Annotated in this window: 112 protein-coding genes, 1 pseudogene and 2 riboswitches (2 of these 115 running past the window's edge); of the genes and pseudogenes, 89 read left to right on the top strand and 24 right to left on the bottom strand. The window is 53.0% G+C overall.

What is annotated here, in order from left to right; translation table 11 throughout:
• The 7 genes from ACE5KN_RS08255 to ACE5KN_RS08225 all read left to right on the top strand — a co-directional run.
• Positions 1-62, top strand: partial view of a DUF2294 domain-containing protein gene (locus ACE5KN_RS08255; RefSeq protein ID WP_355324891.1) — the 3' end only. 283 nt of this gene lie to the left of the window's left edge; 62 of the gene's 345 nt are visible here — the last part of the coding sequence; its start codon lies beyond the left edge, outside the window; the stop codon is at positions 60-62.
• A 169-nt stretch (positions 63-231) separates the two neighbouring features.
• Positions 232-1,308, top strand: coding sequence for an ABC transporter substrate-binding protein (locus ACE5KN_RS08250; protein ID WP_375525776.1), 1,077 nt, complete (start codon positions 232-234; stop codon positions 1,306-1,308).
• Positions 1,308-2,267, top strand: a complete 960-nt coding sequence (locus ACE5KN_RS08245; protein WP_375525777.1) for a nucleoside hydrolase — start codon at positions 1,308-1,310, stop codon at positions 2,265-2,267. The genes ACE5KN_RS08250 and ACE5KN_RS08245 overlap by 1 nt, the downstream gene beginning before the upstream one ends.
• A gap of 45 nt (positions 2,268-2,312) precedes the next feature.
• Entirely contained in the window at positions 2,313-3,134 is an 822-nt protein-coding gene (locus ACE5KN_RS08240; RefSeq protein WP_355324882.1) for an ABC transporter permease, read from the top strand.
• Positions 3,135-3,140: 6 nt separating this feature from the next.
• Positions 3,141-3,929 carry an ABC transporter permease gene (locus ACE5KN_RS08235; protein ID WP_375525778.1) on the top strand — a complete coding sequence of 263 codons (789 nt, stop codon included), beginning with the start codon at positions 3,141-3,143 and terminating at the stop codon, positions 3,927-3,929.
• Positions 3,930-3,944: 15 nt separating this feature from the next.
• Positions 3,945-5,006 (top strand): ABC transporter ATP-binding protein, encoded by a 1,062-nt coding sequence (locus ACE5KN_RS08230; RefSeq protein ID WP_375525779.1) that lies wholly within the window; start codon positions 3,945-3,947, stop codon positions 5,004-5,006.
• 90 nt (positions 5,007-5,096) lie between these two features.
• Complete coding sequence (locus ACE5KN_RS08225; RefSeq protein WP_375525780.1) at positions 5,097-6,809, top strand: adenine deaminase C-terminal domain-containing protein; 1,713 nt, start codon at positions 5,097-5,099, stop codon at positions 6,807-6,809.
• An 84-nt stretch (positions 6,810-6,893) separates the two neighbouring features.
• Here ACE5KN_RS08225 and ACE5KN_RS08220 read toward each other — a convergent pair whose 3' ends face one another.
• Positions 6,894-7,337, bottom strand: coding sequence for a MarR family winged helix-turn-helix transcriptional regulator (locus ACE5KN_RS08220; RefSeq protein ID WP_375525781.1), 444 nt, complete (start codon positions 7,335-7,337; stop codon positions 6,894-6,896).
• Between the two features lie 196 nt (positions 7,338-7,533).
• Between ACE5KN_RS08220 and ACE5KN_RS08215 the strand changes: the two genes are divergently transcribed.
• The 5 genes from ACE5KN_RS08215 (at position 7,534) to ACE5KN_RS08195 (ending at position 11,641) form a co-directional block, all read left to right on the top strand.
• A complete protein-coding gene (locus ACE5KN_RS08215) occupies positions 7,534-8,454 on the top strand; it encodes an alpha/beta hydrolase family protein (RefSeq protein WP_375525782.1) in 921 nt (306 codons plus the stop codon).
• A 104-nt stretch (positions 8,455-8,558) separates the two neighbouring features.
• Positions 8,559-8,981 (top strand): SRPBCC family protein, encoded by a 423-nt coding sequence (locus ACE5KN_RS08210; protein WP_375525783.1) that lies wholly within the window; start codon positions 8,559-8,561, stop codon positions 8,979-8,981.
• Between the two features lie 312 nt (positions 8,982-9,293).
• A complete protein-coding gene (locus ACE5KN_RS08205; RefSeq protein WP_375525784.1) occupies positions 9,294-9,776 on the top strand; it encodes a Dps family protein in 483 nt (160 codons plus the stop codon).
• A 163-nt stretch (positions 9,777-9,939) separates the two neighbouring features.
• On the top strand, positions 9,940-11,067 hold the full coding sequence (locus ACE5KN_RS08200; protein WP_375525785.1) for a nitric oxide synthase oxygenase: 1,128 nt from the start codon (positions 9,940-9,942) through the stop codon (positions 11,065-11,067).
• 115 nt (positions 11,068-11,182) lie between these two features.
• Positions 11,183-11,641 (top strand): hypothetical protein, encoded by a 459-nt coding sequence (locus ACE5KN_RS08195; protein ID WP_375525786.1) that lies wholly within the window; start codon positions 11,183-11,185, stop codon positions 11,639-11,641.
• A 183-nt stretch (positions 11,642-11,824) separates the two neighbouring features.
• Here ACE5KN_RS08195 and ACE5KN_RS08190 read toward each other — a convergent pair whose 3' ends face one another.
• Both ACE5KN_RS08190 and ACE5KN_RS08185 read right to left on the bottom strand, forming a co-directional pair.
• The gene (locus ACE5KN_RS08190; RefSeq protein WP_375525787.1) at positions 11,825-12,544 is read right to left on the bottom strand and encodes a 3-ketoacyl-ACP reductase; all 720 of its coding nucleotides are present in this window, start codon (positions 12,542-12,544) and stop codon (positions 11,825-11,827) included.
• A gap of 43 nt (positions 12,545-12,587) precedes the next feature.
• Positions 12,588-12,896, bottom strand: coding sequence for an antibiotic biosynthesis monooxygenase (locus ACE5KN_RS08185; RefSeq protein ID WP_375525788.1), 309 nt, complete (start codon positions 12,894-12,896; stop codon positions 12,588-12,590).
• A gap of 189 nt (positions 12,897-13,085) precedes the next feature.
• On the opposite strand from ACE5KN_RS08185, the gene ACE5KN_RS08180 reads away from it, so the two are divergent.
• Positions 13,086-13,409 carry a YrhK family protein gene (locus ACE5KN_RS08180; RefSeq protein ID WP_375525789.1) on the top strand — a complete coding sequence of 108 codons (324 nt, stop codon included), beginning with the start codon at positions 13,086-13,088 and terminating at the stop codon, positions 13,407-13,409.
• 63 nt (positions 13,410-13,472) lie between these two features.
• Here the strand turns inward: ACE5KN_RS08180 and ACE5KN_RS08175 are convergent, their stop codons facing one another.
• Positions 13,473-15,014 (bottom strand): FAD-dependent oxidoreductase, encoded by a 1,542-nt coding sequence (locus ACE5KN_RS08175; RefSeq protein ID WP_375525790.1) that lies wholly within the window; start codon positions 15,012-15,014, stop codon positions 13,473-13,475.
• 548 nt (positions 15,015-15,562) lie between these two features.
• On the bottom strand, positions 15,563-15,859 hold the full coding sequence (locus ACE5KN_RS08170; protein WP_375525791.1) for a DUF6809 family protein: 297 nt from the start codon (positions 15,857-15,859) through the stop codon (positions 15,563-15,565).
• Between the two features lie 195 nt (positions 15,860-16,054).
• Between ACE5KN_RS08170 and ACE5KN_RS08165 the strand changes: the two genes are divergently transcribed.
• Positions 16,055-16,300, top strand: a complete 246-nt coding sequence (locus ACE5KN_RS08165; RefSeq protein ID WP_375525792.1) for a helix-turn-helix domain-containing protein — start codon at positions 16,055-16,057, stop codon at positions 16,298-16,300.
• A 390-nt stretch (positions 16,301-16,690) separates the two neighbouring features.
• A complete protein-coding gene (locus tag ACE5KN_RS08160; RefSeq protein ID WP_375525793.1) occupies positions 16,691-17,551 on the top strand; it encodes an Rpn family recombination-promoting nuclease/putative transposase in 861 nt (286 codons plus the stop codon).
• Between the two features lie 652 nt (positions 17,552-18,203).
• On the opposite strand, the gene ACE5KN_RS08155 is transcribed toward ACE5KN_RS08160, so the two are convergent.
• Positions 18,204-18,518, bottom strand: a complete 315-nt coding sequence (locus ACE5KN_RS08155; protein WP_375525794.1) for a winged helix-turn-helix transcriptional regulator — start codon at positions 18,516-18,518, stop codon at positions 18,204-18,206.
• Between the two features lie 150 nt (positions 18,519-18,668).
• On the opposite strand from ACE5KN_RS08155, the gene lipP1 reads away from it, so the two are divergent.
• Positions 18,669-19,592: a LipP1 family hormone-sensitive lipase gene (gene lipP1 / locus ACE5KN_RS08150; RefSeq protein WP_375525795.1), complete on the top strand. Its 924-nt coding sequence runs from the start codon at positions 18,669-18,671 to the stop codon at positions 19,590-19,592.
• Between the two features lie 140 nt (positions 19,593-19,732).
• On the opposite strand, the gene ACE5KN_RS08145 is transcribed toward lipP1, so the two are convergent.
• The 5 genes from ACE5KN_RS08145 to ACE5KN_RS08125 form a co-directional block, all read right to left on the bottom strand.
• Positions 19,733-20,674: an aldo/keto reductase gene (locus ACE5KN_RS08145; RefSeq protein ID WP_375525796.1), complete on the bottom strand. Its 942-nt coding sequence runs from the start codon at positions 20,672-20,674 to the stop codon at positions 19,733-19,735.
• Between the two features lie 39 nt (positions 20,675-20,713).
• The gene (locus ACE5KN_RS08140) at positions 20,714-21,307 is read right to left on the bottom strand and encodes a Crp/Fnr family transcriptional regulator (RefSeq protein WP_375525797.1); all 594 of its coding nucleotides are present in this window, start codon (positions 21,305-21,307) and stop codon (positions 20,714-20,716) included.
• A gap of 201 nt (positions 21,308-21,508) precedes the next feature.
• A complete protein-coding gene (locus ACE5KN_RS08135; RefSeq protein ID WP_375525798.1) occupies positions 21,509-21,919 on the bottom strand; it encodes a DUF948 domain-containing protein in 411 nt (136 codons plus the stop codon).
• 120 nt (positions 21,920-22,039) lie between these two features.
• Positions 22,040-22,549, bottom strand: coding sequence for an anaerobic ribonucleoside-triphosphate reductase activating protein (nrdG, locus tag ACE5KN_RS08130; protein ID WP_375525799.1), 510 nt, complete (start codon positions 22,547-22,549; stop codon positions 22,040-22,042).
• Positions 22,546-24,483, bottom strand: coding sequence for an anaerobic ribonucleoside triphosphate reductase (locus tag ACE5KN_RS08125; RefSeq protein WP_375525842.1), 1,938 nt, complete (start codon positions 24,481-24,483; stop codon positions 22,546-22,548). The genes nrdG and ACE5KN_RS08125 overlap by 4 nt, the downstream gene beginning before the upstream one ends.
• A 232-nt stretch (positions 24,484-24,715) precedes the next feature.
• Between ACE5KN_RS08125 and ACE5KN_RS08120 the strand changes: the two genes are divergently transcribed.
• The 5 genes from ACE5KN_RS08120 (at position 24,716) to ACE5KN_RS08100 (ending at position 30,379) form a co-directional block, all read left to right on the top strand.
• Positions 24,716-25,159: an RrF2 family transcriptional regulator gene (locus tag ACE5KN_RS08120; RefSeq protein ID WP_375525800.1), complete on the top strand. Its 444-nt coding sequence runs from the start codon at positions 24,716-24,718 to the stop codon at positions 25,157-25,159.
• Positions 25,160-25,301: 142 nt separating this feature from the next.
• On the top strand, positions 25,302-26,888 hold the full coding sequence (locus ACE5KN_RS08115) for a spore germination protein (protein ID WP_375525801.1): 1,587 nt from the start codon (positions 25,302-25,304) through the stop codon (positions 26,886-26,888).
• Positions 26,889-26,914: 26 nt separating this feature from the next.
• Positions 26,915-28,135 carry a Ger(x)C family spore germination protein gene (locus ACE5KN_RS08110; RefSeq protein ID WP_375525802.1) on the top strand — a complete coding sequence of 407 codons (1,221 nt, stop codon included), beginning with the start codon at positions 26,915-26,917 and terminating at the stop codon, positions 28,133-28,135.
• A gap of 19 nt (positions 28,136-28,154) precedes the next feature.
• On the top strand, positions 28,155-29,252 hold the full coding sequence (locus tag ACE5KN_RS08105) for a GerAB/ArcD/ProY family transporter (protein WP_375525803.1): 1,098 nt from the start codon (positions 28,155-28,157) through the stop codon (positions 29,250-29,252).
• Positions 29,249-30,379, top strand: coding sequence for a GerAB/ArcD/ProY family transporter (locus tag ACE5KN_RS08100; RefSeq protein ID WP_375525804.1), 1,131 nt, complete (start codon positions 29,249-29,251; stop codon positions 30,377-30,379). The genes ACE5KN_RS08105 and ACE5KN_RS08100 overlap by 4 nt, the downstream gene beginning before the upstream one ends.
• Here ACE5KN_RS08100 and ACE5KN_RS08095 read toward each other — a convergent pair.
• A complete protein-coding gene (locus tag ACE5KN_RS08095) occupies positions 30,275-30,592 on the bottom strand; it encodes a YczF family membrane protein (protein WP_375525805.1) in 318 nt (105 codons plus the stop codon). The two genes, ACE5KN_RS08100 and ACE5KN_RS08095, sit on opposite strands and share 105 nt — an antisense overlap.
• Before the next feature lie 181 nt (positions 30,593-30,773).
• Between ACE5KN_RS08095 and ACE5KN_RS08090 the strand changes: the two genes are divergently transcribed.
• The 25 genes from ACE5KN_RS08090 (at position 30,774) to ACE5KN_RS07970 (ending at position 55,261) form a co-directional block, all read left to right on the top strand.
• A complete protein-coding gene (locus tag ACE5KN_RS08090) occupies positions 30,774-31,169 on the top strand; it encodes a Fur family transcriptional regulator (protein ID WP_375525806.1) in 396 nt (131 codons plus the stop codon).
• Positions 31,145-31,945 (top strand): winged helix-turn-helix domain-containing protein, encoded by an 801-nt coding sequence (locus ACE5KN_RS08085; protein WP_375525807.1) that lies wholly within the window; start codon positions 31,145-31,147, stop codon positions 31,943-31,945. Before ACE5KN_RS08090 ends, ACE5KN_RS08085 begins: the two co-directional genes overlap by 25 nt.
• 629 nt (positions 31,946-32,574) lie before the next feature.
• The gene (locus ACE5KN_RS08080) at positions 32,575-32,988 is read left to right on the top strand and encodes a BlaI/MecI/CopY family transcriptional regulator (RefSeq protein WP_375525808.1); all 414 of its coding nucleotides are present in this window, start codon (positions 32,575-32,577) and stop codon (positions 32,986-32,988) included.
• Positions 32,989-32,991: 3 nt separating this feature from the next.
• Positions 32,992-33,852: a M56 family metallopeptidase gene (locus ACE5KN_RS08075; protein ID WP_375525809.1), complete on the top strand. Its 861-nt coding sequence runs from the start codon at positions 32,992-32,994 to the stop codon at positions 33,850-33,852.
• A 92-nt stretch (positions 33,853-33,944) separates the two neighbouring features.
• The gene (locus tag ACE5KN_RS08070; RefSeq protein ID WP_375525810.1) at positions 33,945-34,355 is read left to right on the top strand and encodes a DoxX family protein; all 411 of its coding nucleotides are present in this window, start codon (positions 33,945-33,947) and stop codon (positions 34,353-34,355) included.
• A gap of 184 nt (positions 34,356-34,539) precedes the next feature.
• Entirely contained in the window at positions 34,540-36,138 is a 1,599-nt protein-coding gene (locus ACE5KN_RS08065; RefSeq protein WP_375525811.1) for a spore germination protein, read from the top strand.
• A gap of 3 nt (positions 36,139-36,141) precedes the next feature.
• Positions 36,142-37,326 (top strand): Ger(x)C family spore germination protein, encoded by a 1,185-nt coding sequence (locus ACE5KN_RS08060; RefSeq protein ID WP_375525812.1) that lies wholly within the window; start codon positions 36,142-36,144, stop codon positions 37,324-37,326.
• On the top strand, positions 37,319-37,540 hold the full coding sequence (locus tag ACE5KN_RS08055; RefSeq protein WP_375525813.1) for a hypothetical protein: 222 nt from the start codon (positions 37,319-37,321) through the stop codon (positions 37,538-37,540). Before ACE5KN_RS08060 ends, ACE5KN_RS08055 begins: the two co-directional genes overlap by 8 nt.
• A 43-nt stretch (positions 37,541-37,583) precedes the next feature.
• Positions 37,584-38,684 (top strand): GerAB/ArcD/ProY family transporter, encoded by a 1,101-nt coding sequence (locus ACE5KN_RS08050; RefSeq protein ID WP_375525814.1) that lies wholly within the window; start codon positions 37,584-37,586, stop codon positions 38,682-38,684.
• Positions 38,685-38,780: 96 nt separating this feature from the next.
• A complete protein-coding gene (locus ACE5KN_RS08045) occupies positions 38,781-39,644 on the top strand; it encodes a uroporphyrinogen-III synthase (RefSeq protein WP_375525815.1) in 864 nt (287 codons plus the stop codon).
• Positions 39,645-39,867: 223 nt separating this feature from the next.
• Positions 39,868-40,422: an LOG family protein gene (locus ACE5KN_RS08040; protein WP_375525843.1), complete on the top strand. Its 555-nt coding sequence runs from the start codon at positions 39,868-39,870 to the stop codon at positions 40,420-40,422.
• Positions 40,423-40,787: 365 nt separating this feature from the next.
• Positions 40,788-40,977, top strand: a riboswitch (cobalamin riboswitch).
• A 271-nt stretch (positions 40,978-41,248) separates the two neighbouring features.
• The gene (locus ACE5KN_RS08035; RefSeq protein ID WP_375525816.1) at positions 41,249-42,019 is read left to right on the top strand and encodes an energy-coupling factor ABC transporter permease; all 771 of its coding nucleotides are present in this window, start codon (positions 41,249-41,251) and stop codon (positions 42,017-42,019) included.
• Positions 42,016-42,312 carry an energy-coupling factor ABC transporter substrate-binding protein gene (locus ACE5KN_RS08030; RefSeq protein ID WP_375525817.1) on the top strand — a complete coding sequence of 99 codons (297 nt, stop codon included), beginning with the start codon at positions 42,016-42,018 and terminating at the stop codon, positions 42,310-42,312. Before ACE5KN_RS08035 ends, ACE5KN_RS08030 begins: the two co-directional genes overlap by 4 nt.
• Positions 42,296-43,078, top strand: coding sequence for a cobalt ECF transporter T component CbiQ (gene cbiQ / locus ACE5KN_RS08025; RefSeq protein WP_375525818.1), 783 nt, complete (start codon positions 42,296-42,298; stop codon positions 43,076-43,078). The genes ACE5KN_RS08030 and cbiQ overlap by 17 nt, the downstream gene beginning before the upstream one ends.
• 24 nt (positions 43,079-43,102) lie before the next feature.
• A complete protein-coding gene (locus ACE5KN_RS08020; RefSeq protein ID WP_375525819.1) occupies positions 43,103-43,957 on the top strand; it encodes an energy-coupling factor ABC transporter ATP-binding protein in 855 nt (284 codons plus the stop codon).
• Positions 43,954-45,669 carry a precorrin-3B C(17)-methyltransferase gene (gene cobJ / locus ACE5KN_RS08015; RefSeq protein WP_375525820.1) on the top strand — a complete coding sequence of 572 codons (1,716 nt, stop codon included), beginning with the start codon at positions 43,954-43,956 and terminating at the stop codon, positions 45,667-45,669. The genes ACE5KN_RS08020 and cobJ overlap by 4 nt, the downstream gene beginning before the upstream one ends.
• 428 nt (positions 45,670-46,097) lie before the next feature.
• The gene (locus tag ACE5KN_RS08010; RefSeq protein WP_375525821.1) at positions 46,098-47,117 is read left to right on the top strand and encodes a sirohydrochlorin chelatase; all 1,020 of its coding nucleotides are present in this window, start codon (positions 46,098-46,100) and stop codon (positions 47,115-47,117) included.
• Positions 47,114-47,929 carry a precorrin-6A reductase gene (gene cobK, locus ACE5KN_RS08005; RefSeq protein WP_375525822.1) on the top strand — a complete coding sequence of 272 codons (816 nt, stop codon included), beginning with the start codon at positions 47,114-47,116 and terminating at the stop codon, positions 47,927-47,929. The genes ACE5KN_RS08010 and cobK overlap by 4 nt, the downstream gene beginning before the upstream one ends.
• A gap of 64 nt (positions 47,930-47,993) precedes the next feature.
• Positions 47,994-48,644: a precorrin-8X methylmutase gene (locus tag ACE5KN_RS08000; protein ID WP_375525823.1), complete on the top strand. Its 651-nt coding sequence runs from the start codon at positions 47,994-47,996 to the stop codon at positions 48,642-48,644.
• 96 nt (positions 48,645-48,740) lie between these two features.
• On the top strand, positions 48,741-49,847 hold the full coding sequence (locus ACE5KN_RS07995; protein WP_375525844.1) for a cobalt-precorrin-5B (C(1))-methyltransferase: 1,107 nt from the start codon (positions 48,741-48,743) through the stop codon (positions 49,845-49,847).
• A 4-nt stretch (positions 49,848-49,851) separates the two neighbouring features.
• Positions 49,852-51,093: a precorrin-6y C5,15-methyltransferase (decarboxylating) subunit CbiE gene (cbiE, locus tag ACE5KN_RS07990; RefSeq protein ID WP_375525845.1), complete on the top strand. Its 1,242-nt coding sequence runs from the start codon at positions 49,852-49,854 to the stop codon at positions 51,091-51,093.
• A gap of 6 nt (positions 51,094-51,099) precedes the next feature.
• A complete protein-coding gene (gene cobI, locus ACE5KN_RS07985; RefSeq protein WP_375525824.1) occupies positions 51,100-51,810 on the top strand; it encodes a precorrin-2 C(20)-methyltransferase in 711 nt (236 codons plus the stop codon).
• On the top strand, positions 51,807-52,631 hold the full coding sequence (gene cobM / locus ACE5KN_RS07980; protein WP_375525825.1) for a precorrin-4 C(11)-methyltransferase: 825 nt from the start codon (positions 51,807-51,809) through the stop codon (positions 52,629-52,631). The genes cobI and cobM overlap by 4 nt, the downstream gene beginning before the upstream one ends.
• The gene (locus ACE5KN_RS07975) at positions 52,624-53,745 is read left to right on the top strand and encodes a cobalt-precorrin 5A hydrolase (protein WP_375525826.1); all 1,122 of its coding nucleotides are present in this window, start codon (positions 52,624-52,626) and stop codon (positions 53,743-53,745) included. The genes cobM and ACE5KN_RS07975 overlap by 8 nt, the downstream gene beginning before the upstream one ends.
• Complete coding sequence (locus tag ACE5KN_RS07970; RefSeq protein ID WP_375525827.1) at positions 53,735-55,261, top strand: cobyrinic acid a,c-diamide synthase CobB; 1,527 nt, start codon at positions 53,735-53,737, stop codon at positions 55,259-55,261. The genes ACE5KN_RS07975 and ACE5KN_RS07970 overlap by 11 nt, the downstream gene beginning before the upstream one ends.
• Positions 55,262-55,787: 526 nt before the next feature.
• On the opposite strand, the gene ACE5KN_RS07965 is transcribed toward ACE5KN_RS07970, so the two are convergent.
• The gene (locus ACE5KN_RS07965; RefSeq protein WP_375525828.1) at positions 55,788-56,237 is read right to left on the bottom strand and encodes an AbrB/MazE/SpoVT family DNA-binding domain-containing protein; all 450 of its coding nucleotides are present in this window, start codon (positions 56,235-56,237) and stop codon (positions 55,788-55,790) included.
• A gap of 331 nt (positions 56,238-56,568) precedes the next feature.
• Here ACE5KN_RS07965 and ACE5KN_RS07960 point away from each other — a divergent pair, with 331 nt between their 5' ends.
• The 19 genes and pseudogenes from ACE5KN_RS07960 to ACE5KN_RS07870 all read left to right on the top strand — a co-directional run bounded on the left by ACE5KN_RS07960 (position 56,569) and on the right by ACE5KN_RS07870 (position 79,707).
• Positions 56,569-57,207, top strand: a complete 639-nt coding sequence (locus tag ACE5KN_RS07960) for a ThuA domain-containing protein (protein ID WP_375525829.1) — start codon at positions 56,569-56,571, stop codon at positions 57,205-57,207.
• A gap of 115 nt (positions 57,208-57,322) precedes the next feature.
• On the top strand, positions 57,323-57,682 hold the full coding sequence (locus tag ACE5KN_RS07955) for a phasin family protein (protein ID WP_375525830.1): 360 nt from the start codon (positions 57,323-57,325) through the stop codon (positions 57,680-57,682).
• The gene (locus ACE5KN_RS07950) at positions 57,683-59,341 is read left to right on the top strand and encodes an ABC1 kinase family protein (RefSeq protein WP_375525831.1); all 1,659 of its coding nucleotides are present in this window, start codon (positions 57,683-57,685) and stop codon (positions 59,339-59,341) included.
• A gap of 1,130 nt (positions 59,342-60,471) precedes the next feature.
• Positions 60,472-61,914: a SulP family inorganic anion transporter gene (locus ACE5KN_RS07945; RefSeq protein ID WP_375525846.1), complete on the top strand. Its 1,443-nt coding sequence runs from the start codon at positions 60,472-60,474 to the stop codon at positions 61,912-61,914.
• A 227-nt stretch (positions 61,915-62,141) separates the two neighbouring features.
• A pseudogene (locus tag ACE5KN_RS07940) lies at positions 62,142-63,482 on the top strand (DEAD/DEAH box helicase); the annotation flags it as partial.
• A gap of 117 nt (positions 63,483-63,599) precedes the next feature.
• Complete coding sequence (locus ACE5KN_RS07935) at positions 63,600-64,748, top strand: AI-2E family transporter (protein WP_375525832.1); 1,149 nt, start codon at positions 63,600-63,602, stop codon at positions 64,746-64,748.
• Between the two features lie 207 nt (positions 64,749-64,955).
• On the top strand, positions 64,956-65,999 hold the full coding sequence (locus tag ACE5KN_RS07930) for a FecCD family ABC transporter permease (RefSeq protein WP_375525833.1): 1,044 nt from the start codon (positions 64,956-64,958) through the stop codon (positions 65,997-65,999).
• Positions 65,999-67,027: a FecCD family ABC transporter permease gene (locus ACE5KN_RS07925; RefSeq protein WP_375525834.1), complete on the top strand. Its 1,029-nt coding sequence runs from the start codon at positions 65,999-66,001 to the stop codon at positions 67,025-67,027. The genes ACE5KN_RS07930 and ACE5KN_RS07925 overlap by 1 nt, the downstream gene beginning before the upstream one ends.
• Before the next feature lie 47 nt (positions 67,028-67,074).
• On the top strand, positions 67,075-67,953 hold the full coding sequence (locus ACE5KN_RS07920; RefSeq protein ID WP_375525835.1) for an ABC transporter ATP-binding protein: 879 nt from the start codon (positions 67,075-67,077) through the stop codon (positions 67,951-67,953).
• Between the two features lie 208 nt (positions 67,954-68,161).
• Positions 68,162-68,638: a glutathione peroxidase gene (locus ACE5KN_RS07915; protein WP_375525836.1), complete on the top strand. Its 477-nt coding sequence runs from the start codon at positions 68,162-68,164 to the stop codon at positions 68,636-68,638.
• A 444-nt stretch (positions 68,639-69,082) separates the two neighbouring features.
• Entirely contained in the window at positions 69,083-69,532 is a 450-nt protein-coding gene (locus ACE5KN_RS07910) for a peptidoglycan-binding domain-containing protein (protein WP_375525837.1), read from the top strand.
• A gap of 17 nt (positions 69,533-69,549) precedes the next feature.
• A complete protein-coding gene (locus ACE5KN_RS07905; RefSeq protein ID WP_375525838.1) occupies positions 69,550-70,206 on the top strand; it encodes a hypothetical protein in 657 nt (218 codons plus the stop codon).
• Between the two features lie 340 nt (positions 70,207-70,546).
• Positions 70,547-71,908 (top strand): FAD-dependent oxidoreductase, encoded by a 1,362-nt coding sequence (locus tag ACE5KN_RS07900; RefSeq protein WP_375525839.1) that lies wholly within the window; start codon positions 70,547-70,549, stop codon positions 71,906-71,908.
• 382 nt (positions 71,909-72,290) lie between these two features.
• Positions 72,291-73,142 (top strand): formate/nitrite transporter family protein, encoded by an 852-nt coding sequence (locus tag ACE5KN_RS07895; RefSeq protein ID WP_375525840.1) that lies wholly within the window; start codon positions 72,291-72,293, stop codon positions 73,140-73,142.
• Between the two features lie 655 nt (positions 73,143-73,797).
• Positions 73,798-75,864, top strand: coding sequence for a molybdopterin-containing oxidoreductase family protein (locus ACE5KN_RS07890; protein WP_375525967.1), 2,067 nt, complete (start codon positions 73,798-73,800; stop codon positions 75,862-75,864).
• Positions 75,865-75,966: 102 nt separating this feature from the next.
• Complete coding sequence (locus ACE5KN_RS07885; protein ID WP_375525847.1) at positions 75,967-77,196, top strand: MFS transporter; 1,230 nt, start codon at positions 75,967-75,969, stop codon at positions 77,194-77,196.
• A gap of 40 nt (positions 77,197-77,236) precedes the next feature.
• Positions 77,237-77,734 carry a GNAT family N-acetyltransferase gene (locus tag ACE5KN_RS07880; RefSeq protein WP_375525848.1) on the top strand — a complete coding sequence of 166 codons (498 nt, stop codon included), beginning with the start codon at positions 77,237-77,239 and terminating at the stop codon, positions 77,732-77,734.
• Between the two features lie 110 nt (positions 77,735-77,844).
• Complete coding sequence (locus tag ACE5KN_RS07875; protein WP_375525849.1) at positions 77,845-78,630, top strand: SDR family oxidoreductase; 786 nt, start codon at positions 77,845-77,847, stop codon at positions 78,628-78,630.
• Between the two features lie 93 nt (positions 78,631-78,723).
• Positions 78,724-79,707, top strand: coding sequence for an iron-hydroxamate ABC transporter substrate-binding protein (locus ACE5KN_RS07870; protein WP_375525850.1), 984 nt, complete (start codon positions 78,724-78,726; stop codon positions 79,705-79,707).
• A 76-nt stretch (positions 79,708-79,783) separates the two neighbouring features.
• Here the strand turns inward: ACE5KN_RS07870 and ACE5KN_RS07865 are convergent, their stop codons facing one another.
• Together ACE5KN_RS07865 and ACE5KN_RS07860 are read right to left on the bottom strand one after the other, a co-directional pair.
• Positions 79,784-80,332 carry a GNAT family N-acetyltransferase gene (locus ACE5KN_RS07865; RefSeq protein WP_375525851.1) on the bottom strand — a complete coding sequence of 183 codons (549 nt, stop codon included), beginning with the start codon at positions 80,330-80,332 and terminating at the stop codon, positions 79,784-79,786.
• A gap of 217 nt (positions 80,333-80,549) precedes the next feature.
• On the bottom strand, positions 80,550-81,257 hold the full coding sequence (locus tag ACE5KN_RS07860; RefSeq protein ID WP_375525852.1) for a copper amine oxidase: 708 nt from the start codon (positions 81,255-81,257) through the stop codon (positions 80,550-80,552).
• A gap of 544 nt (positions 81,258-81,801) precedes the next feature.
• Here ACE5KN_RS07860 and ACE5KN_RS07855 point away from each other — a divergent pair.
• Positions 81,802-83,481, top strand: a complete 1,680-nt coding sequence (locus ACE5KN_RS07855) for a glutamine--tRNA ligase/YqeY domain fusion protein (RefSeq protein ID WP_375525853.1) — start codon at positions 81,802-81,804, stop codon at positions 83,479-83,481.
• A gap of 358 nt (positions 83,482-83,839) precedes the next feature.
• Entirely contained in the window at positions 83,840-85,120 is a 1,281-nt protein-coding gene (locus ACE5KN_RS07850) for an ArsB/NhaD family transporter (protein WP_375525854.1), read from the top strand.
• Between the two features lie 105 nt (positions 85,121-85,225).
• On the opposite strand, the gene ACE5KN_RS07845 is transcribed toward ACE5KN_RS07850, so the two are convergent.
• Positions 85,226-86,446, bottom strand: coding sequence for an MFS transporter (locus ACE5KN_RS07845; protein ID WP_375525855.1), 1,221 nt, complete (start codon positions 86,444-86,446; stop codon positions 85,226-85,228).
• A 262-nt stretch (positions 86,447-86,708) separates the two neighbouring features.
• Between ACE5KN_RS07845 and mobA the strand changes: the two genes are divergently transcribed.
• Positions 86,709-87,368 carry a molybdenum cofactor guanylyltransferase gene (gene mobA, locus ACE5KN_RS07840; protein ID WP_375525856.1) on the top strand — a complete coding sequence of 220 codons (660 nt, stop codon included), beginning with the start codon at positions 86,709-86,711 and terminating at the stop codon, positions 87,366-87,368.
• Here the strand turns inward: mobA and ACE5KN_RS07835 are convergent.
• Positions 87,356-88,828, bottom strand: a complete 1,473-nt coding sequence (locus ACE5KN_RS07835; RefSeq protein WP_375525857.1) for an aminotransferase-like domain-containing protein — start codon at positions 88,826-88,828, stop codon at positions 87,356-87,358. The two genes, mobA and ACE5KN_RS07835, sit on opposite strands and share 13 nt — an antisense overlap.
• 142 nt (positions 88,829-88,970) lie before the next feature.
• On the opposite strand from ACE5KN_RS07835, the gene ACE5KN_RS07830 reads away from it, so the two are divergent.
• Entirely contained in the window at positions 88,971-89,426 is a 456-nt protein-coding gene (locus ACE5KN_RS07830; RefSeq protein WP_375525968.1) for an SRPBCC family protein, read from the top strand.
• A 295-nt stretch (positions 89,427-89,721) separates the two neighbouring features.
• On the top strand, positions 89,722-90,330 hold the full coding sequence (locus tag ACE5KN_RS07825) for a LysE/ArgO family amino acid transporter (protein WP_375525858.1): 609 nt from the start codon (positions 89,722-89,724) through the stop codon (positions 90,328-90,330).
• Positions 90,331-90,402: 72 nt separating this feature from the next.
• On the opposite strand, the gene ACE5KN_RS07820 is transcribed toward ACE5KN_RS07825, so the two are convergent.
• The gene (locus tag ACE5KN_RS07820; protein WP_375525859.1) at positions 90,403-91,233 is read right to left on the bottom strand and encodes a methyl-accepting chemotaxis protein; all 831 of its coding nucleotides are present in this window, start codon (positions 91,231-91,233) and stop codon (positions 90,403-90,405) included.
• 239 nt (positions 91,234-91,472) lie between these two features.
• On the opposite strand from ACE5KN_RS07820, the gene ACE5KN_RS07815 reads away from it, so the two are divergent.
• Together ACE5KN_RS07815 and ACE5KN_RS07810 are read left to right on the top strand one after the other, a co-directional pair.
• Positions 91,473-91,841, top strand: a complete 369-nt coding sequence (locus tag ACE5KN_RS07815; protein WP_375525860.1) for a sigma-70 RNA polymerase sigma factor region 4 domain-containing protein — start codon at positions 91,473-91,475, stop codon at positions 91,839-91,841.
• Positions 91,793-92,062 (top strand): hypothetical protein, encoded by a 270-nt coding sequence (locus ACE5KN_RS07810; RefSeq protein WP_375525861.1) that lies wholly within the window; start codon positions 91,793-91,795, stop codon positions 92,060-92,062. Before ACE5KN_RS07815 ends, ACE5KN_RS07810 begins: the two co-directional genes overlap by 49 nt.
• Before the next feature lie 6 nt (positions 92,063-92,068).
• Here the strand turns inward: ACE5KN_RS07810 and ACE5KN_RS07805 are convergent, their stop codons facing one another.
• From ACE5KN_RS07805 to ACE5KN_RS07790, 4 genes are read right to left on the bottom strand one after another with little or no spacing between them, the layout of a single operon-like run.
• The gene (locus ACE5KN_RS07805) at positions 92,069-93,004 is read right to left on the bottom strand and encodes a 1-phosphofructokinase family hexose kinase (protein ID WP_375525862.1); all 936 of its coding nucleotides are present in this window, start codon (positions 93,002-93,004) and stop codon (positions 92,069-92,071) included.
• Between the two features lie 35 nt (positions 93,005-93,039).
• Positions 93,040-93,354, bottom strand: a complete 315-nt coding sequence (locus ACE5KN_RS07800; RefSeq protein ID WP_375525863.1) for a DMT family transporter — start codon at positions 93,352-93,354, stop codon at positions 93,040-93,042.
• The gene (locus tag ACE5KN_RS07795; RefSeq protein ID WP_375525864.1) at positions 93,354-93,695 is read right to left on the bottom strand and encodes a DMT family transporter; all 342 of its coding nucleotides are present in this window, start codon (positions 93,693-93,695) and stop codon (positions 93,354-93,356) included. The genes ACE5KN_RS07800 and ACE5KN_RS07795 overlap by 1 nt, the downstream gene beginning before the upstream one ends.
• Positions 93,692-94,273 (bottom strand): TetR/AcrR family transcriptional regulator, encoded by a 582-nt coding sequence (locus ACE5KN_RS07790; RefSeq protein WP_375525865.1) that lies wholly within the window; start codon positions 94,271-94,273, stop codon positions 93,692-93,694. The genes ACE5KN_RS07795 and ACE5KN_RS07790 overlap by 4 nt, the downstream gene beginning before the upstream one ends.
• A gap of 223 nt (positions 94,274-94,496) precedes the next feature.
• On the opposite strand from ACE5KN_RS07790, the gene ACE5KN_RS07785 reads away from it, so the two are divergent.
• Positions 94,497-94,637, top strand: coding sequence for a hypothetical protein (locus ACE5KN_RS07785; protein ID WP_375525866.1), 141 nt, complete (start codon positions 94,497-94,499; stop codon positions 94,635-94,637).
• Between the two features lie 206 nt (positions 94,638-94,843).
• On the opposite strand, the gene ACE5KN_RS07780 is transcribed toward ACE5KN_RS07785, so the two are convergent.
• Positions 94,844-96,262, bottom strand: coding sequence for a phospholipase D family protein (locus ACE5KN_RS07780; protein ID WP_375525969.1), 1,419 nt, complete (start codon positions 96,260-96,262; stop codon positions 94,844-94,846).
• Positions 96,263-96,572: 310 nt separating this feature from the next.
• On the opposite strand from ACE5KN_RS07780, the gene fni reads away from it, so the two are divergent.
• Complete coding sequence (gene fni, locus ACE5KN_RS07775; RefSeq protein ID WP_375525867.1) at positions 96,573-97,664, top strand: type 2 isopentenyl-diphosphate Delta-isomerase; 1,092 nt, start codon at positions 96,573-96,575, stop codon at positions 97,662-97,664.
• A 121-nt stretch (positions 97,665-97,785) separates the two neighbouring features.
• Here the strand turns inward: fni and ACE5KN_RS07770 are convergent, their stop codons facing one another.
• The gene (locus tag ACE5KN_RS07770; RefSeq protein ID WP_375525868.1) at positions 97,786-98,136 is read right to left on the bottom strand and encodes a DUF2512 family protein; all 351 of its coding nucleotides are present in this window, start codon (positions 98,134-98,136) and stop codon (positions 97,786-97,788) included.
• 164 nt (positions 98,137-98,300) lie between these two features.
• Between ACE5KN_RS07770 and ACE5KN_RS07765 the strand changes: the two genes are divergently transcribed.
• The 15 genes from ACE5KN_RS07765 to upp all read left to right on the top strand — a co-directional run.
• Positions 98,301-98,777, top strand: a complete 477-nt coding sequence (locus ACE5KN_RS07765) for a GNAT family N-acetyltransferase (protein ID WP_375525869.1) — start codon at positions 98,301-98,303, stop codon at positions 98,775-98,777.
• A 147-nt stretch (positions 98,778-98,924) separates the two neighbouring features.
• A complete protein-coding gene (ychF, locus tag ACE5KN_RS07760) occupies positions 98,925-100,025 on the top strand; it encodes a redox-regulated ATPase YchF (protein ID WP_375525870.1) in 1,101 nt (366 codons plus the stop codon).
• A 479-nt stretch (positions 100,026-100,504) separates the two neighbouring features.
• Positions 100,505-101,572, top strand: a complete 1,068-nt coding sequence (prfA, locus tag ACE5KN_RS07755; protein WP_375525871.1) for a peptide chain release factor 1 — start codon at positions 100,505-100,507, stop codon at positions 101,570-101,572.
• Positions 101,573-101,576: 4 nt separating this feature from the next.
• Positions 101,577-102,461: a peptide chain release factor N(5)-glutamine methyltransferase gene (prmC, locus tag ACE5KN_RS07750; RefSeq protein ID WP_375525872.1), complete on the top strand. Its 885-nt coding sequence runs from the start codon at positions 101,577-101,579 to the stop codon at positions 102,459-102,461.
• A 98-nt stretch (positions 102,462-102,559) separates the two neighbouring features.
• A complete protein-coding gene (locus ACE5KN_RS07745) occupies positions 102,560-103,747 on the top strand; it encodes an FtsW/RodA/SpoVE family cell cycle protein (RefSeq protein WP_375525873.1) in 1,188 nt (395 codons plus the stop codon).
• 137 nt (positions 103,748-103,884) lie between these two features.
• The gene (gene spoIIR, locus ACE5KN_RS07740) at positions 103,885-104,541 is read left to right on the top strand and encodes a stage II sporulation protein R (RefSeq protein ID WP_375525874.1); all 657 of its coding nucleotides are present in this window, start codon (positions 103,885-103,887) and stop codon (positions 104,539-104,541) included.
• 231 nt (positions 104,542-104,772) lie between these two features.
• Positions 104,773-105,972, top strand: coding sequence for an L-threonylcarbamoyladenylate synthase (locus ACE5KN_RS07735; RefSeq protein ID WP_375525875.1), 1,200 nt, complete (start codon positions 104,773-104,775; stop codon positions 105,970-105,972).
• A 158-nt stretch (positions 105,973-106,130) separates the two neighbouring features.
• Positions 106,131-106,691: a manganese efflux pump MntP gene (locus tag ACE5KN_RS07730; RefSeq protein WP_375525876.1), complete on the top strand. Its 561-nt coding sequence runs from the start codon at positions 106,131-106,133 to the stop codon at positions 106,689-106,691.
• A 39-nt stretch (positions 106,692-106,730) separates the two neighbouring features.
• Entirely contained in the window at positions 106,731-107,312 is a 582-nt protein-coding gene (locus tag ACE5KN_RS07725) for a low molecular weight protein arginine phosphatase (protein WP_375525877.1), read from the top strand.
• A 79-nt stretch (positions 107,313-107,391) separates the two neighbouring features.
• A riboswitch (ZMP/ZTP riboswitch) is annotated at positions 107,392-107,474 on the top strand.
• Positions 107,475-107,752: 278 nt separating this feature from the next.
• On the top strand, positions 107,753-108,340 hold the full coding sequence (locus ACE5KN_RS07720) for a TIGR01440 family protein (protein ID WP_375525878.1): 588 nt from the start codon (positions 107,753-107,755) through the stop codon (positions 108,338-108,340).
• Between the two features lie 76 nt (positions 108,341-108,416).
• Positions 108,417-109,667 (top strand): serine hydroxymethyltransferase, encoded by a 1,251-nt coding sequence (glyA, locus tag ACE5KN_RS07715; RefSeq protein ID WP_375525879.1) that lies wholly within the window; start codon positions 108,417-108,419, stop codon positions 109,665-109,667.
• Positions 109,668-109,853: 186 nt separating this feature from the next.
• A complete protein-coding gene (locus ACE5KN_RS07710) occupies positions 109,854-110,735 on the top strand; it encodes a carbohydrate ABC transporter permease (protein ID WP_375525880.1) in 882 nt (293 codons plus the stop codon).
• Positions 110,735-111,571, top strand: a complete 837-nt coding sequence (locus ACE5KN_RS07705; RefSeq protein ID WP_375525881.1) for a carbohydrate ABC transporter permease — start codon at positions 110,735-110,737, stop codon at positions 111,569-111,571. Before ACE5KN_RS07710 ends, ACE5KN_RS07705 begins: the two co-directional genes overlap by 1 nt.
• 19 nt (positions 111,572-111,590) lie before the next feature.
• A complete protein-coding gene (locus ACE5KN_RS07700) occupies positions 111,591-112,856 on the top strand; it encodes an ABC transporter substrate-binding protein (RefSeq protein WP_375525882.1) in 1,266 nt (421 codons plus the stop codon).
• Between the two features lie 208 nt (positions 112,857-113,064).
• Positions 113,065-113,333: the start of a uracil phosphoribosyltransferase gene (upp, locus tag ACE5KN_RS07695; protein WP_375525883.1), read on the top strand. Its footprint extends 361 nt past the window's final position; 269 of the gene's 630 nt are visible here — the first part of the coding sequence; its start codon is at positions 113,065-113,067; its stop codon lies off the right edge, out of view.

The raw sequence follows: 113,333 nt of genomic DNA, 5'->3' as shown, positions 1-113,333 counted from the left end.
TCCGTGATTATGATACCGGTACACAATGGGCTGTTACCAATATCATGCTCAAGTCATCCTGAATAACTGCATAGTCGGCTTGTCGCCTCGGATCTATCTGAGGGGAGAACCTGTTTAACTTTAGCGGGTAGCGCTTATCTTTGTTTACGAAGAAAAGTGTTCTTGGTCATTCAAGAATGCTTTTCTTTTTTCTATCTATAAGCAGTTATTACAATTGGGGGGAAACAAGGTATGAAAAAATGGTTTGGCGGTCTCATCACCGTAACACTTGCATCTGCATTGCTGGCAGGCTGCGGGAGCAGCGCCAGCACCAGCGGGAATGCTGAAGAAGGCGGCTCCGCACAAGGCGGGAAGCAAAAGCTGGTCATCTCCACCTGGGGTTTTTCCGAGGATTTCTTCAAATCTGAAGTATATGCGCCGTTTGAGAAAGAGCATAATGTCGAGATTGTCGTGGATAGCGGCAATAACGCCGAGCGTCTGAACAAAATCCGTCAGGGCAGCTCCGATGTTGACGTGGTATTCCTGTCTGACTATTATGCGCAGCAAGGAATTCAGGAAGGACTGTTCGACAAGATTGACCGTTCGAAAATCCCGAATATCGATAAAATTTATGATATTGCAAAAGCGCCGCTTGGTGAGGAATACGGCCCGGCTTACACCGTTGGACGTCTCGGCATTGCGTACAACCCGAGTATGGTTTCCGGCGACGTGACTTCATGGGCGGATCTGTGGGGGCCCAAGTTTGCCAATAACCTGACCCTGCCTAACATTACGTCAACTACAGGCCCGATGGCTGTAGACATGGCCTCCAAGGTAGCCGGCAACAAGGAGTTTAATGAGGATGCCGCTTTCGCAAAGCTGGCGGAAGCGAGCCCGAATATCGTCAAATTCTACGGCCAGACCTCCGAGTTCGTCAACATGTTCAGCCAGGAGGAAATTGCCGGCGGACCTATTATGGAAATGTACTTTAAAGATCTTAAGGCAGCTGTTCCTGACGCTAAATTTGTGGCCCCTTCCGAGGGAGCTTATGCGGTCATGAATACCGTGAACATTGTAAAAGGAAGCGATCAGAAGGAGCTGTCCGAGGAGTTCATTAACTGGATTCTGAGCAAGGAAGTACAAGAGGCATCCGCCAAGGCGAAGGTGGACTCGCCGGTAAATACGGAGGTTGTGCTGAGCGGGGCTGACACGGAGGGCATTACTTACGGTGCCGACGTTGTTGAAAAGCTTGTCAAGCTGGACATGTCTTTCGTTAATGAAAATATCAAAGCATGGACAGACCGCTGGAATAGGGAAGTTGCTCAATAATGAAAAAAGTGATCCTGGATGTAGACACGGGTATTGATGATGCATTAGGCATAGTGCTCGCAGTTAAAAGCGGGCGTCTGGATATTCAGGCTATTACAACGGTGTGCGGCAACGTATCGCTGGAGCAGGCAACCTTGAATACATGCAAGATCATGGATCTGCTCAATCGTCCGGATATTCCGGTATATCAGGGCGCGGATGCGCCCTTGGTCCGGAACCATTACGACGAGAAGAGAGTTCATGGTGAGGACGGTATGGGCGGGGCATTGAAAAATCAGGCCCCGCGTATCGCACCCTCCGCCGGATTTGCACCTGACATCATGATTAACCTTGCAAAATGTCATCCGGGCGAACTTACACTGATCTGTACCGGCCCATTGACCAATCTGGCGCACGCTTTGTTGAAGTGTCCCGAGCTTCCCCGCTTTGTCAAAGAAGTTATTTTTATGGGCGGAGTGATTCACGGCCCCGGGAATGTGACACCTGTAGCCGAGTACAATATGTATGCTGATCCGGAAGCAGCCCGCATCGTGTTTCATGCCGGTTTTGGCAGACTGGTTCAGGTTGGGCTGGACGTCACACGCAAGGCGCTGCTTACGGCCGAGCATGTGGCGAAGCTGGCTGATCCGCAGCTGCAGACTTTTGTTGCGGAAAGCACCGCTGATTATACGAAAAGGTACGAAGCACGTTACGGCGTCCGGGCGTGTGCGCTGCATGATCCGCTCGCTGTTGGCGTTGCGATCGATTCCGGTCTTGTGCAGACTTCTTCCCTGTATGTGGACATCGAAACCTCAAGCCGTCTATGCGACGGGCAGACGGTAGGCGATGTCCAGAACAGGCTGGGACATGCACCAAACATGGCGGTGTGCGAAGAAGTGGACAGCACGGCATTTCTTGATCTGTTCGTCAGGGAGGTCGGCAAGACTGCGATGTCCCCTGCCGGGTCAGGGGGAGCATAAACCAATTTTGGGTTAAGAGAATTGACCCGCTGCAAGGAGTTGCACATGAAGAGAACATACCTGTATTGGCTGCTGCTGCCGGGTCTGCTCTTCCTGACGGTGTTTATGGTCATTCCAATCGTGCTGACGATTGGATCGACCTTTGTTCAGGAAGGCTCCTTCACGCTGGAAGGCTATCTGCATTTTTTTAAAGACCCTTATTTCCTGAAAATACTTCTGACAACACTGCAGGTTAGCGTTGTAACTACGCTGCTATGTGTGCTGCTCGGTTTCCCGACAGCCTATTATATTTCGCAAAAGGCGCCGCGGAAGAAAGGCATTTTGCTTGCGCTGGCCATCTTTCCGCTGCTGACGAGCCCGGTGGTGCGTTCCTTCAGCTGGATGGTCATCCTCGGGCGCAAGGGCCTGGTGAACGAGACCCTTACGGGACTTGGAATCGTGGACAAGCCACTTGAAATTCTGTATACACCTGTCGCCATGATTATCGGTCTCGTGCATCTTTTCCTGCCGCTGATGATCATATCGCTGGTCGGCGTGCTGGAGAACATTGACAATGATCTGGTCAAGGCCGCCCAGAGTCTGGGGGCATCGCGCTTTGGCGCCTTCCGCAGAATCGTATTTCCGCTTGCGGTACCAGGGCTGATTATCGGCTGTGTGCTGGTGTTCGTAGGAAGCCTGACTGCGTATACGACGCCTGCGCTGCTTGGAGGCAAGCAGCGGGTCATTGCAACCTTCCTGTACCAGAACGCCATGACGCTGAACGACTGGTTCCTTGCATCGGTTATCGCAACAATTATGATCGTCATTACATTTATTGTCGTTGGTCTGTTGAACAAAACAGCGGTCAAACTCAATCCGAAGGGGTAGGTGGATATGCGGGAGAAACATTTCGGGCTGGGCTTGTTCAGTCTGCTGGTCTTCATCTTTTTGCTGGGCCCGCTTCTGATCATTTCCGCCACTTCATTTGAACCCGGGACCGTGCTGAAATTTCCGCCGGAAAACCTTTCGCTGCGCTGGTACCGGAATATTTTCGAGGTTGACATGTTCATGTCCTCATTCTGGACTTCCATGATCATCTCTCTGGCAGGCAATATTTTGGCTTTGCTGCTCGGTGTGCCGGCTGCTTATGCGCTAAGCCGTTTTTCTTTCCGGGGTAAAGGTCTGCTGAACGCGGTATTTCTGTCCCCGGTGCTGATTCCCGGTATTGTGCTCGGCTTTACATTGCTGCGGTATCTGATCGTTGTTTACCATCTCCCCGTCATGGCGGGGCTGCTGATCGGGCACACCGTTATTATGCTGCCGTTTGTAATCCGTGTCATTGCATCGAGTTTATCGAACTTTGATTTCGCTGTCGAAGAAGCGGCGCTGAGTCTTGGCGCAGGCAGATTGCAGACCTTCTTTCAGGTGGTGCTGCCGAATATCCGTTCAGGCATTATTGCTGCGGTTTTGATTGCCTTTCTGGAATCTTTCAATAACGTCGACATCTCGGTATTTATGACAGGTCCTGGCTTCAGCACGCTTCCGATCCAGATGCTGACCTATGTGGAGAACTATTTTGATCCGACGATTGCCGCCATCTCGGTGCTGCTGATGATTTTGACCGGGGTGCTGATGTTCTTGCTTGAGCGGCTCATGGGCTTGTCTTATTTCACTAAAAGATAATGGGGGCTTCAGGTTATGGCACTGCTGACATTGGACCGCGTATCCGTGGCCTACAACAATACGTATATATTGAAGGATTTTGACCTGCAGCTTGAAAAGGGACAGCTGCTGTCGCTGCTCGGCCCAAGCGGCTGCGGCAAAACGACGACACTCCGCCTGATTGCCGGCTTTCTTGAAGCAAAGGAGGGCAAGTTCCTGTTCGGTGGAAAGGACTATACCCGTGTTCCGGTCAACAAACGCAACTTTGGCTTCGTGTTTCAAAGCTATGCCCTGTTTCCGCATCTGTCCGTTTATGACAATGTGGCGTTCGGGCTGCGGCTGCGCAAGGTGAAGGAGGATGATGTCAAGCGGCGGGTCATGAGCATGCTGGACACCGTCAGCCTTGGCGGGTTTGAGAAGCGCTTCCCCGGAGAATTGTCGGGAGGGCAGCGGCAGCGGGTCGCCATTGCGCGGGCGCTTGTCATTGAGCCGGATTTGCTGCTGTTTGACGAGCCGCTCAGCAATCTGGACGCCAATCTGCGGGTGAACATGCGTGTGGAAATCCGCCGCATTCAGCAGGAGCTGGGCATTACAACAGTTTACGTGTCCCATGACCAGGAGGAGTGTTTTTCGATTTCTGATCAGGTGGCCATTATGAACAAGGGAACGATTGAACAGCTCGATGCTCCTTCTGCCATTTTCAAGTATCCGTCAACGGAGTATGTGGCCCGGTTTATAGGCTTCAACAACTTCCTTCAATTCGACGAGAGAATGGTGGAGGATGAAGAACATCTTACCCTGACTTCAGGGGGGAGGCCTTTCCTGCTGTCCCGCAATCCGGGAACTGCCCAGCCGGGCGCGCGGACAGGCGCGATCCGTCCCGACGATATCATCATCCGGGAGAACACGGGAGAGACATTGCCCAATGAAATTCCAGGTATCATTAAAGTGAGCACCTATCTCGGAAGAAGCTATCAATACGTTGTTGAGACCGAGCAGGGTCTCTTCACCGCCAATCAGGAAACGGCTGTGCCTTACCCGGCTGGTCAACGGGTCATTCTGCATTTTCCTCAAGACAAAATGGTGCTCGTTGATTAATGAGCGATTGTGACGGTCCGGCGTTTGCGCCTCCGGTTTCAGCCGAAGGTACGCAGCAGCAAGAACGGCGAACTGAGAAGGAGATACCTTATGCGTGCAGATAAGCTGATTTTACAAGTGCAAGTCTATAATAGCTTTTACAAACGGTTTGAAACAGGGAACGTGGCGGTGCTGAACGGACAATTTATGTACATTGGCAGCCGCGGACTGGATACGTTTCATGCCGATGAAATTGTCGAGGGTGACGGCAGATATATGATTCCCGGCCTGATAGACATTCATCTTCATATTGAGAGCTCGATGGTCACACCGGCCGCCTTCTCGGACGGATTGATCCGCAACGGTGTGACGACCATCGTGCCCGAGCCCCATGAAATGGCCAATGTGTTCGGCCTTGAAGGGATTCAAGAGATGATGGAGGCGAGCCGGGAATGTGTGGCGGATATGTTTTATGCCATTCCCAGCTCCGTACCGGCGACACCGATGGAAACGTCCGGCGGGGAGATCGATATTCCGGAGATAGATCAGCTCCTCCAGACCGGAGAGATGATCTGTCTTGGTGAAATTATGAACTATGTGGACGTGATCCGTGATCCGGACAGCAAAACGAACCGGATTCTGAATCATGTCCGCGAGCATTACCCGGATCTGATCATTGAAGGTCATACACCAAAGCTGCTTGACCTGGATCTGCATCGCCTGATTTATGCCGGCATCGGCTCCGATCACACCCATCAGAGCATCGAAGGCATGACGGCCCGGATCGCCGCAGGCATGTTTATTGAAATTCAGGAAAAATCGATGACCCCCGAGGTTATGGAATATTTGATTCGTGAAGATGTCGCCCAGCATTTCTGTTTTGTGACTGATGATGTGATGCCGGATTCCTTTGTGGAGCGGGGACATCTCAATCATATCGTGCGCAAGGCGGTGGAGATGGGCATGAAGCCTGAGCATGCCATCTATGCGGCGACCTTTACACCTGCTGCGCGGATGCGCATGAATGACCGCGGGACCATCTCTCCGGGCAAAATTGCCGACTTCGTGCTGCTGTCCGATTTGCAGAGCTTTGAACCGGATCAGGTGTACAAGAACGGGGTCAAGGTGTTTGACCGGTACGAGGAACATACAAGCAAGCTGACGTCCGGTCATTTTCCGGAGCATTTTTACCACAGTGTACAGCTCCCGCTGCTGGACGAAACGGACTTTATAGTCCGTATTGACGAAAAAGACGGGGTACATGATTGCCGCGTGATGATCGTCAAGGATGGCTCCACGTTCACGGAGGAACATATTGCCCCAGCTATGCTGCGTGACGGGCTGCTGCAGTGGGAAGAAGGGGAATACGGTCTGATTGCTACATTTGAACGGTATGGCAAAAACGGCAACCGTGCGTACGGCTTGATCGGCGGCGACACCATCAAACGCGGCGCAGTAGCTACAACGTATTCGCACGATAATCATAACCTGCTGGTTGTAGGACATAATCCACAGGACATGGCGCTGGCGGCCAACACGGTTATTGCAGGGCAGGGCGGCTTCTGCGTTGTGCATGACGGCAAGATTTTGGCGCATCTGCCCCTGCCTGTCGGTGGCATTCTGACGGAAGATCCCCTGGACATCGTGGCTGTCAAGGTTAAAGAGCTTCGTTCGGCCATGCTGTCCCTGGGTTATCGCCATTACAACCCTATAATGTCGCTGAGCACGCACTCTCTGCCTGTGAGCCCTGCCTTCAAAATTACGGATCATGGTCTGATTGATGTGAATGGGGGCCGGGTTGTGCCGCTGCTGGTTGAAAAATGACATGAACCGGAAAAATGGATCCGATAAAACGGGAAAAGCAGCTTTATCCTCACCTGAGGATAAGCTGCTTTTGTTCTTTTACGTCTATTGACCTGCTTTGGTTCTTTCCCCCAGCTTCATAATCAACTCAATGTCTTGATCGGTTAATCGATCAAGGAAATGTTTGCGAATAGCCTGGGAGACGATGGGGCGGGCCTCATCCAATGCCAGTTTTCCAGTAGAGGTGATGATGACTTGAACACCACGATCCGTGTCTAATGGTTTCCTCATCACAAGTTTGCGTTTTTCCATCCGTGTCAGATGGTGTGACAATCGGCTCTTATCCCAGCCCATCGAGTCGGCCAATTCCTGCTGGCGAAGGCTGCCGTCCCCCAAAAGGTCCAATCGATCCAATACCCCATAATCACCCTCTGATAGTCCTGTGTGCTCGGACATCTCTTTGATTACGCGACCGAAGATGCTCTGAAAAGAGCCTTTCCACGTATGCCATATTCGCATTTCTTCTGCGTTCAATTCGTTTTTATTCATAGCAACATCATAACATGGTTGACGCATCAACTTCAATATGTTACAGTGTATTTAGGTTGATGTATCAACTTAGTGCAAGCATGTATTCGGCCTCATAAAAAAAGCAAATGCTTGCCGGATTATCTTAGAAACCTGCTTTACCGCTTCCTCACAGAAACGGTTTGGCCAATCTCTATAAAAGAAAGGAACATTTATTATGAATATCAAAGTTAGTGCACCCACTCAAGTCATTTCAGTGAAACCGATTGTGCTGTCGGCCCCCGGCCGTGGTGAGGATCTGCAAGTACGTGTATCTGCCCCCGTGACTGGGAACGAATTGCCTATTATTGTTTTCTCGCACGGTTTTGGCTGGTCGATGGATGGCTACGCCCCGTTGGTCGATTTCTGGGCAGCCCACGGCTTCGTGGTTATTCAACCCACGCATCTCGACTCGAGGACGCTGAACCTTCCTCCTGAAGATCCGCGTACACCGTTGATTTGGCGTATTCGAGTCGAGGACTTGAAACGCATCCTCGACCAACTTGATCTCATTGAAGCTTCTGTTCCCGGTCTCAGCGGGCGTCTCGATCGAAGCCGCATCGCCGTAGCCGGACATTCCTGGGGCGGTCAGACGGCGAGCACGCTGCTCGGCGCGCGAGTCCTCAATGCCGATGGCACACCGGGAGAGGACATGTCCGACTCGCGGATCAAGGCGGGTGTACTGCTTGCCACCACTGGCAAGGGCGGAGCGGATCTGTCTCCGTTCGCAGCTGAGCACTTCCCATTTATGAACCCGAGCTTCGCGGAGATGACTACGCCGACCCTCGTGGTTGCTGGGGACCATGACCAGTCCCAATTGTCCACTCGGGGACCGGACTGGTTCACCGACCCGTACTTCCTGAGTCCGGGCAGCAAGGATCTGCTCACCCTCTTCGGGGCTGAGCACATGCTTGGCGGAATCTCCGGTTACGACGTTAAGGAGACCACGGACGAAAGCCCCGAAAGGGTCGCCCTCATCCAGCGGCTTACATGGGCTTACCTTCGCAGCGCGCTCAACCTCGATGATTCCAGCTGGCCGGCAGCTCGCGCGGCTCTGGAAGAGAGCGCCAACCCGCTGGGTCGCATCGAGTCCAAGTAAGGGGCTGCCGGACGTATCGTTATAATTCCTCTTCCAAAACAAGAACATATGTGCTATCATCTTCGTGCCACACATTAATTCAACCGAGGAGTTGATAATGGACCATGACAGCAGATCATAAGGCAACCATTACGGTAGAAACTACAGTTCATGCACCGATGGACAAAGTATGGTCTTATTGGACCGAGCCGCAGCATATTACAAAGTGGTCTTTTGCTGCAGAAGACTGGCATGCGCCCAAGGCTGAGAATGATTTAAGAGCTGGCGGGGCCTTCCTTACACGAATGGAAGCGAAGGACGGAAGCTTTGGCTTTGATTTTGGCGGAGTGTATGATGAAGTGAGAGTCCATGAATTTATTGCGTATACACTTGGAGATGGAAGAAAAGTAGCCATTACCTTCAGCAGTCAAGGGAGCGATACGAGGGTAACTGAGGTTTTCGAGGCAGAAAGCGAAAACCCCATTGAAATGCAGCAAGCAGGCTGGCAGGCGTTTTTGGATAATTTCAAAAAATATTGCGAGAGCTGAAAAACGGCAAATCAAATGGAAGATAATGAATTTTATATGCCACCCATCAGAGTTTTTAGAGTCTTCTGAAGGGTGGCGTTTTTCTATCTGCGAATGCTCCCTGCCGTTCCCTGGGAGTGTTCATCCAATCTTCATGCAAATGTTCCCCATCATGACTGTTCAATTGAAAGGCACCATGCTATAATTAAAACAGGATTTAGATTAAGTCTAAATTCTAAATGTTGAAATTTGAAGAATGCTGCACAGGTTTCGAGCAAAATAAGAACATAAGCAAAAGCAAGCGAACAAATTTTTCCGGGAGGGGTAAATAATATGACCACATTAAAAAATGCAAATACGAATACTGCCAATGAAGCTGCAGCCAATCTTTACGAGGCGTTAAACCGTCAGGTGGCCACATGGTCTGTCCTTTATACGAAGCTGCACCATTTTCACTGGTATGTCAAAGGCCCGCACTTCTTTACACTGCATGCGAAGTTTGAAGAGTTGTATAATGAAGCAGCCGAACATATGGATACGCTAGCGGAGCGTCTGCTTGCAATCGGCGGCCGTCCGGCAGCCACAATGGCAGAGCATATGAAATTGTCCATTGTGCGTGAGGCTGAGGGACAGCCAAGTGCTGAGGAGATGGTAGAGACAGCAGTCAGCGACCTAAAGCTGGTGACCTCCGATTTGGCCCAGGGCATGGAGGCTGCGGAAGCGGCCGGCGATGCTTCGACGGCAGATATACTGAACGGTATGCGGGAAGCGGTGGACAAGCATATCTGGATGCTGAACGCTTTTCTGGGCAAATAACAGTATTTCGTCTAACAGGGATGGATGGCATTGTCACGGATGTGTAGATCACGTGAACAAAAGCCTCATTCCATTGGCTCTCCCTGTTCCGGGGCGTATAATGAAGGTTATTAAGCAGGAGGGGCCTGTGCGGCCCCACGGCATGGAACAGGGGAGCTGAATATTGCAAACGGAAAATACGGTGCTTCTGCAGGAAGCGGAGCATTTTATATATAAATGTTATCAGGAGCTGGGTCTGAGCCGCGAGGAAGCGGGGGCCCGGTTTCTTGATGTAAAAAGAGAAATTGAACTCACAGGAACATACGAGCATACCTTTGCCGAGCTGGAGCACGGAGCACGCATGGCCTGGCGGAACAGCAACCGCTGCATAGGCCGGTTGTTCTGGGACAAGCTGCGCGTCAGGGATGAACGCCACATTACCGGAGCCGCCAATATTGCGGAGTCGCTGTTCAGGCATATCGAGATGGCCACGAACGGCGGGAAGATCATTCCTACCTTGACGGTATACAGACCCTCGCAGCCGGACAAACCGGACATCAGAATATGGAACCACCAGCTGATCCGTTATGCAGGGTATGAGACGGAGCATGGGATTGTTGGTGATCCTATTTCTTTGCAGTTGACAAAGCTGTGCCGGCGCCTTGGCTGGGCGTCGCGGGGGAGCGATTATGACGTTCTCCCACTGGTGATCGAGTCAGAAGGACAACCCCCTATGCTGTTTTCGATTCCGGAGGAGATTGTGAAGCAGATCGACATTGATCATCCGGATATCGAGGGTTTTGCTGCGCTGGGCCTGCGCTGGTACGCGGTGCCCATCATTGCCGACATGATGCTGAGCATCGGCGGCATCCGCTATACGGCGGCACCGTTCAACGGCTGGTATATGGGTACGGAGATTGGCGCGCGCAATTTTGCGGATACGTTCCGTTATAACAAGCTGCCTGCTGTAGCGGAACTGATGGGGCTTGACTGCTCCAGCGAAACGACGCTCTGGAAAGACCGTGCGCTTATTGAGCTTAATGCGGCTGTTCTGCACTCGTTCCGGCGCGACGGGGTGAGCATCGTTGATCATCATACGGCGGCGGCTCAATTCAAACTGTTCGAGGAACGAGAACGGAAAGCCGGTAGGGAGCTGACAGGGGACTGGACCTGGCTGATTCCGCCCCTTTCACCTGCCGCTACCCATATTTTCCACAGCTCTTATGAAAACAGGGTGGTAAAGCCGAACTTTTTTGCCCAGGAGAAGAAGTATGCGTCCCGACCGGGCACCGGCGGCTGTCCGTTCCATTAAGATTTTTTTCTAAATAAAACTGTTTTGTATATACGCTGCTGCAGCATATTATGTTATCATCACGTATTAATAGAACAGATGATATAGATCGATTTATGGGGGAGCACGAGCAGAATTGAAGACAAAACAATTGGAGCACTGCATTGAAGAACTGCTGCGGCGGGCGGGTATCGGCGTGAGCGTCCGGCTGGAGAAGAAATTTCCCGGCGGGCGTATGGTAGGGGGCAAGTACAGTATGAATACCCACACCATCACCATGTATACCGATGTTATTCAAGCGCAGTGTATGCAGATGTTCGGAAGTTTGGAGCAGGCTGAAGATTATTTTGCCGTCGTGCTCGCTCATGAAATTGGCCATGCGGCTGATCCTGAGCTGCGGGCGCTGTCGGAGGCTTTGGAGGAGGCGGATGATCCGTCAGTAAAGCGGCTGACCGCGCTGCGGATTGAAGAAAATGCGTGGAACTATGCATTGAACCTGCTGCCTGAGGCAGACTCCAGGTTTATGTCCATCATCATTGACGAGTCGCTGCTAGCTTACCGCGAGATGGCACGAGATCAGGCAGTTACGGCCTAAGTGCATATAAGAAAAAAATCTATCGACATACTTTCTGCAGAAGACAGACCACATTTAGCGGCAATTTTTGCGGCTAGAGCTGTCACTGTTCCGCAGAAAACTTATATGTCCTTAAAACATAGAAAAGGAGCGATTCCGGTCCATTGGCCGGGAATCGCTCCTTTTTGGTTTGCAAAAGAGTCTTTATTGAGGATTGGTTGTCCAAATGCCTGCCGATTTGATAAAGACACGCTGTGGAAGCTTCAGAGTCGCCAATACCAGCTCGGCCACATCCTCCGGCTGCATCATGCGGTCTTCATCCCCGATTTTGAGCCCGGCGCTGGAGGCCAGCTCTGTATTTACAGTGCTTGGTGTCAGTGCCGTGACACGGATGTTGGATTTGCGGACCTCCTGCATCAGCGATTCCGTAAAGCCAAGAACGGCAAACTTCGATGCGCTGTAAGCGGAGGTGGTGGCTGCTCCCCGCTCCCCTGCCGTTGAGGAAATGTTGATAATGGTGCCGCTGCTTTGCGCCACCATGCTTGGAAGAGCGGCACGTGTCACGTAGTATGTGCCCATCAGGTTGACGCGCACGATGCGCTCCCATTCCTCCGGATCCATATCCAGTACGGTGCCGAAGGTGCCGATTCCCGCATTATTGATCAGAATATCGATAGCCCCAAGCTCCATCTCAAGCGAAGCTACAGCCGCTTCTGCCTGCGTGCGGTCGGATACGTCCGCCACCGCGCTGGCTACTTTTACACCGTATGTATCTCCCAATGTTGCCTGGAGCTGCTCCAAATCGGCAGCCGTACGCGCGATGAGACCAAGATTGACGCCTTCTTTGGCCAGAACTTCAGCGATTGCTCTGCCGATGCCCTTGCCCGCACCGGTAATGACGGCGGTTTTGTTCTTAAGTTCCATGAAAATATGCCTCCTGATTACAAGGGTTTTGGTATAAAAAGGATTATTCTTCTGCGGATACCTGTACCATTAGCTCATAGGTGTCCAGGGAAGCGCCCAGAATGGCTTCGTTTTTGCCCCGTCCATGATGAGCCGCCCGGAACGCATCGCTCGACGTCCAATTGCGGAAAGACTGCTCATTCTCCCACATGGTGCATACCTTCAGCTCTTCCTGCTCCTTATTGACGCCATGCCACACTTCGAGACGCACAAAGCCCGGCATTTCCTGTACGCCCTGCCCCTCGGCAAAACGCTTGGCCAGCTCTTTGCCGGCCCCTTCCTTGACTTTGATCGTATTGGTCACAACGAACATCGTGATTCTCCTCCCCAAGTAAGAGTAAGGTCCGCTTGAGCGGTAATTCACATGACAAGTCTATTATAAGATTCCTGCCAGGCGAAAACAAACGGCGGCGGGGGAAGGGCTGTTTTGCGAACAAACATCCGGGTAATGGACAGGAGAGAAAACTATGGGCCGAGAAGGTTAGAAAAGGAATGTTGATCCATGAAAAACAGCAAACTGTTATCCAAAAGGCCTTTTCAGACAGATCACCGTCACTCTGCATCGCAAACATACAGCCGGCGTGAGCGCCGCCACCTGGTTGTGAAGAACCGGTATGAAATCCTTCATTTGCTTAGCTCTGCGCTCAGTTCGCTGCTTTTTCTGGCAGGGAGCCTGTTCATGTTCTACTCGGACTTGAGAAAGCCAGCCAGTGTCCTCTTCATTCTCGGCAGTATTCAAATGCTGCTGCGTTCCTTGATCAGCCTCTCGTATCATTTTTATTTAAAAAGGCATATCAGGCTGCATTCATCCTCCTCCAATCGCTAAACAAAGAAACAGCAGGGGATGTCATCCTCTGCTGTTTGTGTGATATCAGGCAGGCTGAATTGCTCATTGTTCCGCGTTCAAGGGAGTTAAATCCTTCATGGCAGGTCCTTCAATCACTTTGCCGTCAAAGTTAAAACGGGAACCGTGACAAGGACAGTCCCAGGAGCGCTCTCCGGCATTCCATTCCAATTCACAGCCCATATGGGTGCAGGTGGTGTCTACTACATGCAGCTGTCCGTCCTGATCTTTATAGGCGCCAGCCCGTTTTCCGTTATGACTCACAACAGCGCCTTCGTCATTCTGCAGTTCTTCGATATTTTTGTTCCCGAGGCTCATTTTGCCGGTGATCAGCTCTTTGGCTACATTGGCATTTTCGGATACCAATGTCGTAAAGCTTGTGGTTCCCTTGAATCTGGACGGTGTGAACACATCCTTATATGGAGTTTCTCTGCCCAGAATTTGCGACGATATCATCTGTCCGGCCAGTGTTCCCGAAGTCATGCCCCACTTGGCAAAGCCGGTTGCGACCCAGATGTTCTCCTTGTCCTCTGTAATCTGCCCAATATAAGGGACATTGTCCAGCGTGATCAGGTCCTGTGCCGACCAGCGGAAGAAGATGTTGCGGATGCCGAGCAGCCCCCCGGCATATTGCTCCAGCTGTTCATAATAGGATAGCGTATAGCCGCCTTGTCCTGTTTTGTGGCCTCCTCCGCCAACAATCACCAATTGTTCATCATTGTGCATCACCGAACGGAAGGAGCGCTTGGGTTCGTCCATGGAAATGAACATACCGCCCTCATACGTCGTTTCGGGCTTGATCGCAATGGCATAGGAGCGGCTGGGATGAAGGCGGGCAAAATACATTCCCGGATCATAGAACGGAAAATGAGTAGCCACCACAAGATGGTCGCAAGTGATGGTGTGCTTGTCATGAGTGCTGAGCCGGATAGGGGTGCCTTCCTCTACTTCCGCCACGGTTGTATGCTCGTAGATGGTCACCCCCATACGAACAAGCTCATTAAGTATGAATTTGAGGTATGACAGGGGATGGAACTGCGCCTGCCCTTTCAGGCGGATTGCTCCGCAAGTGGTGATGGGCAGCGGTATCCGCTCCACCCATTCTCCAGGAATGCGCAGCTTTTCGTAGGCCTCAAATTCCTTTTTCAGCGTCTGCAGTGAGCTCTCGGATTGACCGTATACATATGCCGCTTCTTCTGTGAGCTGGCAGTCGATGCCGTGATCCCGCACCAGCTCCCGGATGAAGCGGAGCGCTCCTTCATTGGCCTCATAGTAAAGCCGGGCCTGTTCTTCGCCGAAGGTGCTGATCAGCTTGTCGTAAATCAGTTCATGCTGTGCTGTGATTTTGGCAGTGGTATTTCCGGTTGTCCCGTCCAGGATTTTTCGGGCTTCAAGCACGGTTACCCGCAGGCCTTCCTTGGCCAGCAGAAACGCGGTGGTCAACCCGGAGATCCCGGCGCCGACAACTGCCACGTCCACGCTGACATCTTCAGCAAGGGGAGAAAACTCCGGTAACGGAGTAGTAGCGTGCCAGATGGAATCGGAATATGGGGGGAGCTCTGTGGAAGTTTGTTTGTTTTCGTTCATTAAATCGTTCCTCCTGTAAAGGTTCTTTCTTAATGATTACCACTTCTTAACAGGTCGAAACTCCCGAGTTCGTATAAAAAGCAGTTGACGCGAAAATTTGGAAGGGTCTACGCACAAAAAGCCCGTTAAGGACGGCAAGGGACGCAGGGCCGTTACCAATAACGGAACCACAAACTATGCAAGAATCGAAGGCATGTATACGGGGGCGTTAGAGAACACCCAAGGTGTAGAAATTGATGACTTCTTTTCAAAGTACAGGCGAGTGTTTGATGGACTCGTTTGCACCGCCAGAACCGCACTCACTCTAAGCAGCTGTCGGCGTAATGAAGGCGCTATGGACACGCTAATGTTTCCAAACGGTATACTAGCGCCTGTACCGGCATTGCTATATCATTAATAGTCAGGAGATGATTCACCGCCACAGCCCAGGCCTGCAGGGCCCGGCACTCCTGTTGCCCCAGTCGTCCTGTGGCGCGGGTTCCGAACAATAAAGGGTGAAAATCCCTTTGCATGGTCGAGGATGCAGGACTTCATGAATAGAAATACGATCAGGTGTCTTGCTGTTGAACAGGTGAGCTCATTCCGGAGACCACTTCAATCATCATGGCTGCGCCAAGCTTAAATCCGTTCGTAAACGAGGATGATATATCGATTCCCTGAATTTGATGATATAGATCGGTTAAAGCTTCAAGCTCGTTGAAGTCATCTTCGGAAAGCTTCTTTTTCCAGCTATTCAGGGACGCGGTGATTTGTTCGTTCAGCAATTTATGCTCTGGGCTGTGGGAGATGCTTTGCTCATGGGGAACAAGATCGCCGTAATAGAGTGATTCCAATACACTTTGCACGTCGCTCCACCTTTCTATGTATTTTCTTAAGAAAAGTACAGAGATTTCTTGCCACTTATGTACATTCATACTTTGAGGATCGGAATGGCGAATTACAGAAGCGTTGGTACTAGTATTAGTACCGTTCATGAAATCATTATATGTCCCGTATATGCGGGACGTCAAGCAGTTATTCAGAAAAGTGAGGAGATTCGTATGGGAAAGAAAGTGGTTGTAAAAATAAAGGAACTAACCAAAGCCAATGGTATTTCATTAAGGGAATTGTCCAGAATTTCAAATGTAAGAAAAGCCTCATTAAGTGAATTAGCGAACGGCAAAAGAGAGAGCATTAGCTTCAGCCATATTGAAAAAATAGCAGCAGCCCTGAATATTCAGGATATTCGTGAGATCATCGATTTGGTGGATGCTGAGGAACCGGAACAGGATATTGCACAAGCTTAGGCATGCTGCTTCCCTGATAAGAGGTATATCGGAGTCCGCCTCCAGGTACTCCTCTTCTATTCAATTCATCCATAAATAAATGATTGTAACCCCGAACACACGGTGTTAAACACCATCAGAGAGAGCCTTGAATGAAAGTTGTCCCTGATCGATTGCGTTGTTTTCCGATGTTGGCTCAGAAGTGCAGGAGGATTTATCGAATAGAGGCTTGGAAATATTCTGATCTTCTCTCGCAAAAAAGTAACGTAATAACGTCGTTTTTGAGTGTTGCAACGCCATCGCATATGTTATAATATCCCCATGATATCACCAAAGAGCGGATTCCGGATACCGCTTTAACGATATCAGGTTGCATGGATAACTTAATCAAGAATTGGAGCTGATGGTCAGATGCCGGACTTGCTTGATCCACGAGTGGACTTCGTGTTCAAACGGATTTTTGGCAGTGAGGAGAATAAAGATGTGCTGCTTGCTTTCTTGAATCGAACATTTGCAGAATCCGGTGAGCCGCCATTGACAGAAATCGTTTTGCTCAATCCATACACCGATAAAGATGCTCCGCTCGATAAACAATCCATTTTTGACATTTGGGCCAAAACAGATGAGGGTAAATTAATTAATGTGGAAATGCAGTTGTTCAACAAGTACGACATCGAGAAACGCACGCTCTTTTACTGGAGCAAACGTTACTCCAGCCAGTTGCAGGAAGGACAGGCATACACGGAGCTTAAGAAATGTGTGACCATCAATATTCTAGACTACTCGTTCATCAAGAACGACCGTTATCATAATGTGTTTCATCTAAGGGAAGACCATACAGGAATCGAACTCAGTGACGATATTGAAGTTCATTTTCTCGAATTATCCAAGCTAAATGATCGGTCCGTCCCCGTAGAAGGCGGACTGGTCAATTGGCTTCTGTTCCTGAAGGGAGCCGACAAATCAAAATGGGAGGTACTCCAAATGAATGAACCCACGTTGAAAAAGGCCATGGATACGCTGGAATTTCTCAGCCAGGATCGGGAAGCACGCAGGCGTTATGAGGAACGGCAGAAATATTTGCATGACGAAGCTTCTATGATCGAATGGGCTACTAGGAAAGGTAGGGTTGAGGGCAAGGCTGAAGGAGAAAAAAAGAAAGCAGAGGAAATCGCCAGGAATATGCTCGCCATGGGCATGGAGGTCTCCGTCATCTCCAAAGTAAGCGGGCTCACCGAAGCCGAGGTTCAATCGCTCCAAACCAACCCGTAGTCCTGGATCTATCGTTACTCGTTTTGAACTGAAGGAAAAGCCGGGTTACGACACGGAAAGAAGAAGCTCTTGTGTGCCTGGCTTTTCAGGTAGTAATTATCCAAGCGAAATGGCAGCTATTTCAGCGGATTTAAGGATTAGCGGCTGATATAAATATATTTTTACCGTCTATGTATGGGGTGTTATAATGAAGCGAGATGATATGCTTGGGCGAAAAGGTACTTGAAATACTCAGTCAAATGCAGACGCAAATGAGCGGGATGCAGTATCAAATGTCTCAAATGATTGAGCGAATAGGTGGCTTAGAGTCCAGAATGGACGGTCTAGAATCCAGGATGGGCAGCTTAGAGTCCAGGATGGACAACATGGAAACACAAATGGGACGAATGGAAGGCGACATAAATTCCTCATCTTAACGGGGGATTTTTTTGCTTTCGGATTTTTCTTCCGTATGATTCCTGGCTTGGCCTCATAGAATGAACTATGCAACATTCAGGGAAGGACAGCCCCTTCTCCACAGGATGAAACTCTCCGGTTCCGATAAATCACTGCTGTCGCGAAAGCTTAAAGGACATATACACAAAAAAGCCCTTTAAGCTCGGACATTGATGCTCTGGCGATTGAAAATTTCTAATACATAGAAAAAAACGAACTACCTTTCTTTAGTTTTTTCAAGATGAACCAACCCCCACTGCGCCATCGCTTGCATAACAGGAATGAATGTCCTGCCATAATCGCTCAGGGAGTATTCCACTTTCGGAGGAACTTCCGGATAGACATCTCTTATAATTAAGTTATCCCGTTCCAGTTCCCGTAGTTGTTCCGTTAACATTTTACGGGTAATTTGTGAAATCGAACGCTGCAGTTCATTGAACCGCTTTGTACCATTAGCGAGACGCCAAAGGATAACTGCCTTCCATTTACCTCCCACCACCGACACTGTTGCCTCTACGGGACAACCACTCATACCATCACATCCTATCTTGGTCTTCTACGTTACCAATTGGGTACTACGTTACGAAAAAGTGCGTACTTACGCGTTTTATTTTTTATTTAGTATACTACATTCCGAACAAGATGATTCTAATCTATGAAAAATACGAGGGAGGAACATAGAATGCCGCTTGATCCACAAGTTCAAGTTGTTCTGGAGAATATAAGAAAGCAGGGCATTCCCCCACTGCATACATTATCTGTGGACAATGCTCGAAAGATCAATCTCAGCTCTGGAGCTGCTCAGCCGGACAAAGTCTGGAAAGTAGAAAATTTAAATATTCCGGGTACGGCCGAATCCATTCCGGTACGAGTCTACAAGCCTCAAAGTGATACTTTATTACCCGTCATCGTGTATTATCACGGAGGAGGATGGGTTGTTGGAAATCTTGATGCAGCAGACGTGCTGTGCCGACAATTAGCCAACGGTGTAAACAGTGTTGTGGTCTCCGTGGATTACCGTTTAGCTCCAGAACATAAATTTCCCGCTGCTGTCGAGGATGCTTATGCTGCGGTAGCATGGGTCGCCCAAAATGCCAGTTCTATCGGCGCTGATCCTCATCGAATTTCGGTAGGCGGAGACAGCGCAGGCGGGAATCTTGCTGCTGCTGTAGCTTTGATGGCTCGTGATAAAGGCGACACCTTCATTAAGTTTCAACTATTGGTTAACCCGGTTACTCATTACTCGTTCGATACCATTTCCTATAAAGACAATGCTGAAGGGTTCGGTCTGACCTCGGAAACGATGCAGTGGTTCTGGAACAACTATTTGGCGAAAGATCAGGATGGATTGCATCCTTATGCTTCACCACTTTTGGCGGCTGACCTTACAGGATTGCCTCCAGCGATCGTTCTCACCGCTGAGTATGATCCCCTGCGCGACGAGGGCGAAGCCTACGCCGAGAAACTAAGAGCTGCCGGTGTTTCTGTTGAAATGAAACGTTATGAGGGAATGGTCCATGGCTTTATTTTGCAAACAGGGGTATATGATAAAGCGAGAGAAGCAGTACAGCATGCGGTAAGCGCACTGCGGAAAGCTCTAAAATAGCCTTTTTCGCAGCAGAGTGGACAAACATCCTACAGGTGCCCAACCTTTGTTTTGCGACAGATGAAGCCCTGCTGAAAAAAAAGGAGAACCTCATTCAAGCTTGGCTTCTCCTACTTTACTAAAGTATATGATTTTGGAGATTAAAGCATACTTTTCTCCCATGCCCCCCTAATGGATATGCCTGTCTCCATTGCGGCTTCTTCTAAAGCATGAATATCCTTAACTTCCAGTTCAAGATGAATAGCAGCTAATGCATCGTCAATCTGTGCTTCTTTGGTAACTCCTATAATAGGTACAGTTCCCTTTGCAATGGCCCAAGCCATTGCTATGGGTGCCTGGCCAACTTTATACTTATCTCCAATCTCGCCCATGACCTCGATTAAATCCTGGAGCTTTTTGAGGGTATCTATATTAAAGGCTTCTCCTCTTCTTGTATTGCTTTTAAACGGATGATTGGCATTATATTTGCCTGTTAGTGCGCCTTGTTCCAGGACCATATAGGAGAAGAAAACGATCTGATTTTGGTTACACCAATCGATAATGCCTGCTTCTTCTGATTCCCTGTATAATAAGCTATAGTGATTTTGAACGGCCGAAAGTTCCAGACCCTCTTTTTCCAGAATGCTGACAACCAATTTTAATTCATCCAGGTTATGATTCGATACCCCGATGTGCTTAATCTTGTTTTCCTTTGCCAAGGGTATAATTTCTTGTGTCCATTTTTCAACATTTCGGGGATTGTGGATCCAATACAGGTCAATTTCTTGCTTTCCAAGCCTTTCCATGCTTTCATTTAAGGACTTCCTCATATTCTGTTCCTGGCCATCGAAGGGTGTGAACTTTGTAGAAATCAATATATCTTGTTCTTCCTTAATAAATTGACCTAAAATGGTTTCCGATGCGCCATAACCATATACAGCTGCAGTATCCCATAAGGTAAAACCATGTTTGATGGCTTTTTGATAAACAGGTCTTAAGTCCTCTGCATTATAGTTATTTCCAAAAACCCGATCTCCACCGTTAACACCTGTACCCCATGACCATATTCCCAATGCAATAGCTGGTATTTGGCTGTTTTTCATGGTTACATATTTCATTATGGATTCCTCGCTTTCCAAATTTTAATTTTCCTCTTCAATCGTTCTTCTGATCCTGCTTAACGATACGGGGGTAATTCCAATATAAGAGGCAATGTAGGCTTGATTGATACGCTTTTCTAATGTTGGATACCTCTTTTTAAAATCCAAATATCTCTCCGTTGCACTCTTTAATAAAAAGCTGCTTTCTCTTTGAATCTTATATTCCAACTTACGTTCCAATAATGTTGTATAAGCTTTCATGCAGTATAGATGATCCTCTATTAATTTTTTTAAATCGTTGCATGGTATCGCCATAATGACACATTCCTCCAAAGCCTCAACAGAACGGTTTGAAGGTTTATGATCAAACAATATTTCATAACAAAGTACGGACCCCTCTTTTGAAAAAAATCTTGTGACATCATTCCCATTCATGTCAATATAATAGCTTCTTAATAAACCGGAGGTAACAAAATATATCTCTTTCTGTACAGCTCCCTGATGAACTAATATATCTCCTTTAGCAATTGTCTTTTTTGTAAACTTATTCATTGCCCTGTTAACAACTTCTTGTGGCATTTTGTCCTGCATAAGCAGCTCAATTGAATTTTGGATTTGAACGAATTCATCCGTCATCTGTTTCCTCCTTTACTCCCATAATTTTTATTTGGTCACTTCAGACGTTCTGCAGTCATCTGTCTTGATTATATTTTCTTACCACGCACCTTGTAATTAACATAGGATAATTATTATTCACCATTCCTGCGACGATTAGGCCGAAACGTAAATGAACAAAAAAAATCAGCCTGTTGAGGGGGGGGCTCAACAGGCTGTCCGCTAAATGCGGTCTGTCTCCTTTGCAAGTGCGTCGATAGACGTTTTTCTTATCGTAATTTTGTTTGTTGGCACATATTCCGGCTGCGCTGCCTGGGGGGTGTGATTCAACACGGCGACGGCTTTTCTGGCCGTGTCCGTAACGGTGTGCAGAATTTGGCCGACATCCTGTGCAGAGTTGACGATGGCATCAATGGCCCGGATTTTGTCTTTGACCTGGGCGGCAATGTCGTTTGCATGCCCGAGCACGCTGCCCGCCTCGCTGCCCAGATCCCGGACGGCTTCGCGTGCTTCGGCCAGCGCTTTGTTTGCTTCGTCCAGGGTGGCCATCGCTTTGCGCAGCAATATGATGATGCTGACGACAAGCCCGATAAACGCAACGGCGATCAGGAAAACACTGAATTCAACCGACATACATCATCCTCCTTCTGCTACCATGGTATGTACAAGTTCATTGACTTTATGCCTACTCTTTGCATGGTATTCACTGCAGGAGGATGCAGGCCAAGAAGCAGACCAAGCTGCAGTTCAAAGTTACAGTAACGCGGGCTGCCAATCGATCACCCGGCTGGCAGCCAGGCTTTTGCGAACATCGACAAGCCGTTGGTTACGGCTTCCCCGGAAGGGAAGGGAGACATCCCTCTCTTCTACGATAAAGGGGCCGTCCACAATGACATCGCACAGCCTGGAAAGCTCAAGCATGGACGGGTCCCGGATCAGTGTCTCAAACGTAAAGCCCGTATACGCCCAGACCGTATGGGCGGGGCAGGCGGCTTTGTAAGCCTGTACGAACGGGATGCATTCCGCCGCCGAGAAGAAGGGATCGCCGCCGCACAGCGTAAGCCCGTCCAACAGCGGATTGGCCGCTGCTTCGCGGATCACGGACTGCTGCAGTCCCAGAGTGAAGGCCTCTCCCGCACGGAAGCTCCAGGAAGCGGGGTTAAAGCAGCCGGGGCAGGCATGGCGGCAGCCGCTGATGAATACGACGGTACGCAGGCCGCTTCCTTCATTCAGCGATTCGGGAATATAACCGCACCAATTCAACGATGCTTCACCCGGTCCCGAACTTCCGCCTGCTTGGCCGCATTAAAGCGGACGGTATAATCTCCGGTCAGGTAACCGGTGACGCGGCGCAGCCGCTGAAAGTGGGTGTCCCGCTCATCCGTGCCGCATTGCGGGCACTCGCTGCCAATGATGCCCTCATAACCGCAATCCGGGCAGCGGTCAATCGGGTGATTGATGGAGAAATACCCGATATTCTGGGACAAGGCATACTGCACGATGGACCGGAACGCCTCCGGGTTGCTGCGGGCATTGCCGTCCAGTTCAACATAGGAGATGGCTCCTGCGTTGCAATAAGCATGGAAAGGCGCCTCAAGATCAATCTTGCGTGCGGCCGCCACTTTGTAATACACGGGAATATGAAAAGAGTTCGTGTAATATTCGCGGTCCGTGACCCCCTCAATCTGCCCGAATTCCGCGGCGTCCAGCTTCGTGAATTTGCCTGCCAGCCCCTCGGCAGGTGTCGCAAACAGGGTGATGTTCAGGTCATGCGTTTCGCTCATCCGGTCACAGAAGGTACGCATGGCGGCAATGACGCGCTGTGCTTCTCTGTGCACGACATCGCTCTCCCCGTGATGCTTGCCGTACATCGCTTTCATGCATTCTGCCAGCCCGATAAATCCGATCGCCAGTGTCCCATGCTTCAGCAGACGGCCGACCTCTTCCTCGGGAGACAGCTGGCTTCCGCCTTCCCATACATCCTCTCTCATCATGAAATCGGAGGCCTTCGCAGGCTGACGGGCCTGAATGCGATAGCGGTGGATCAGCCCCTCCAAGGCAATGTTCATGCTTTTCTCCAGCTTGGCGTAGAAGCCCTTGATATCCGGGTGATTCCGGCTTCCTCTGCAAATTCCATGCTCAATACCGATGCGCGGCAGGTTGATTGTATTGAAGGACAGATTTCCTTTCCCGCTCTGACGGTTTCTGCCGAACCGGTCACCGATGGTGCGGGTGCGGCAGCCCATGGTGGCTATAATCGTATCCGGGTCGTTTTCCCGGTAATACGGCAAATTAAAAGAAGCGTCCACGTTGACGAAGTTCGGGTACAGGCGTTTGCTGGAGCATTCGACGGCCAGCAGGAACAAGTCATAGTTAGGATCGCCATGCTTTTGGTTGATCCCCTGCTTGCACTGGAAAATATGCTGTGGAAACACCGGTGTCTCGCCGGCGCCCAGTCCGCTGATCGTTGCTTCCAGCAGCGCGCGGGCTACAAGCCTTCCTTCGGGTGAAGTGCACATGCCGTAATTGAGCGAGGTGAAAGGAATCTGGCCTCCGGCCCGGCTGCTCATCGTGTTCAGGTTGTGTATGAGAGACTCCGCCGCCTGGCGCGTTTCTGTTCCCGTCTCTTCCATAGCGAACGCATAGGAGCGGGGGCATGCTTGCCGGGCCGCTTCACTTTCCATATGTATTTGTTCATGGGCAAGCGAGGCTGTCTCTGCGAAAAGCCGCTGTCCCTTGCTGAAATGTCTCCGGAAAGAGCGCGCTACATAGGGGGCGAGGTCCCAGTCGATCTTATTGGCGGACACGCCGCCAAATTGGCTGTTTTGCTGGGCCTGAAAAATGATGGCCACAAGCGCCATGGCGGACATGATCGTTTGGGGTGTCCGTACCGACCCGTTTCCGGTATTAAATCCTCTTTCCAGCAGCCTGTTAAAGGGAATGAAGATACAGTTGGTCGTGCCCAGCGCATACTGGTCCAAATCGTGGACATAGACGTACCCCTGATCTACCGCCTGCTTGAGCTCCCCTGGGAGAATGAATTCCCTGGCATACCATTTGGCATATTCCGATCCCAGCCTGCTCATTTTGCCGCTGAAGGACTCACCGTTCAGATTGGCATTTTCACGCAAAATGTCGGGATCACTCGCTCCGATCACCCGTTCACCGATGGCATGGACGTTGGGGTCTGACAGCATATTCATTATTTGTTCCTCCATATTTCACAATATATAGATCGCATTTTCCTTATTTTAGCTATATATTGTATTTGGTTATGTGATGTTAATCACATTAAGCTTGTCATAAAATGAAAGCGCGGAATTTCAATTGTCGTAAATACGCGTATGTAGAAAGCGTTTTCCTTGAACTTGGCGCTGTCTTCACGTACAATGCAGACAACGGATTTTACATTTTAGGGGTGCCATTATTGTGACCATGGAGAAAAAAGCGCGGACGGCTACGCCCAAATGGCTTGGCATAGCCGTTCAGGCGCTCTTGTATTTGAATAGAGAAGACGGACAGCTGTGCTCAAGCGGGGAAATCGCAGGTGCCATCGGAAGCGAGGTGACACTTGTGAGGCGGGTTCTTACGCGGCTTGTGCAGGCGGAAATCGTTACCGCCAGAGAAGGAAGAGAGGGCGGTTACATGCTTGCCAAATCCCCGGATGAAGTCACCCTGGCCGATATTTACCGGGCTGTGGAGATTTGCGATCCCATCTGTCCGGGGATTCTTCCCAAGCCGGAGCATAATGAATTTTGTACGGACGTTGCTGTCGCCGTCTCGGAAGTTATTGAAGCGACCGAGAAACAGATGCTGGAGCTGTGGGATGCTCATACGCTGGCGTCCCTTGCCAGCCGCTGTACACAGGGCTGATCGCCGAAGGAGAATTAAAAAAAGCCGTGATCCATTGCTGCTGCAGGGATCGCGGCTTTTTCCATTTTATCTCCTGAAAAAAGCATAATTGAGCATAAATTGTACATACTCCAGGTATATCCAAAGTGGAGGACACAGTGCCATGATACGCTTTCGTTCGAAAAAACCGATACGGCGAACCGGTAGTGGTGTACCACCCTCTGCCAAACCTGTCGATGAAAAGCTTACCTGCGACCTGGAAGCGAACCTGGAGCATTTTCAGAAGCTGACCGGAAATAGTCCTGACTTTATTATCCGCAAATTGTATACCGGAATTGAAAACCCCGTGAAGACAGCTGTTGCTTATCTGGACAGTATGGTCAACACCGACGCCGTCAACAACCTCGTGATGCGTTCGCTGCTGGGGGATTCGTCAAGAGAAGCTACCGCCAAGGAGACAACGGCTGAAGGCATATTCCGTCTGTTGCAGGAGCGGGCATTGACAGTGGGGGAAATCAAGGAGTATCAGGAATGGAAACAATTGATGAACGCGGTGCTGTCCGGGGATACGCTCATCTTCGTTGACGGCTGCGACCGGATCATCGGCTGCAGTACACGCGGGGGGGAGAGCAGGACAGTCAGCGAGCCTACTACGCAGAATGTGGTGAGAGGCCCCAAAGACGCCTTTGTCGAATCCCTGTTCACGAATGTTGCCCTGATTCGGCGGCGGATTAAAAGCACCGACCTTGCACTGGAAATGCTCCAGGTTGGTGAAACCACTTTAACGAATGTTGCCCTGCTGTATATGAAAACCATTGCGGATGAAAATACGGTCGATGAAGTCAGACGGCGGGTGAACGATATTAATATCGACGCCATCTTTGAATCAGGCACGGTAGAGGAATTGGTCCAGGAGCGCAGGCTGACTCCTTTTCCAACCATTTATAATTCGGAGCGTCCGGATACTGTGGCAAGTAACCTGCTGGAGGGAAGGATTGTCCTTATCGTCGACGGTTCGCCTTTTGTTCTGGTGATGCCGGCAGTATTTGCCCATTTCTTTCAAAGCGCCGCCGATTACGCGGAGCGGTATGATTTGGCTACAGCACTCCGGCTGCTGCGCTATGTGTGCTTTATTATCCTGGTTCTCGGCCCCTCGTTATATATTGCGTTTACAACCTTTCATTACGAAATGATTCCCACTCCCCTCCTGATCAGCATTCTTGCCCAGCGGGAGACGGTGCCCTTTCCGGCATTTTTGGAAGCTGTACTGCTGGAATCCACCTTTGAAATTATGAGGGAGGCGGGTATTCGCATGCCCCGCTTAGTGGGCCAGACGGTGTCGATCGCGGGGGCGGTGGTCCTGGGGCAAGCGGCGGTACAGGCCGGGATCGTGACTCCTCTGCTGACCATCGTTGTGGCGATCACCGGCATTGCCAGCTTTGCTATCCCTTCTTATAACATGGCAAATGCGGGCCGGCTGTTCCGCTTCGGGTTTATGGTCCTTGCCGCTCTGTTTGGGCTGTACGGTCTTGCTTTGGGACTGATTACGCTGGTTGCCCATTTGACGAGCCTCAAGTCTTTTGGTGTGAATTATATGAGTCCGTTCAGCCCTTTTGACCTGAACGGCCAGAAGGATACGATATTCCGTCTCCCCGCATGGAAAATGAAAAAACGCCCGCACATGACCAGTAGTAAAAATATGCGCCGTGCCCGGGGCGGTTCCTCGTCAGCCGAGGGTCAGGAATCATAGCGGATACAGGCAGGAGGAATTGAAGGATGGGCAATATAACAGGTGGAAATACCGTTTCAGGCCGGAGGCTGGCCGGTTTGTTTCTCTGCAGCGGTATAGTTCTGTTCCTCACCGGCTGCTGGGACTCGCGGGAGCTGAATCAGCGCGCGATCATCGCGGCGATGGGTATTGATAAAGGAGACGTTCACCGCTATGAAGTTTCCTTCCAAGTGATCGTGGCTGATGAGATCGCGGGGGAGAAGGCAAGAGGGGCTGCACCGGTCGTGCTTTACCGCGAGGAAGGGGACACCCTTTTTGAAGCCGTCCGGAAAGCGTCGCGGAAGGTGCCCAGGCAAATCTCCTTATCTCATGTCAGGGCGGTTGTCATCAGTGAGGAAATGGCCCGGAAAGGGATCAGCCATCTGGTCGACTTCCTTGAAAGGGATGCCGAAACCCGGCTGACCATAGAAATGTACATTGCCCGTGGGCGCACTGCCAAGGATGTGCTGTCAACCATGACTTCGGTCGGCCGTATTCCGGCTAATGATATTACCGGCAAGCAGCAAATGTCGATGCGGATGTACGGCGAAACGTATACCTCCGAGATCGATCAGGTGATCCGGGATCTGTCCGGCCAAGGAAAGGGTCCTGTCATTCCAGGTCTAAGGGTGTCGGGCGACATGAAGAAGGCTCCCACAAAAGATAACGTGGACAGCATCGAGCCCAAAGCGGTCATGTATATTCAAGGAAACGCCATTTTTCAGGGAGACAAGCTGGTTGGATGGATGGATGGAAGGGAAGCGATCGGCTTGTCCATTATCCACAACAAACTTCAAAGCAGCGTCACAAACCTGCCATACGATGATAGGCCGGAATCCGTCACAGTAGAAACGATCAATTCAAAAAGCAGCATACATGCTTCCATGGAGCAAGGCGAGCCTGTTTTCACCATCGAGGTGAAGCAAAATGGCGCTGCGGGGGAAGTCAATCTCCCTTTGAACCTGAATTCAAGCCGTGTGATCGAAGTGATGCAGAGGAAGTGGAGTGCGGAAACAGCTGATTATGTAATGCATGCCGTTCGTGCAGCCAAAGCGGCCAAGACGGATGTACTGGGCTTCGGCAGGATTTTTGAACGGAAATATCCGCAGCAGTGGAAAAAAATGTCCGGAAAGTGGGGCAAGGAATTCCCCGAATGCACGGTACGCATCCGTGTAACTTCCGTCATTAAGAACACTCAGACCCGGAAGAGTCCGTATTTAACACACTAAAGGAAGGTGGTGCGAACGCGTGAAGCAAGTTCGAATGGGGGCTGCCGCCATGAGCTCCCTGATGGTGCTTTTTCAGTTGGGAAGCGCATTGGTCGTAAGCCCGGCTGCAAGAGCGGGAAGAGATGCCTGGATATCCACGCTGATCGGCGTGGCGGCGGGGATGCTGTTATTTCTGTGTTACAGCAATCTTCATAAACGCTTCCCGGACATGACGCTTCCCGCGTATTCCGAGACTCTTCTGGGCAGGCTGGGCGGTAAGGCGATTGGCATGGCATATGTAGTGTTTTTTATGTATGCAGCGACCCGCGATCTGCGGGTCGGCGCTTTTTTAATTGATAATATTGCCTTGCGGTATACCCCTACACTGATTGTTCAACTGCTGATGATACTGGCTGTGATCTATGTTTTGTATTTGGGGATCGAGGTGGTTGGACATACGGCTGTGATTTATTGGGCAATCTCCATATTGCTTATATTCGCTAATATCGTGCTTATTTTTGCTTCGGGAATTGTGGACTGGCGCAATCTTCTGCCTGTAGCGGAGGACGGCTGGAGAGTGATTGCCGAAACAGGCTTTACCACGGCTCTCATGTTCCCCTTCGGAGAGATGGTCAGCTTCACGATGCTGCTCCCTCTGTTAGAGCGAAAATACAGTGCGACTGGTGTCGGCATCACATCGTTGTTCGTCGGAGGCGGGCTGCTTGTCTTATCTTCCCTGTTAACCGTATCCTCACTCGGCAGGGAAGTGTTTCAGAGAGCCGCTTTTCCTCTGTTGAATACGATTGGAAAAGTTGAACTGTCCGAGCTGATCAACAGGGTGGATGTGCTGGTGGTGATGTCCATTATCATAGGCGTATTTTTCAGGATAGCCGTCCTGTTCTACGCTGCGATCAAGTCGGCTGAGGAAGTGCTGCATATTCCGCATGGCAAGCTGATGGTGCCATTCAGCCTGATACTGCTGTTGTCAGCCGCACTTGTAGCCCCTAACTGGGAGGAGCATTTGCGGGAAGGGAGCTTTATGGTGAAGACAGTATTTCCGGTGTTTGCAGTGCTGCTGCCGGTGCTGCTGCTGATTATTGCTGCAATCAGACAAAAAACAGGGAGGAAGGCGGGATGAAAGTGAATGTAACCCGGATCAGCAGCGGGCAAATGTTTGCCCTGATGGTGCACTTTATATTGGGAACATCAGAATTTGTAAGTCTCGGTGCAGAGGCTGAAAGAGATGCATGGATTTCCGACCTGATCGGGATGGCAGGCGGCTTGCTGCTGTTCCTCCTGTACTATTACCCATTCACTCTTTTTCCGCGGATGACTTTAATCGAGTACTCCCGACACCTTCTGGGCAAAGGAATTGGATCGGTTGTGGGATTTCTGTACAGCATGTATTTTCTGTATATTGCCGCTGTGAATTTGCGTGACGGAGTTGAACTGACCAATATCAACATGTTGACATCTACACCGAAAACCGTCATTGCTCTCCTCCTGATTCTATGTATGATATATGTTGCAAGCCTGGGTATCGAAGTTCTCGCGCGGGTCGCGTTAATTTTCTGGTTTGCTCTTAGTGTTACTATTTTGACAATGAACTTTTTATTGTTTATTTCAGGGAGCCTGGAATTTGACCGCCTGCTGCCGATACTCAGTAATGGATGGCAGCCTATACTTGACAGTGTGCTTCGTGAAACACTGATGTACCCTTATGGGGAAATGATCTGTATCATGATGCTGATGCCTTTTTTGAAGACTCCCGAGAAAGGATTTCCTGTCGGCATAGCCGCTATCTTGACAGGGGGAGTTCTGCTTATTCAGGCAATGGCGTTGAACATAGCTTCACTTGGTCCCGATATAGCCACACGTTCTGTCTTTCCGTTGGTGGCTACAATGGCGAAAATTCAGCTTTCCGAATTATTCACCAGAATGGATATTTTCGTATTGATGCCTATGATCATTGTGGCTTTTATTAAAGTGACCATCCTTTTTTACGCCGCTCTGCTCGGGCTATCCGGCATTTTTCGAATCGAATTTCGTAAGCTCGTTCTCCCCATGGGATGCATCCTCATGGTGTGGTCGGTTCTGTTGGCCCCTTCGCTTATGCAGCATCTGGAATTCGGGGCCAAGCTCATATTATTTGTACACCCTCTATTTGTTGTGGTTATCCCCCTGCTGCTTGCGTGCTGCGCCTTCTTCCACGGGCGCGGTGGCAGGATCCGGAACTTCCACAAAACGGACCCACAATCTGAATAGTTTGCTGAATATCCGGCCAAGTTGTTTACGCAATGCCGCAACGAACACAGCCACTGTCATTCCGGCAATGACGACATATTCAGACGGCCTCATAACAGCGATGGTGGAGAGCATGGGCTGCCAGGGATCTTTTACGCCGTACAGCCAATCCAGAAAGCCGTTGGTGCCGATCATCAGAATGAAGAAAACGATAAACAGAACCAGTTCTTTCATACAGTATTTCCTCCGTTCATGTTGTGATGCTATCAGTTTGATTTAAAAAAGGCATGTTTATCCCTGTATTGACGGACTCTAAAATAAGATTTATACTAGATCTAAGAATAAACGATAATCATTCTAATCTGATATCTATTTTAATAAAATGAATTTGTGATATAAAAGGGAGATGCACGGGATGAGATCTCTGAATTTAACCTCACAGCGGCAGGCTGTGTATGATGTAGTGCGTGAATCCAATGATCACCCTACAGCGGCGGACGTCATGAACAGACTGATGGAGCGGGGTTACAATCTGGCGTATGGTACAGTCTACAACTCGTTACGTTATCTGACCGATAAAGAGCTGATCCGCGAACTGAAGCTGGGAGAGGCGGCCAGCCGCTATGACGGGCGCATGGATGATCATCAGCATGTCATCTGTCAGGTGTGCGGACGGGTGGATGAGGTGATGAGCGGGGTTCCGTCGGAATGGACGAAGGAAGTTATGGCAGAAACGGGGTATGATATCGCTCATGCCCACGTCGTATTCGGAGGTGTGTGTCCGGAATGTCAAAGCAAACGAACCAGGTAAGCCAAGCAGTTGCAAGGGTCCGGCTGCCGCGGACAGTGCGGGCGCGTTTCGCTCCCACGGCGCCGATGCCGGCGAATGAGCCTTTATTCTGTACAACTACACGGCGGATTGCGCTGGTCAGCGCAGTTCCGGGTGTTGTACAGACATGGGTACGGATGCTGACGGATGCCTGCTATGATGTCATGGCGTTTCATCGCTGGAGCCCCGAGCTGCAGGAGCAGCTGAATCCGGATCTGATTCTTTTTGATGCCACCATCTTTGAGGATGAGCTGGCGCTGAAGCGGTGGCATGAGTCTCTCGATAAGGGGACAGAGCCGCGCTTATACCTGATAAATGATGCTCTGATGGAAGCCGCCAGCCGGCTGCTGCCTCATGAAGAGTTTATGAGCTGGCCTGCCGCTTCCGCCCGTCCGGTACAGCGGATTGAGCGGATGCTTAGCGGGCGTTCCGCACAGAAGAAGCCTGCCGCTTCCGGGCAGCGCACTGTCTTTAAGGATATATGGATTGACCGCGGCAAAATGACGGTCCATCAGGGAGAGCGGCTGCTCAGCCTGACCAAGACGGAGTACGATCTGCTGCTCAAGCTGATTGAAGCTCAGGGCCGTGTAATATCCCGCGAGCAGATGATGCATGACATATGGGATACGGATTTTATCGGGGGCAGCAATGTGGTAGACGTGCATGTCAAAAGCCTCAGAAAGAAGCTGGGAGACAATGCGGCGGCGCCCCGCTACATCACCACGGTAAGAGGCGTAGGATACAGATTGGCCGATTAAAGTACCGTTAGAATTTAGAAAAGGTCTTATTTCGTAAAATAGCAGCGCTGCAACCGTTAGATTTCCGGCGGGCGCATGCTCGGCCCGAGAACTTGAACTTTTGCGGAAATCAGAAAGGGTCAGGGCTACAAGTTGTCTTGATGAAAAAGTTAATGCAACGCCAGTGCGAGAATAGGGGGCCTATTCTCGCCTTTTTTAAATCAGGAGTCGCAAGGGATTGGTACCTTGCACTATTATCCCTTTCGATCAGGAGTCGCGGAGGTCGCTAGGGTTGCGTGCCTTGTTGTCCCTACGCTCTGCACGGTGCATTGCATGATTATCCCTTTCGTTCAGGGAATAGGGATGGTGGCTAGGATAGGGGTAAAGGATAAAGGAAAAAAGATAAGGAGAAAGGAATGGTTCAGGTGAGATTTTTGGCTTGACCTTCACCCAATATCCTTCCCCCGAGCTGTCTGTTTCTCTGTGACCTGATCAAACGGGATAATGATGCAAGGTGTTCGGATAGCGTGATGTTGACCTGTCGCCCAACCCATTGAAGCCTGAAAAAGGCGAGCGCCAGATCAACAGCTTTTGGCAGTTGACTTCCAGATCAGTCATCACTACAATGGGTAGTGTGAGAGGTGTGCAGGATGAGAAGACTGAACTTTAAGACCGGAGAGAGAGGACTGAACCGTTTTTTCGGACCTCTGGAATCCCGCATCATGGATATTTTATGGGATGCGCCTGACCGGAGCATCAAGGAAGTGCAGACGCTGCTGGAGCATGACAAGGACATTAACTTTAATACGGTGATGACCGTCATGAACCGTTTGGTGGACAAAGGGGTGCTCAGTAAGAAGCTGCGTGGGCGCACTTCGCTGTACCGCCCGGTGCAAAGCCGGGAGAAATTTATGGACGAGCAGTCGAAGGAGCTCAGCCATGAGCTGGTGGAGCAGTTCGGGCCGCTTGCGGTCAACCATATGATTGATGCCTTGGAAGAAGCCGATCCGGAGCTGATTGAGCGTCTTGAGCAAAAAATCAAACAATGGAAAAAGGAATTGTGAGCGATGTGGAAAACGCGATCCAAACTGCTGTTTACGGCCGGTGCGGGTTTGTCCGGAATTATCCTGCTGCAGATGGGGATGTATGGCGGGCATATGGCCTTCGGGTGGGATTTGAACTTTAATGTTTTTCAAATCTGCAGGCAGCTGCTGCATGCCTTTGGCATCGATTATGTAGTAGACGGATTGACATGGCTGGTCGCGTTAACCTTCGTGGTGGCGGGGTGGCTTGCCATACGTCAATGTATAGCGACAAGGAGAGCATTCCTGCGGCTGCAAAGCATGCGCAATCTGCAGCTGACAGAGGAATTGGGCGAAAGATATGGCGAACTGGGTGACCGCATTTGGGTGATTGATTATGACAAGCCCGCTGCCTTCACAATGGGGCTGCTTTTCCCGAAGATTGTACTGTCCTCCACGCTGCTGGCGATGCTGGATCAGGAGGAAGAGGCGGCGGTCGTCTATCATGAAGCCTACCACATGCAGCATTACGATCCTTTAAAAACATGGTTGCTGCAGCTATGCTCATCCCTGTTGTTTTATATACCTGTGCTGCGGCATATTCTGGAGCATTATAAGACAGCCCGCGAAATTTTGGCGGATAATGAAGCCATTCACCGCACCGGGACGCCTGCCGGTCTCGGCAGCGCGCTGCTGAAGCTGCTGCGCAATCCTTCGCGGGGAACTCCCAGACCGCTGATGACAGCCGTGTGCTCATCTTTTGCGGAGACCTCGATTAATTACCGGATCTCACGCATTCTGGACCCGCAGCAGACACTGGCGCCCAAGCTGCCTTGGCGGCCTGTCATGATCTCTTTATATGTATTGTCCCTGCTGTCCCTTCTATTCGCGCTTGCGCTTATATAGTCCATGCGCGAATAGAAGATTATATATAAGGAAAACAAATTTTTTTGGTTTACAACACTACATATCGTAGTGAATAAAAGGAGGAATAAATGATGAATCAAACAATGACAAGCATAGGGCTGCTGCTGCTGAGATGGATGACGGGTATCATTTTTATTGTCCATGGTGCTCAGAAATTTCAGGGGCTTGGCGGGACGTCAGGGTTCTTCCAGAGTCTTGGTCTTCCAGGCTTCCTCGCTCCGGTCGTAGCCACGGTTGAGCTTGTTGGCGGTATTCTGCTCATTCTTGGCCTGGGGGCGCGCTTTGCCGGCGCAGCATTGACGGCTGTCATGATCGGTGTGCTGCTGACCGCAAAATTCGGTCAAGGATATATGGCGATGGAATTTGATCTGATCGTTTTGTTCGCTGCCCTGCAGCAGGTATTTACAGGGGCGGGAGCTTATTCAGTGGATGCAGCCATTGCCCGCAAACGTTCCGGGTCCAGCCGCACCCAAACCGCTTAATTTCAGACGAGCTTACACACTCTTCATGAAAAAGGACTGACCAGGCAGAAACTTGCCCGGTTCGGTCCTTTTTTTCATGAGTAGGGCCTCAGAACATGAATGTACATAAATTTACCTGCCAAAACACATCCTAACCTGCAGAACCACATTCGGCCAAGCAAGGAGTTCTGGAGGAAGAGGGCAGATGAAAAAGATCAGATATCCCTGGAAGAGAAGTACGCCGCCTGAAGCAGACCGGAGCCGGAAAGCTTCTCAAAAGCTGCCGGAATTGACATGGCTCGATAAGCCTCTCAGCACCAATCTGGAGGACAATGAGAAGGCGATGAAGGACATTTTGCGCGATTGCTCCGACATCGTATTCCGGAAGCTGACCGTGGCGCCTGGCCGCAAAGGGTTGGTGGTCTATTTGGAGGGGACGGTTAAAACCGAGGAATTGGAGCTGCATATGATCAAACCCTTCATTCAGGCACTGATTCAGACGAATGAAGGAACACAGGTGCATCTGGAGCCGGTGGACGAAACGCGAATTTCTCTTTCCCAGGTCAAGTCAACGGATCAGTTTCAGCAGGTTACAGAAGCTGTGTTGGATGCCAACGCTGTATTGTTTCTGGAGAATTCCACAAGGGCCTACCTGTTCAGCGTAAAAGGCGGGGCAAGACGCGGCGTGCAGGAGCCCGAAACCGAAGCCGTCATTCGCGGGCCCAGAGAGGGCTTTACCGAGACGCTGCGGGTGAACACGGCATTGCTGCGCTTTAAGCTGAAAACACCAATGCATAAATTTTACAGCCTTAAAATGGGAGAACAGACCAAGACCAACGTGGTGCTCACCTACATCGAGGGAATTGCGAATGAACAGCTCATTGAAGATGTGAAAAAAAAGCTGCACGACATCAAAATCGATGCTGTGCTGGAGACCGGTTATATCGAAGAATTGATTGAAGACCACCCTTATTCGCCTTTTCCGCAAATGCAGTATACGGAACGTCCGGATACGGTTGTCGCCCAGCTGTTGGAGGGTCGCTTTGCCATCATGGTGGACGGCACTCCGTTTGCGCTGATTGGCCCTGTAACAATGTGGCAGATGATGCAGGCCAGCGAGGACTATTATGAGCGCTTCTTTATCAGCAATATGGTGCGCTGGATCCGTTACTTTTTCCTGGCGATAGCTCTGTTCCTGCCTTCGATGTATATTGCGGTGACAACCTTTCATCAGGACATGCTGCCAACAACCCTGATCCTGAGCATTGCCGCGGCCCGCGAATCCATTCCTTTTCCAGCACTCGTCGAGGCGATGATGATGGAAATTTCTTTTGAAGCGCTGCGCGAGGCCGGCATCCGGCTGCCGAAGACCGTCGGACAGGCTGTCAGTATTCTCGGGGCGCTGGTGATCGGACAGGCAGCGGTACAGGCGGGCATTGTATCGGCGCCTGTCGTGATTATCGTGTCGCTGACTGGTATCGCATCCTTTACGATTCCGCGCTTTAATTTTGCGATTACAGTCCGGATGCTGCGTTTTCCGCTTATGATTCTGGCGGGGGTGCTCGGTTTATTCGGTATTATTATAGGTACGGTCCTGATTACTGTACATGTAACCAGATTAACCTCCTTCGGTATGCCGTATCTGGCTGGCTACAGTCCGTACAGCTCCGAGAATCAAAAGGACATCCTGGTTCGCACACCATGGTGGAATATGGTTGGGCGGCCCGCTTGGGTCTCACACGACCGTCAGCGGCTTAAAAGGAACATGAACGGAGAAGACACCCAGGAGAAGGGGGAGTGGTAGTCCATGAAGGCGGGAAAGGCGCTGCTCCTGCTCATTTGTTCATGCTTGCTCGGGGGCTGCTGGGACCGGAAAGAAGTGAATGATGTCGCATTTGTACTGGGAACGGCCGTGGATAAGGAAGGAAAGGAGTACCGGACAACAGTGCAGATTGCTTTGCCCAGCCAGCTCAGCACCGCGGGCACTTCCGGAGGAGGGGGAGGCACCAGCGGGGACAGGTCCTATTACCTGGAATCGAAGACGGGAACGACGATGCGGGAATCCAATGACAAGGAGCAGGAGAATACGTCAAGAAAGCTTAACTATTCGCATCGGCGGACGCTGATTATAGGAGCAGATCTGGCCAGGGAAGGAATTGCCCGAATGACCGATGCGCTTGCCCGCACCCCCGAGAACAGGCTTTCTTCCCTTATCGTGGTTGCCGAGGGGCGCGGGTCTGACATTTTGGAGGCACAGGCGCCGATTGAACAGTATCCTGCCGAGATGGTCCGCGAGCTGGCTTATACCTATATGAAGGAACCGCGTAATCTGAAGCTTCTTATCCATACGATGCTGAGTGAGGGTGTCGATCCCGTTGTACCTGTTGTGGGGCTTGTCGACACGATGCCGCAAGGCGGGAAGGAAAATAAAAGAAATATCAAAATCAAAGGTCTGGCGGTATTTAAGGGAGATAAGGTATCCGGTACAGTGAGTCAGAGGCTTGCCAGGGGGCTGCTGCTTGTCCTGGATCAGGCCAAGACTACGGAATACGTAATAAATCCGCCTGGAGGAGCAGGAAAGCTCACGCTGCTCTTGAACGAAACGGATGTTAAGATCACACCTGCTGTCCGGGGGGATGACATCCGGATGACGGTCGAATTGCTGGTTAAGGGGGAGTTGAGCGAAAACCAGTCCTCTTATAATATGGCAATTCCCAAAAACATAGATTGGCTTGAACATAAAGCCGAGGGTTTGATCCGCCAAAGTGTCGAGGAAAGCATCAGGGTCGTACAGCGTGATTACGAGTCGGATGTTTTGGGATTCGGGAGAGTGATAAAAACAAAGCTTCCCGGAGTATGGGATCAAATAAAGGGCCATTGGAGCGAACTGTACCCCGAAGTTGAAGTGGAGGTACGGCCAAGAATTCATATCGAAAGTACCGGAGCCATTACAAAACCCTTCGGGCTGAGAGAGGATCAACTACATGATTGAAAAGCTTGTCATTCCGCTGCTGCTGGTCATTCTGCTGATGTATGTGCTTGACAGGAAAAAGCTGAAGAATTCTCCCGCTGTGAATCGCTGGTTTGCTTACATCCTGTACGCGGTCAGCTTTGCCATCTGGCTTTATGAAACAAGGGGAACAACCACAATACATCCTTCGGTACTGCTGGCCAGGATGATTGATTCGCTGATCCCACTGCCCTAGGTTTATAAGTATAGAGATTTTCGGCCGGGAAGGAGATGGATAAATGAAAAATTTTACAACAAGGCAGATCATTTTTCTTGGCATTTTGATGGGGTTAACCATCACACTGGTGCATGCCCCTGCTCAGGCCGCTGAAGCCGCCGGTCAGCATACCTTTCTCACTCCGCTCCCGGCCGCTTTAGTGCTGGCATTTTCCGTCTGGGTATTGAGCAGGATTCAAAGACGGTTTTCCGGCCATGACCTGTTTGGAGCCCTGATTACCCGTTTCCCGATATTCGGACGGCTGCTGGTGATTCTGTATTTCGTATTTAATCTGGTTGTGCTGGCCAGAGATATGAGATTGCTGACCGATTATGTCGCGATTACGCTGTTACCCTTGACACCGATTATCGCAACCGCGTTTTGTCTGCTGCTGACCATCATCTTTATGGTTCGGGGCGGGATTGTTACGCTGGTCGGTATGGCTGAAATTTATATTCCGTTCCTGATCGCTACAGCCATTGTGATGCCGATTGTGCTGGGAAAAGCGATGGACTTTTCGTTGCTGCTTCCTGTGTTCCATATTCATTACAGTGATTTCATGCGCGGGAGCTGGAATTTGTTGGCTTATATGGGGGATCTGGCGGTGCTGCCCTATGTGCTTCCCGGAAAAAACTACAAGATCCGCAGTGCGCTTGGCGGAGTTCTGGGCTGCACGCTGCTGCTCATGATCCTGCTGCTATTGCAGCAGACCGTGCTCGGCCCGCCCATTACTGCCCGTCTGTCCTTTCCGTCCTATGAAATTGCCCGGCAGATGCAGATTACGGATTTTCTGGACAGGTTCGATTTGCTGATTGCGGGAATGACGCTGCCTACGGTCATCATCAAGGTGGGTTTTGACCTGTATGTGTTATGCAGCGCTTCAAGGCGTCTTCTGCCCTCCGTGAAGGGTGAGCTTACAGTTCTGCCCGTAGGAATTCTGGGCTTCGTGTGCACCTTCTGGTTTTTTGAGAATTTGCCGCAAGTTTTTTCTTTTAGCAAAGAATGGGCAGTATTCGTATTGTTCTTCTATGTGCTGCTGCCGGTAGTGCTTCTCTTTATGCTGCATCCGAAGAAAGAAGGCAGGGCGGAAGGAGATGCGCAGCCACAGCCGGGACAATCATAGTCAAGCATCAACTCCCATGTGCAATTTACAGTTGCCTTTTTTGCGCCGGACTGTATACTTGTACCAAAACGTACCGAGCAGCAAGGGAGGAGCTTTATGGCATTGCGCATGGCAGGCAAGACCGTGGCGCTGGCGGGGCCACGTAAATCAGAGGAAATGAAGATTTTGGTGGAGAAAATGGGGGGGACGGCGCTGCTGCGCCCGGCACAGGGGACTGTGCTCCTGGACGATGCCGAGCTCCGTGCCGGCATAGAGGCGTGGCTTAGCTCCCCGCCGGACTGGACCCTGCTGACGACAGGCATGGGGCTGGAGGCCCTGTATCAAATGGCTGAAGAAATGGGGGTTGCCGAGCGGCTGCACGAGCTGCTGGCATCATCGCATATTGCGGCGCGCGGCTATAAAACCGTGAACGCGCTCAAGAAACGCGGATTAACGCCGGTGGTCCGCGACGATGACGGCAGCACGGCAGGGCTGATCCGTTCCTTTGCACCCTATAACCTGAATGACCAGAAGGTGATTCTTCAGCTGCACGGCGATCCCGCCCCACGTCTGGTCGACTGGCTACAGGAGCAGGGGGCCGATGTCCGGCAGCTGCTGCCTTACAAGCATGTGCCGCCGAAAACGGAGGATCTGGAAGATCTGGTCAATGATATTATCCAGCGGAGGGTAGATGCCGTGGCGTTTACCAGCGGTCCGCAAATCCGTTTTCTGGCCGAATATGCACGCAGCTGCGGCGTCATGGAAGACGTGCTGGCTGCATTCCAGAGTGACATTATTGCCGTTTCCGTCGGAAAAGTGACGGCGCAGGCGATGCTGGAGGAAGGGATAGAACGCATTGTCGTGCCGGCCGAAGAGCGTATGGGCAGCATGATGGTGGAGCTGGGGCGATACTTCGAATCCGGGGGAATGGCGAACGGATACGGACTGGACAGGACTGCGGCGGCAGACAAAGAACAATAACTGGAGGACCTCCCGAAAAGGCAACCCGGATACATCAAAAACCCGGCTTGCCTTTTTTTGTCTTGCTTGCCAGGGTCTCTTCCATTTAAGCGGCTGCTTCAACCTCTTTAAGATCCTGCGTCATTCTTCTTTTCAATAACCGCAAGTTCTTAGTATGATACAACGAGACAGGTTGATTTCAGACAACAAATTGCCCTGAATATACAGAAAGAGGTGCTGAATGGTGAAGTCGATTTGTGTGTTTGCAGGCTCCAACGACGGGAAGGCTCCGGAATACAGGGAGCAGGCGGCCCGGCTCGGAGAGCATATCGCCCGCCGTGGACTGCGTCTGATCTATGGAGGGTCCAGCTTCGGACTGATGGGCACAGCCGCCAATGCTGCGCTTGCCAGCAGGGGACAGGTAACGGGCATCATGCCTACGGCATTGTTCCGGCGGGAAATCGTGCATGAGGGGCTGACGGAGTTTATTGAAGTCAGGGACATGCATGAGCGCAAGGCGACGATGCATCGGTTGGCTGACGGCTTCATTGCGCTTCCGGGAGGGATCGGCACCTTTGAGGAATTGTTCGAGGTGCTGTGTTGGGCTCAGATCGGCCTGCACAGCAAGCCTGTCGGGCTTTTAAATGTAAACGGCTACTACAACCCGCTGATGGAATTAATCCGGCACAGTGTGCAGGAGGGATTTGCGGGCCGGACGCATCTGGATCTGATCTTGCTTGAGGAGGATGCCGAGGAACTGGTCAAGAGAATGTGTTCCTCTGACGGGCTGTCCCTTTAAGAGGTAGTTCAAAAAGTCATCTTTTGATCACGAAGGAAATCAGGAAGCGGGCTCGACATCGAATCTTGAATTCAGCCGGGCCTAAGCAGATGCTTGCGAAGCATGTTTCCTGCGGAAACATTTCAGGTGCTCACGTACCCTAAGTACGCTCCGCTCCTCAGTCCCTAGCTTCATCCAACTTAAGCGTTTTGAAAAAACGCACTTCGAAAGCACAGGCTTCGGTGCTGAAAACCTGACTTTTTGAACACGCACTTTAATAGTCCGGGGACGCGGAAACGGTCTGATGCAATCGAAACGATGAGCCGCAGCTCCGTTTTTCATGCTTGCGCTTTCCGCAAAGGCAGGGTTATGATGGATTCACAATGGAATAAGCGACCAGGCAGGGTGCCTTTGCCGAGGGGCAAAGGGTAACAGGGAATCGGGTGCAAATCCCGAGCGGTCCCGCCACTGTATTGGGGAGGCTCTTCTTCAACATGTCACTCGAACCAGACCCGGGGAAGACGAAGAAGGCTGATGATCCGAAGCCAGGAGACCTACCTTGCCTGTATGCACCGTAATCCTTCGCGGAAAGGAGTGGTGTACGAAAATCAGTGGACGAGCCTGCGCGGGCTCCCGATATTCCGGAATGCTTTTCACCCGGGGATGAAGAGAAGGGTGTTAAACACAAACCCTTACATCTCCCTGTTGACCGGGATACGGGCAAGCTATGCGCAATGTAGCTTTATTTAGGGCTGCCTGGCTAACTTTGACTGAATTACGTACATACAGCCCCATCCTTAGCGGATGGGGCTTTTTTGAGCTTGTAAACACGAAAGGGGTGGAGTTGTTGTTAAAACGGAGTAAAGGCATCGGGCTGGCGCTGCTGACCGCCGCATTCACGCTGTATTTTCTGGCGGCGAGTCCGCAGGAGGCCTATGCGATGCATATCATGGAGGGCTTTTTACCGATCGGTTGGGCACTTTTCTGGTGGATTTTATTCCTTCCCTTTTTTGCGCTCGGTGTTTGCAGTGTAACCCGGCTGACGAGAGAGGCTCCTGAGCTGAAGCTGATGCTTGGGTTGGCGGGGGCGTTTACATTTGTGCTGTCTGCCCTGAAGCTGCCTTCCGTGACGGGCAGCAGCTCCCATCCGACCGGAACGGGACTGGGCGCAGTGATGCTGGGCCCCCTGCCGATGAGCGTGATTGGCTCCATTGTGCTGCTGTTCCAGGCAGTGCTTCTGGCGCATGGCGGAATTACGACGCTCGGAGCGAATGCATTCTCCATGGCCGTGGCCGGCCCGTTTGCCGGTTATGCAGCATACAGGCTGCTTATGAAAACAGCCCGCAAGGAGTGGGTGGCTGTTTTCACCGCTGCGGCTATAGCCGATATGACGACTTATCTGGTGACCTCCGTACAGCTTTCCCTTGCCTTTCCTTCCGTACATGGCGGGATTTGGGCATCTTTCTTGAAATTCGGCGGCATATTTGCCGTGACACAGGTTCCGCTCGCGGTCAGCGAGGGATTGCTGACGGTTTTGCTGTGGAAATGGCTTAAAGCATACAGCCCGAATGAACTGTCCGTGCTCCGGCGCGGCATGAAGGAGGCCGAGCCGTCATGAAGACAAAAACGATAACCGGCCTTGTCCTCCTGGTCGTCATTCTGCTCGCTGCCCTCCCGCTGCTGCTGGTGAATGGCGATTTCGGCGGCGCGGACGGCGCCGCCGAGGAGGCGATTACCCAGATCAACCCCCACTACACCCCGTGGTTTCAGCCGCTGATGGAGCCGCCGCCGGAAACGGAAAGCATGCTGTTTGCCCTGCAGGCTGCGCTGGGTGCGGGGTTGATCGGCTATATCATCGGCCTGTTCAAGGGAAGAAAGGATGCCCGCCGGACGGATGCTCAGAAGGATTGATTCCCTGTCTTACAGCGGAGCGTTCAGCGGCTGCTCGCCGTTGTGGAAGAGTTGTTTTGCCGGGGTGATGTTTGGGATGGCCTATATCGGCCATCCCCCTGTCCAGCTGGCTGTATGGATTTGGCTCGTCTTATGGACGGTAAGGTACGGCGGGATTCCGTGGAAGCCTTATGCGTCCTTAACGGCAGCCTCGCTCCTCTTCTATATGCTGAGTTTGCCGGCGCTGCTGATTGAGATTGCGCCGGTACCGGCACAGGGAACGGTGCTGGCAGGTTGGGGAAACCATGTGCTTCTGATCACGCCCGAAGCGGCAGTGCGGGCAGAGCAGCTTCTGCTGCGGGTAGGAGCCTGCCTGTCCTGTTTTATGTTTCTGATTCTTACCACTCCCTTTGCGGGACTGCTGAAGGTGATGGAAAAGCTGCGGCTTCCAGCCGTAGTTGTTGAATTGATGATGATTATGTACAGATTTCTGTTCCTGCTGGGGGATACGGCCTCCGGCATGATGCTGGCGCGCAGGCTGCGCGGCGGGGGCAGGGGGTTCCGGGCCGCTGTTTCGGATACCGCCTCCCTGACATGCAGATTGTTTGCCAAGACGATGGAGAGGTACCGCGGAGCTGCTGTCGGATACACTGTGCGAGGTTATGAAGGAACGATCCGTATGGGGCCGGATGCCTCGCTGCCGATGCCGGCCCGCTACAGAGCGGAAGGATGGATCGGCGCGGCGCTTCTGGCCGGTGCCGAGCTGTACTTTCGCCTGTTGAACTGAATTAATGACAGGAAGGTGGACACGGTGGAGCTGGTACTGGAATGGAAGGATGTAACATACACCTATCCGGATGCCAAAGGTGCTGCACTGGCCGGCATGACGCTGCGGATTCCGCGTGGGATGAAAACGGCGGTGCTCGGGCATAACGGGGCAGGGAAATCCACGCTGTTCCTGCACGCGGTCGGCATACTCAAGCCGCAGGGCGGAAGGGTGCTGTGCGGCGGCAAAGCTCTGGATTACGGACGAAAGGGACTGCAGGAGCTGCGCCGCGCTGTCGGACTGGTGCTGCAGGACCCGGAGCAGCAGCTCATTCTGAACACGCCTCGCGAGGATGTGGCCTTTGGCCTACGCAGCGCCGGCATGGATGAAGAGACGATCCGGCAGTGTACGGAGTCTGCGCTAGAACGGCTCGGCTTGCAGGAGCTGGCCGACCGGCCCATCCATCACCTGAGCCTGGGACAGAAGAAGCGAACGGCGCTTGCAGGCGTGTTCGCCACCCGGCCTGAGGTCATTCTGCTTGATGAGCCTGCTTCCTATCTGGACCCTGCTTCGGAGAAGCTCCTGCTGCATAGCATCGGCGAGATCCATCGTGCGGGGGTGACGGTCGTCATGGCCACCCATGATATGAACACGGCTTATAGCTGGGCGGACTGGATTGTGGTGCTAGACCGGGGAACCTGCCGGATGGAGGGTCCGCCGGATCAGGTTTTTGTCAACAAGGAGCTTATGGAACAGCTTGGGCTGGAAATTCCCCTGATTGTCGATCTGTGGGAGAGCCTGCCTGCCGGTCTGCGGGAAGGCCGGGCCGTTCCGCGCAATAAGGAACAGTTCAAGACATATCTGGCGAGTCATCTCGTGAATGGAGGAGGAGTCATATGAATAAGCTTGGCAAGCTGCTGGTGATCGGCTTCGGACCGGGGGACATGGAGCATATTACGAAGCGCGCGCTGGACGCGCTCGCCGAGAGCGAAGTCATCATCGGGTACAACACCTATGTGGATCTGATCCGCCCGCTGCTGAACGGGCAGGAGATCGTCCGCACGGGGATGACGGAGGAAGTGAGCCGCGCTCAGGAGGCAGTGCGGCAGGCAGAGGCCGGCCGCAAGGTGGCGGTAATCTCCAGCGGGGATGCGGGCGTATACGGCATGGCGGGATTGATCTACGAGGTATTGATGGAGAAAGGCTGGCGGCGCAGCGACGGGGTCGAGGTTGAGGTCGTCCCGGGCATATCCGCCATCCAATCCTGCGCTTCGCTGCTGGGGGCGCCTGTTATGCATGATGCGTGCACGATTAGCCTCAGCGATCATCTGACTCCGTGGGAGACGATCATCCGGCGCGTTGAAGCAGCCGCGTCCGCGGATTTCGTGATTGCGTTGTACAATCCGCGCAGCGGCCGCCGCACCCGGCAAATTGTGGAGACCCAGACAGTCCTTCTCCGCCACCGCGACCCCAAGACTCCTGTCGGGCTTGTAAAAAGCGCCTACCGGGAACGCCAGCAGGTGATCGTCACCACGCTGGAAGACATGCTGAATCATGACATTGGCATGCTGACGACCGTCATCATCGGCAACTCGTCGACGATGGTCTACGACGGTCTGATCGTCACGCCGCGCGGCTACCAGCGCAAGTACACGCTGGGCGCGGCGGAGCAGCCGCTCAAGCCGCACGAGCGGCTGCGGCCGGAAGCCGAGCCGTGGTCGCTCGGCTCGGCAGAGCATGGCGGCGGTGGATCGGCCGCCGCCCCTGTGGCAGCACGGCAGGGCACAGCCGTGCTGGAGAGGCCGGAGCAGCCGCGCGGGACAGCGGCGGCTGCACCCGGCCCGGCCGAGCTGGCCGCGGAGGCGCTCGGCCGCTTGGCCGCCGGCGGGCGGCTGCCGGAGGCAGCAGCCGTCCGCTGGGGCGGCCAGGCGCCGCCGGTGCCAGCGGCAGGAACAGCGCTCAAGCCGGCGCTGTTCGAGATCGGTGTTGCCCCGGGGGTAGGCAACAAGAAATTCAGCGCCCGTCAGATGGCGCTGCTCGCCGAGGCCGCAGGTGATGAGGGTGAACTGGAGTATACGACAGATCACCAGATTATCCTGCGCGTCCCGTGCGCCGACCCCGACAAGCTGGTCGCCCGCCTGCGCGAGGCGAAGCTGATCATTATGCCGGTCGGCGATGTGATCAAGGTGAAGGCCTGCGACTTCTGCAACCTGGAGAAGGACGATGCCGTGCCGGTGGCCGAGCGGCTGCAGGCTGTTATTGGCGGCTTGCCCGCACCAAAGGAAACAAGCATCGCGGTAAACGGCTGTGCGATGGCCTGCTACGGTGCCGTGCTTGAGGACATCGGCGTCGTATACCGCAAGGGCGGCTACGACCTGTTCCTTGGCGGCAAAAAGTTTGGACGCAACGCGCATCCGGCACAGCCTGTCGCGGAGGGACTTCCCGCCGATCGAATTGCGGATATCGTAGAGGGCATTGTGGCGGAATTCAAGGAGAAAGGGCATCCGAACGAGCGCTTCCACAAGTTTTTCAAGCGGGTGGGCGTTGTGGGGGGATTCCGCCACGAGGATGCTCCTGTGACCGTAGAGGTCAATCCGGTTTGCGGTGATTAATAACCATAAAAAGTTGCTTAAACCGAATTCAGTGCTTGGCAGAGGGACAGGTGCAACAGTGTAAAGAGCGCGTGAAAAATCTAACGGTTGTGAGCGACGCTATTTGGGCCGAAATGAGAGGCTACAAGATGTAACGGTTACCAGCGAGCCTATTTCCCGTTTTTCGGCGATAAAGGGACGGTTTTGCCCAAATAAGCACACCTACAACCGTTAAAAATGGAACCTCCGCTTTTTCGCCCGATTAAGCTCGATGGCAACTGTTAGCCTGGAAAATGTTCCGGATCGATTGATCATTCGAGGCTTACTCGTTAGTCAAACATCAATTTTTAGATTGAGCCATGAAAGCATAGATGAATCCCAGCCATTTGATTTGGGTCCATGGATAGCGCTTGTTACTAAGTTCAAGCCATACGAAGGGAGAGAGTGTAATGAATGCAATACTGCTGGTCGGGCATGGAAGCCGGGACCCGGAGGGGAACCAGGAGCTGCTGGAGTTTGCGAAAACGGTGGCGTCCAAATCTCCGGATACACTGGTGGAGACCTGCTTTCTGGAGCTGACAGGACCGACGATTGCCGAGGGCGTTGCAGCCTGCGCTGCACGTGGCGCAAGCCGGGTTGTGATCGTGCCGATTATATTATTTGCGGCAGGTCATGCCAAGATCGACATTCCGATGGCTATTGACCGGGCGAAGGCCAAATACCCCGAAATCGAGTTTGTATACGGACGTCCTATCGGGGTGCACGAGAAAATCATAGAAATTTTGCAGAGCAGACTGGCTGAAGCGCAGCCCGTAGCTGCGGCGGCGGGAATGGGCCGGGGGCCGGCCATTACAGCCGAAGCGACGGATCAGGATACGGCGGTGCTTGTACTGGGTCGTGGCAGCAGCGATCCGGATGCGAACAGCGACTTTTTCAAGATGACCCGTATGCTGTGGGAAAAGCTGCCCTACACCTGGGTGGAGAGCTCCTTTATCGGTGTTACGCAGCCGTCCTATCCTGAGGGGCTTGAACGCTGTCTGCGTTTAGGAGCCAAAAAAATTATCGTGCTTCCTTATTTTCTTTTTACAGGCGTGCTGATCAAAAAAATCAACGATATGACCCTGGAATTTGCCGAGGCCCATCCGGAGGTGCAAGTGGAAATCGGTGGATATTTCGGCTTCCATCCGCGGCTGGTGGAGCTGGTGCTGGAGCGCGTGCAGGAAGGATTGCACGGGCGGGTGTTTGCCAACTGTGACAACTGCCAGTATCGATTGGCGGCACAGGAGCATCACCACCACCACCATGATCACGACCATGGGCACGATCACCATCACGATCATCACCATGACCACGACCATGGGCATGATCATCATCACCACGATCACGACCATGCACACGATCATCACCACGACCATCACGATCATGGGCCCACACATATCGACACGGGTAAAAAGGTGAACGGCTTATGATCTTCATGCTGTGTGGAACAAGTGATGCGAGGGAGCTGGCGCTGCAAATCCAGAGCAGGGGCTACCGTGTGCTTACCTCAGTCGTGACGGAGAGCGCGGCAGCCAGCCTGCGCACAGCCGGGCTGGAGGTTCGAATCGGACGTTTGACGGCTGCCGATATGACAGCACTGATCAAGGAAATGGGAGTGCGGGCGATCGTTGACGCCAGCCACCCTTTTGCCGAGGAGGCGCATGCGAATGCCATGGAGGCCGCAAGGGAATGCGGGCTCCCCTACATCCGATTCGAGCGTGCGGGACTTGTCTACGACGACCATCCGCTGCTGCATGTTGTTGCTTCCTATGAAGAGGCGGCTGACACCGCCCTTTCCTTGAAAGGCTCCGTCATGCTCACGACCGGCAGCAAAACGCTGGAGATTTTCACGGAAAGGCTGCTAGGCAATCCTGACATCCGGCTGGTGGCGCGCATGCTGCCGCGTATGGACAATATGGAGAAATGCAGCCGGCTTGGCATGGAGCAGAAGAACATCATCGCCATGCAGGGGCCTTTTTCCAGAGAATTAAACGAGGCGCTGTACAAGCATTTCGGAACTACCGTTATGGTGACCAAAGAAAGCGGGCGCACCGGTGCGGTTGACGAAAAGGTACAGGCCGCTCTGGAAGCGGGCATTCGTGTCGTGCTGATCTCACGGCCCGAGGTCGATTTCGGTACGGTGCACGACCAGTTTGAAGGCATACTGGAGGAGCTTGGACGTATTCCGGATCTATCCGGGGGCACGGGCGGAGAAGCTGCCTCCCTTTCGGTCAGCGGTTAAAAACCGGCAAGGTCCAAACCAGCACGGCAGATGGAAATCATGTGATAACAGGGAGTGAAAGGCGATGGATTTTAAAACCGATTTTAAACCGCTCACAGTGCAGCCGCAGGAAATCGAAGGTAAAAGCTTTGAAATGATTACGGAGGAGCTTGGAGAGCATCCGTTCACGGACAGACAGTATCCTGTTGTGCAGCGGGTCATTCACGCTTCCGCCGATTTCGAGCTTGGCCGCAGCATGGTGTTTCACCCGGATGCGATCGAAGCGGGCATCAAGGCCATTCGTGCCGGACAGCCGCTTGTGGCCGATGTGCAGATGATTCAAGCGGGTGTCAGCAAGGACCGCCTGAAGCGGTTTGGCATGGATGTGAACGTATATATTTCCGACCCGGACGTCATGGAAGAAGCGAAGCGGTTAAATACGACGCGGGCGATCATCTCCATGCGCAAGGCAATCCGGCAGGCGGAGGGTGGCATCTATGCCATTGGAAACGCGCCGACCGCATTACTGGAGCTGATCCGGCTTGTGAAGAGCGGAGAGGCGAAGCCTGGCCTCATTATCGGCATGCCTGTCGGCTTCGTGTCGGCCGCCGAATCGAAGGACGAGCTGCGTAAGCTGGATATTCCGTTCATTACGAATATCGGGCGCAAGGGCGGCAGCACCATCGTCGTGGCCGCCGTCAATGCGCTGTCGCTGATGGCGGCACGGGAGGAGTAGCTCAAGAAAGAACAGCCTGCCTGAACTACAGCTAGAGCAGCCGAAGGAGGATGACGGATGGAGAAAGAAGCGGCAGGCGCGGGACGGCCCCGCCGTATGAAAAGCGGCGAAGCCCCCGCGCCCGACAAGCCGATGCGGTCGGGGTTTACGACCGGCGCATGTGCCGCCGCAACGGCCAAGGGAGCGGCCCAGCTGCTGCTGACGGGGATTGCTCCGCAGCAGGCCGTCATTTCACTGCCGGCCGGCTTTGATCATGCGTTCGAGCTGATTGAGCAGCGCCTGGACGGGATGTCCGCCTCCTGCGCGACTATCAAGGACGGCGGAGATGATCCGGACGCCACGCATCAGGCCAAGATCGTTGCGACAGTCAGCTGGCGGGAAGAAGCAGGCATAGAGCTTGACGGCGGGATTGGGGTCGGCCGTGTAACGAAGCCCGGATTGCCTGTTCCTGTCGGCGAGGCGGCAATCAATCCGGTGCCGCGCCGCATGATTACGGAGGCTGTCTCCCAGGTGCTTGAGGAGCATGGGGCGGCACGCGGAGTCCGGGTGGTGATCAGCGTGCCCGCTGGTGAAGAGATTGCTAAGAAAACATTAAATTCACGGCTTGGCATCATTGGCGGCATCTCCATCCTGGGTACGCGCGGTGTGGTGGTACCGTTCTCCACGTCGGCTTACAGGGCCAGCGTTGTGCAGGCGATTTCGGTGGCGAGCGCGAGCGGCTGCGAGGAGATCGTGCTGACGACAGGCGGCAGCAGTGAGAAATACGCCATGCAAATGTACAGCTACCTCCCCGAGGAAGCCTTTATCCAGATGGGTGATTTTGTCGGTTTTGCGGTCAAGCATGGCAAACGGCTGAACATGAAGAAGATTATTCTCGTCGGTATGCCCGGCAAGCTGTCCAAGGTGGCCCAGGGGGTTATGATGGTGCATTCCAAGAGCGCCTCGGTGGACTTTGGCTTTTTGGCCGGAATTGCGCGTGACGCGGGGGCAAGCCCCGAACTGGCAGATGCAGTGGCCGCAGCGAATACAGCTTCACAGGTGGCGGATTTGATGACAGAGGCGCAGTGTTTGAAATTTTTTGAGCTGCTGTGCGGCTGCGCATGCCGTCATTGTCTGGAGCATGCGGAAGGCGGAATTACGGTGGAAATGGTGCTTGTGACGATGAAAGGGCAAGTGCTCGGAAAGGCGGTCATCAGTGGATAACAAAATGTATGTCATCGGCATAGGAGAAGACGGAGCGGGCGGCCTGACGGCAGAGTCGCTCCGGCATATACATAACGCTGGCCTGCTGATTGGCGGTGAGCGTCAGTTGTCGTTTTTTCAGGATTTTAAAGGAGAAAAACGGGTGCTTAAAAGCGGACTTGCGGCACTTGCCGAGGAACTGAAGGAGCGGCGTGAGCAGGAACAGATTGTCGTGCTCGCCTCGGGCGATCCTTTATTTTTCGGAATCGCTGGTTTCCTTGCGGGCAAGCTCGAACCGGGCACTCTGGAGATTATTCCCCATCTCAGCTCTGTGCAGCTGGCCTTTGCCAGGCTTGGAGTCAGCTGGCAGGACGCGGTTGTGGACAGCGTTCACGGACGCCCCATCACGGGACTGGCTCAGCGAATTGACGGACAGGCCAAGGTTGCGCTGCTGACGGATGACGTCAACACCCCGGCCGCGATTGCAACTTACCTGCTGCGTTTTGGCATGACAGAGTACGATGCGTTTATAGGCGAGAATCTCGGCGGGGCTGAAGAGAGGTACCGTCGCTGCAGCCTGGAGGAAATGGCTGCGGCCGAATGCTCACCGCTGAACGTGGTTATTCTGCTCCGTAAGGCGAATGCTCCCGAGCCGCGCCGGGGGTTCGGCTTCGCGGATGAGGAGTTTCATCAGCGCAAGCCGGAGAAAGGACTCATTACCAAGCGCGAGGTGCGGGCTTTCAGCCTGTCTGAGCTGTGCCTGTCCGAGCGTAGCGTCGTATGGGACATCGGGGCCGGCTCCGGTTCGGTAGCGGTGGAATGCGCGCGCCTGGCCAGATATGGCAAGGTGTTTGCCATAGAAAAGAACGAGGGTGATCTGGCGAATATTGAAGCCAACAAGATCAAATTCCGCACGGATTTTCCCGTCATTCACGCGAAGGCTCCGGCCGGTCTGGAAGACCTGCCTGATCCGGATGCCGTATTCATTGGCGGCAGCGGCGGGGAGCTGGCGGGGCTGATCTCCCTTTGTGCGTCACGTCTTCGTCCCGGGGGCCGGATTGTCGTGAACGCGGCTACCATTGAGACGCTGCATGATGCTTTGAACGCATTGAAAGCAGCAGGGTTGGAAACCTCGGTAACGCTACTGCAGACGGCGCGCAGCAAGCCGATTCTGGGGATGACACGTTTTGACGGGCTGAATCCCGTCTACGTCATCACTGGCCGTCCGGTGCCCCCCGGGAGAAGAGCATGCTGCAAAGGAAGGTGAGAGCTGATGAGCACAGTGGGAACGCTTTATGGTGTAGGAGTGGGTCCGGGAGATCCTGAATTGATCACGGTCAAAGCCTACCGGCTGATCCGGGAATGTGCAGTCGTCGCCTATCCGAGAAAGCGGATGGGGGGCAAATCATACGCCCATGAAATTGTGGAGCTGTATGTCAATCCGGCGGAAAAGGAAATGCTCGGTCTTGTGTTTCCGATGACCAAGGACCCGGCCGTGCTGGAGCGCGAATGGAACAAAACGGCGGCAGCCTGCTGGGAGGCGTTAAGCCAGGGGAAGGACGTCGCCTTTGTGACGGAAGGAGATCCGAACCTGTACAGCACCTTCATTCATCTCGCCAGGTTAATGAAGGAGCTTCATCCCGAGGTGCCGGTCGTGTCGGTGCCCGGCATTTCCTCCGTGCTCGGCGCGGCGGCGGCGCTCGGGACACCGCTGGCGGACGGAGACCAGCAGGTTGGCATCATCCCGGCGACCGATGACCGGGAAGCGATGCGCCGTGCGATAGAAAATCATGATACAGTCGTGTTCATCAAGGTAGCCAAGGTGCTGGACCTGATTCTGGATGTGCTGGATGAACTGGGACTGGGGGGGCGGGCTTCAGTCATTACGAAGGTGACTTCCCCTTATGAAATGGTGTGGCAGGATGCCCGCACCCTGCGCGGACAGGAGCTGGAATATTTAAGTCTGATGGTGGTGAGTAAATGAGTGCAAATTTTGAGCTCAAAGAGCAGTCCGGTCTGAAGCCTAAAGTTTATATTGTCGGCGCCGGTCCGGGCGACCCGGAGCTGATCACGGTGAAAGGCGCCAATATTTTGCGCAGCGCCGATCTGGTGCTGTATACCGATTCGCTGGTGAATGATGAGCTGATTGCCACGGCGAAGCCGTCGGCGCAGGTGCTGCAAAGCTCCGGCATGGACCTGGAGCAGCAGGTAGAGATCATGGCTGAAGCGGTAGTTGAGGGAAGGAGCGTAGCAAGGGTTCATACGGGTGATCCGGCCGTGTATGGCGCCATCCTGGAGCAAATGGTGCTGCTTAAGCAGCGCGGCATCGCTTATGAAATCATACCTGGGGTCAGCTCGGTGTTTGCTTCCGCCGCGGTATTGGGAGCGGAGCTCACCGTGCCTGATCTGACCCAGACCGTCATTCTGACGCGGGCGGAAGGCAGAACGCCGGTACCCGAGCGGGAGAAGCTGCGCGACCTGGCCTCCCACCACTGCACGGTCGCCCTCTTCCTGAGCGCAACGCTGGCCAAGAAGGTGGTGGCTGAATTTATGGCAGCAGGCTGGAGCGCTGACACACCGGTAGCCGTCGTTCAGCGCGCGACCTGGCCTGATCAGAAAATTGTGCGCACAACACTGGAAAACCTGCCCGCCGACCTGCGCGCAGCCGGGATTACGATGCATGCCATGATTCTTGCCGGCTGGGCGCTGGACCCTGAGCTGGTGAACAAGGATGCCCATCGGTCCAAGCTGTACGATAAAACCTTCACCCACGGGTACCGGAAAGGGGTGAAGGCTGGTGAGTAATCCCTATGCCGTCGTCGCCATTACAAAGCACGGGGTTGAAATGGCCCGTGATCTGGGAGGACGCTTCCAGGGTACGGACGTTTATTATATGTCCAAATTTGCACGCGGTGATGAAGACTCCCTCGATATCCGCCTGTTCGACGGCTCGGTCAAGCTGATTCTGCCCGACCTGTTCCAGCGGTATAACGGCATCATTCTGATGATTTCCCTTGGCGCGGTTGTGCGCATGATCGCACCGCTGCTGATTGATAAAAAAACGGACCCCGCCGTGCTGGTCATCGACGACAGAGGCGAGCATGTCATCAGCGTGCTGTCAGGCCATCTCGGAGGGGCGAATGAGCTGACACGGCAAGTAGCCGCTGTACTGGGAGCAAGACCTGTCATCACGACAGCCTCCGACGTGCAGGGCACGATCCCTGTAGACCTGTTCGGCAGGGAGCTTGGCTGGACGGTGGACAGCTTCGACAAAGCCACACCCGTAAGTGCCTCCGTCGTTAATGAAGAACCGGTAGCGGTGATCCAGGAGACGGGTGAACAAAACTGGTGGAGGTATGATAAACCGCTGCCGACCCATATCCGGGTGTACCCGGACCCGGCCTCCGCGCTGCAGGAACCCTTTAATGCAGCGCTCGTCATCAGTGACCGCTTGCTGAATGACGAAGAGCAGGAGAAGCTGCTGGCGAACGGGGTGCTGTACCGGCCGAAAAGCCTGGTGCTCGGGATCGGCTGCAACCGCGGCACCGGGCTTGAGGAGCTTGAAGCCGGGGTGCTCAGTACGCTGGAAGAGCTGCGGCTGTCAGTGAAAAGCGTACGCAATGTGGCGACGATTGACCTGAAAAAAGACGAGGAAGGACTGCTCGCGCTGTGCAGCAAGTACAATTGGGAGCTGGTCACTTACACCCCTGAACAGTTGAACACGGTGCGGCTGCCGAATCCGTCCGAAACTGTATTTAAATATACCGGGGCCTATGGCGTCTGCGAGCCAGCTGCGCTGCTGTCCGCAGGGGCGGAGAATTGGCTGCTGGAGAAGAAAAAAATCGGCAATCTGACCCTATCGGTAGCGCGGGTGACCTTTCCGCAGCTCCCGGTCAAGGAGAATGCTCATGCACAATAATGAAAGGAACAGAATTGAAACCCCATGGAATTCGCCGGTCAGACGCAGACTCGTTATTGCCGGAACAGGCAGTGGGGCAGGCAAAACGACGGTTACGCTTGGACTGATGAAGGCCTTTGCGGAGAAGGGGCTGAAGGTGCAGGGCTTCAAGTGTGGTCCGGATTACATTGATCCGACCTACCATACGTCCGTAACCGGTATTGCTTCCCGCAATCTGGATTCATGGATGACCCCCGGGGATTATGTGCTGGACCTGTTTAGCCAAGCTTCAGCAGATGCCGATATTGCCATCATTGAAGGAGTCATGGGCTTGTATGACGGCAAGGACCCGCGCAGCAACACCGGTTCTACCGCGGAAATCGCCATGATTACCGGCAGTCCCGTGGTGCTTGTGGTGGATGTCCGCAGCATGGCGCGCAGCGCGGCAGCCATCGTGCTCGGGTATCAGCGGCTGGAGCCGAAGCTGCGGATTGCCGGAGTCATTGTCAACCGCTGCGGCAGCCGTGGCCACTATGAAATCGTCAAAGCGGCCATTGAACAGGAGTGCGGCATTCCCGTTCTCGGCTGGCTGCCCCGTGATGAAGAACTGGATATCCCCGAGCGCCACCTCGGGCTGGTGCCTGCCATTGAACGAGGTGAACTGGAACCGCTGTTCCGGCGTGCGGCAGAGCGCATCCGTGAAGGCACGGACCTGAACAGGCTGTGGGAGCTTGCAGGCTCCATTGCGCTGCCTGCCACTGCTCCTGCTGCTGCCGATTCCACTTCCGCTGCCCCTGCCGCCTTGGCCACTGCACATCCGGTTTCTCCCTCTTTCGCTTCCGGGTCCCAACCATCTGAAGTGAAGCCATCCTCCGTCTTGATCGGGGATAAACCTGTCATCGCCATAGCGAAGGATGCGGCTTTTAATTTTTACTATGAGGACAATATGGAGCTGCTGCGCCAGGCAGGCGCCGAGCTTGTGTACTTCAGCCCGCTTGCAGGGGAGCGCATTCCAGTTGGAGCGTCCGGACTCTACCTCGGGGGAGGTTTTCCCGAGGAATATGCGGCAGCTATAGCGGCCAATCAAGCTTTCATGAACGGTATCAGACAAGCGGCAGCCAACGATATGCCGCTGTTTGCCGAGTGCGGGGGTTACATGGTGCTGGCACGTACGCTAACTGACCGCGCGGGAGAAATACATGCCATGGCGGGTATCATTCCGGCCCATGTCCGGATGCAGGAGAAACGGGCTGCACTTGGGTACAGGGAGGCCAGGGCAATCCGTGATTGCCTGCTGCTGGAGCGGGGGGAGACGATTCGCGGCCATGAATTCCATTATTCGGTCATGTCCTTTGACGAGGAGAGCCCGGTGCCTTATGCTTATGAAACCAAGGGCATGCGGGGCATAACAGCTGAAGGCTATGCGCGGGGGCGTGTGCTTGCCGGCTACACCCATGTCCATCTGGCTTCACAGCCCAAGGCGGCAGAACGTTGGGTGCGAGCCTGCTCCTTGTACGGCACAGCACAGAAGCGATAAGCCCCGCAAAAAACAAAAGAACCGGCAGGCCCAGTTCTTTTAACGATCAGAAATATAGATTATACTTGTTGGCTCAATCAAAATCAGTGCTTGGCCGGGGAGTAAGTGCGAGTGTATATAATAGCGCACTATTCTAACGGTTGTACGCGACGCTATTTGGGTAAAAACAAAAGGTTACGAGATGTAATGGTTTCCAGTGAGCTTATTCCCGATATTTCGCAAATAAAGGGGCTGTTTCAAGCAAATAAGCAAACATACATCCGTTAGAAAAGAAACCTTTGTTTTTTTGGCCGAATAAGCGCGATGACAGCCGTTAGTGAGCCGGATAGATCAAACATTTGAAGCAAACCTGTTGGTCAAACCCTGATTTTCAGATTGAGCCTACTTATTTAGCGGAAATTTTTCTGCAAATAGAGAGGTCAGGATTGGATTATTGTCCGTCTGGCTCTCATATAATAAATAGTGCTGCTGTTTCTTTAAGCATTTTCTTTTAGGCATTCAGCTATTGGATTGCTCCGCCGCCGGACTACATCAGTTTTTTTAGTTGGGAGACCCTGCCCTGGCTGATGCCGAGCATGGAGGCCAGCTGTTTTTGCGAGGATTGAGGATGCTCCTGCATAAGCTCTCTCATTTTGGCCAGAATGTCATCGGTCCGGCGATACGATTTCTTGGGCGGAACGTTATGAGGCGACGGTACTGCAACAGGTCCCGGAATCGGAACAGGCTGTGGTTTTGCTGTCTTCAGTTCAGCCGCGCAGTCATTACAGATGAACTGATCTTTATAGTAGGTATTGGTGTCTAGCGAACCGCAGAACGTGCAATTGGTAGATTTGTACTTGCGGAGCATCAGTGTCTTGTCTTCAATAAAAAATTCGAGCGGATCTCCAATTTCAATCTCCATTGTCATACGCATTTCCTTGGGAAGGACGATCCGTCCCAAGCTGTCCAAAGGCCTGGTCATTCCCGTTCTTTTCATCCATTCAACCTCCTCATTCAACTTATTTTTTTGGAGTATACAGCGATTAAAGCGCATCCACTGATTCTAATTTTACACTAAAAAGGTGATAAAAATATACATAAAATGAACAAAAGTCTAAGCAGCATGATAATGTTTTATGTTACTTGAAATTTCAAAAGAAAGAAAAGGTATAAATAATGTAACATAATGTAATTTTCAGCTTGCTGAATCCACAATTGGAAAAGGTGTTGACAGGAAAATGTGGAATAGGTAGTAGACGCAATTCGGAAACTGGGCTTTTCGGGCATGACCTGATGGCGCGGACAAGGAAGATAGGAGGGTATTCCAAATGGAAAAACGCAAAGCGCTCTTGCTTGGTGATTATACATATCCCGAGTTTCACCCCCTGCAGGGAATCGACAGGGAGGTGACACACATCCTGCAGGATTGGATGACGGTGCAGTGCAGCGAGAATCGCAAACTGCTCTTGAAGGAGAACATCAGCGGCTTCGACCTGTGCATTTCTTATGTGGATAACTGGAAGGATCCGATGTCTCCGCAGCAAACAGCAGGCCTCCTTTCTTATGTCAGTGGAGGGGGAGGGCTGCTCGTGCTGCATAACGGAATATCGATGAGCAGCAACTATGAGATTGCCCAACTGCTTGGAGCGAAATTTACCAGGCATCCTGCGTATGCTCCGCTGGAGTTTCGGACAGCAGCACCGGACCACCCGGTTATGGAGGGCATCGCTTCCTTTGCAATGGATGAGGAGCCTTACCGCTTTGAATTTGATCCTTTTACCCAAAAAACGGTGCTCTTGGAGTATGAGCTGGAAGGGGATGTCCGTCCGGCTGCGTGGGCGCATTCCTACGGCCTTGGAAGGGTCGTGTATTTGATGCCGGGGCATCACCAGGCGACCTTCCGGAATGAGCATTTCGGGCGCCTTATGGTGCAAGCGGCCAAGTGGGCGGCACGTCTGCCGGGATAATCTGCCTGGGGTTCGGGTTCAGGAATTCTCCCGGTTTTGGTTTTATGGAAAATCATCGTTATAATAAGAGTATCCGGACACGGATTCCGGTCTAACAGCAAGGGGAGGAATGATCATGAGCGATTTGTTAAAAAAAGCAATCTCGTTGGGTTGGGGCCTCACCGTTGTCAGTAAGGAAAAAGTGGAGCGAGTCGTGGATGATCTGGTAAAGAGGGGCGAACTGGCGCCTTCGGAATCCAAAGCCTTGGTTGACCGGCTGATTGGACGCGGGGAGGAAGAGCAGGCCCAGTTCAAGACGATGATTCGCGAACAGATAGCCAAGATGCTGAAAGAGCTTGATGTACCGAATGAAAATGATATGGCCAGCCTTGAGCAGCGAATTGCGGTGCTTGAGAAGCAGGTTGCTGAGCTGGAAAAAGAGAAGGCGGCAGCCTCCGGGCAGCATTCATCCGATGAAGGGAATCTTCCCGGATAGATGGCTGTTCATATGAGGCATGCAGGCCGTTACAAGGAAATCGCCATGGCGTTCGCACGTCATGGCTTTGGCTACATACTCGAAGAAATCGGTTTGTCCATGCCGCGCGGATGGCTGTCACGGGAGTCGAACGGCACCAGAACGACCGGAGAGCGGATCAGGCTGGTGCTGGAGGATCTGGGTCCTGCCTTCATCAAGCTTGGGCAGCTGGCAAGCACGCGGGCTGACCTGCTTCCGGATTATATTATCCGGGAACTGGTCAAGCTGCAGGATCAGGTTCCCCCATTCTCGGCGGAGACAGCCCGCGGCATTTTGGAGCAGGAGCTGGGCATGCCGCTGCACAGCATCCTGTCCCGGTTCGAGGATACCCCGCTGGCCGCCGCGTCCATCGGCCAGGTTCATCTGGGCAGGCTGCACAGCGGGGAGGACGTGGCGATCAAAATCCAGCGTCCGGGCGTGGACCGCATCATCCGCCGCGATCTGGAAATTCTGCGCAACCTTGCCGCCATGGCGGCCAAGCGGTGGGAATGGGTCGAACGTTATCAGCTGCGGCAAATGGTGGAGGAGCTTGGCAAATCATTAATCAATGAGCTGGACTACACGCATGAAGCCCGCAACAACGAGCGGATTGCCCTTCAGTTTGCAGGCAGCAGGGACGTCTATATACCGAAAATTTATTGGGAGCATACCGCCTCGCGGATACTTACGATGGAGTTTGTGGAGGGCATTACCCTGAGCCGGCGCGAAGAGCTTGTGCAAAAGGGCTTCGACTTGAAGGATGCCGCCCAGAAGCTTGTCGATGCGATGCTGCAGCAAATATTTATAGAAGGATTCTTCCATGCCGATCCTCATCCGGGCAATCTGCTGATGATGAAGGATGGGAAGGTGGCCTTCCTTGATTTCGGCATGGTCGGTCATTTGAATGAAGACATGAAATCGCCGCTGGCTTCTCTGATTATTGCTTTAATGCGGCATAATACCGACAGTATGATGCGGGCGATTAACAGGTTAGGGCTGATCGATCCGGATATGGATGCGCAAAAGCTGCGCAATGACCTCAACCGTTTGCGTGAGGAGTATGCGGATGTTCCTTTTTCCCAAATCAGCCTCGGACAGGCATTGAACGATCTGTTCAGCACGGCGCAGAAGCACCGGATCGGCCTTCCGTCCGACATTGTCATGCTCGGCAAGGCTCTGCTGACGATGGAAGGAGTGATCGAGAATCTCGATCCGGAGCTGAGCATCATCAAATTGGCCGAGCCCTTTGGGCGCAAGCTGGTCAAGGAACGCTTCAGCACACGCCGTATCCGCGGCAAGCTGCTTGGAGGAGCGGCAGAGCTGGCGGAAACGCTGGTTGAGCTGCCGGCTCAGGTCCGTCATCTCGCTTCTGTCATCAGCAAAGGAAAGCTGAAGCTGGAAGTCACGGTACCCGAGCTGGAGATGCTGCTGCGCAGGCTGGACCAAATCAGCAACCGCTTATCCTTCAGCATCGTGCTGTTGGCGTTCTCAATCATCATGGTGGGTCTGATCATCGGCTCCTCGCTGGCGCACAGGGCAACTTTGCTGTGGGATGTGCCTGCCATTGAAATCGGCTTTGTGGTGGCGCTGCTCATGGTGGCCTTCCTGCTGTACTCCATCTTCAGGTCGGGACGGTTCTAGTTGGTCTGCAGCTCCGAGATCGTTCCGAGACCGCTTCGAAATCTCTCTGAGGCCGCTCCGAAAACGAAACATTCCTGCAATCGCTGCTGACCCTTCGGGTCAAATGCGAACGCTGTACTTTTCCGGAATTGTTTCGTTCTCTCCGTTGCATCGTGCATACTTCCACGTAAACCAACGAAGAAATCGCCACTTCCTGCGATTTCTTGTTTAGCTAAAGGTCGAGACAGGAACACTTCCCTGTTCTTGACCTTTTTAGTGTGTTTTCAGTGGGGTTCACAGCTGAAATTGGGCTTGAAAAGACCAGAAGATGTATCTGAGGAATTCGAATCCCCTCCTTGCAAGTTTGCCCATTTCATGCTTCGAAAGTGAAGTGAAACTCACTTTATGGACTCCACCTAATCATCCGTGCTTGACAGTAAGCCACCCGTCGAACGTGGCAAGGCATGTGGACTCGCTGCCCGGGAGCTTTGCACCATTATCCCATTGGATCAGGTAAAGAAAAACAGAAAACCGGGAACCGAAAATATACTTTAGGCGCGTTAAAGAAAATAACGGATCAAGTGAGGCACGAAAATACCTGTTGTTACGCTATTCAGGACCATCGAATGGGTCTATTATTTTTTGATCGTGCCTTATGAAGAAGCAGATCGGTTCGAGATGAGGCGATTTTAGGAGAAAGCAGAGCGTTTAGGTGATGAGAAGCAGACCGAGAGTCTGAACAAAAGGGATAATCATGCAAAGCTATATGGAGAGGCAACAAGCAACAAGCAACAGGCATCTGGCATCAGGTAACGAACACCAGACACCATACCCTATAGACATCCGTCTCACTATGGATACTAGACTCTGAGCGTTGCGAATCATTCTGCCAATAACCAGCATGAGCGAGAAAAAGTTTAAAATTAAAAGAATTCTATGGATGATAGCGATTACATGCGGACTGGCGGTTTTAGCCATTCTCTATTTTTGAGTTATAATGGTGGACTGAGCAGAACGGGAGGGTGAGCCTGAAAGGGGCAAGCCGATTTTTTTCACCGGGTACAGACGGACGGCCGCAGGACGGAAGCCCTGACATCAAGGGCGCGGGCCGGATCGGCTCCCGGCATCATAAGGGGGGAGTATCGGTTCAAATGAGTTTCAGACAACAATGGCTCGGCAACGTCCGGGCCGATATATTGGCCGGCATCACCGTGGCGCTGGCGCTGATTCCGGAGGCGATCGCTTTTTCCATTATCGCGGGTGTGGACCCGATGGTGGGCTTGTATGCATCCATCACCATTGCGATTGTCATTTCTATCGCGGGTGGGCGTCCGGCCATGATTTCAGCGGCTACCGGCGCCATGGCGGTGCTGATGGTCAGCCTTGTGAAGGATCATGGCATTGAGTATTTGTTTGCGGCGACCATCCTGACAGGGGTCATCCAGTTTGTGCTGGGGATTTTCAAGGTGGGGCGTTTCATTACGTTTATACCGCAGACGGTGATTACCGGCTTTGTTAATGCGTTGGCTATTCTGATCTTTATGGCGCAGCTGGTGCACTTCCGGGGTGCGAATTGGATCATGTATGCAATGGTGGCCGGAACACTTGCTATCATTTACATTTTGCCACGGTTTGTGAAGATCATTCCCGCGCCGCTGGCGGCGATCATTTTCATGACGATTATTACGGTCGCTTTCGGTCTTGATGTGAAGACGGTGGGAGATATGGGGGAGCTGTCCAATACGCTGCCTGTTTTCCATCTGCCTAATATTGAATGGTCGCTGCAGACGCTGCAGATCATTTTCCCTTATTCGTTCACCATGGCTTTGGTTGGCTTGCTGGAGTCGCTGCTGACCGCCACGATCGTTGACGAGATGACGGAGACAAAGAGCAATAAGAACCGTGAAGTGCGCGGCCAGGGCATCGCCAATTTTATCAATGGATTTTTCGGCGGCATGGCTGGCTGTGCGATGATCGGGCAGTCCGTCATTAACGTGAAATCAGGCGGGCGCGGCAGGCTGTCCACCCTTACGGCGGGCGTATTCCTTGCCTTTCTGCTGCTGGTGCTGGGCAATATCGTCAAGCAGGTGCCGATGGCGGCGCTGGTCGGCGTCATGTTCATGGTGTCGATCGGTACGTTTGACTGGAAATCGCTCATCAACTTGCCCAAGGTGCCACGTGCAGAGGCGTTCATTATGGTGATTACCGTGGTGATCGTGGTGGCGACCGACGATTTGTCCAAGGGTGTGCTCGTAGGTGTGCTTCTGAGCGCCCTTCATTTTGGCTGGAAGATGGCGAAGATCAAAATCCATCACATCGAGCAGAACGGAGAGAAGCTGTATCGTGTAGCGGGGCCGATGTTTTTTGCTTCCACTGCGCATTTTGTGGATCATTTTCATCCGGCAGAGGACCCGGATCGGGTCAGCATCGACTTCACCGACTCGCATGTCTGGGATCAGTCGGCCGTGACGGCTATCGCGAAGGTGACGGAGAAGTACAGAAGGGCCGGCAAAGAAGTGAGATTAAAGGGACTGAACGAGGAAAGCCGTATGATTGTGGAGAAAATCGGGCTGTCCTCCGCTTCCGGTCATTAAAATCGCGTCATGCGCAAATCATAGTGCGTAAGCTCTGTGGTTTGCGCTTTTTTTGTGCAGTATACGGACCTGCTGGCGGTCAAGAGTGACTTCGCGTATACTGGGAAAGGCAAAAGCTGGGCGGAAATGCTTGAAGGCCGCCTGCCTGACGCAAGCTAAGGGAATCCGGCCCATAAGGCCTCATGATAGCCGATATAACGATTACAAGAACAGGGAAGTGACATTCATTGAAAAATTTCGCATCGCTCGGGGTAGAGCCCCATTGGGTGGAAGCACTGAAAGCACAGGGCATCGCAGTGCCGACACAGGTACAGCGTGAAGCTGTACCACTGCTGATGAACGGACAGGATGTAATCGCCGAGGCGCACACGGGGACTGGCAAAACCCTCGCTTTTTTGCTCCCGATATTGCATAAGATCGACAGAAACAAAAAATACCCGCAGGCGCTGGTCATTGCGCCTACAAGGGAGCTGGCGCTGCAGATCACCGAGGAGGCCGCCAAGCTGGCGTCTACGACCGAGGGGATCTCACTGCTCGCCGTGTATGGCGGGCAGGACGTGGAGCGGCAGCTGCGCAAGCTGCAGGGCGGAGCGCAGCTTATTATCGGCACGCCTGGGCGGCTCCTGGACCATATGCGCCGGGAGACGCTGCAGTTGGGCGGCGTGCGCATGCTGGTGCTAGATGAAGCCGACCAGATGCTGCACATGGGCTTCCTGAACGAGGTGGAAACCATCATTCAGGCCGTTCCGTCCCGGCGGCAGACGATGCTTTTCTCGGCCACCATGCCTGCGGCCGTGCGCAAGCTGGCCCGGGCTTATATGCAGTCCCCGACAGACGTCAAGGTGGAGTCCGAATCACCGGTCCCGGTGAACCAGATCCGCCAGCTTGTCGTGGAGTGTACGGACCGGACGAGGCAGAAGGCCTTGATTGAGATGATTGACACGCATCGTCCGTATCTGGCGGTGATCTTCTGCAGAACGAAGATCCGTGCCGCGAAGCTGAACGAAGCGCTGCAGACGCTTGGCTACAAGAGCGGTGAACTGCACGGGGACCTGTCTCAGAACAAGCGGGAGCAGGTGATGAAGGCGTTCCGCGATGCGAAGCTGCAGCTGCTGGTGGCCACCGATGTGGCGGCACGCGGTCTGGATGTGGAAGGCGTCACTCACGTGTTCAACTACGATATGCCTCATGACGCCGAAAGCTACATTCACCGCATCGGCCGCACGGGCCGGGCCGGCGGCAAAGGCGTGGCGGTGACGTTCGCCGCGCCCAAGGATATGGACGACCTGCGGCGGGTTCAGAAGGCCGCAGGTCTGACGCTGGCCCGGGCCGAATGGTCGGGCCAGCAGAGCCGTTCCGCCGCGCCGTCGGCGGAGCGCGGCGAGAAAGCCCGGCCCGCACGCACGGCCGGAGCCCCATCCCGCGGCCGCGCGGAAGGCGGACGCCGCGGTGCGGGCAAGGACAAGCCGCGCCAGGGACGCCCGGGCGCGGGCGGCGAGCGCCGCTCCGCACAGTCCGGACGCGGCGGCGGCTCCCAGGGCGGCCGGCGCGGTGGGCGCCGCGGCCGCTAAGCTGTTCAGCCCCGGGCCAAGCTCCCGGGGCTTTTTGTTTTCCATACATTGTCCGTGTATAATTTGGTAATAGTAGCTACACAGCTAGAAAATCTGATTGCCGAGAGGGCTGCCATGGAACCGAGGAATGACTGGAAGGAACGCTTCAAATTCTTTTTCCTGAACAACAGATTTGTACTGTTCCTGCTGATTACGCTGCTAATTGGCTTGAACATCATGGTGTTCACCCGTGTATCTTATATATTCCACCCGCTTGCGGTGCTTGTTAAAACCGTCATTTTGCCGTTCATTTTGACAGGCGTCGTCTTTTATCTGCTGAACCCCATTGTCGATTATTTGGAGCGCAAAAAGGTTAAACGTGTATATTCCATTATTGTGTTATACCTGCTGGTAATCGGCATCATTACGATCATTATCACCTCTGTTGTGCCTGTCATCCGTGAACAGGCGGCGCGGTTTATCAGCAATGTTCCCGCATACACCGCCGAGGTTCAGACGAAGTTCGAGGAGCTGATCGGCAGCGATTTTGTGAATCAATTCCGTGAAACTGTAAATTATGATCCTGCGGAACTGGCGAACAGAGCTTCGGAATGGGTTTCGTCCGTAATGAATAATGCATGGAAAAGCATCGGCTCCATCGTGGGGGCGGTGACAGAAACGGTCGTTTCCATCATCACCGTGCCGTTTATCCTGTTTTATTTGCTTAAGGACGGTCGCAAGCTGCCAAAGTTTATTCTGGGGCTGCTGCCCACGGCGCTGCGCCCGCAGACCAGCCGCATCATGAGCGAAATGAACCATCAGGTCAGCTCCTATATCCGCGGTCAAATTATTGTAAGCATGTGTATCGGTGTGCTGCTGTATATCGGGTACCTGATTATAGGCCTCGATTATTCGCTCACGCTCGCCCTTATTGCTTCATTCACCAGCGTGGTGCCGTACCTGGGGCCGGCCATCGCCATTACGCCGGCGCTCATTGTCGCGCTCGTAACGTCTCCGGTTATGCTTGTCAAAATGATTGTCGTATGGACGGTCGTACAGCTGATCGAAGGCAAATTCATCTCGCCGCAAATTATGGGCAAGTCGCTTAGCGTGCATCCCATTACGATTATTTTTGTCATTTTAACGGCAGGCAATCTGTTCGGCGTTGTAGGGATTGTCCTGGCGGTACCGGGTTATGCGGTATTGAAGGTCATTGTGACGCATTTATTCCAGTGGATCAAATATCGTTCCCGGATGTATGAGCCGGAGGAACAGCAGGCCTGATACGGACGTTATTTGTAAATATTGCGATCGTTTATTGTGAATATTAACGATAGTAACCCGTAACGGACCCGAAAGGGTCCATTTTTTTGTCACATTTCTCAATAAGTTGGGTCTGGGCTATTGACAATTGATAATGATTATCAGTATCTTTATTTATAGAATTTAAATGAAGATTGCATGAATTTCGTTAAGAAAGAGGCTTGCTGCATGGATAGCTCTACAACCGGGAAGGAAGAACAGCTGCGGGAACAGCTCTGGGCGCGTCCGGGAGCGGCAATGGGCATCATCGTGATCGGGCTGGCTGCTCTCCTGTTCATCATGGCTCTCGGAATTGCGGTAGGAGCGGTGAGAATCCCGCTGAGGACTGTGTATCAAGCGCTCTTCTCATTTGACCCTGGCAATACCAATCATCAGATCATTTGGGATTTGCGTTTTCCGCGTGTCCTTGCGGGAGCGTTGGTCGGAGCGGCATTCGCCGCTTCCGGCTCGATTATGCAGGGAATGACGCGCAACCCACTGGCCGATCCGGGCCTGCTGGGCATCAACGCGGGTGCTGCCTTTGCGCTGGCTATCTGCTTCGCGTATTTGCCGCATCTTTCCTTTAATAGCATTATTATTATCTGTTTTGCCGGGGCGGGTCTCGGCGTTGCGCTGGTCTTCGGTCTTGGCCGGTTTTCCAGAGGCGGCCTCACACCCGTCCGGCTTGCGCTGGCAGGCGCGGCCGTTTCCGTCCTGCTTACCAGTTTGAGTCAGGGCATCGCTCTGATGAACAATGTTGCCCAGGATCTGGATTTCTGGATTGCAGGCGGTGTCGCCGGCACCCAATGGAGCCAGCTCGTTCTGACAGCTCCGTGGATCGGCGCTGGCCTGGTTGCCTCGCTCCTGCTGTCGCGATATATATCGATTCTCAGCCTTGGCGAGGACGTGGCTCTTGGCCTTGGGCTGAGGACGGGACTCATCAAGCTTGCCGCCTCGGCAGTGGTGATGGTTCTTGCGGGCGCTTCCGTCGCCATGGTGGGAACGATCGGGTTTATAGGACTGGTGATTCCCCATGTCGCCCGCTTCCTTGTCGGCAAGGATTATCGCTGGATCATCCCCACCTCGGCGGTGCTTGGTTCGCTCCTGATGGTGGGTGCCGACATCGCGGCAAGACTGGTCAAGCCGCCTGAGGAAACGCCGACCGCGGCCATGATCGCCCTGATCGGGGTTCCTTACTTCCTGTACCTCATCCGGAAAGAGGTGAGGGACTGATGAAAGGACAGACAATCTGGAGCTCCGGAAGAAGCGCCAGAGCTTTGACCGTCGCGGCGGTTTTGCTTGGGCTAATCGTTATTGTGTTGATCATCAGCATCAACTCGGGTCACACCTCACTTAGTCCGATGCAGGTGCTGAGGACCTTTATGGGCATGGGCAGCAGAACGGAATCGCTCGTTTTGTTCGAATTCCGGCTGCCACGTATCGTCATTTCCCTGCTCGTAGGGGCAGGGCTTGCCATAGCGGGCGCGGTGCTGCAGGGAGTGTCCCGCAATCCGCTGGCCGACCCGGGCATTCTCGGGATCAACTCCGGTGCCGGGCTGGCAGTTGTGCTGTACGTATCGCTGAACCCGCTGCGGACGGGGGCTTCACCGTTTACTTTGCCCGTTCTTGCCATCATCGGCTCGTTTGCAGCAGCGGCGGCCATCTACATGCTGGCCTACCGCAAACATAAAGGCTTGTCCACTTCACGCCTGCTGCTCGCCGGAATTGCCATGGCGGCGGGGATTCAGTCCTTGATGCTGGTGCTGGTCATCCGGCTGGATGAGCAGAACTATACTTTCGTGGCCAATTGGCTGGCGGGCAGCATTTGGGGAACAACCTGGGATTTCGTATTGGCGCTGCTGCCTTGGATTATTATTCTTGTACCCTTTATTTTCGCCAAAGCCCGGCAGATGGATGTGATGATGCTGGGAGATCAAACCGCAGCAGGCCTCGGCAGCCTGCTGAACCGGGAACGGCTGCTGCTCATTGCAGCTGCTGTAGCCCTCAGTGGAGCCTGTGTCTCCATCAGCGGAGGCATAAGCTTCCTGGGCCTGATCGGTCCTCATTTGGCCCGCAGGCTTGTCGGACCGCGGCACATGCATTTCGTGCCTGTATCGGCGCTGGTCGGTGCATTGATCATGCTGGCCGGAGACAGCATTGCCCGCACGATTATTCAGCCGTCCGGTATTCCGACCGGGATCGTCGTTGCCGTTATCGGCGCTCCGTACTTTTTATATTTGCTCGCCAGATCAAGGGGTTGACCATACCCCACACAAGCTGCCTTTAGAATAAAGAAAGGGATGATCACATGTTTCGTTTAAATACAGTCGGTTTGAATATCGCTTATGAGGATCGTTTGATTGTCGAGGATCTGAACATTGAAATACCGCAGGGTCAAATTACGGCACTGGTTGGAGCGAACGGCTCCGGCAAGTCGACAATTTTGAAAACGATGGCCCGCATCATGCAGCCGAAGGGCGGAAGTGTGCTGCTGGACGGCAAATCCATTCATAAGCAATCCACACGTGAAGTGGCGAAGCAGCTTGCGATTCTGCCGCAGAATCCGACTGCTCCGGAAGGGCTGACTGTAACGGAACTTGTATCCTATGGACGTTTTCCCTATCAAAAGGGCTTTGGCTCGCTAAAGGCAGAGGACCGGAAAATGGTCGAATGGGCGATCGGGGTAACGGGCATGCAGGATTTCCATGACCGTCCAATTGATCAACTCTCGGGCGGGCAGCGCCAGCGTGCCTGGATTGCCATGGCACTGGCCCAGGATACGGATATCCTGTTCCTTGATGAGCCGACTACGTTTCTTGATATGGCCCATCAGCTTGAGGTTCTGCAGCTTCTTGAGCAGTTAAATGCCAACGCTGCCCGCACCATTGTGATGGTGGTCCATGATTTGAATCATGCGGCCCGTTATGCACATCATATGATTGCCATTAAAAAAGGCAAGGCTCAAGCTGTCGGCTCACCGGTTGAGGTAATGAAGCCGGAAATGCTGCGCGATGTATTCGGAATTGAAGCGGATATTGTGACTGATCCGCGTACGGGGGTTCCGCTTTGCCTGCCTTACGCGCTGGCTGGACACAACGCCTTGTCCAACGTTACAGCCGCTCCCGGCGCAGATGCTATGTTCGTCCCTGACAGAGCAGAGAAGCTTGTGAGCGCTGCTGCAAGGTAGTCCGTTGTAAAACATCAGGATTGGGGTTCGGATGAAACGGCAACCAGATCGAGCATAATATTTTTTCAGTCAGCTGGCGGTAACGCCAGCTTTTTGCGTACGATCGTCATGGATTTGGATTTTCTTTTGCATTTGGTTATGATATAGAAGCAGATTGATTTTATTTTATATTAATATCAGGCAGTTTTATAAAGGAGGAGAAGCCGCCATGTCCATTTATTCATTCCAGGCGATCACGCCAGCCAATCAGGTATTGTCTCTGGAGACTTATACAGGCAAGGTGATCGTGATTGCCAACACGGCAAGCAAGTGTGGTCTGACACCCCAATACGGGGAGCTGCAAAAGCTTTATGACGAATACAAAGACCGGGGACTGGTTGTGCTGGCCTTCCCATGCAATCAGTTTGGCGCTCAAGAGCCGGGTACGAGCGAAGAGGCGGAGGAGTTTTGCAAGGTCAACTATGGTGTTAACTTTCCCGTTTTTGCCAAGATTGAAGTCAATGGGCCTGACACCCATCCGTTATTCCAATATCTTAAAGACAAGCTGCCTGGCGAGCAGGAGAACGGGGAGATTGCCTGGAATTTCACGAAATTCCTGGTGAACCGCGAGGGAACGCCTATCGCCCGTTTTGAGCCGAAGGAGTCTCCGGATTCGATGAGATCGGCTATTGAGGGATTGCTCTAATAAGCTTTGCAATGACAGATTAGTCCTGCCGTATAATCTCCCGGTTGTGTTGAACCGGGAGATTTTTGCATGTGTTCAGCAATAGTAGGATTTTTTAAGCTGAAGCAGTGATTTCTCCGATAGATCCTGGATGGCTATTCCAGTAGCCAGAGAAGTGTTTGTACTCTACTATTTGAAATCGAAGCATTTTGGACACAACTGAGGAACTATTTTTTTGTATTTTTTTCTCAGTATTAGAAACTTTGTGGTAACTTGTGCGTTATATTAGTAGATGGATTATTTTCCATCCAAATTTTTTGATAGAGCGGAGGTGAATAGGAAAATTCGCATAACAAGGATTTCAGAGGGACGATAAGCACATGATGAAAGTATTTACATAGGTTCCCTCTTGCTGGACGTCTGTTTTAAAGTTTGGCGTACCCAAAATAAAAGGAGGAATACCAGTTGAAGAAGAGAAAGATGTTATCTGTAGGTTCTCTGGCACTTGTTGGCTCGCTTCTATTTAGTGGTGTGGCGCTCGCTGACTTCAGTGATTGGCCGACTTTAAGGCAAGGTTCATCTGGAGGTTATGTTACAGGGTTGCAAGCCAACTTATATTCTTATGGCCAGCAAAGTGCAGTAGGTACGATTGATGGAAGCTTTGGGTCTGGGACCCGGACTGGATTGATTAACATGCAAAGGGCAACTGGTCTGAGTGCTGACGGTGTCGCGGGTTCATCTACATGGTCTGAAATGGACGATGCCTCGATATTTGATACTCCCTACACTTGGACGCTGCACACTCCTTATAGTACAACTTATATGACCTCATATCGGGAATCCGGTGGCAGATTAGCTTATGCTCTACAGTACAAGAGTGATGCTTCTACAGTAAAAAGTGGATACATTTACTAAAGGAGGAATAATCGAGGATGAAGAAAAAAATTGCCGTTGCAGGTTTGACAGGTGCCCTTCTGCTAACGGGTGGTGGTTTAATGTATCAAACTTATGCTGCCGAAGCTGACAGCACGACTACGATAGATACCCCGTCAGATACAGTTGGGAATGTGTCGGAAGATGAGGCAACTTCTATAAGTGTGCAGCCGGAAGAAAGAATAGAGCCCGATCCGAACGCCCAGCAATTTGGTGTTGACCTCTCGGAAGTTCCAGAGGGAGAACTACGTATTCCAGAAGATATTAAGGAGCCAAGTGCTGCAGTATCAATCAATTCCGAGCAAAGCAGCGTAGTTCCTGACTTAAAACAAACGAATCTGTTTGCTCAAGACTTTGGTGATGGGCTACAATTTAAAGCAACCTATCAATCTCAAAACGGTACTGAGTTTCTGGTATCCCAAAACCCACTCTTAACTGATGAAGATGGAACCATTCAAGCCATCAAAGAGTTTTACAATGAACCAGTTGGAGAAACTGAAATCAGCGGCCATCAGGCAGCTTATGTCGATGGGAAAGAGAGAAAAGTGGTGCATTTCTTCGTAAAAAACCACGGTTTCTCAGTATCTACTTTTAATGGCAGTCTTGATGACGCATTAAATGTGGCGAAGCAAATCTTAGAACAAATTGCAGAATAGGAGTATTACATCGCAGGCAGCCTTCATGGGCTGCCTTTTTTCGCGGGAAGTTACGTGAAACAGGAGCAACAGGCATGTTCAGAAGGATCGTGGGAAAGCTAATAAAAAAGAGGGCGACCCTTACGCCAACTGTGAATAAAATGTGAATCCCCGCAAAAATATGTTGCATTGTGAAATAGATCACATTATAATAAAGCCATGAAGTGAAATAAATCACATAAGCAGCTGTTATAAAGTGAAACTATTCACAAGATAAGCTTTGATTCTATATCTTTTTTTCAGTTTCTTTTCCAGCAAGCCGGTTTCAGACACTTTAATTACACCTGAGGAGGCTACACAAATGAAAATTGCAGTGATCGGATGCACGCACGCGGGGACAGCAGCCATCGTCAATACGGCCAAATTATATCCTGACGCACAAATTACCGTTTATGAGCGCAATGATAATATTTCGTTTCTATCCTGTGGGATTGCATTGTATGTCGGAGGAGTGGTGAAGGACCCTGAAGGCTTGTTTTATTCGTCTCCTCAGCAGCTTGCCGATCTGGGCGTAGTCACCAAAATGCTTCATGAAGTAACCTCGGTGGATACGAAAACCAAGTCGCTGCGCGTACGCAATCTTGAAACCCAGGAGGAATTTACAGATACGTATGACAAGCTGATCATGACGACCGGCTCGTGGCCGATCATTCCGAAGCTGGAAGGCATTGAGCTTGACAATATTTTGCTTTCAAAGAACTATAACCATTCCAACACCATTATTGAAAAAGCGAAAAACGCCAAGCGGATTACCGTTGTAGGCGCTGGATACATTGGCATCGAGCTTGTGGAAGCTTTCCAGATGAATGGCAAGGAAGTTACATTGATCGACAGCATGGACCGCATTTTGAACAAATATCTGGATGCCGGGTTTACGGACAGAATAGAGAAATCGTTGAAGCAGCAAGGTATTCAGCTTGCCCTGGGTCAAACGGTGAATCGATTTGAAGGCCGGGACGGAAAGGTTGCGAAAGTCATCACCTCCAAAGGGGAGTATGAGACCGATCTGGTCATTCTCTGCATCGGCTTCCGTCCGAATACCGATTTGCTGAAAGGTCAGGTCGATATGCTGCCGAACGGTGCCATCATCGTTAACGATTATATGCAGACCAGCCATCCTGATATCTATGCCGCCGGGGACAGCTGTGCGATTCACTATAATCCTACGGGTAAAAATGCATACATCCCGCTGGCCACAAATGCGGTCCGGATGGGCACGCTGATCGCCCGCAACCTTATGCAGCCGACCATCCCGTATATGGGGACCCAGGGCACTTCGGGCATCAAAATATATGAACAAAATATTGCAGGAACAGGCTTGACCGAAACAGCGGCAAAAGACGAAGGGATGCAGGTGGAGGCGGTTACGATCGAGGACAGCTACCGTCCGGAATTTATGCCTACAGCGGAAAAAGTGCTGCTGAAGGTTGTATATGAACGGGATTCGCGCCGGATCGTCGGTGCGCAGCTGATGTCGAAAGCGGAGCTTACACAATCGATCAATACCCTGTCGGTCTGCATTCAGAACCGGATGACCGTCGATCAGCTCGCCTTTATCGACTTCTTCTTCCAGCCGCATTACAACAAGCCATGGAACTTCCTGAATACAGCCGGGCTGCAGGCTCTTCCGCCGGTGAAAAACAAGGAAGCTGTAACTCTGTAATAATCCGCTAAAAAACTGTGATATTGTTCACTTAATTGCCATGAAATCCGGCTCTGCCTGCTCTCTGAATATTGTAAAATGAAGTATATCAAATCATTAGATCATGAGTCATGGATAAGGGGGAGGAACCGTCTTGTTTTGGATTGCATTTATGATTGCGCTCGGAGCAATCGGTTTTGTAGCTATCAGCTGGTTTATGAAGCAGCTCGAGAAAGAAGAATATAATTAATTACGATGTGTTATACAGGCGGCTTCCAGGAGGAGGCTGCTTTTTTGCATATATGCCATTCTTTTAGTATGTGATAAATTTCACTACTTTCATCTCCGGGACCTTCTAAACTGAAAGAAACAGAAGAAGTATTAAGGTGAAGGAGAGAAGAGGATGGCTACTTATAAACCGAAGCAAATTGCGGAACTGACGGTTGAAACCGGTGTTCATAAAGCCCATAATCCGTGGCAGACGGCGGTCATACTTGGCTTTCTGGCAGGCGCTTTTATTGCTCTGGGCTTTTTATTGGACATCAGGGTGATCGCAAGCGCTCCCGCAGAATGGGGAAGTATCGCCAACTTTATCGGTGCTGCGGTGTTCCCGGTGGGGCTGGTGCTTGTATTGCTGGGCGGGGGCGAGCTGCTGACCGGAAATATGATGGCGGTTCCCCTGGCCCGCATGGCCGGCCGTATCACGACAGGAGAGGTAATACGAAATCTGGTGCTGATCACGCTGGGGAATTTTGCTGGCGCACTGTTTGTCGCTTATTTTTTCGGTCATGTGGTGGGATTGACGGCGAGCGGGCCTTATCTGGACAAAGTGGTGGAGATGGCAGGGCACAAAATTCATGATTCCTTATGGCAGTCCTATTTGTCCGGCATCGGCTGCAACTGGCTTGTCGCACTGGCGGTTTGGCTGTCCTACGGCAGCGACTCCATGAGCGGAAAAATTATGGGCATCTGGTTCCCGACCATGGCCTTTGTGGCCATCGGTTTTCAGCACGTTGTGGCCAATATGTTCCTGATTCCGGCGGCGATCTTTGCGGGCCATTTTACATGGCTCGATTATCTCCGCAATTTCGTGCCGGTATGGCTGGGCAATCTGACAGGCGGAGGCCTGTTTGTGGCGGGGGCCTACTGGCTGGCATATTTGAAGGATTTTAAGGCTGAACCGAAAACGCACGCCCTGGTCATTCAGGAAAAAGAGGCTGCCCATCCGCAAGCAGCGCCGGACCAGGCTGTATAGTCTCATATTTAAAGTGTGTGTTCAAAAAGTCAGGTTTTCAGCACCGAAGCCTATGCTTCCGAAGTGCGTTTTTTCAAAACGCTTGAGTTGAATGAAGCTAGGGACTGAGGAGCGGAGCGTACTTGGGGTACGTGAGCACCTGAAATGTTTCCGCAGGAAACATGCTTCGTAAGCATACGCTTAGGCCCGGCTGAATTCAAGATTCGATGTCGAGTCCGCTTCCTGACTAGCTTCGTGATCAAAAGATGACTTTTTGAACTACCTCTTAAAATAAATTCGCCATGTCAGGTTCGGGGGAACGTAACCTGTCATGGCGAATTTTTTTGGGAGTGGTCCATGTATGGCAGGAGGCAGAGTGTGCGCTCTCCATCCTTGCCTTGATTATTTCTTACCCTGCAAGCAGATTCTTGAAACAGCCCGCTGCAAGAAAAACGTCTTTCGGCGTAATACACAGAAGGCAGGGCGCGTTAGCGGTAGTTTTTCCTGCGATTACAGCATTGTCCAGCTCCGCTGAAAACTTAAAATTCTATAATCTTCAAAAAAATATAGTATGATAGTGAAAAGTATTAAACGGACGTTGGAGTGCCGGATGAGGAGGGCAAGAATGGTTCAGGACATCAGCATGAACAGGGGCAACAGGAATGGCAAGACAAGGATGACGGATACGGCAGACGGTGTGTTTCCAGCCGTGTGTCCGCTGGATTGTCCCGATACGTGCGGGCTGCTGCTGCATAAGGAGAATGGCAAAATTGTAAAAGTGACGGGCGATCCCAATCATCCGATCACGAAAGGTGCCATCTGCAATAAAGTCCGCAATATGGCGGAAAGAATACATCATCCCGAGCGGCTGCTGCATCCGCTCAAACGGACAGGACCCAAGGGCTCGGGGCAGTTTGAGCGGATTACATGGGAGGAGGCTCTAGCGGAAATTACAGACCGTTTCCGGGAATTCATGGCCAGCCATGGCCCGGAGTCGATTCTTCCTTACAGCTTTTACGGCAATATGGGCAAGCTGAGCGTGGATGGCATGGACCGCCGCTTTTTTAACGCACTGGGAGCGAGCAAGCTGGAGCAGACGATCTGCAACTCTGCAGGTAATGCCGGATGGATACATACGATGGGATTTTACGGGGGAGTAAGCCCGGAGGACATTGAGCATGCGGATTTGATTATTGTCTGGGGAGGCAATATTGTCAGCACCAATATGCATCAGGTTGTGCTTGCCGAGAAAGCGCGCAAGAAAGGGGCCAAGGTTGTCGTCATCGACGTGCACCGCAACCGGACCGCTCAATGGGCAGATTGGTTTATTCCTTTATATCCCGGAACGGATACGGCGCTGGCACTGGGTATGATGAATGTGCTGTTTGCGCAAGGTCTGACGGACCTGCCTTTTATGGAACGTTATACAGTAGGACATGAATCTCTGAAGGAGCATGTAAGCGGCTGTACACCTGAATGGGCGGCCCGCATAACGGGGGTGCCTGCTGAGGATATTGTTCGGCTGGCGGAAATGTACGGGCGCGCGCATGCGGCCTATATCCATGTCGGCAACGGCCTGCAGCACCATGACAACGGGGGCATGAATGTAAGAACGATAACCTGTCTGCCGGCCCTCACGGGTCATTGGCAGCAGCGCGGCGGCGGGGCGACAAAATCGAACAGCGGTTATGCCAAGCTGAACAGCGCTGCGCTGGAACGGCCGGATCTGCGACCGAATCCGCAGGCGCGCCATATCAATATGAACCGGATCGGGGACGCGCTGCTGGACAATGAGAAACCGGTTATGGGGCTGTTTGTATACTGTTCGAATCCGCTGGTGGTTGCTCCGGATACGGAGAGGGTAATCCGCGGCTTCGAACGGGAAGATCTTTTTACCGTTGTCCACGACTTGTTTATGACGGACACGGCGAAATATGCGGATATCGTTCTGCCTGCCGCTTCGTCTTTTGAAAGCACCGATTTGTTCACTTCCTACTGGCATCATTATATCCAGCTTCAGGAGCCTGTCATTGCACGGGTCGGGGAGAGCAAGAGCAATTATGAGTTGTTCTCCTTGCTGGGGCAGATGATGGGTTTTGACAGCGAAGCCTTTAGTGAAAGCGAGGACAGCATGATCCGCGGAGCTTTGGACCATCCCGTCAATCCTTACTTGAACGGGATTACCCTGGAGGCGCTGCAGGAGCACCGGCATGTGAAGCTGGATATGAGTCCGCAGGCGCGGTTCTTGGAGATGCTGCCGACCCCGTCCGGCAAGATCGAGCTGTATTCCAAAACGCTGGAGCGGGCGGGACTGCCCGGTTTGCCGACCTATATGCCGCTGCAGGAAGGCTATGACGGTCAGCGGAGGCCTGACCCGGATGCATTGTATCCGCTCATGTTCATCTCCCCGCCGAACCACAATTTTCTGAATTCGACCTTTGCCAATGTTCCGAAGCATCAGGAGCTGGAAAAGGAGCCTCTGCTGCAAATTCATCCCGAGGATGCAGCGGCAAGGGGAATCGCGGACGGCGATAAGGTAACGATATGGAACGACAGGGGAACTTGTGAGCTGCATGCAAAGGTTGTTGACCGGATGCTGCCTGGAACGGTGATCAGCCAGGGGCTCTGGTGGGATAAAGACGGGCAGCGGCAGCGTGCGAATGTACTGACGCCGGACAGGCTGGCAGACATGGGAAAAGGCGCCGTGTTCTTCTCGACTGCTGTTAATGTAAAGCGTCAATGAATGTGCTTGCCGGATGAGCGCATGTAGGCGATACTGATGGAAGTGTCATGATTTTCTAACATGATGAGTCAGTCTGCTGATGTGCGATGAAGGAGTATATTCATGAAATTTTTGCAGTCCTATCCTAAAGAAGTAAGAGTGTTTTTGATCGCCAGCCTGGTGAATTCAGCCGGAGGCTCATTGATGTGGCCGCTGATCACGATGTATGTCTTCGACGAGCTGGGGCATACGATGAGCGACGCCGGTTTTGTGATTTTGATTCAGTCGCTCGGTGGCATCATAGGGCAGCTGCTCGGAGGGGCTCTATACCACCGTGTGGGCGTGAAAAGGCTTATTGTGGGCTCGCTGGCCATGAACGCTTTTGGGCTGTTAGCACTGCCTTTTACCAGCCAGTACTGGTTCATTTTCGTGATCATGATGGGCTTCATCGGCTTTTCCAACGCTATGTCCATGCCTGCGATTCAGGCCTTTATCGGCTTCCGGTTTGCCGACCGGCGCGGGGAATTGTTTAACGTGGTTTATGTAGCGAATAATATCGGGGTGGCGCTCGGGACAGCTCTGAGCGGTGTGCTGGCTGACTTGTCCTATCACCTGAGCTTCGTGCTGAACGGCCTGACAGCGGCCTTGTTCGCCCTGTTCTTCTTCACCTATCTCACCAAGGTGGACAAAGAAGAAGGTGAGGTGCATTTGAGCAAGCGCAGCCGTGCTTCCGGAGAGCTGCCGCTGCCTGTACTGCTGCGGGATATTCGTATCTATATGTATATAGGGCTCGGAACCCTGTTTCTGTGGTTTGGCAACTCGATTTGGAATAGCGGGGTATCCCCGTTCATTATTGAAGAGGGGATGCCCAAGAGCATGTACGGCCTGCTTTGGACCTTGAACGGTATTCTAATCTTTGCTGCACAGCCGCTCGTGTCCTGGATTCGGCGCAGCTGGACCGCAACGACTTCTTCCCAGTTGATTGGCAGCGGTATTTTTTATCTTGCCGCTTATATTCTCATGATGCTGGTCCATAATTATGCGGGTATGGTTCTCGCGATGGTGCTGGCAACGATCGGTGAAATGCTGATGTCCCCTGCCATTCCGGCGTTTTTGTCGGAGCATGGCGGTAAAGGGGCACCATTTTACATCGGTCTGGTCGGCGGGATCGGCGCGGCCGGGCGGGTGTTCGGCCCTTACGCCATGGGCGTGCTGTACGATCAAGCAGGCCTTGCTCCGGCGGTCTGGCTGGCGGCGGGTACAGCTGTGCTCTGCATCCTGTTTTACATGCTGCATGGCTGGCTGAACCGCAGCCGGGTACAGAGCGAGCTGGAGGCTGTAGGAATACAATAGATTCAAGCCAAACCGGCAAGAAACGGAAGGATTGATTGCTATGACGTTAAGCCAAGGATGGACTTTGCGTCCCTCGGAGCTTAAGGATGCCTTGCAAATTATGGAACTGGACGAGCTTGTGTGGGATGAGCAGACAACTCCGGCTCCATTGAACAGGAGTTCAAGGGAAGAGTTTCTTCGCCATTCCCCTCCGGGGTCGCAGCTTGTCGCAGTTAAAGATGGAACGGTATATGGTTATATCGGGTTTAATCCACCCACCTCACTCCCCAGCAACAGCCATGTGCTGTCCATTCATATCGCCGTTCATCCTTCCTGCCAGGGGCAGGGAGTCGGCATGCTGCTTATGGATGCCATGAAGGAGCTGGCGGCTTCCCGGAGCATTCGCAAGCTCAGCCTCCGGGTCCTGTCATGCAATGAGGGAGCCGTGGCTTTTTACCGGAAGAACGGATTTGTGGAGGAGGGCAGGCTAAAGGCTGAATTTTTCCTTTCAGGCACCTACATAGACGATATTTTAATGGCTTATTATATGGAAGAATAATGGGCCCGGCTGACGCAAGCGTCCATTGCGGCACTCCGCCGTTTCTTTCGTGTGCATAAGGTGTAATCGGTCAGTAAGACAATATGCATTTATCAGGGAGGAGATTGGATATGGATCTTCATTTGACGAACAGAAAAGCGCTTGTGGCTGCATCCAGCAGCGGACTGGGCAAAGCGATCGCCGCACAGCTGGTGGCTGAGGGAGCTGACGTTATGCTCGTGAGCCGCAATGAGAGCAAGCTGGCAGAAGCACGTGAAGAATTGGCCAAGCTGGGCGGAGGACGCGTGGAGTACACAGTGGCGGATGTCAAGGACAAAGGTGACGTGGAAAAGCTGCTTCAGCGGACGGGGGAGCTGTTCGGACGGATTGACATTTTGGTGTGCAATTCCGGCGGCCCGCCGGCTGGGAAGTTTGAAGAGCTGACGGATGAGGACTGGGAGCATGCTTTTCATCTGAACTTGTTGAGTTATGTCCGGATGATCCGTGGAGCTCTGCCTTATATGAAAGAGCTTGGCGGCCATATCGTGAATATGACCTCCACCTCCATCAAACAGCCAATCCCGGGGCTCGTGCTCTCTAACACCTTCCGGACAGGCGTAGCAGGACTGACCAAGACGTTGTCGCAGGAGCTCGCTCCATATGGCATTCTGATAAATACGGTGGCGCCGGGGCGGATCGAAACGGACCGGATTGTACAGCTTGACAGCAAAAAGGCGGAGCAGCAGGGAGTGCCCCTGGAGCAAATTCAGGAACGGAGCCAGGCTGAAATCCCGCTTGGGCGCTACGGCACGCCTGAAGAGTTTGCCAAAGCGGTCGTATTCCTGCTCTCCGGAGCCAATACGTATTTGACCGGCACAACGCTGGTGGTGGATGGCGGGCTGGTACAAGCGTTATAACGGCCTGGATGGAAAAGAAATACATTTGACTCTCCAATTGATAATCATTATCATTAGAATATAATGAATTATGCAGAAATGAGGAGAGTTGTGTTGAGACAAGTTGTATTTTCACGTAAAAGAACGATGAGCTTCCTCACGGGAATCATCTTGCTTGCATTGCTGCTGTCCGCATGCGGACAAGCACAGCCTTCGGCGCAGCCGGAAGGCTCGGACACGAATCAGGCTCCGGCGGATACGGCGGCAGAGCGTACGGTTACGGATGCCATGGGGCATAAGGTCACCATTCCGGCCAATCCCAAGCGGGTGCTGGCCCCTTATCTGGAGGATCCTCTATTGACGCTGGGCGTGACCCCGGTTGCGCAGTGGTCCGTTCAAAACGGCAAAAAGCAGGACTATCTGGAGAAATATCTGAAGGACGTGCCTTTAATGCCGTATGATATGCCTCCGGAGCAGGTCTTGGACGCCCAGCCTGATCTGATCATTATCAGTTCAGAGTCGATGGTGCAAAAAGGGTTATATGAGCAATATTCTGCCATTGCTCCTACTTATGTGCTGGGTGATAAAGTTTCCTCCGACTGGAGACAATCGCTGCTGACAATCGGCGAGCTGCTGAACAAGCAGGCGGATGCCGAGAAGGCCGTGGCGGATTACGAAGCCAAAGCAGCAGCTGCCAAGGAAGAACTGCAGGGTGTGGCGGGCGATCAATCTGTGGCCATTTTGTGGCTTACCAAGAAAAATTTCTATATCGTTGATCCTAAAAAATCGAGCGGAGCCGTGGTATATGGCGATCTTGGGTTGAAGGCTCCCGCACTTACGGTGGAAGCTGATTCGGATGCTTCCTGGACCTCGATCACGCTTGAGAAGCTGCCTGAGCTGAATGCAGATCATATCTTTTTGATCAACAGCGACAAGGGAGCGGGCTCGGAGACGCTGGAACGTCCGATTTGGAAGGCCCTTCCTGCCGTCCAAAAGGGCCATGTCTACACGATGGATTCAAAGGGCAGCTGGCTGTACAGCGGGAAAATTGCCAACGAAGCCATGATCGATGATGTATTAAAGGCCATGGTCAAGTAGCTTGATACTAAAAGAAAAAGTACCTCCGGCTTCACGAATTCGTGAAGCCGGAGGTTCTTTTTGATTAAATGTGCTGCTACCGGAGCTGCTTCCATTCCTTTTGCAGCATGCCGTACACGGCAAAATTGACATAGCCTGATGGCAGCTTTTGCGCTTCACGGATAATTCCTTCAAGCACAAAGCCCAGGCGTTCGGGAATGCCGCGGCTGCGGCGGTTGCCTGTGGCACAGCGGATCTCCACCCGGTGCAGATCAAGATCGATCAGAGCATGTTCCACGAAAGCGCGGCAGGCGCTTGTCATAATACCCTGTCCCTCATAACCCCGGCCAAGCCAATAGCCAATGCTCACGGAGCGGCTGCTCCAGTCAATGGCATGATAGCCGATCATCCCCGCAAGCTCGTTGTCCACCCAAATGCCTGCCGTGAAGGCGCCGTTTTCTGCAGCCTGCTTCATCGCATTGTGCACAAACTGCTCGGTATGGCTAAGCTCGGTAGTCGAATCAACCCAGGGCAGCCATTCCCGGAGACGGTCGCGCGACATTTCGGTAAGTTCGTACAAGGCTTGTACGTGCTCTCTGGCAATAGGCTTGAGAACGGTCCGTTCGTCCAATTCGTATGTAAACAAAAGCGATCCCCTCTTCCTCTCCTAAATGCGGACAGGCCGTATTTTGGCCATAATATTTTATGCTACATGATTCCGGGAGAGTCGTCAAAAGGGCCAAAGACGTGTTTTTAAAAGGATAGATTGCTTAATTTTCAGCAGATCTACACAATTCTATAATCTCAAGAAAAATTTCCGCTATGTTCCGCCTTCTGTGAATGTATGTCGGTAGACGTTTTTGTTATTGGTACGGGACGAAGGCCACCTGATCAATCAGGAACCGGCCTTCTTCAAATCGGTAGACAAGCTCGAAATCGCCAACAAATTCGGAGGGCGAGACGCTGCCGGAAACGGTCGCGCGCAGCTCGTTAAGGCTCGTGTCATAAACAACGTAGGAAGTGAAATCCAGTGCTGAATAAAAATTGGAAGGGTCGTCATAAAAGTCTGACGGTTTTAAATCAAGCAGTGTGCGCTGTCCTTGGAATGTCACTTCGATCTTGACGGGATGCTGCCCGTCCCGGGCATCCACCTTCGAGGAAGCTTGTGACTGTATGAAGTGCCCCGCATCTTCAACGGGAACTTCCGCAAGCGTCTCCAGATTGACCACATGGATATTCTGCACTTCGGTGCCGGTGCCTGACATAACGGTCAAAATTACGACAGCTTCTTTTACGCCATCCTGGTTCACATCCTGGACATACAGCTGGGGAGGAGAAGCTTCTGCTGTGGATCCCGTCCAGTCGTAGGCATCAAACCTGCCGTCCACTTGCAAAAGGGCTTGGTGGAACAGGCCGCCCTCTTCAGGGCCGCGGTATAGCTGTACGGAGGCGTCTTCCGAAGCCGTGGCAATCCGCTGAGCGGAATCCGGTGTGAGGGCCGGAGCGGCGGGCAGCGGGCTGGAGGACGTCAGAAGGGTGGACAGCAGGAGAGCGGCGAGCAGCCTCATCATGGGGAGGCCTCCTTTCTTACTTTAGAGGTAGTTCAAAAAGTCATCTTTTGATCACGAAGGAAATCAGGAAGCGGACTCGACATCGAATCTTGAATTCAGCCGGGACTAAGCAGACGCTTCCGAAGTATGTTTCCTACGGAAACATTTCAGGTGCTCACGTACCCCAAGTACGCTCCGTTCCTCAGTCCCTAGCTTCATCCAACTCAAGCGTTTTGAAAAAACGCACTTCGGAAGCATAGGCTTTGGTGCTGAAAACCTGACTTTTTGAACACGCATTTTTAAATAGTTTTCTATATATTTCAGGTCCGGTGCGGACATTTGAATTTGATTGTTAAAAACAGCTAACTTCAGTATAGAGTAAAGAGCTATAGAAATCGTTACCTCTTCTTAACCTTTTTCTTTTTTTCTCAGACAGAAAAAGCGCGATTTATTTTGTATTTCGGCATGAGTGCCCATTTTATTGAACATTCTGATACGAAGAGGTATATTTAAGGGAAACATGTTTACGCGACAAGCGATTAAACACACAGAAAGGTTGATATGCGTGGAGAAGCCAAGCACTCCCCCGAATTTTATCAAAACGGTCATTGAAGAAGATCTCCGCAGCGGCAAGGTGAAGGAAGTCGTAACCCGCTTCCCGCCGGAGCCGAACGGTTATTTGCATATCGGTCACGCCAAGGCCATCTGGATTGATTTCGCCCTGGCTGACGAGTTTGGCGGACGGACGCATCTGCGCTTTGACGACACAAATCCGGCCAAGGAAGAAGAGGAATACGTCAAGTCCATCCAGGAGGATGTCAAATGGCTTGGCTATGAATGGGAGGAGCTTCGTTTCGCCTCCGATTATTTTGAAGAAATGTATGAGCGGGCCGTGCTGCTGATCAAGAAAGGCAAGGCGTACGTGGATGATCAAAGCGCCGAGCAGATCCGCGAGACCCGCGGTACGCTGACAGAGCCTGGCACCAACAGCCCGTTCCGCGACCGCAGCGTGGAGGAGAACCTGAGGCTGTTTGAAGAAATGCGCGCAGGCAAATATCAAAACGGGGAGAAGGTGCTTCGCGCCAAAATCGACATGGCCTCCCCCAACATCAATTTGCGTGACCCGGTACTGTACCGGATCTCGCATACCCATCACCACAACACAGGGGACAAGTGGTGCATTTACCCGATGTACTCTTATGCGCATCCGCTTGAGGATGCCATTGAAGGTGTAACGCATTCTCTCTGTTCGCTGGAGTTTGAGGATCAGCGCCCGCTGTACGACTGGGTTGTCGCTGAATGCGAAATGGAGCATGTACCGCATCAATATGAATTCGGCCGCCTGAACCTGGCGCAGACGGTGACCAGCAAGCGCAAGCTGAAGCTGCTCGTTGATGAGAAGCATGTCGACGGCTGGGACGATCCGCGCATGCCGACCATTTCGGGAATGCGCCGGCGCGGGTTCACGCCTGAGGCCATCCGCAATTTTATATTTGAGACGGGCATTTCCAAGGCATACGGCGAGATCGACCTGCAGGTGCTGGAGCATTTCGTGCGTGAGGATCTCAAGCTGAAAGCCCCTCGTACGATGGCGGTCATTGATCCGCTCAAGGTGGTCATCACGAACTATCCTGAAGGCCAGGTGGAAATGCTGGAGGCGGAAAATAACAGCGAGAATCCGGAAATGGGCACACGGCAAATTCCGTTTTCCCGCGAGATTTACATTGAACGCGATGACTTCATGGAGGACCCGCCAAGCAAATACTTCCGTCTGTTCCCTGGCAATGAGGTCCGTTTGAAGCATGCGTACTTTATCAAATGCAATGATGTGATCAAAGACGCGGACGGCAATGTGACGGAGATTCACTGCACCTATGATCCGGAAACGAAGAGCGGGACCGGGTTTACGGGCCGGAAGGTGAAAGGAACGATTCACTGGGTTGAAGCCTCTCAGGCAGTGCCTGCCGAATTCCGTCTTTACGAGCCGCTGATTAGTGCGGAAGAGGTGCTGGATGATGAAGACGGGGAGGAGAAAACCTTCCTGGATCAGCTGAATCCCAACTCGCTTGTGATTGCTGAAGGTTTTGTGGAGCCGGACATGAAAGAAGCGAAGCCGCAGGACAAGTTCCAGTTTTTCCGTCACGGATACTTTAATGTGGATCCGAAGTTTTCACAGCCGGGGCGTCCGGTGTTTAACAGGGTCGTATCCCTCAAAAGCTCCTTCCAATTGCCGAAAAAGGGCTAAAGAGGCTGCGGACATCATAGCATCATAGAATTCAGGCGCTTCAGCCGGGAATCGTAGTACAGGCGCGATACCGGCGGGAAGCGTCTGTTCTTTACTTGACGGAAATCTAACGGTTGTAGCAGCTGCTATTTTACGAAAAATAGACCTTTTCGAATTTTAACGGTCGTGATCGGCGTTATTTGCCTTAATCAAGGCGGAAATACCCGGGTTAAGTGAAATAAGCGCCAAGGCAACCGTTGTAATTTGAAATCAACGTTTTTGGAACTAATAGCAGTCGTGGCAACCGTTAGAGTCGTTTGTGGTTAGAAATGTATCTTTGTCAGATTTGTTGCAACGTTATTGGTTCGAAGGAGGAACTATGGATCAGCAAGCTGTATGGGCCATTATTATTTTTCTGGTCGTATATGCACTAATTATCTCGGAAAAGGTTCATCGTACGGTTCTCGCCATGCTGGGCGCCATTCTGCTCATTGCCACAGGCATTATTAATCAGGAAACGGCGCTTGCGCATATCGATTTCAACACCCTGGGGCTGCTTGTCGGCATGATGATCATCGTCAGCGTTACGGCCGAAACGGGACTGTTTAACTACTTGGCTATAAAAGCGGCTAAACTGGCCAAAGGAGAACCGCTGCGCATTCTGGCGGTACTCGGCGTATTGACTGCTTTCGGTTCGGCTTTTCTGGATAATGTCACAACGGTGCTTCTGACCGTACCGGTGACATTCAGTATCACGAAGCAGCTGCGGGTAAACCCGATGCCATACCTGATTACGCAAATTTTCGCTTCCAATATTGGGGGTACTGCGACGCTGATCGGCGACCCGCCGAACATCATGATTGGCAGCGCGGTCAAGGAACTGACATTCATGGCTTTTATCCAGAATTTGACCCCTGTTGTGGTGATCATTATGGTCGTGCTGATCCCGCTGCTCATGCTTATCTTCCGCAAGCAGCTTCGTACAACGGATGAGCTGAAGCGGGGCATTATGGAGATGAACGAAGCTGAAATGCTGGGTGACCGCCAGATGCTGGTTAAAAGCACAAGCATGCTGCTGCTGACGGTGGCGGGTTTCTTTCTCCACCAGCCGCTTCATCTGGAAACGGCGACGGTCGCGCTGGCTGGGGCGTTCATCCTGCTGCTCCTTACCGGTGAGTCCATGATGGAGCAGGCTTTTACGCGTGTGGAATGGACAACCCTCTTTTTTTTCATAGGACTCTTCGTGCTGGTCTCCGGACTGGTGGAAACCGGGGTGATTTCGGCATTGGCCTCCAAGGCCGTTGAGCTTACAGGCGGAGACCTTACCGCGGCCTCCATGCTGATTCTATGGATGAGTGCGATAGCTTCCGCTTTTCTGGATAACATCCCGTTTGTGGCCACCATGATCCCGCTTATTCAGGACATGGGGACGATGGGAATCACCAATCTTGAGCCGCTGTGGTGGAGCCTGGCTCTGGGCGCCTGTCTGGGCGGCAACGGCACGCTGATCGGCGCGAGCGCCAATCTGATCGTGGCGGGCCTCGCGGATAAAGAGGGCCATCAGATTACTTTTCTGAAATACTTGAAGTATGGTCTGCCGCTTATGCTGCTTACCATAGTTATATCGACCGTATATATTTATGTGCGTTACCTCCTGTAGCGCCGTGTGATGCGAGCATCGATCAATTTGCAGCCTGCGCGCAGCAAAAAAGTTCCGGAATTTCCGGAACTTTTTGTGCATTTTGGGGCTCTGGGGTGTAACGGTTCAAATCCCGTTCTGTGGAACCTGCTTTTTTTCAGCCAGCGGCGGACGATAACCGTACTTGTACAGCATATACCACATTACTCCAAATCCAGCCGCTCCAAGCAAGGCCAGCATTACGCCCGCTTTATACATCATTTCGCCGCCGAAGCTCTGGAAGAGCCAGCCCCCGGCAAAGCCTGCCACAATCCCGGAGATGCCGCTCCAAGTAAGCGTGTATAACGCCTGGCCGGAGGAACGGTATTCTGCGGGAATGAACAGCATGGTCAGCTGTGTGCCGACGTAGAAGTAACCGCCGAACGTAATGCAGTGCAGCGCCTGTACGAGCACGACATCGAGCGGACTTGAGGCAGCCGCCATGAGCTGCCAGCGCAGGGCGAACAACAGGCTGACAAGGGCGAGACAGGCCGTAAGGACTGTCATTTTCCGTTTGAGCCAGCGATCGAACATGAGAAAGACGATGACCTCAAATATGGAGGACATGAATACCGAGAAGCCGACCATGCTTTTCGAGCCGCCAAGCTCCGTGATATAAAGGGAGACGAAGGCGCTGTTCATGGCATTGGGGGTCGACACCAGCACACCGAGAATGATAAAGCTCATAAAATATCCGTTATTTATGATCCTGCCGAAGCCGCGCAGGCTGACCGGAGGCGTGTCCGGCGCACTGCGGAGCGGAGGCAGAGCCGCGGCCGCGCCTGCGGCCGCCAGCAGCAGAACGCTGAAAACGGCTGCAATGCTGCTTGTGCCAAAATAATCGATGACCGAGCCGGAGGCTGCGGCGATCAGTGCCCAGCCGAGCGAGCCCCATAACCGGAAGGAGCCGAATTTCCGGCCGGTGCCTTCGATGTAGCTGAGGATCATGCTGTTGGTCTGGGCGAAGAGCGGGCTTTGGAAAAAGAAAAACAAAACCATGGACATGTAGATCATGGTGTAGGTGCTCACAAGAAATACTGCTTGCAGCAGGAGCAGTGTTCCTGCCATCATTAAAAACAGGGTGCGCCGAATGTTCTGCGTCCGGTCGCTCATATATCCCCAGAACGGGTTGGCGAACACGGAAACAAACGGGCCAATGGCCATCAGGCTGCCAATTTCGATTTTATCCATCCCGACTTCCTGCAAATATAACGGGAAGAAGCTTGAGAAAATCGCGATGGCCCCATAAATGAAAAAATTGTACATTTTCAGGGAATAGAGTGAAGGACTGCTCTTCCTCAAGCGCATACATTCCTTTCTTCAACAGCTGTTAAGAGACTCAGGCTAGTTTATCGGAAAATAGAAAAGAATCTTTAATCAATGTATCACTGATTGAAAGGGTTAACAATTACAGCATTAAACATATTACATGAGAAAAAGGAGAAAAACGTCTATCGACGTACATTCAAAGAAGACAGACTGCGTTTAGCGGTAGTTTTTCTTGTGATTTCAGGAATCTTATACCAAGAAGTTTATACTTTTTGAAATCTTCAGAAAAGGGGCGAAGAAGTTGGAGGTAACGGGTATCGTATTGGCGGGAGGAAAATCGTCGCGTATGGGAACGGACAAGTCACGGCTGGAACTGGACGGAATGACTGTCCTTGAAAAAATCGCCGGGGAGCTGCAGCAGGCAGCCGGACGGGTGATTGCGGCAGGCAGCAATGACAGCGGCGTACCGGCAGACCTGGAAACAGTTCCCGATCATTATCCCGGTCAGGGGCCTCTCGCGGGTCTGCATGCGGGACTTCAGGCATCGGAAACCGAATGGAACATCGTATGCGCCTGTGATATGCCGCTTGTGAACGCGGAGGCGCTGCTGGCTTTGCGGGCCGAGGCGGCGAAGCGATGGATTAAAGAAGGGCAGCTGACGGCAGGGGATGAGGCCTGTGACGCGGTGATTCCGGTTATTGGCGGCAGAAGGCAGCCGCTGCTGGCCGCCTATCACCGCCGGGTGCTTCCCGGTCTGGAGGAACGGCTGCGGACCGGCCAGCTGCGGATGCAGGATTGGCTGGATACGATCAATGCAGCGTATGTGGAAGGGAAAGCCCTGGCCGCCTCCGGTCCCCTGTCAGCGGACAAGGTGTTCTTCAATATGAACGAGCCGGACGATTACCGCCGTGTGTGCGAATGGAGCCGGCAGGAAAAAGGCATCGGGGGTCAGGACTCCTGACGTTCAGTCTTTGCCAGCCTGCGCACGATCGCGGAGAGGGCTGGTACAGCGCCGTTCATCTCGGCAGCGGAAGCGTAAGCGTAGGATAAGCGCAGATGCTGCCGGTCGTTCCGGTCATAGAGATCTCCCGGATTCAGTAAAATCCCCTCGGCAAGAGCAGCTTCGAACAAAGCCCGCAGCGGAACGGTTACGGTTAGCTTGATCCATATATAAAAACCCCCGGAAGGTTTGTCCCATTCCGCGATATCGAGGAAGAAGCGGTGCAGCAGCTCAAGCAGATGATCGCGGCGTTCGCGCAGCCTTGAACGGATATGCACCAGATGGGCCTCATGACGGCCGGAGGACAGCCATAATGCGGCGGTTTCCTGAGACAGCATGCTGGAGCCGTAATCCATCTGCATCTTGATATCGGCAAGCCGCCCAATCACGGGCTCAGGCCCGATCACCCAGCCGATCCGCAGCCCCGGGCTGAAGGATTTGGACAGCGTGCCTGTATAAAGCACCCTTCCTTCCGAATCAAGGGATTTCAGGGCAGGTGGAGGTTCATGGTCAATCCAGAGCTCATTGTAGGCCCCATCCTCAATGATGGACAGTCCGGATGCGCGTGCCTGCTCAAGCAGCTGCATGCGTCTTTCCATGCTCATGGTTCGGCCTGTCGGATTGTGAAAGGTCGGATTCGTGTAGAGCAGGCTTGCGGAATATGCCGCAGCAGCATCGGCCAGCTTTTCTGTCTGCAGTCCTTCCTTGTCCATCGGCAGCCCGATGAGCTTCATGCCCGCAGATTGAAAGGCATGAATGGAATAGAGATAGGACGGTTTTTCGGTCAGGATGGCCGCACCACGTGGAAGCAGGCCCACGGAGATCAGGTGCAGGGCCTGCAGGGAACCGGATACAACCAGCACGGAAGCCGCGCTCGCCCGAATCCCGTCTGCGGCCGCATGACGGGCAATCGCCTCCCGAAGCTGAGGGCAGCCCTGCGGTTCGGGATAGCTCAGCCTGCGGCGGCAGCGTGACAGCTCGGCAAGCAGCTGATTGTAGCTGCCATGGGGCAGCAGCTCGGGAGATAGCTCCCCGGTGCCAAGCCTGATGACGCCAGAGGCGGCTTCCATGCGGTTAATCGTCTGAATGACAGGCAGGTTGGGATAGTGGATGCCCTCGTCGGCCGCGTTCATCCAGATTGGAGCCTTTACGGCGGATGTTGATGGCTCCAGCGGCCCGGAACGTACCACGGTTCCCCCGCCGCGGTTGCCTTCCAGCAGGCCGGAAGCGGACAGCAGATTGAGGGCGGCTGCTACAGTGCTGCGGTTGACTCCGAACAGTGCAGACAATGCCCGGTGTGACGGAAGGCGGGTTCCAGGGGGCCATTCGCCATGCAGAACCTTTTCGCGGATATATTGTTCAATCTGTTTATATACCGGGAGCGGAGAAGAAGCATCAGGCTTCCAGTCTGGATTAAGCATGGCGGAACTTCCTTTCACTGAGAGCGTTCTGAACCAGTTAGTCATAACTGATGACTAAGTTCAATATTACTCCCTCTTGATTAAGGATGCGAAAATAAAACATCAAAACAGTTCATGTTTTTTAGGAGAGGGTGTGAACAAGATGCCAGTAATCAGACTTGATACTTTTATAGAAGCTCCGATAAATGTTTGTTTTGATCTCGTAAGAGATGTAGAAATGCACACAAGAACAACCGCAAAAATGAAAGAAAAAGCAGTGGATGGTGTGACAAAGGGATTGTTAAAAGAGGGAGACACTGTTACTTGGGAAGCAATCCACTTTGGGATTAAACAAAGGTTAACGGCTAAGGTTGTAAAAATGGAAGCCCCCTATAAATTTACGGATGTTATGGTCAAGGGAGCATTTCATTCCTTTACGCACACACATGAATTTCTGGAACATGGACAAGGAACGATTATGAAGGATACATTTGAATATAAATCGCCTTTCGGTATTATTGGAAAAATGGCTGATAAGATGTTCCTTGAAAAATATATGCAGCAATTTATTATAGAGCGAGCCAATGAATTGAAGAAAATTGCGGAAGAGATACAGTAATGCAATAGATGGATTCATTGGGAAAGACCCTGGTATTGTTTACCCCCTAAGGGAATACAACCTATTGATTAAATCATTTTATTCAAAAATTGAAAGGCAATAACAACGTCAAAAAACTTGAAAGTATACGCTATTGATTGTAGCCAGTTGTCTGGTGGCTATGGTTTTATAACAAACTGGAAGGCGTCTGAATAATTTGGCTGGATCCGCTGCGGAGATTTGGTTGGTGACAAGCTGACGTTAACGCATTAGAGTATGTACATAAATCAGTTTGTACCAGAGAGGACTTATTCGGATGGAAGCTGCTGTACATGCGTTCCTGCTCGCCATCGGGCTCATTTTGCCCCTTGGCGTTCAGAATGTATTCATATTCAACCAGGGGGCCAGCCAGCCCAGCCTTAGAAAGGCGCTGCCAGCGGTAATTACGGCCGGTGTCTGCGATACGCTGCTCATCTTCCTTGCGGTGGGAGGGGTTTCACTGCTTATGCTGCAGTGGAGCTGGATGACGGATATTTTATATGGAGCGGGCTGTCTGTTTCTGCTGTATATGGCCTGGAGCATCTGGCGTTCGGGACCATCGCGGGCCGGGACGTCTTCCCCGCTTTCTGCCACGCGCCAGGCGGCTTTCGCCGCCTCGGTCTCCCTGCTGAACCCGCATGCCATTCTGGATACGGTGGGGGTTATCGGCACAAGCTCGCTGCAGTATGAAGGAGGGGAGCGCTGGGTCTTCGCGCTGACTGCAGCCCTGGTATCCTGGCTCTGGTTTGCAGGGCTGGCGGCAGCTGGCCGGGGACTGGGGCGGATCGATCCGGCTGGCGGAATCGGCGGGAAGCTGAACAGGCTGTCAGCGCTCGTGATTTTCGGACTAGCTGTATATATGGCGGTCAATTTGTTGATGAAGTAATATATCTGCTTTCTCTCGTGCCGCAAAAAATAGCCGTCTCCCGTTAAGATCATGGAAGACGGCTGTTTCTGTTTATTTATCGGTGCTGACAAGCGATCTTATAAATACGGACAGCTCACCACTGACCGAATTCAACTGGTCAACAACTCTGCTGAATTCAGTAACCAGCTCTGCCTGGGCGTTGGCGGAAGCTGCAATGGATTCGATTTCCCCTTCCATCCGTTTGATGGCATGCTGAACATCCTTCAGGGACACCTCGATATGTTCCGTGGCTTCTTTGGTATGAGCCGAGAGCTTGCGGACCTCGGAGGCCACGACGCCGAATCCGGCCCCCAGCTCACCGACCCGGGCAGCTTCGATGGCAGCATTGAGTCCGAGCAGATTGGTCTGATCGGAAATTTCACGGATAAAACCGGCCACTTTGTTAACCTCCCGGGATTCTGTGACAGCTTGACGGCTGTTATCAAGAATCTGGGTCGAGGCGGCGGACAGCTGCTGTGCCTGGGCGGCTACGCTCTGGATCATATCGACCAGCTGGTTCGTGATCCCATCGATGCTGGAGGTAAGCTGCTCCATTTTTTCTTCATTTTTTAGTGTATAGGCTACTGCCAGTGCTCCGGCGATACTGCCGTCCGTGTCATAAACGGGAACAGCCGCGGAAATAATCGGGAAGCCGTACAGCTCTGCGGGCAGCCGGTTTACGGTAGCACGGCCTTTCAGCGCGTTGGAGAGTGACGGGTCTTCCGGAGGCACAGGATCGCCTTTTTTCAGCTTGAAATCAATGTCCTCAGAACCTGTGTAATAGTGAAAAACCCGGTGATCCGTAATTCCCACCATGATATCTTCCTTGGTCAGACTCTTGAAATATGGCGCGGCAAGCACCAGCGCGTCGATGATGTTCATGGATTCAGCCTCCAGTGATGTTTTGCGTAGGGGTTATGTATCTATCATCGTCAGGACGCAGTGTGGAATGAATGGCGTCTCGGAGGCTTTGCAAAATATTTTTTTATGGAGCTTATTCCGGCGTTAGAACTCCGTATCTTCTTCTTTTTGCCGACGCTGCCCGCAGGGAAATCGTTTATTTTTTTATATAAGAACATGTGTTCCTGTATGGAAATAGAAATTTGTGAGGAGGGAGTCCAATGTGCAAAACGCCTTATGATCTGCCGGATGAACAAATGCCGATTGTCAATTTGTACAGAGCCGAGCTGCGGAAAATCGCCTGGCGGCTGCAATATCGGGCGCGGATGGAACGGAAGCGGGAGACGGCTGTGGCAGTGGAGCGTTTAGCGTCAGGCAGCAGCCTGACTGCGGAGGTGGAAGGACGTATTTGGTTGGAGCAAGTGCTTGATGGACTGCCATCGTCCATCGGTAAAAGAATCATGTGCGGTATCTATGTGGAGGGACTAACCGAAAGGCAGATTGCAGCCAAGCTGCATATGTCACAGCAGGGGGTGAGCCGATGGAAGCGGCGGATGCTGGACCATTTGCGTCGGACCGGGAATTTCTAGAGCTGCTGCACCGTGCCAGACAGAAGGATGCGGGGGCCATGCTGGAGCTGCTGCGCCGATTCGAGCCAGAGGCCGCAGCCCTGGTCCGGCACATTCCCATGGAGAGCGAGGATGCGATGCAGAGCCTGCGGCTGGCCATGCTGGAGCTGTTCGCACGAGCGGAGCAGCTCCCGGCGGCGGCTGATTCTCAAGTCCGGCGTCGTGAAGCAAAGGAGACGTGACGCGGACTACAGCCGCTCCACATGGATGTCCTGCTCCAGGCGCAGGACATCCGCGGGTGTGACCCGGCCGGCCATCGCATGCAGCGCGGCCGCCGTGCCGCAGGCCGCCCCCCGCCGCAGCACGGCGGGCAGGCCGAGGCCCGCCAGGTCGCCGGTCACCAGCCCGGCGACCATGGCGTCTCCGCTGCCAAGCGGGCTGACGATGTCAGCCGCGGGCAGCGTCACGCGGTAGCTGGCGGCGGCGGTGGCCGCCAGCGCTCCGTCCGCGCCAAGCGAGACGACGGCCAGGCCGGCTCCGGCCTGAACGAGCTTGGCAGCAGCTTCGCGCATCGCGTCCGGTCCGCCGCCGGGCGCGATGCCTGCGAAGCGGGCGGCTTCCTCCTCGTTCGGCTTCACCAGGTCGGGCCGCCCGCGCAGCCCCTCCCGGAGCGCCTCGCCGCTGGCGTCGAGCGCCACCCGGGCCCCTTGCGCCTTCGCCAGCTCACAGAGCTCGGCGTACAGCCCCTGCGGGCAGCCGGCAGGCAGGCTGCCGGACAGCACAATCCAGGCGGAATCCGCCGCCAGGAGCCGCACCTTGTCCCGCAGCGCGTCCAGCTCATCCTGCCCGATATGGGGGCCGCCTTCGATAAGCTCCGTCTGTGTGCCGGCAGCCGGGTCCAGCACTGTGATGGCCAGCCGGGTCTCGCCGCGGACGGCAGTGACGAAATCCGCCGTTACCCCTTCCTGCCGCAGCCCCTCGATGAGCATACGGCCGGTATGGCCTGCCGCAAAGCCTGTCGCCCTTACCGGCACGCCCAGCGTATGTATAACCCGGGCGGCATTGACTCCTTTGCCACCGGGTACGGTCACGCTTTCCGTAATCCGGTGCACCCGGTCAGGGCGGAAGCCGGGCACAGTGTAGATTTTATCGACAGCAGCATTCAGTGTAACGGTTGTGATCAACGTTTTTCTCTCCCTGTTTCTGCGGCCGCCGGAGGCTAGGATATCAGTTTCAGTCCGGCGGCGGCGGCCAAAATCATCGCGATAAACAGTATTCTCTTCCAGTCTCTGTCCTCACCATACAGAAGCATGCCGACTACGGTGCTGCCGACGGTGCCAATCCCTGTCCATACGGCATAAGCCGTGCCCATCGGAAGGTATTGCATCGCATAGCTGAGCAGCGAAAAGCTGAGCAGGAACGAGAGACCCATCAGGGCAAAGGAACGCCACCCTTTACCCATGGTAATGCCCTTCATGCCGATAACGCCCAGCACTTCAGAGCTGCCTGCAAGGATTAATGCGAACCAGGCCATCAGGCGTTCCCCCTTTCCCGAGCCCCTGAGTCGGTCACAAGCTTCAGGCCGACTACTCCGGCAAGCAGCACTGCAGTCAGGAGCACCTTCAACCAGTTAAAGGGCTCGCCGAACACCAGCATTTCGGCCGCAACCGTTCCGGCGGTGCCGAGTCCCGTAAAGACGGCATATACCGTGCCCACGGGCAGGCGTCTGGCCGCCTGTATAATCAAATAAAAGCTGGCTCCAATAGCCAGTACAGTGATGATCCATTCTATTGGTGTGACGGCATGCTTCAGACCGGACACCCATACGACCTCTATGATACCTCCCAAAATAACGTACAACCAGCTGCGGTTCATTTTGTCTCCTTCTCCTTTGAGCAATTCATGCCCTGCCAAAATATAGGCCAGGCGGCGTTGACACGTCTGCGATATTTATCCGGGCCTACGAACAGCAGTTCCACGGCTGTGCCGTCAACGAGTGTAATGTAAGCCAGTGCAGCGTTGTCTGCCTCAGCAGTGCCTCGATCCTCCAGCCGGCGCAGCAGCCGAGCAAGCAGCCGCTCCAGACGCTCCAGAAACGGACAAACGATATCCATCACTTCATCACACAGCGCCGGCGGCGGGAAAAAGCACATCCGCAGTACCAGCTTCGCCGTGCTGCTGCCCTCGTACTCCTTTTCCAACCAGTCAAAAAAATCTCTTAACAGCGCCTCGGTGCCTGCATTGCGGCAGTCGGCAAAATAGCTGAAAATTCTGCGTGACTCCAAATGGAATGCATGCACAACCACCTTCAGAAACAGATCCTCCTTGCTCTTGAAATGCGCATACAGCGAAGGCTTGCGGATGCCTACCTCATCAGCGATGCTGCCGAGAGAGGCGCCTTCGTAGCCATGCTTTGCAAAATGGGACAGAGCAACATCCCTTATATGTTCCATACGCACTGCATTTATTCACCTACCTAACGGTCGTTAGTTTATATTCTCACAGTTCGTGTAATATGTCAAAGGGCGGAAGCTGCCTAATATTTTTTGATCGGAAGGGTAGGAGGCGGCATGCTTATTTTTCACATTTTTTGAATTTGCACTGTTATGTTTTCGCCCGGGAGGGATCAAATATTTAGGACGACAAAAAGGCGGGGATTTTCTTGTGTACGCACAGATGAAAAAAGAGATGGGAACCGCCGCCGTCTTGTCCAAAGAAGAAGCGCTGGAGCTGATGATGAGTCATTACGGGGACAGTACACTCAGGCTCGTCTATCTTTTGGTCAAAGACCGGAGTATGGCGGAGGACATTACCTAGGAGGTCTTTTTGGGCTGCAACAGCGAATTCGGCATCAGGTGGCCCTGCAATCTGCCGCAGTTTGATCCGGACGAAGGAGCAGGCTGCCGCCCGCTATAGGCAATAACAACGGGAATCATTAAAGACAGCGCTGCATATAAACAGGGATGTCTCGGCAAGCCTTTAGGCTGCCGGACATCCCTGTCTTCTAGGATTCGATTTTAACGCTAGAACGTCGTCAACCCCAATATGTCCTGAAGCCGGTACAGTATTCCTTTCACAAAGGTGGTATTGTCCCGGTAAGCGCTGAGATCCAGGCTGTACTCGGCATCTTTGTTTTCCCACAGTCTGTCAAAATACTGCCGCACCTCCAGCGCCAGCGGACTGTCAGGCGGAGCCGTAACCTTGAGCATGCTCTCCAGGTTGTAATCATCCAGATTGCGTGGAGTAAAATTGGACGATCCGCCGAATACGATATCGTCTTCATTCGCTTTATCGATGTAGAGCAGCTTGGTGTGGTACTGCTCTTCCGTTGTATTATACCAGCGGATTTTAATGTCTCCCCCGGTCTCCTTGTTCAATTCGGCCGCAACCGGACGATTGGGAATGCCGATCTTCTCCTGGCCAAACGCATTCTGGTTGGGATCAAGCAGCAGTCTGATACGCACGCCGCGTAAAGAGGCATTCTTCAGGGCATCCAGTACGGCACGGTCTGCGAGGTAAAACATCCCCATATCAATGGTGTCCCCGGCCTGGCTGCCGTTTATGGCTTCCAGCACCCGGGCGTACACCTTTCCTTCCGTAAGATAGGACAAGGTATAGCGGCCCTGACGGGAATCATGCACGGCTGGACTGTGGTAGGCCGGCAAGCGGCCTCCGCCGGAAAAATTCAGGACTGCCTGCTCTGTCTTCAAAACATCCCCGATCACCGGTCCGGATACTTCAAGCGCTATATTCGAATGATAGACACTGGCGTCATGCACATTGCCGGAAGAGATGAGAGCGGATTTCTCACTGGCCAACACCTTGCGGTGATTGGCCTTAACATTCATAAGCTTCAGATAGGAGCGCAGCGTCATCTTTGGCCCCTGGTCGGCCATCAGATTCGGCAGCCAGCCATGCCCTTCCTGTCCGAACCACTGGAAGAAGGTGCGCCATACTGCAGAATATACCGGTGTAGAATCTCTGAGCGGGTCGACATCCGTCTGAATGATACGGATACCTGCCCGCTTCATGCGCTCCAGCAGCTCATTCGGGGCGGAACGGTAATTGGTGTTTACTTCATCGGTTATAAAAACGATATCCATTGCCGGATGTGATCTTTTTTTGGCGATTAGATGATCGGCCAGACGGGCGCTGACTGAAGGGAACTGCTGATTTTTATGTGTATAATCATTGAACAGGAACAGATCGATCACGAGAAACTGCTCCGCCTCATCCACGATATGGAGCATTCTGTCTAAAATCCGGCTCTCATGCCTGATCTTCCCCGAAGGCAGCGGATAGGTCAAATCCGTCCAGAAATCGACGCGGTCCGTCCGGTAAACGGGGCTTTCGTATGAAATCATAGGCGGCAGGGGTTTATGTGTCTGATACAGCATCACGGCGATCAGCCATGCAATCAGGCAAAAGACAGCCGTAATCATGATGGTTCGTATATTCAGGTGCCTGAATGCACGCGCCCCAGGTCGTGTTCGTACGAGTTTCGGCAGCATAATTTCATCTCCTTCAATGCAGGGAATGCCATGATGAACACCCTGTCTTGCTGTCTAACTATTAACGCCGGCGTCTGAAGTTGACACAGTGGGTGAAAATTCCTTCTGCCAACATCGTCCATAATTGAGGTTCCTGCCGTTATATTTTGATTTGTAAATGAGGCCTGATGTTATACTGTCTAAATAGGGAATACAGAATGGAGATAAATGATTAACCGATAATCGGATAAGGGAGCTTTACATGAGTGATCAAACTAATGAAAATCGGCGTGGAGTAAAGGAAGGCGAATCACTGCTGCCCACAGGGCGGACCGGAGAACGAAAAATAGAGCATGTGCGCCTGTGTCTGGAAGAGGACGTAGCGGGACGGGGCATCACAAGCGGCCTGGAGAGGTATGCGTTCAGGCATAATCCATTGCCTGAGCTTGATTTTGCATCCATTCGTCTGGACAGCACCTTCCTTGGGCGGACTGTGCGGACACCGCTGCTGATCAGCTCGATGACAGGGGGCAGCGCGGAAACGGGGAGAATTAACGAGCGACTTGCGTCCGCCGCCGAAGCCAGAGGCTGGACGCTTGGCGTCGGATCGGTGCGGGCGGCCGTGGAAAAGGAAGAGCTGGCCGCTACCTTTAATGTCAGACGCTTTGCTCCCAATATCATGGTGATTGCCAACCTTGGTGCAGTACAGCTCAATTACGGATACGATGAGGAAATATGCCGCCGCGCCGTGGATATTGCGGGGGCGGATATGCTCGTTCTTCATCTGAACGGGATCCAGGAGGTGTTTCAGCCTGAAGGAGATACCAACTTCTCCGGGCTGCTGAAGCGGATAGAGCGCATATGTCGAAATCTCTCCGTGCCTGTGGGCGTCAAAGAGGTTGGCTGGGGCATCGACGGTGAGACAGCTTCGAGGCTGTACTCGGCTGGGGCGGCGTTCATCGACGTGGCAGGCTCGGGCGGGACAAGCTGGAGCCAGGTCGAGAAGTACCGCAATCCCGATCCCGTCAAACGGGCGGCGGCGGAAGCCTTCGCAGACTGGGGCAACCCGACTGCGGAGTGTATTGTTGAGGTAAGCGCGCTTGAAAGCAAGGGGGCCATCATCGGCAGCGGCGGACTGCAGAGCGGCGTGGATGCCGCCAAGGCCATTGCGCTGGGAGCGGATTTGGCGGGCTTCGGGCGCTCCTTGCTCGGCTCGGCCGTTGCGTCGGAGCAGTCGCTTCACGACAGGCTGGCCCAGGTGGAGCTGGAGCTGCGGACGGTCATGTTCGGCATTGGGGCTGCCGATGTGGAGACGCTGCGGAACACTCCGCGGCTGCGTCGAAAATCATTTTAACGTTTGTGCACACTCCCTAAGCTTCAAATGCAATAGAGGATAAAAAACAGCGGCATCCTGATTTTTCGGGGTGCCGCTGTTTCTGTCCCGGGCTACAGGTTCACCGTTTTTGCGCCAGGCTTCAAGCTCGCTGTTTCTTAACCGAACCATCATCACGCAGCAGCCAGATGTGAAAGAAGTACTCAAAAATGGCTGCCAGCACCGTAATCATCAGCATATCGGTAAATGAAAGGGTCCAGCCCGCAGCGCCGCCGATCAGCCACAGCATCAGAAATACCAGACCGGCATCCGCAAGGGTCGCCACTTTATTGCCCATACTCGGCAAAATCAGTAAATCGCCGATCGCATAAGCGGTAATCCAGATTCCGAGCGCGGTAAACAGGGCTCCGACCAAAGAAGCATCAGAAAGTAATACAAGCAGTGCGGTAATCATGATCCCGTGCACTGCCAATTTGGCGAGCAGCTTGTCCATTCTTTTCCCTCCTTTCCTATATTGTGTATGTTAATGTCAGGACTATGCACTTCAGATGATGTATTTGAATGGCATTCGTACTATACTCAAAGGTATACTCTTAGGATTCAAGAAGGGCGTCTCTCTGGCCTTCATACAATCCGATGCTAAAGGGGATGGGGCCAATGATTTCACTTAAGCCGATGAACGAAGAACAATATGGGCGTTTTGAGCAACGAACGATTAAAGATTTTGCGGAGGATAAAATAAAGGCAGGGACCTGGACTGCAGCGGAAGCGCTGGAGCGCTCCCGGGAGAGCATACGTAAATTTTTGCCTGAAGGACTGGACACGCCGGATGCTTATTTATATGCCATCGTACTTAATGAAGATGGAAAAGATCTGGAGATCGGGGACATTTGGTTTAATATCATGCAGCACCCATGGGGCAGTGAGGCATTTCTGCTGGATATTCTCATCTATGAGGAATATCAGGGGAAAGGCTACGGCAGGCTGACCATGGCGGCATTGGAAGAAGAGGCACGCAAGGCAGGGGCAACCCGAATCGGTCTGCACGTGTTCGGACACAATGATAGGGCGCTGCACCTGTATAAAAGCGTTGGGTACACCGTTACGGATATCCAGATGAGCAAAGAGATTTAACGGCATGCACAGGCCAGCTTCTCCGGTTGCCGCCTGCACAGGTTGTCCTATATAATGTGGGTTGGTGTATCCAAAGCGGTCTGTCTTCATTGAATGTACGTCGATAGACGTTTTTCTTATTTCATATAAACGGGAGTTGTTCTTACTATGGCTTTAAAAGCAGGAATTGTCGGGCTGCCGAATGTCGGCAAATCGACGCTGTTCAACGCGATCACGCAGGCCGGCGCCGAATCCGCCAACTATCCCTTCTGCACGATCGATCCGAATGTCGGCGTGGTCGAAGTTCCGGACGAGCGTCTTGATAAATTGACGGAGATGGTCGTGCCGAACAAAACGGTGCCGACGGCCTTCGAATTCGTGGATATTGCCGGCCTTGTACGCGGCGCGAGCAAGGGAGAAGGCCTGGGCAACAAGTTTCTGGCCCATATCCGCGAGGTGGACGCGATTGTGCATGTCGTCCGCTGCTTCGAGGATGAGAATATTACGCATGTCGACGGTAAAGTGGACCCGGTCAGCGATATCCAGACAATTAATCTTGAGCTGATTCTTGCCGATCTGGAGAGCGTGGACAAGCGGATTGACCGCGCCCGCAAGAATACGAAGGGCGGCAACAAGGCAGCTCTTCAGGAAGTGGAAGTGCTGGAACGCCTCAAGGACACGCTGTACAACGACAAGCCGGCGCGCAGCCTGGAGCTGACGGATGACGAGAAGCTGCTGGTCCGCGATCTGCACCTGCTTACCATGAAGCCGGTGCTGTATGCGGCGAATGTCAGCGAGGACGGCGTGACGGATGCGGACAGCAATCCATATGTTCAGCAGGTCCGCGAGTTTGCAGCAGGAGAGAACGCCGAGGTCGTGCCAATCAGCGCCAAAGTGGAGGCTGAAATCGCCGAGCTGGAGGGCGAGGACAAGGCCATGTTCCTGGAGGAGCTGGGACTGGAAGAGTCGGGGCTCAACCGTCTCATCAAGGCCGCATACCGTCTGCTCGGGCTGTACACTTACTTCACGGCCGGGGTACAGGAGGTTCGTGCTTGGACGATCCGCAAGGGCACGAAGGCTCCGGGCGCGGCAGGCGTCATCCACAGCGACTTCGAGCGCGGTTTCATTCGAGCGGAAGTAGTGTCTTATGACGATCTGGTGGCGGCGGGTTCCATGAACGGGGCCAAAGAGCGCGGCCAGCTGCGTCTGGAAGGCAAGGATTACGTCGTGCAGGACGGCGACATCATGCACTTCCGTTTTAACGTTTAATTTAAAGTGCGAGTTCAAAAAGTCAGGTTTTCAGCACCGAAGCCTATGCTTTCGAAGTGCGTTTTTTCAAAACGCTTAAGTTGGATGAAGCTAGGGACTGAGGAGCGGAGCGTACGTGGGGTACGTGAGCACCGGAAGGCCCGGCTGAATTCAAGATTCGATGTCGAGTCCGCTTCCTGACTTCCTTCGTGATCAAAAGATGACTTTTTGAACTACCTCTTAAAATCATGCAGGCGGGGCGAAGCTCCATATCCCTTGCCTTCGGGCGGTCGCAGCCGGGCAGTGAGTCCCGGGCGGCCGCTTTTTTTTCGTATTATTCCGATCTGGGGGCATGATTGAACCAGTCTGAAATTTTTTCTGGAAACGCAGATTTGTCAGTAGTTATCCACTTGTTAAGATGGTATAATAAAGTGTTGAAAAGATAGTAATTGTATAAAAACATAGATATGAAACTTTGATGAATAAAGAGGTGAATTCCCTTGTTGGATCGACTGCAATCTTTAGTGGACCGCTATGAGAAGTTGAGCGAACTGCTTTGTGATCCGGATGTGGCAAACGACAGCAAGAAGCTGAGGGATTATTCCAAAGAACAATCTGATTTGCAGCCTGCCTACGAGGCTTATACAGAATATAAAAATGTGACGGAAGAGCTGGATGCCGCCAAAGCGATGCTGGCTGAGAAGCTTGATGACGAAATGCGCGACATGGTCAAAATGGAAATCGAGGAGCTTTCCGCCCGCAAGCAGGAGCTGGAAGAGAAAATCCGCGTGCTGCTGCTGCCCAAGGACCCGAACGACGACAAGAACGTGATCGTGGAAATCCGCGGCGCGGCCGGCGGGGATGAAGCGGCCCTGTTCGCCGCTGATCTCTACCGTATGTATACCCGTTACGCGGATACCCAGGGCTGGCGCGTGGAACTAATGGATGCGAACATGAACGATCTCGGCGGCTTTAAAGAGGTTACGTTCATGATCAACGGCCGCGGGGCGTACAGCAAGCTGAAATTCGAAAGCGGCGCGCACCGGGTGCAGCGGATTCCGGCCACGGAGTCAGGCGGCCGTATCCATACATCCACGTCTACGGTAGCGGTGATGCCTGAAGCGGAAGAAGTGGATATTGAAATTCTTGACAAGGATATTCGTGTCGACACCTTCTGCTCCAGCGGTGCCGGCGGACAGTCTGTTAACACGACCAAATCCGCCGTGCGCGTAACCCATATTCCGACCGGCATTGTAGCGACCTGTCAGGATGGCAAATCGCAGAACTCGAACAAAGAGAAGGCGCTGCAGGTGCTGCGTGCCCGTATCTATGACATGATGCGCCAGGAAGAGGAAGCCAAGTATGCCGGCGAACGCAAGAGCAAGGTAGGGACGGGTGACCGCAGTGAGCGGATTCGCACCTATAACTTCCCGCAGAGCCGTGTAACTGACCATCGGATTGGTCTGACGCTGCATAAGCTTGACCATGTCATGAACGGCGAAATCGAAGAGATCGTATCGGCGCTGACCATTGCGGAGCAGTCCGATTTGATGGCACAAGAGGTATAAAGCTTTGGAACGCGCGACTTATCGGATTGCACCGGGCCGGAGCATCAGAGAAGCCTTATCTGGGGCTTCTTCTTTTTTGGCGGCTGCCGGAGTGATGGAGCCGCAACATAACGCGCGGCTGTTGCTGGAGCATGTGCTTGAACTGGAGGGGGCGGCGTTCTACGCCGAGATGGGCCAGCCTTTTCCGGCGGAACGTACGGCAGATTGGGAAGCGGTGGTGAACCGCAAGGCGGCGGGAGAGCCGGCGCAGTACATTATCGGCTCCCAGGAATTCTACGGCCGTCCCTTCAGCGTAACTCCGGCGGTGCTGATTCCCCGTCCGGAAACGGAGCTGCTGGTGGAGGCCATCATGCAGCACGGAGACCGGCTGTGGCCGGGCGGTACGCCGCATGTGCTGGATGTTGGTGCCGGCAGCGGCGCAATCTCCGTAACACTGGCGGCGGAAAGACCCCGCTGGCGGGTGTCGGCCGGGGATATTTCGGCGGCTGCGCTAGCGGTGGCGGCACGGAATGCGAAGGCGAACGGTGTCACCGTGGATCTGCGCGAAGGCGACCTGCTGCAGCCCTTCACCGGGGAAACAGTGGACATTCTGGTGTCCAACCCGCCATATATTCCCGCTGCTGACATTGAAGGTCTGCAGCGGGAGGTACGTGATCATGAGCCGCGCACGGCGCTGGATGGCGGGCCGGATGGTCTTGATCCGTACCGGGCGATGGTGGGCCAGCTGCCGCTGCTGGCGGCTCCGCCGCGCCTGATCGGCTTCGAGCTCGGCATGGGGCAGGCGCGGGAAGTGGCCCGTCTTCTGGAAGAGACAGGTCATTGGGGCCGTATCGTCATCGTGCCTGATCTGGCGGGAATCGAACGGCATGTGCTGGGAATAGCAGACTGAGCTGCATTTTATTTTTGGCAGCCGATCCTTTACAATGAAGGTAGCTGAATGGTTGGAGTTGTTGGATCAATGTTCAGAATTCGCTTCAGGGGGAAACTATGCTTCAGAAATTTAAAAGAATCGACGGCCCCATAATTACCATTTTGCTCTTGTTGATGGGGATCAGTGTTGTTGCCGTATATAGTGCAGGCCGTTATTGGGCTGGGCATCAGAACGATTATATCAGTATTATTGTTAACTATGCGATTGGTTTTGTGGCGCTGGCCGGTATGACACTGCTTGATTTCCGCATCTTTATCAAATATGCGAGATATATCTATCTGGGCGGCCTGCTGGTGCTGCTGCTGGTGTTCTTTTTCGGGGAAAACCTGAACAATGCGCAAGGATGGCTGAGAATTGGGGGCATCAGTATTCAGCCTGCCGAGCTTTTCAAGCTCGCGCTGATCATCAGTCTGGCCTACATGCTGATGATCAGACGCCAGAGCGAGCTTCGTTTTGTCCGTGATGTGCTCCCGATCGGCCTGGTGACGTTTGTCCCTTTTGCTGTTGTCATGGCGCAGAACGATTTGGGGAATGCACTCGCTTATCTTGTCATTCTTATAGGCATGCTGTGGATCGGCAACGTGAAAGCATCTCATGCGCTTATTGGTCTTATTATATTTACGGTAGCGGTAGTTGGGGGAATCAAGGCCTATACTACCTTTCATGAAGAGATATACACCTTTATGAAAGATATAGGCCGGCAGCATTGGACAGATCGCCTCGATCCATGGCTCATGCCGGATGAAGCCAGCGCTGCGGCCAAGTGGCATACGGAGAACGCCAAGCTGGCGATTGCGTCCGGCGGCATGACGGGTGAGGGCTTTTTAAAAGGGTCTTCAGTACAGTCCGGCCGTGTGCCGTACACTTATTCTGACTCCATATTTGTGGTGATCGCGGAGGAATTCGGCTTTGTAGGCTCTTCGGTGCTGCTGCTGCTCTATTTTATCCTGATTCACCGCATGATTTTGATCGCACTGGAATGCAGGGACAAGACAGGACCGTATATTGTGGTCGGAGTCGTATCCATGCTGTTGTACCAGATATTTGAGAATATCGGCGCCTTTATCGGCATCATGCCGCTGACAGGCATTACGCTGCCGTTTATCAGCTATGGCGGCACGTCGCTCCTGATTAACATGGCGAGCATGGGGTTGATCATGAGCATCCGTGTTCACGGGCAGGAAATAGACGATGATCTGCCTGATCCGGCCCGGTCACGGACGATCAAGCAGGCGCAGCTTTAATACAGGAATGTTCACAGGGGTTCTTTCTCTTGCGGGAGAGGGGCCCCTGTTTTTTTGAGATTTAGTAGATTGCTAGGTTTATCCCCCCGGCAGGTGGACATACTGGTAGACATAAAGACGACCGGGGGGAAACGGGAATGAAGACGGTATTCAAACAAACTGCAATTATTCTAGTATGTTTATTTATATTAGTAATGTCCTGGGAGGGGCAAAAAGTAGATGCAGCCGTACCCGGCTGGGTACAGCAGGCCGCGGTAATTCCCCATGATTCGATCCGGCTCCGTATTCTTGCCAATTCCGATCTGCCGGCGGATCAGCTGGTTAAATTACAGGTCCGGGATGCGGTGGTAGCCGAGATGAATACCTGGATTGATGAGATGGAGCAGCCGCGAAGTCTGGAGGAAGCACGGAGCATCGTACGGACACGGCTGCCGGAAATCCGGGAAACGGTAGGCCATGAGCTTGCCCGACAAGGACTGACGTATACGTATAACGTAGAGCTGGGACAGGTCCCGTTTCCGACTAAAATTTATGGCAGCAGGGTATATCCGGCCGGGCAATACGAGGCCGTCCGCATTACACTGGGAGAGGGTGCAGGCAAGAACTGGTGGTGTGTGCTGTTTCCTCCCCTGTGCTTCGTCGGGGCGGATAACTCCCCGGGAGCTGCCAAGGCCGCTGCAGCCGGTGAAAATGACGGACAAGGCGAGAATAAAGAAGAGCAGGTTGAGGTACGCTTCTATCTGGTGGATAAAGCGGTCGAGTTTTGGAATTGGGTTAGCGGACTGTTTGCGTGAAGAAGGCAGAAAGTATAAACTTCAGAGAAATGTCCTCTGGATATCACAGGAAAACTTCAAGTCAATGTGTAAATATGGCCTGTAACGTAAGCAAAATTTCCGGTGATGCGGTCTATCTTTAGAAATGTGCTCGATAAACGTTTTTCCTGCTATGTTATAATGGGAGGACGAAAGTAATTCTCTGAGTGATGGGCAATTGAGCCCAATCAGGAAAGCATAGGATGAACAATTATGAATGATGACCAAAAACTGCAGTCTGAAGCTCCTGGCGGCCAGCCGCAAGCCGGGCAGCGTCCGACGTACTGGTGGAATGTGAAAAATCTGGAGGAAACCGTGGCGGACGGTACTGAACTGGGAGGGAGCTCGTATACAGGGCATCCCTCCCAGTTTGCGGCGTTGGCCTTGCGGGAAGCCGCTGCGTTGCTGCGTGCGGGCGATACGGTCGCATTCCCGACGGAAACCGTATACGGCCTCGGTGCCGACGCCCGCAATACCGCCGCTGTGGAGGCGGTTTTTGCCGCGAAGGGCAGGCCTTCGGACAATCCGCTCATCGTGCATATAGCGCGGCGCGGCCAGCTCGATGAGCTTGTGCAGCAGGTGAACGGCACGGCCGAAGCCTTGATCAAGGCGTTCTGGCCCGGGCCGCTCACGCTGGTGCTTCCGGTCAAGCCGGGCGTGCTGTCCCCGCGCGTAACGGCCGGGCTGGACACGGTCGCCGTCCGGATGCCGGACCACCCGGTGGCGCTGCGGCTGATTGCCGAGGCGGGCTGCCCTGTGGCGGCGCCAAGTGCAAATCGCTCGGGCCGCCCGAGCCCGACGACTGCCGAGCATGTGCGCGAGGACCTGCAGGGCCGGATCGGCGGCATCGTCGATGGCGGCCCTACCGGCGTGGGGCTGGAGTCGACCGTGGTGCAGGCCGGTGACGACGGCACCGTGACGATCCTGCGCCCCGGCGGCATCACCGCGGAGCAGCTCGCCGCCGTCTGCCCGGCCGTCACAACCGACCCGGGCCTGGCGGGCGCCGCCGGCCCCGACGCCCCGGCTCCGCGCTCGCCGGGGGTGAAGTACACGCATTACGCGCCCAAAGGGCGTTTAAGCGTGGTGGAGGGCCCGTCCCCGGCAGCGGTGACGGGCCTGATCCGGCGCGAGCTGGCCGTAGCAGGGGCCAGCGGAGAGCGCACGGCCGTGCTCGCTTTTGACGAGCATGCGGCCGATTATATCGGGCAGCGTGTATACTCGCTTGGCAGCCTCGCCACGCTGCAGGAGGCGGGGCAGCGCCTGTACGGGGTACTGCGCCGCTGTGACGAGGATGGCATCACCTTCATCCTCGCTGAGGCCTGCCCTCCGCACGGGCTGGGCGCGGCCGTCATGAACCGGCTGCTGAAGGCGGCCGGACACCGGGTGATCCGCGCAGAGGAAACCCGCGGGTAGCCTGCAGCACCTGAAGAGCCGTACCGGAACGGCCGCGATACCGAAACAGCCCGTTGCTGCCACACGCCTCAGCGCCTTCTCCATGAACACAGCATGTACTAGTTTCCTCCTTGTCCGCATATCGTGTACAGATTGAAAATGTACATGGAGGAATGAACATGCTTGAAGCCACTTCCCATATGGGACAACTTCTGACCGTTCTGATCATGGCCTTTGCGCTCGGGATGGATGCCTTTTCGCTCGGAATCGGTGTAGGGATGAAGGGCGTGCGGCTGAACGATATCCTGCGGATCAGTACAGTCGTTGCTTTGTTCCACATGGTGATGCCGCTGCTGGGCATGTTCACGGGGCATTTCATGAGTGAGGTGCTCGGGCATGTTGCGGCGTATGCGGCTGGTGGACTGCTCATTTTGCTTGGCTGTCATATGATATATAATTCGATATATGGGAGCAGCGTTACGCTGCTGGATTACCGATCTTCCGTCGGAGTGATTCTGTACTCCCTTGGCGTGAGCATGGACTCCTTTTCGGTGGGCGTTTCTCTTGGCATGTTCCGGAGCAATCTGCTGCTGACGGTTGCCGCCTTCGGCGGGGCCGGCGGCTTGATGTCGGTTCTGGGACTCCTGCTGGGAAGACGCGTCAGCCGTAATTTGGGTGAATACGGAGAGGCGATCGGCGGGGCCATTTTATTCGCCTTTGGAATGATGTTTATTTTTTAATTTACAATTAGCAGCATGGAGAGCTGGAGGTGGGAATTCATGAAAAATATTATGTTTGTATGCACAGGCAATACATGCCGGAGCCCCATGGCTGAAGCGATGCTGCGCAAGCTGTCCGTTGAACGGGAGCTTGGGCTGGAGGTGCGTTCGGCAGGAGTAGCTGCAATGGATGGCACGTCCCTTTCCCGCCATGCCGAGGCCGTGCTGCGCGATCACGGAATCAGCGAGCCTTTCCGTTCCACATCGCTGCACCGGGAGCTGGTGGAATGGGCGGACCTGATCCTGACTCTTACGCAGAGCCATAAACGGCAGGTGATTCAGCGTTTTCCTGCGGCAGCCGGGAAGACGTACACACTGAAGGAATACGTCGAGGATGACCCTGCTGTGTTGAACGACCTGCAGGAGCTGGACAGTCTGTACGCCTCCCAGGAAATGATGGCTTCCCTCGGCCAGGAGCTTTCTGCAGAAGAAAGAGAGCGCATGATTGAAATCCGGCAGCGGATTCCGAGCTTTGATATCTCCGATCCTTTCGGCGGATCGAGGGAGGATTATGATATCGCGGCGGCGGAGATCCGCACGGCACTGCACCGTCTGGCGGATAAGCTGGAAAACCGGGAATAATATCGCCGGCGGGCGATTTTTGGTACAGATTGCTGTTGATTTCCCCGCTTTGATAAATTAAGATAAGGGTACATGAACGAGAATCCGGTGTGACTGGCGACGAGAGTGGGTTAAACCACGGTGGAGCATCGGATCATACGGCCGGTCGCCTGGGCAAAAGAGCAATTCCGCGAGCAGTCGCGGACTGCTCTTTTTTCGTTTATGATGTCAGACATCAGTGCCCCTTAGTCCATATTTGGAGGAATTGTGTTCTGATATCGCAAGAGAAACTTTTGCAAAACGAAGTCTGGCTTCTTGGGGAATACGCCGATAGAGGTTTTCCTTACATGCTTCTTCTGTTTCGATCTGCAGTCGCCCGTTGTTGTCGAATCAAAGGCGGGCATAATCAGCTATAATGAAAGCTGAAACTATGCTGGACAGCGGAACAAGGGGGGCTTGAGATGGAGCAAAAGAAGACGGCAGCCGATCTGCGTGCGAATACCGCAGCAGTATTAAGAGAACTGGCCGCTGCCGCGGATTTGAAGCCGGGCAGGCTGCTCGTGATTGGTGCAAGCACCAGCGAGGTGGCCGGGCAGCGCATTGGCACATCCGGTGCGCTGGAGGTGGCGGAGCAGCTGTTGGCGGGCGTCAGGGAGGTGCAGCAGGAATACGGCTTTGATGCCGCCTTCCAATGCTGCGAGCATCTGAACCGGGCGCTTGTGCTGGAAAGAGCCGTTCTGGAAAGGCTCGGCCTGAGGGAAGTGGCCGCCGTGCCGCTGCCTAAGGCCGGTGGTTCCATGGCTGCTGCGGCCTTCAGGTCGCTGAAGGAGCCGTGCCTGGCCGAAACGATTGAGGCGCATGCCGGCCTGGATATCGGCGAGACGCTGATCGGCATGCATTTGCGCAGGGTGGCCGTTCCTTTCCGGCCGAGCCTCCGCTATATCGGGGAAGCCCGGGTCAATGCGGCCTTTACCCGACCCCCTCTCATCGGCGGGGAGCGGGCGGTATACCGGCTGGAGCAGGAAGAGGGCGGGGCCGGCTGTAATTGAGTCGTCCGTGCGGCTGCGCCGCGACAGTAAGAATAAGCACACAAACAAGCATATTATCGCGGGGAGGAACTTTATCATGATGGAAAATTTACGCAAAAATGATCCGGCTGTACTGGAAGCGATGGGACTTGAGCTCAAGCGCCAGCGGAACAATATTGAACTGATCGCATCCGAGAATATTGTAAGCGAAGCCGTGATCGAAGCGATGGGCTCTGTTCTGACGAACAAATATGCGGAAGGATATCCCGGCAAGCGTTATTACGGCGGCTGCGAGCATGTCGATATTGTGGAAAATATCGCGCGGGACCGCGCGAAGCAGCTGTTTGGCGCTGAGCATGCCAACGTACAGCCCCACTCCGGAGCACAGGCCAACCTGGCGGTGTACCTGACGGCGCTGAATACCGGCGATACAGTGCTCGGCATGAATCTGGCGCACGGCGGCCACCTGACACACGGCAGCCCTGTGAATGCATCCGGCCTGCTGTACAATTTCGTGGCTTACGGTGTGCGTGAAGATAACTTCCTGATCGATTATGACGAAGTGCGCAAAGCGGCCTTCAAGCACCGCCCGCGTCTCATTGTAGCCGGAGCAAGTGCATATCCCCGCACGATCGATTTCGAAGCCTTCGCTTCCATTGCGAATGATGTAGGCGCACTGTTCATGGTGGACATGGCGCATATCGCCGGTCTGGTTGCTGCTGGCATCCATCCGAATCCGGTGCCGCATGCCCATTTTGTGACCACTACGACGCACAAAACGCTGCGCGGACCGCGCGGCGGCATGATCCTGACTCGCAAGGCCTGGGCGCAGGCTATCGATAAAGCGGTATTCCCGGGCACGCAGGGCGGACCGCTCATGCATGTTATTGCCTCCAAAGCGGTAGCTCTTGGCGAGGCGCTTCAGCCTTCCTTTACCGAATATGCGAAGCAAGTAGTGCGCAACGCCCAGGTGCTGGCGGAAACACTTATCAGCGAAGGTGTGAACATCGTGTCCGGCGGTACGGACAATCACCTCATGCTGATCGATACCCGCAGTCTGAACATTACAGGGAAAGACGCGGAGCATGTGTTGGATTCCATCGGCATCACGGTGAACAAGAACGCCATTCCGTTTGATCCGACCAGCCCGTTTGTCACCAGCGGTATCCGCATCGGTACACCTGCGGCTACTTCGCGCGGCATGGATGAGAACGCCATGACCGAAATCGGTCAAATTATTGCCAAAACGCTGAAAAATCCGAAGGATGAAACAATTCTCTCGGAACTGCGCGGCCGTGTTACCCAATTGACAGACCAATTCCCGATTTACCCTGAAATCCAATATTAAGTTTCTGTCCGAGCGATAGCGTGATGTATGAAACCGCCTGTGTCCTGTAAGGGATGCGGGCGGTTTCTTTGTGTTGATATGCACATTTTCGGGTAATAGCAAATTAGACAGCGGTGGAAAGCCTGGATTAGAAAGCGGAAACTCTCCTGACAGAGAAAATTCAGATCACAGCAAAGGAGCGAAAATATGAACTCAAGCAAATCCGCACGCCAAGTGCAGCAGATTATATTTGTCGGACCGTTGACTCTGTTTTTCGTCCTGATTATGATTGTTCCGTTTTTTCTGGGACTGTATTATTCCATGACGAATTGGGACGGGGTTACCGCCCATGTGGCCTGGATTGGCCTGGACAATTATTTGCATATTTTCCGGCAGGACCCCGATTTCCGCAATGCTTTCTGGTTTACTGTCAAGTTTACGATCTGCGGCGTTCTGTTCACGAACCTTCTGGGCTTTTTCCTCGCTTATTTTCTGACCAAACCGCTGCGTACGAGGAGCGTCCTGCGGACGGTATTTTTTATGCCAAACATGATCGGCGGTCTGCTGCTCGGTTTTATTTGGCAGTTTATATTTGTAAGGGGGTTCGCTGCTGTCGGTGAAGCGACGGGGCTTTCTTTTTTTACGATGCCCTGGCTGGGCAACGGGCCGACCGCCTTCTGGGGCACGGTTATTGTATTTGTCTGGCAGTATGCCGGATATCTGATGGTGATCTACATATCCTCCCTGAGCAATGTTCCCAAATCGCTGCTGGAATCCGCGCAGATCGACGGCGCAGACCGGTGGCAGATTTTACGCAGCATTGTGATTCCGCTCATTATGCCCGCGGTGACTGTATGCCTGTTTCTGGCGATTTCCTGGTCGTTCAAGGTGTTTGAGCTGAATCTGGCCTTGACGCAGGGCGGGCCATTTAAGTCCACGGAATCCGTGGCTCTGGACATTTATAACGAGGCTTTTACAAACAACCGGCTGGGTCTCGGCACGGCGAAAGCGATGATATTCTTTGTGATCGTGGCCATCATTACGAGCATCCAGGTTCGTTTGACGAAGAAGAGGGAGGTCGAAATGTGATGCCCAAAACATCCGGCATTAAAATTGGCAGGCTGCTCGTTGAAGCGCTTCTCATTGTGATCGGTCTTCTTTTTCTCGTACCGTTCTATTTTCTGCTGGTGAATTCAGTCAAGACATTTGGCGAGATTTTGAGCAGTTCGGCTGCTCTGCCGTCTTCGCTTCATTTCTCTAACTATGCCGAAGCCTGGGAATCCATCAACTTTCCTTCGGCCTTTGGCAATTCGCTGCTTGTCACCATCGTCAGCAACGCGCTGCTGCTGCTCATCAGCTCGATGGCGGCTTATCAGATGGTCCGGAACAACTCGCTGTTTAACCGCATTTTGTTCGGCTTGCTTGTGTCGGCCATGGTTATTCCGTTCCAGTCCATCATGCTGCCGCTGATGGAGATTTCGAACGTGCTCAGCCTGAACAACAGCATTCCCGGGCTCATTCTCTGTTATCTGGGGTTCGGTGCGCCGTTGTCCGTCTTCCTGTTTCACGGCTTTATCAAAACGGTGCCGATTGAGATCGAACAGGCGGCCCGTGTGGACGGCTCGAACCGTTACGGGGTATTTTTTCGAGTAGTGCTGCCTTTGCTGCAGCCGATGATCATTACGGTGCTCATTTTGAATACGCTCTGGATCTGGAACGATTATTTGCTGCCGTCGCTCATCCTGACCGATCCGGACAAGCGTACGATTCCCATTGCGACCTATACGCTGTTTGGTCAGTACACCAAGCAGTGGGATCTGGCTTTGCCTGCGCTGGTGCTTGGTATCCTGCCGATCGTGATCTTTTTTCTGGCACTGCAAAAATACGTCGTATCGGGAATCGCAGCCGGTGCGGTAAAGGGTTGAACAGGGAGGGGATGAACCGATGAGGAGACCGATGCTGCTTGTCCTTGCGCTGTGTACGGCCATGACGGTGATCCTGTCCGGCTGCGGAAACGCTGCACAGGGGAATGGGGATGTGAAGACGATTCATATTTTCCAGTTCAAGGTGGAGCTGCTGGAGCCGATGAAGGAGATGAAGGCAGAGTATGAACGGACACACCCGGGCATTAAGCTGGACATTCAGTCCGTGGGCGGCGGGGCTGATTATGCTTCGGCATTAAAAGCGAGATTTGCGTCCGGCGACCAGCCTGATATTTTTACGAACGAGGGTTATGAGGACCGGGAAACGTGGTTTGAATATATGGAGGACCTGTCCGACCAGCCCTGGGTAAAGGATCTTGACGATTTTGCCCGCGAGCCGATGACCGTGGACGGGAAAATCTATGGCCAGCCCATGAATTTGGAAGGCTTCGGGATGATCTATAATAAGGATCTGTTTAAAAAAGCGGGGATTAGCAAGCTGCCGCGTACGCTGAACGAGCTGGAGGAGACGGCCAAACGTCTGAAGGAAGCGGGAATTACACCTTTCGCCAACGGCTTTGCGGAGTTTTGGATTCTCGGCAACCATCTGGGCAACATTCCTTTCGCCCAGCAGGACGATCCGGCGGAATTTATTGCAGGGCTTAACGACGGAAGCATGCAGATCCCGGGCAACCCTGTTTTTGAAAAGTGGCTTGATTTGCTTGATTTGATGGTGGAATACGGGAATCCGTATCCTTTGACCACGGATTACAACGCACAGGTGACCATGTTTGCGAACGGGAAGGCCGCCATGATGCATCAGGGCAACTGGACGCAGCCGCAGATCGACGGAATCAATCCGGATCTGAATCTGGGCATTCTGCCCGCCCCGATCGATAATGATCCAGCACATGGCGATAAAATCGCCGTCGGGGTGGCCGCCAACTGGGTGGTCAACAAAAACTCGCCGGTGAAAGAGGAAGCGAAGGAGTTTCTGAACTGGCTCGCCACCTCGGAATCAGGCAAGAAATTTATTACGGAGAAATTCCAGTTCGTTCCTGCTTTCAAGACAATGGAAGCCAATCCGGAGGTTACAGGCGATCTTGGCATGGTTGTATCCGAGCATGCCAAGTCAGGCAGGATTTGGACCTGGAATTTCCCGAGGTTTCCAAAAGGGTATAACCATGATAACAGCAGCAGCATGCAGGCGTATATTGCCGGCGTTATTACGAGGAAGGAGCTGCTGCAGCAATTACAGGACAGCTGGGATAATCTGAAGTTCAGATAAGTGGAGAATGGAGGTTATACTCCGAGCCATGGGCTCCGTCCGGCATAAATGCCTGGCGGAGTTCTTACGTTTTTGGGAATTTGGATGGAAACAAGGAAAACAGGGCCGCGACAGGTGTTAAATCATGCCTGGGAATGATATAATAGACGGGATTTGTGGCAGGATGTATGTACAGGTATTTTATTGAGTGACACCGGAGGGACTTTTTATGGGCAAATTGGTGATATGCGATCACCCTTTAATTCAGCACAAGTTGACTTTTATTCGAGATGTACGTACCAATACCAAAGACTTTCGTGAATTGGTGGATGAAGTGGCCACTTTGATGGCTTATGAGATTACGCGTGATATACCGCTTGAAGGCATCCGGGTGCAAACGCCGGTGGCCGAAACGGAAGGTAAGGTAATCTCCGGCCGCATGCTGGGACTGATTCCGATTCTGCGGGCCGGGCTGGGCATGCTGGACGGCGTGGTCAA

It is taken from the genome of Paenibacillus terreus (genome assembly GCF_042138595.1).
GTDB classification, from domain to species: domain Bacteria; phylum Bacillota; class Bacilli; order Paenibacillales; family Paenibacillaceae; genus Paenibacillus; species Paenibacillus terreus.
Note: the sequence above shows the minus strand (reverse complement) of the source record. Positions and strands in the feature narration are given on the sequence as shown.

Excerpts from the sequence above, each read along its gene's own strand:
- ACE5KN_RS08250 (WP_375525776.1), top strand. The coding sequence starts at position 232 with ATGAAAAAATGGTTTGGCGGTCTCATCACCGTAACACTTGCATCTGCA.
- ACE5KN_RS08245 (WP_375525777.1), top strand. The coding sequence starts at position 1,308 with ATGAAAAAAGTGATCCTGGATGTAGACACGGGTATTGATGATGCATTA.
- ACE5KN_RS08240 (WP_355324882.1), top strand. The coding sequence starts at position 2,313 with ATGAAGAGAACATACCTGTATTGGCTGCTGCTGCCGGGTCTGCTCTTC.
- ACE5KN_RS08235 (WP_375525778.1), top strand. The coding sequence starts at position 3,141 with ATGCGGGAGAAACATTTCGGGCTGGGCTTGTTCAGTCTGCTGGTCTTC.
- ACE5KN_RS08230 (WP_375525779.1), top strand. The coding sequence starts at position 3,945 with ATGGCACTGCTGACATTGGACCGCGTATCCGTGGCCTACAACAATACG.
- ACE5KN_RS08225 (WP_375525780.1), top strand. The coding sequence starts at position 5,097 with ATGCGTGCAGATAAGCTGATTTTACAAGTGCAAGTCTATAATAGCTTT.
- ACE5KN_RS08220 (WP_375525781.1), bottom strand. The coding sequence starts at position 7,337 with ATGAATAAAAACGAATTGAACGCAGAAGAAATGCGAATATGGCATACG.
- ACE5KN_RS08215 (WP_375525782.1), top strand. The coding sequence starts at position 7,534 with ATGAATATCAAAGTTAGTGCACCCACTCAAGTCATTTCAGTGAAACCG.
- ACE5KN_RS08210 (WP_375525783.1), top strand. The coding sequence starts at position 8,559 with ATGACAGCAGATCATAAGGCAACCATTACGGTAGAAACTACAGTTCAT.
- ACE5KN_RS08205 (WP_375525784.1), top strand. The coding sequence starts at position 9,294 with ATGACCACATTAAAAAATGCAAATACGAATACTGCCAATGAAGCTGCA.
- ACE5KN_RS08190 (WP_375525787.1), bottom strand. The coding sequence starts at position 12,544 with ATGGAACTTAAGAACAAAACCGCCGTCATTACCGGTGCGGGCAAGGGC.
- ACE5KN_RS08185 (WP_375525788.1), bottom strand. The coding sequence starts at position 12,896 with ATGTTCGTTGTGACCAATACGATCAAAGTCAAGGAAGGGGCCGGCAAA.
- ACE5KN_RS08180 (WP_375525789.1), top strand. The coding sequence starts at position 13,086 with ATGAAAAACAGCAAACTGTTATCCAAAAGGCCTTTTCAGACAGATCAC.
- ACE5KN_RS08175 (WP_375525790.1), bottom strand. The coding sequence starts at position 15,014 with ATGAACGAAAACAAACAAACTTCCACAGAGCTCCCCCCATATTCCGAT.
- ACE5KN_RS08165 (WP_375525792.1), top strand. The coding sequence starts at position 16,055 with ATGGGAAAGAAAGTGGTTGTAAAAATAAAGGAACTAACCAAAGCCAAT.
- ACE5KN_RS08160 (WP_375525793.1), top strand. The coding sequence starts at position 16,691 with ATGCCGGACTTGCTTGATCCACGAGTGGACTTCGTGTTCAAACGGATT.
- ACE5KN_RS08155 (WP_375525794.1), bottom strand. The coding sequence starts at position 18,518 with ATGAGTGGTTGTCCCGTAGAGGCAACAGTGTCGGTGGTGGGAGGTAAA.
- lipP1 (WP_375525795.1), top strand. The coding sequence starts at position 18,669 with ATGCCGCTTGATCCACAAGTTCAAGTTGTTCTGGAGAATATAAGAAAG.
- ACE5KN_RS08145 (WP_375525796.1), bottom strand. The coding sequence starts at position 20,674 with ATGAAAAACAGCCAAATACCAGCTATTGCATTGGGAATATGGTCATGG.
- ACE5KN_RS08140 (WP_375525797.1), bottom strand. The coding sequence starts at position 21,307 with ATGACGGATGAATTCGTTCAAATCCAAAATTCAATTGAGCTGCTTATG.
- ACE5KN_RS08135 (WP_375525798.1), bottom strand. The coding sequence starts at position 21,919 with ATGTCGGTTGAATTCAGTGTTTTCCTGATCGCCGTTGCGTTTATCGGG.
- ACE5KN_RS08125 (WP_375525842.1), bottom strand. The coding sequence starts at position 24,483 with ATGCTGTCAGACCCCAACGTCCATGCCATCGGTGAACGGGTGATCGGA.
- ACE5KN_RS08115 (WP_375525801.1), top strand. The coding sequence starts at position 25,302 with ATGATACGCTTTCGTTCGAAAAAACCGATACGGCGAACCGGTAGTGGT.
- ACE5KN_RS08110 (WP_375525802.1), top strand. The coding sequence starts at position 26,915 with ATGGGCAATATAACAGGTGGAAATACCGTTTCAGGCCGGAGGCTGGCC.
- ACE5KN_RS08100 (WP_375525804.1), top strand. The coding sequence starts at position 29,249 with ATGAAAGTGAATGTAACCCGGATCAGCAGCGGGCAAATGTTTGCCCTG.
- ACE5KN_RS08095 (WP_375525805.1), bottom strand. The coding sequence starts at position 30,592 with ATGAAAGAACTGGTTCTGTTTATCGTTTTCTTCATTCTGATGATCGGC.
- ACE5KN_RS08090 (WP_375525806.1), top strand. The coding sequence starts at position 30,774 with ATGAGATCTCTGAATTTAACCTCACAGCGGCAGGCTGTGTATGATGTA.
- ACE5KN_RS08085 (WP_375525807.1), top strand. The coding sequence starts at position 31,145 with ATGTCAAAGCAAACGAACCAGGTAAGCCAAGCAGTTGCAAGGGTCCGG.
- ACE5KN_RS08080 (WP_375525808.1), top strand. The coding sequence starts at position 32,575 with ATGAGAAGACTGAACTTTAAGACCGGAGAGAGAGGACTGAACCGTTTT.
- ACE5KN_RS08075 (WP_375525809.1), top strand. The coding sequence starts at position 32,992 with ATGTGGAAAACGCGATCCAAACTGCTGTTTACGGCCGGTGCGGGTTTG.
- ACE5KN_RS08070 (WP_375525810.1), top strand. The coding sequence starts at position 33,945 with ATGAATCAAACAATGACAAGCATAGGGCTGCTGCTGCTGAGATGGATG.
- ACE5KN_RS08065 (WP_375525811.1), top strand. The coding sequence starts at position 34,540 with ATGAAAAAGATCAGATATCCCTGGAAGAGAAGTACGCCGCCTGAAGCA.
- ACE5KN_RS08060 (WP_375525812.1), top strand. The coding sequence starts at position 36,142 with ATGAAGGCGGGAAAGGCGCTGCTCCTGCTCATTTGTTCATGCTTGCTC.
- ACE5KN_RS08055 (WP_375525813.1), top strand. The coding sequence starts at position 37,319 with ATGATTGAAAAGCTTGTCATTCCGCTGCTGCTGGTCATTCTGCTGATG.
- ACE5KN_RS08050 (WP_375525814.1), top strand. The coding sequence starts at position 37,584 with ATGAAAAATTTTACAACAAGGCAGATCATTTTTCTTGGCATTTTGATG.
- ACE5KN_RS08045 (WP_375525815.1), top strand. The coding sequence starts at position 38,781 with ATGGCATTGCGCATGGCAGGCAAGACCGTGGCGCTGGCGGGGCCACGT.
- ACE5KN_RS08030 (WP_375525817.1), top strand. The coding sequence starts at position 42,016 with ATGAAGACAAAAACGATAACCGGCCTTGTCCTCCTGGTCGTCATTCTG.
- cbiQ (WP_375525818.1), top strand. The coding sequence starts at position 42,296 with ATGCTCAGAAGGATTGATTCCCTGTCTTACAGCGGAGCGTTCAGCGGC.
- cobJ (WP_375525820.1), top strand. The coding sequence starts at position 43,954 with ATGAATAAGCTTGGCAAGCTGCTGGTGATCGGCTTCGGACCGGGGGAC.
- ACE5KN_RS08010 (WP_375525821.1), top strand. The coding sequence starts at position 46,098 with ATGAATGCAATACTGCTGGTCGGGCATGGAAGCCGGGACCCGGAGGGG.
- cobK (WP_375525822.1), top strand. The coding sequence starts at position 47,114 with ATGATCTTCATGCTGTGTGGAACAAGTGATGCGAGGGAGCTGGCGCTG.
- ACE5KN_RS08000 (WP_375525823.1), top strand. The coding sequence starts at position 47,994 with ATGGATTTTAAAACCGATTTTAAACCGCTCACAGTGCAGCCGCAGGAA.
- ACE5KN_RS07995 (WP_375525844.1), top strand. The coding sequence starts at position 48,741 with ATGAAAAGCGGCGAAGCCCCCGCGCCCGACAAGCCGATGCGGTCGGGG.
- cbiE (WP_375525845.1), top strand. The coding sequence starts at position 49,852 with ATGTATGTCATCGGCATAGGAGAAGACGGAGCGGGCGGCCTGACGGCA.
- cobI (WP_375525824.1), top strand. The coding sequence starts at position 51,100 with ATGAGCACAGTGGGAACGCTTTATGGTGTAGGAGTGGGTCCGGGAGAT.
- cobM (WP_375525825.1), top strand. The coding sequence starts at position 51,807 with ATGAGTGCAAATTTTGAGCTCAAAGAGCAGTCCGGTCTGAAGCCTAAA.
- ACE5KN_RS07970 (WP_375525827.1), top strand. The coding sequence starts at position 53,735 with ATGCACAATAATGAAAGGAACAGAATTGAAACCCCATGGAATTCGCCG.
- ACE5KN_RS07965 (WP_375525828.1), bottom strand. The coding sequence starts at position 56,237 with ATGAAAAGAACGGGAATGACCAGGCCTTTGGACAGCTTGGGACGGATC.
- ACE5KN_RS07960 (WP_375525829.1), top strand. The coding sequence starts at position 56,569 with ATGGAAAAACGCAAAGCGCTCTTGCTTGGTGATTATACATATCCCGAG.
- ACE5KN_RS07955 (WP_375525830.1), top strand. The coding sequence starts at position 57,323 with ATGAGCGATTTGTTAAAAAAAGCAATCTCGTTGGGTTGGGGCCTCACC.
- ACE5KN_RS07950 (WP_375525831.1), top strand. The coding sequence starts at position 57,683 with ATGGCTGTTCATATGAGGCATGCAGGCCGTTACAAGGAAATCGCCATG.
- ACE5KN_RS07945 (WP_375525846.1), top strand. The coding sequence starts at position 60,472 with ATGAGTTTCAGACAACAATGGCTCGGCAACGTCCGGGCCGATATATTG.
- ACE5KN_RS07935 (WP_375525832.1), top strand. The coding sequence starts at position 63,600 with ATGGAACCGAGGAATGACTGGAAGGAACGCTTCAAATTCTTTTTCCTG.
- ACE5KN_RS07930 (WP_375525833.1), top strand. The coding sequence starts at position 64,956 with ATGGATAGCTCTACAACCGGGAAGGAAGAACAGCTGCGGGAACAGCTC.
- ACE5KN_RS07925 (WP_375525834.1), top strand. The coding sequence starts at position 65,999 with ATGAAAGGACAGACAATCTGGAGCTCCGGAAGAAGCGCCAGAGCTTTG.
- ACE5KN_RS07920 (WP_375525835.1), top strand. The coding sequence starts at position 67,075 with ATGTTTCGTTTAAATACAGTCGGTTTGAATATCGCTTATGAGGATCGT.
- ACE5KN_RS07915 (WP_375525836.1), top strand. The coding sequence starts at position 68,162 with ATGTCCATTTATTCATTCCAGGCGATCACGCCAGCCAATCAGGTATTG.
- ACE5KN_RS07905 (WP_375525838.1), top strand. The coding sequence starts at position 69,550 with ATGAAGAAAAAAATTGCCGTTGCAGGTTTGACAGGTGCCCTTCTGCTA.
- ACE5KN_RS07900 (WP_375525839.1), top strand. The coding sequence starts at position 70,547 with ATGAAAATTGCAGTGATCGGATGCACGCACGCGGGGACAGCAGCCATC.
- ACE5KN_RS07895 (WP_375525840.1), top strand. The coding sequence starts at position 72,291 with ATGGCTACTTATAAACCGAAGCAAATTGCGGAACTGACGGTTGAAACC.
- ACE5KN_RS07890 (WP_375525967.1), top strand. The coding sequence starts at position 73,798 with ATGACGGATACGGCAGACGGTGTGTTTCCAGCCGTGTGTCCGCTGGAT.
- ACE5KN_RS07885 (WP_375525847.1), top strand. The coding sequence starts at position 75,967 with ATGAAATTTTTGCAGTCCTATCCTAAAGAAGTAAGAGTGTTTTTGATC.
- ACE5KN_RS07880 (WP_375525848.1), top strand. The coding sequence starts at position 77,237 with ATGACGTTAAGCCAAGGATGGACTTTGCGTCCCTCGGAGCTTAAGGAT.
- ACE5KN_RS07875 (WP_375525849.1), top strand. The coding sequence starts at position 77,845 with ATGGATCTTCATTTGACGAACAGAAAAGCGCTTGTGGCTGCATCCAGC.
- ACE5KN_RS07860 (WP_375525852.1), bottom strand. The coding sequence starts at position 81,257 with ATGATGAGGCTGCTCGCCGCTCTCCTGCTGTCCACCCTTCTGACGTCC.
- ACE5KN_RS07850 (WP_375525854.1), top strand. The coding sequence starts at position 83,840 with ATGGATCAGCAAGCTGTATGGGCCATTATTATTTTTCTGGTCGTATAT.
- ACE5KN_RS07845 (WP_375525855.1), bottom strand. The coding sequence starts at position 86,446 with ATGCGCTTGAGGAAGAGCAGTCCTTCACTCTATTCCCTGAAAATGTAC.
- ACE5KN_RS07835 (WP_375525857.1), bottom strand. The coding sequence starts at position 88,828 with ATGCTTAATCCAGACTGGAAGCCTGATGCTTCTTCTCCGCTCCCGGTA.
- ACE5KN_RS07830 (WP_375525968.1), top strand. The coding sequence starts at position 88,971 with ATGCCAGTAATCAGACTTGATACTTTTATAGAAGCTCCGATAAATGTT.
- ACE5KN_RS07825 (WP_375525858.1), top strand. The coding sequence starts at position 89,722 with ATGGAAGCTGCTGTACATGCGTTCCTGCTCGCCATCGGGCTCATTTTG.
- ACE5KN_RS07820 (WP_375525859.1), bottom strand. The coding sequence starts at position 91,233 with ATGAACATCATCGACGCGCTGGTGCTTGCCGCGCCATATTTCAAGAGT.
- ACE5KN_RS07815 (WP_375525860.1), top strand. The coding sequence starts at position 91,473 with ATGTGCAAAACGCCTTATGATCTGCCGGATGAACAAATGCCGATTGTC.
- ACE5KN_RS07810 (WP_375525861.1), top strand. The coding sequence starts at position 91,793 with ATGGAAGCGGCGGATGCTGGACCATTTGCGTCGGACCGGGAATTTCTA.
- ACE5KN_RS07800 (WP_375525863.1), bottom strand. The coding sequence starts at position 93,354 with ATGGCCTGGTTCGCATTAATCCTTGCAGGCAGCTCTGAAGTGCTGGGC.
- ACE5KN_RS07795 (WP_375525864.1), bottom strand. The coding sequence starts at position 93,695 with ATGAACCGCAGCTGGTTGTACGTTATTTTGGGAGGTATCATAGAGGTC.
- ACE5KN_RS07790 (WP_375525865.1), bottom strand. The coding sequence starts at position 94,273 with ATGGAACATATAAGGGATGTTGCTCTGTCCCATTTTGCAAAGCATGGC.
- ACE5KN_RS07785 (WP_375525866.1), top strand. The coding sequence starts at position 94,497 with ATGAAAAAAGAGATGGGAACCGCCGCCGTCTTGTCCAAAGAAGAAGCG.
- ACE5KN_RS07780 (WP_375525969.1), bottom strand. The coding sequence starts at position 96,262 with ATGATTACGGCTGTCTTTTGCCTGATTGCATGGCTGATCGCCGTGATG.
- fni (WP_375525867.1), top strand. The coding sequence starts at position 96,573 with ATGAGTGATCAAACTAATGAAAATCGGCGTGGAGTAAAGGAAGGCGAA.
- ACE5KN_RS07770 (WP_375525868.1), bottom strand. The coding sequence starts at position 98,136 with ATGGACAAGCTGCTCGCCAAATTGGCAGTGCACGGGATCATGATTACC.
- ACE5KN_RS07765 (WP_375525869.1), top strand. The coding sequence starts at position 98,301 with ATGATTTCACTTAAGCCGATGAACGAAGAACAATATGGGCGTTTTGAG.
- ychF (WP_375525870.1), top strand. The coding sequence starts at position 98,925 with ATGGCTTTAAAAGCAGGAATTGTCGGGCTGCCGAATGTCGGCAAATCG.
- ACE5KN_RS07745 (WP_375525873.1), top strand. The coding sequence starts at position 102,560 with ATGCTTCAGAAATTTAAAAGAATCGACGGCCCCATAATTACCATTTTG.
- spoIIR (WP_375525874.1), top strand. The coding sequence starts at position 103,885 with ATGAAGACGGTATTCAAACAAACTGCAATTATTCTAGTATGTTTATTT.
- ACE5KN_RS07735 (WP_375525875.1), top strand. The coding sequence starts at position 104,773 with ATGAATGATGACCAAAAACTGCAGTCTGAAGCTCCTGGCGGCCAGCCG.
- ACE5KN_RS07730 (WP_375525876.1), top strand. The coding sequence starts at position 106,131 with ATGCTTGAAGCCACTTCCCATATGGGACAACTTCTGACCGTTCTGATC.
- ACE5KN_RS07725 (WP_375525877.1), top strand. The coding sequence starts at position 106,731 with ATGAAAAATATTATGTTTGTATGCACAGGCAATACATGCCGGAGCCCC.
- ACE5KN_RS07720 (WP_375525878.1), top strand. The coding sequence starts at position 107,753 with ATGGAGCAAAAGAAGACGGCAGCCGATCTGCGTGCGAATACCGCAGCA.
- glyA (WP_375525879.1), top strand. The coding sequence starts at position 108,417 with ATGATGGAAAATTTACGCAAAAATGATCCGGCTGTACTGGAAGCGATG.
- ACE5KN_RS07710 (WP_375525880.1), top strand. The coding sequence starts at position 109,854 with ATGAACTCAAGCAAATCCGCACGCCAAGTGCAGCAGATTATATTTGTC.
- ACE5KN_RS07705 (WP_375525881.1), top strand. The coding sequence starts at position 110,735 with ATGCCCAAAACATCCGGCATTAAAATTGGCAGGCTGCTCGTTGAAGCG.
- ACE5KN_RS07700 (WP_375525882.1), top strand. The coding sequence starts at position 111,591 with ATGAGGAGACCGATGCTGCTTGTCCTTGCGCTGTGTACGGCCATGACG.